At 65.9% G+C, this 115343-nt stretch carries 100 protein-coding genes, 3 tRNA genes, 3 rRNA genes and 1 pseudogene (2 of these 107 only partly in view); 40 read left to right on the plus strand and 67 right to left on the minus strand.

Features of this window, described 5'->3' with window-relative positions:
- Both gap and tkt read right to left on the minus strand, forming a co-directional pair.
- Positions 1–1004: the 5' portion of a type I glyceraldehyde-3-phosphate dehydrogenase gene (gene gap / locus JYG32_RS11435; protein WP_006485712.1), read on the minus strand. The gene continues 7 nt to the left of window position 1, outside the view; only the first 1004 of its 1011 coding nucleotides appear in the window; it begins with the start codon at positions 1002–1004; its stop codon lies off the left edge, out of view.
- 87 nt (positions 1005–1091) lie between these two features.
- A complete protein-coding gene (gene tkt, locus JYG32_RS11440; RefSeq protein ID WP_174383811.1) occupies positions 1092–3164 on the minus strand; it encodes a transketolase in 2073 nt (690 codons plus the stop codon).
- 216 nt (positions 3165–3380) lie between these two features.
- Between tkt and speE the strand changes: the two genes are divergently transcribed.
- The 3 genes from speE to JYG32_RS11455 all read left to right on the plus strand — a co-directional run bounded on the left by speE (position 3381) and on the right by JYG32_RS11455 (position 5712).
- Positions 3381–4238, plus strand: a complete 858-nt coding sequence (gene speE / locus JYG32_RS11445) for a polyamine aminopropyltransferase (RefSeq protein ID WP_213263612.1) — start codon at positions 3381–3383, stop codon at positions 4236–4238.
- A 272-nt stretch (positions 4239–4510) separates the two neighbouring features.
- Complete coding sequence (locus JYG32_RS11450; RefSeq protein WP_174383809.1) at positions 4511–4927, plus strand: VOC family protein; 417 nt, start codon at positions 4511–4513, stop codon at positions 4925–4927.
- A gap of 17 nt (positions 4928–4944) precedes the next feature.
- Positions 4945–5712: a 16S rRNA (uracil(1498)-N(3))-methyltransferase gene (locus JYG32_RS11455; RefSeq protein ID WP_213263613.1), complete on the plus strand. Its 768-nt coding sequence runs from the start codon at positions 4945–4947 to the stop codon at positions 5710–5712.
- Positions 5713–5894: 182 nt separating this feature from the next.
- On the opposite strand, the gene JYG32_RS11460 is transcribed toward JYG32_RS11455, so the two are convergent.
- The 3 genes from JYG32_RS11460 to JYG32_RS11470 form a co-directional block, all read right to left on the minus strand.
- Positions 5895–6461, minus strand: a complete 567-nt coding sequence (locus tag JYG32_RS11460; protein WP_213263614.1) for a barstar family protein — start codon at positions 6459–6461, stop codon at positions 5895–5897.
- A 16-nt stretch (positions 6462–6477) separates the two neighbouring features.
- Positions 6478–6909 carry a ribonuclease domain-containing protein gene (locus tag JYG32_RS11465; protein ID WP_174384408.1) on the minus strand — a complete coding sequence of 144 codons (432 nt, stop codon included), beginning with the start codon at positions 6907–6909 and terminating at the stop codon, positions 6478–6480.
- Positions 6910–7286: 377 nt separating this feature from the next.
- Positions 7287–9629, minus strand: coding sequence for an NADP-dependent malic enzyme (locus tag JYG32_RS11470; protein ID WP_283842717.1), 2343 nt, complete (start codon positions 9627–9629; stop codon positions 7287–7289).
- A gap of 135 nt (positions 9630–9764) precedes the next feature.
- Between JYG32_RS11470 and thiL the strand changes: the two genes are divergently transcribed.
- Genes thiL through JYG32_RS11485 form a run of 3 tightly spaced genes read left to right on the plus strand, consistent with a single transcriptional unit; the run spans position 9765 to position 11836 of the window.
- Positions 9765–10763, plus strand: a complete 999-nt coding sequence (gene thiL / locus JYG32_RS11475; protein WP_213263615.1) for a thiamine-phosphate kinase — start codon at positions 9765–9767, stop codon at positions 10761–10763.
- Entirely contained in the window at positions 10753–11304 is a 552-nt protein-coding gene (locus JYG32_RS11480) for a phosphatidylglycerophosphatase A family protein (RefSeq protein WP_213263616.1), read from the plus strand. The genes thiL and JYG32_RS11480 overlap by 11 nt, the downstream gene beginning before the upstream one ends.
- A gap of 31 nt (positions 11305–11335) precedes the next feature.
- Positions 11336–11836: a CinA family protein gene (locus JYG32_RS11485; RefSeq protein ID WP_111015333.1), complete on the plus strand. Its 501-nt coding sequence runs from the start codon at positions 11336–11338 to the stop codon at positions 11834–11836.
- A 94-nt stretch (positions 11837–11930) separates the two neighbouring features.
- Here JYG32_RS11485 and pyrF read toward each other — a convergent pair whose 3' ends face one another.
- The 17 genes and pseudogenes from pyrF to mpl all read right to left on the minus strand — a co-directional run bounded on the left by pyrF (position 11931) and on the right by mpl (position 30629).
- Positions 11931–12758 (minus strand): orotidine-5'-phosphate decarboxylase, encoded by an 828-nt coding sequence (gene pyrF / locus JYG32_RS11490; RefSeq protein WP_213263617.1) that lies wholly within the window; start codon positions 12756–12758, stop codon positions 11931–11933.
- Positions 12759–12797: 39 nt separating this feature from the next.
- Positions 12798–13859: pseudogene (locus tag JYG32_RS11495) on the minus strand (aldose 1-epimerase).
- Positions 13860–13909: 50 nt separating this feature from the next.
- The gene (locus tag JYG32_RS11500) at positions 13910–14725 is read right to left on the minus strand and encodes an SDR family NAD(P)-dependent oxidoreductase (RefSeq protein WP_213263618.1); all 816 of its coding nucleotides are present in this window, start codon (positions 14723–14725) and stop codon (positions 13910–13912) included.
- Positions 14726–14750: 25 nt separating this feature from the next.
- Complete coding sequence (gene araH / locus JYG32_RS11505; protein WP_174384093.1) at positions 14751–15767, minus strand: L-arabinose ABC transporter permease AraH; 1017 nt, start codon at positions 15765–15767, stop codon at positions 14751–14753.
- 70 nt (positions 15768–15837) lie between these two features.
- Positions 15838–17349, minus strand: coding sequence for an L-arabinose ABC transporter ATP-binding protein AraG (gene araG / locus JYG32_RS11510; RefSeq protein ID WP_213263619.1), 1512 nt, complete (start codon positions 17347–17349; stop codon positions 15838–15840).
- Between the two features lie 67 nt (positions 17350–17416).
- The gene (locus tag JYG32_RS11515) at positions 17417–18412 is read right to left on the minus strand and encodes an arabinose ABC transporter substrate-binding protein (protein ID WP_174384091.1); all 996 of its coding nucleotides are present in this window, start codon (positions 18410–18412) and stop codon (positions 17417–17419) included.
- Between the two features lie 102 nt (positions 18413–18514).
- Positions 18515–19294: an SDR family oxidoreductase gene (locus JYG32_RS11520; RefSeq protein WP_213265420.1), complete on the minus strand. Its 780-nt coding sequence runs from the start codon at positions 19292–19294 to the stop codon at positions 18515–18517.
- Complete coding sequence (locus JYG32_RS11525) at positions 19294–19971, minus strand: 2-dehydro-3-deoxy-6-phosphogalactonate aldolase (RefSeq protein WP_213263620.1); 678 nt, start codon at positions 19969–19971, stop codon at positions 19294–19296. The genes JYG32_RS11520 and JYG32_RS11525 overlap by 1 nt, the downstream gene beginning before the upstream one ends.
- A gap of 22 nt (positions 19972–19993) precedes the next feature.
- The gene (locus tag JYG32_RS11530) at positions 19994–21019 is read right to left on the minus strand and encodes a 2-dehydro-3-deoxygalactonokinase (RefSeq protein ID WP_213263621.1); all 1026 of its coding nucleotides are present in this window, start codon (positions 21017–21019) and stop codon (positions 19994–19996) included.
- On the minus strand, positions 21016–21915 hold the full coding sequence (locus JYG32_RS11535; RefSeq protein WP_174384265.1) for an IclR family transcriptional regulator: 900 nt from the start codon (positions 21913–21915) through the stop codon (positions 21016–21018). The genes JYG32_RS11530 and JYG32_RS11535 overlap by 4 nt, the downstream gene beginning before the upstream one ends.
- A 350-nt stretch (positions 21916–22265) precedes the next feature.
- Complete coding sequence (locus JYG32_RS11540) at positions 22266–22664, minus strand: EF-hand domain-containing protein (protein ID WP_174384266.1); 399 nt, start codon at positions 22662–22664, stop codon at positions 22266–22268.
- 82 nt (positions 22665–22746) lie between these two features.
- A complete protein-coding gene (locus tag JYG32_RS11545; protein ID WP_213263622.1) occupies positions 22747–24357 on the minus strand; it encodes a S10 family peptidase in 1611 nt (536 codons plus the stop codon).
- A gap of 426 nt (positions 24358–24783) precedes the next feature.
- Positions 24784–25521, minus strand: a complete 738-nt coding sequence (mtgA, locus tag JYG32_RS11550) for a monofunctional biosynthetic peptidoglycan transglycosylase (protein WP_213263623.1) — start codon at positions 25519–25521, stop codon at positions 24784–24786.
- Between the two features lie 14 nt (positions 25522–25535).
- Positions 25536–26402, minus strand: a complete 867-nt coding sequence (gene aroE, locus JYG32_RS11555) for a shikimate dehydrogenase (protein WP_213263624.1) — start codon at positions 26400–26402, stop codon at positions 25536–25538.
- On the minus strand, positions 26399–28486 hold the full coding sequence (locus JYG32_RS11560; protein WP_213263625.1) for an RNB domain-containing ribonuclease: 2088 nt from the start codon (positions 28484–28486) through the stop codon (positions 26399–26401). Before JYG32_RS11560 ends, aroE begins: the two co-directional genes overlap by 4 nt.
- An 80-nt stretch (positions 28487–28566) precedes the next feature.
- The gene (locus JYG32_RS11565; protein ID WP_213263626.1) at positions 28567–29136 is read right to left on the minus strand and encodes a YqiA/YcfP family alpha/beta fold hydrolase; all 570 of its coding nucleotides are present in this window, start codon (positions 29134–29136) and stop codon (positions 28567–28569) included.
- The gene (gene mpl / locus JYG32_RS11570; RefSeq protein WP_433960852.1) at positions 29133–30629 is read right to left on the minus strand and encodes a UDP-N-acetylmuramate:L-alanyl-gamma-D-glutamyl-meso-diaminopimelate ligase; all 1497 of its coding nucleotides are present in this window, start codon (positions 30627–30629) and stop codon (positions 29133–29135) included. The genes JYG32_RS11565 and mpl overlap by 4 nt, the downstream gene beginning before the upstream one ends.
- A 124-nt stretch (positions 30630–30753) precedes the next feature.
- Here mpl and JYG32_RS11575 point away from each other — a divergent pair, with 124 nt between their 5' ends.
- The 10 genes from JYG32_RS11575 to JYG32_RS11620 all read left to right on the plus strand — a co-directional run bounded on the left by JYG32_RS11575 (position 30754) and on the right by JYG32_RS11620 (position 38985).
- On the plus strand, positions 30754–31398 hold the full coding sequence (locus JYG32_RS11575) for a UDP-N-acetylmuramate--alanine ligase (protein ID WP_213263627.1): 645 nt from the start codon (positions 30754–30756) through the stop codon (positions 31396–31398).
- A gap of 7 nt (positions 31399–31405) precedes the next feature.
- Positions 31406–31957, plus strand: coding sequence for a TlpA family protein disulfide reductase (locus JYG32_RS11580; RefSeq protein ID WP_213263628.1), 552 nt, complete (start codon positions 31406–31408; stop codon positions 31955–31957).
- Between the two features lie 194 nt (positions 31958–32151).
- Positions 32152–32604, plus strand: coding sequence for a type II 3-dehydroquinate dehydratase (gene aroQ, locus JYG32_RS11585; protein ID WP_111015348.1), 453 nt, complete (start codon positions 32152–32154; stop codon positions 32602–32604).
- A 66-nt stretch (positions 32605–32670) separates the two neighbouring features.
- Positions 32671–33141 carry an acetyl-CoA carboxylase biotin carboxyl carrier protein gene (accB, locus tag JYG32_RS11590; RefSeq protein WP_174383058.1) on the plus strand — a complete coding sequence of 157 codons (471 nt, stop codon included), beginning with the start codon at positions 32671–32673 and terminating at the stop codon, positions 33139–33141.
- A gap of 85 nt (positions 33142–33226) precedes the next feature.
- Entirely contained in the window at positions 33227–34594 is a 1368-nt protein-coding gene (gene accC, locus JYG32_RS11595; protein ID WP_034182676.1) for an acetyl-CoA carboxylase biotin carboxylase subunit, read from the plus strand.
- A gap of 2 nt (positions 34595–34596) precedes the next feature.
- Positions 34597–35499, plus strand: coding sequence for a 50S ribosomal protein L11 methyltransferase (gene prmA, locus JYG32_RS11600; protein WP_213263629.1), 903 nt, complete (start codon positions 34597–34599; stop codon positions 35497–35499).
- A gap of 45 nt (positions 35500–35544) precedes the next feature.
- A complete protein-coding gene (locus tag JYG32_RS11605; RefSeq protein WP_213263630.1) occupies positions 35545–36891 on the plus strand; it encodes a zinc-ribbon and DUF3426 domain-containing protein in 1347 nt (448 codons plus the stop codon).
- A 73-nt stretch (positions 36892–36964) separates the two neighbouring features.
- Positions 36965–37468 (plus strand): thiol peroxidase, encoded by a 504-nt coding sequence (gene tpx, locus JYG32_RS11610; RefSeq protein ID WP_034182673.1) that lies wholly within the window; start codon positions 36965–36967, stop codon positions 37466–37468.
- Between the two features lie 85 nt (positions 37469–37553).
- Positions 37554–38492 carry a carbohydrate kinase family protein gene (locus JYG32_RS11615; RefSeq protein WP_174383055.1) on the plus strand — a complete coding sequence of 313 codons (939 nt, stop codon included), beginning with the start codon at positions 37554–37556 and terminating at the stop codon, positions 38490–38492.
- Between the two features lie 19 nt (positions 38493–38511).
- Entirely contained in the window at positions 38512–38985 is a 474-nt protein-coding gene (locus tag JYG32_RS11620) for a glycine zipper 2TM domain-containing protein (RefSeq protein WP_047899750.1), read from the plus strand.
- 213 nt (positions 38986–39198) lie between these two features.
- On the opposite strand, the gene JYG32_RS11625 is transcribed toward JYG32_RS11620, so the two are convergent.
- The 7 genes from JYG32_RS11625 to JYG32_RS11655 all read right to left on the minus strand — a co-directional run bounded on the left by JYG32_RS11625 (position 39199) and on the right by JYG32_RS11655 (position 47110).
- On the minus strand, positions 39199–39861 hold the full coding sequence (locus JYG32_RS11625; RefSeq protein WP_174383054.1) for a histone H1-like DNA-binding protein: 663 nt from the start codon (positions 39859–39861) through the stop codon (positions 39199–39201).
- A gap of 28 nt (positions 39862–39889) precedes the next feature.
- Entirely contained in the window at positions 39890–40216 is a 327-nt protein-coding gene (locus JYG32_RS11630) for a hypothetical protein (RefSeq protein ID WP_080971037.1), read from the minus strand.
- Positions 40217–40298: 82 nt separating this feature from the next.
- A complete protein-coding gene (locus tag JYG32_RS11635) occupies positions 40299–41510 on the minus strand; it encodes a ribonucleotide-diphosphate reductase subunit beta (RefSeq protein WP_174383053.1) in 1212 nt (403 codons plus the stop codon).
- Between the two features lie 363 nt (positions 41511–41873).
- Positions 41874–44867 carry a ribonucleoside-diphosphate reductase subunit alpha gene (locus tag JYG32_RS11640; protein ID WP_213263631.1) on the minus strand — a complete coding sequence of 998 codons (2994 nt, stop codon included), beginning with the start codon at positions 44865–44867 and terminating at the stop codon, positions 41874–41876.
- Between the two features lie 452 nt (positions 44868–45319).
- A complete protein-coding gene (ampD, locus tag JYG32_RS11645) occupies positions 45320–45910 on the minus strand; it encodes a 1,6-anhydro-N-acetylmuramyl-L-alanine amidase AmpD (protein WP_213263632.1) in 591 nt (196 codons plus the stop codon).
- Positions 45907–46203, minus strand: coding sequence for a PP0621 family protein (locus JYG32_RS11650; protein WP_213263633.1), 297 nt, complete (start codon positions 46201–46203; stop codon positions 45907–45909). The genes ampD and JYG32_RS11650 overlap by 4 nt, the downstream gene beginning before the upstream one ends.
- 13 nt (positions 46204–46216) lie before the next feature.
- On the minus strand, positions 46217–47110 hold the full coding sequence (locus JYG32_RS11655; RefSeq protein WP_174383616.1) for a cytochrome C assembly family protein: 894 nt from the start codon (positions 47108–47110) through the stop codon (positions 46217–46219).
- 89 nt (positions 47111–47199) lie between these two features.
- On the opposite strand from JYG32_RS11655, the gene ffh reads away from it, so the two are divergent.
- Both ffh and JYG32_RS11665 read left to right on the plus strand, forming a co-directional pair.
- Positions 47200–48567, plus strand: a complete 1368-nt coding sequence (ffh, locus tag JYG32_RS11660) for a signal recognition particle protein (RefSeq protein WP_034182664.1) — start codon at positions 47200–47202, stop codon at positions 48565–48567.
- Positions 48568–48661: 94 nt separating this feature from the next.
- Entirely contained in the window at positions 48662–49213 is a 552-nt protein-coding gene (locus JYG32_RS11665) for a hypoxanthine-guanine phosphoribosyltransferase (protein ID WP_174383617.1), read from the plus strand.
- An 84-nt stretch (positions 49214–49297) separates the two neighbouring features.
- Here JYG32_RS11665 and JYG32_RS11670 read toward each other — a convergent pair whose 3' ends face one another.
- Together JYG32_RS11670 and JYG32_RS11675 are read right to left on the minus strand one after the other, a co-directional pair.
- A complete protein-coding gene (locus JYG32_RS11670; RefSeq protein WP_174383618.1) occupies positions 49298–49900 on the minus strand; it encodes a MarC family protein in 603 nt (200 codons plus the stop codon).
- A gap of 21 nt (positions 49901–49921) precedes the next feature.
- Complete coding sequence (locus tag JYG32_RS11675) at positions 49922–51658, minus strand: proline--tRNA ligase (protein ID WP_174383619.1); 1737 nt, start codon at positions 51656–51658, stop codon at positions 49922–49924.
- A gap of 218 nt (positions 51659–51876) precedes the next feature.
- Here JYG32_RS11675 and JYG32_RS11680 point away from each other — a divergent pair, with 218 nt between their 5' ends.
- Positions 51877–52524 carry an RNA pyrophosphohydrolase gene (locus tag JYG32_RS11680; protein WP_011350862.1) on the plus strand — a complete coding sequence of 216 codons (648 nt, stop codon included), beginning with the start codon at positions 51877–51879 and terminating at the stop codon, positions 52522–52524.
- A gap of 13 nt (positions 52525–52537) precedes the next feature.
- Positions 52538–53146, plus strand: coding sequence for a CNP1-like family protein (locus JYG32_RS11685; RefSeq protein ID WP_213263634.1), 609 nt, complete (start codon positions 52538–52540; stop codon positions 53144–53146).
- A 96-nt stretch (positions 53147–53242) separates the two neighbouring features.
- On the opposite strand, the gene proB is transcribed toward JYG32_RS11685, so the two are convergent.
- The 4 genes from proB to rplU form a co-directional block, all read right to left on the minus strand.
- On the minus strand, positions 53243–54361 hold the full coding sequence (gene proB, locus JYG32_RS11690) for a glutamate 5-kinase (protein WP_174383621.1): 1119 nt from the start codon (positions 54359–54361) through the stop codon (positions 53243–53245).
- A gap of 90 nt (positions 54362–54451) precedes the next feature.
- Positions 54452–55564, minus strand: a complete 1113-nt coding sequence (obgE, locus tag JYG32_RS11695) for a GTPase ObgE (protein WP_174383622.1) — start codon at positions 55562–55564, stop codon at positions 54452–54454.
- 190 nt (positions 55565–55754) lie between these two features.
- Positions 55755–56018, minus strand: coding sequence for a 50S ribosomal protein L27 (gene rpmA / locus JYG32_RS11700; RefSeq protein WP_027783473.1), 264 nt, complete (start codon positions 56016–56018; stop codon positions 55755–55757).
- A 24-nt stretch (positions 56019–56042) separates the two neighbouring features.
- Positions 56043–56354, minus strand: coding sequence for a 50S ribosomal protein L21 (rplU, locus tag JYG32_RS11705; RefSeq protein WP_006025184.1), 312 nt, complete (start codon positions 56352–56354; stop codon positions 56043–56045).
- Positions 56355–56564: 210 nt separating this feature from the next.
- Here rplU and JYG32_RS11710 point away from each other — a divergent pair, with 210 nt between their 5' ends.
- The 9 genes from JYG32_RS11710 (at position 56565) to JYG32_RS11750 (ending at position 64797) form a co-directional block, all read left to right on the plus strand.
- Complete coding sequence (locus tag JYG32_RS11710; protein ID WP_213263635.1) at positions 56565–57560, plus strand: polyprenyl synthetase family protein; 996 nt, start codon at positions 56565–56567, stop codon at positions 57558–57560.
- 180 nt (positions 57561–57740) lie between these two features.
- Positions 57741–57817: transfer RNA gene (locus tag JYG32_RS11715), tRNA-Pro, on the plus strand.
- A gap of 142 nt (positions 57818–57959) precedes the next feature.
- Positions 57960–59252, plus strand: a complete 1293-nt coding sequence (locus tag JYG32_RS11720) for an HlyC/CorC family transporter (RefSeq protein WP_174383624.1) — start codon at positions 57960–57962, stop codon at positions 59250–59252.
- Positions 59253–59650: 398 nt separating this feature from the next.
- Positions 59651–60928 (plus strand): GspE/PulE family protein, encoded by a 1278-nt coding sequence (locus tag JYG32_RS11725; protein ID WP_213263636.1) that lies wholly within the window; start codon positions 59651–59653, stop codon positions 60926–60928.
- Positions 60929–60930: 2 nt separating this feature from the next.
- Entirely contained in the window at positions 60931–62136 is a 1206-nt protein-coding gene (locus JYG32_RS11730) for a type II secretion system F family protein (protein WP_213263637.1), read from the plus strand.
- 45 nt (positions 62137–62181) lie between these two features.
- Positions 62182–63093 (plus strand): prepilin peptidase, encoded by a 912-nt coding sequence (locus tag JYG32_RS11735; RefSeq protein WP_213263638.1) that lies wholly within the window; start codon positions 62182–62184, stop codon positions 63091–63093.
- A 1-nt stretch (position 63094) separates the two neighbouring features.
- Entirely contained in the window at positions 63095–63703 is a 609-nt protein-coding gene (gene coaE / locus JYG32_RS11740; protein WP_213263639.1) for a dephospho-CoA kinase, read from the plus strand.
- 109 nt (positions 63704–63812) lie between these two features.
- Positions 63813–64568, plus strand: coding sequence for a cell division protein ZapD (gene zapD, locus JYG32_RS11745; RefSeq protein ID WP_047899730.1), 756 nt, complete (start codon positions 63813–63815; stop codon positions 64566–64568).
- 28 nt (positions 64569–64596) lie between these two features.
- Entirely contained in the window at positions 64597–64797 is a 201-nt protein-coding gene (locus JYG32_RS11750; RefSeq protein WP_213263640.1) for a DNA gyrase inhibitor YacG, read from the plus strand.
- Between the two features lie 60 nt (positions 64798–64857).
- Here the strand turns inward: JYG32_RS11750 and JYG32_RS11755 are convergent, their stop codons facing one another.
- The 4 genes from JYG32_RS11755 to secA all read right to left on the minus strand — a co-directional run bounded on the left by JYG32_RS11755 (position 64858) and on the right by secA (position 70371).
- Positions 64858–65301 (minus strand): NUDIX domain-containing protein, encoded by a 444-nt coding sequence (locus JYG32_RS11755; RefSeq protein WP_174381802.1) that lies wholly within the window; start codon positions 65299–65301, stop codon positions 64858–64860.
- On the minus strand, positions 65298–66167 hold the full coding sequence (locus JYG32_RS11760) for an ATP-binding protein (protein WP_174381801.1): 870 nt from the start codon (positions 66165–66167) through the stop codon (positions 65298–65300). The genes JYG32_RS11755 and JYG32_RS11760 overlap by 4 nt, the downstream gene beginning before the upstream one ends.
- Positions 66168–66186: 19 nt before the next feature.
- The gene (argJ, locus tag JYG32_RS11765; protein ID WP_213263641.1) at positions 66187–67428 is read right to left on the minus strand and encodes a bifunctional glutamate N-acetyltransferase/amino-acid acetyltransferase ArgJ; all 1242 of its coding nucleotides are present in this window, start codon (positions 67426–67428) and stop codon (positions 66187–66189) included.
- Positions 67429–67572: 144 nt separating this feature from the next.
- Complete coding sequence (gene secA, locus JYG32_RS11770; RefSeq protein ID WP_174381799.1) at positions 67573–70371, minus strand: preprotein translocase subunit SecA; 2799 nt, start codon at positions 70369–70371, stop codon at positions 67573–67575.
- Between the two features lie 256 nt (positions 70372–70627).
- On the opposite strand from secA, the gene JYG32_RS11775 reads away from it, so the two are divergent.
- Positions 70628–71107, plus strand: coding sequence for a DUF721 domain-containing protein (locus JYG32_RS11775; RefSeq protein ID WP_213263642.1), 480 nt, complete (start codon positions 70628–70630; stop codon positions 71105–71107).
- Positions 71108–71183: 76 nt separating this feature from the next.
- On the opposite strand, the gene lpxC is transcribed toward JYG32_RS11775, so the two are convergent.
- From lpxC to coq7, 18 genes are all read right to left on the minus strand, one after another.
- Positions 71184–72101, minus strand: a complete 918-nt coding sequence (lpxC, locus tag JYG32_RS11780; RefSeq protein ID WP_047899723.1) for a UDP-3-O-acyl-N-acetylglucosamine deacetylase — start codon at positions 72099–72101, stop codon at positions 71184–71186.
- Positions 72102–72341: 240 nt separating this feature from the next.
- Positions 72342–72848 (minus strand): peroxiredoxin, encoded by a 507-nt coding sequence (locus JYG32_RS11785; protein WP_031398947.1) that lies wholly within the window; start codon positions 72846–72848, stop codon positions 72342–72344.
- A 188-nt stretch (positions 72849–73036) separates the two neighbouring features.
- Complete coding sequence (gene ftsZ, locus JYG32_RS11790; protein ID WP_006477012.1) at positions 73037–74233, minus strand: cell division protein FtsZ; 1197 nt, start codon at positions 74231–74233, stop codon at positions 73037–73039.
- A gap of 111 nt (positions 74234–74344) precedes the next feature.
- On the minus strand, positions 74345–75577 hold the full coding sequence (gene ftsA / locus JYG32_RS11795) for a cell division protein FtsA (protein ID WP_034182640.1): 1233 nt from the start codon (positions 75575–75577) through the stop codon (positions 74345–74347).
- A 26-nt stretch (positions 75578–75603) separates the two neighbouring features.
- On the minus strand, positions 75604–76356 hold the full coding sequence (locus JYG32_RS11800; protein ID WP_174381797.1) for a cell division protein FtsQ/DivIB: 753 nt from the start codon (positions 76354–76356) through the stop codon (positions 75604–75606).
- Between the two features lie 19 nt (positions 76357–76375).
- Positions 76376–77317: a D-alanine--D-alanine ligase gene (locus JYG32_RS11805; RefSeq protein ID WP_174381796.1), complete on the minus strand. Its 942-nt coding sequence runs from the start codon at positions 77315–77317 to the stop codon at positions 76376–76378.
- Position 77318: 1 nt separating this feature from the next.
- Positions 77319–78716 (minus strand): UDP-N-acetylmuramate--L-alanine ligase, encoded by a 1398-nt coding sequence (gene murC, locus JYG32_RS11810; RefSeq protein ID WP_213263643.1) that lies wholly within the window; start codon positions 78714–78716, stop codon positions 77319–77321.
- Positions 78713–79816, minus strand: a complete 1104-nt coding sequence (gene murG, locus JYG32_RS11815; RefSeq protein ID WP_213263644.1) for an undecaprenyldiphospho-muramoylpentapeptide beta-N-acetylglucosaminyltransferase — start codon at positions 79814–79816, stop codon at positions 78713–78715. The genes murC and murG overlap by 4 nt, the downstream gene beginning before the upstream one ends.
- Positions 79813–81096, minus strand: a complete 1284-nt coding sequence (gene ftsW, locus JYG32_RS11820; RefSeq protein ID WP_174381793.1) for a putative lipid II flippase FtsW — start codon at positions 81094–81096, stop codon at positions 79813–79815. Before ftsW ends, murG begins: the two co-directional genes overlap by 4 nt.
- Positions 81093–82604, minus strand: a complete 1512-nt coding sequence (gene murD, locus JYG32_RS11825; RefSeq protein ID WP_213263645.1) for a UDP-N-acetylmuramoyl-L-alanine--D-glutamate ligase — start codon at positions 82602–82604, stop codon at positions 81093–81095. Before murD ends, ftsW begins: the two co-directional genes overlap by 4 nt.
- 28 nt (positions 82605–82632) lie before the next feature.
- A complete protein-coding gene (gene mraY, locus JYG32_RS11830) occupies positions 82633–83802 on the minus strand; it encodes a phospho-N-acetylmuramoyl-pentapeptide-transferase (RefSeq protein WP_006477019.1) in 1170 nt (389 codons plus the stop codon).
- A 16-nt stretch (positions 83803–83818) separates the two neighbouring features.
- The gene (locus JYG32_RS11835) at positions 83819–85225 is read right to left on the minus strand and encodes a UDP-N-acetylmuramoyl-tripeptide--D-alanyl-D-alanine ligase (RefSeq protein ID WP_213263646.1); all 1407 of its coding nucleotides are present in this window, start codon (positions 85223–85225) and stop codon (positions 83819–83821) included.
- A complete protein-coding gene (locus tag JYG32_RS11840) occupies positions 85222–86760 on the minus strand; it encodes a UDP-N-acetylmuramoyl-L-alanyl-D-glutamate--2,6-diaminopimelate ligase (protein ID WP_213263647.1) in 1539 nt (512 codons plus the stop codon). Before JYG32_RS11840 ends, JYG32_RS11835 begins: the two co-directional genes overlap by 4 nt.
- Positions 86757–88604, minus strand: coding sequence for a peptidoglycan D,D-transpeptidase FtsI family protein (locus JYG32_RS11845; RefSeq protein ID WP_174381789.1), 1848 nt, complete (start codon positions 88602–88604; stop codon positions 86757–86759). Before JYG32_RS11845 ends, JYG32_RS11840 begins: the two co-directional genes overlap by 4 nt.
- The gene (gene ftsL / locus JYG32_RS11850) at positions 88601–88942 is read right to left on the minus strand and encodes a cell division protein FtsL (RefSeq protein WP_009694564.1); all 342 of its coding nucleotides are present in this window, start codon (positions 88940–88942) and stop codon (positions 88601–88603) included. The genes JYG32_RS11845 and ftsL overlap by 4 nt, the downstream gene beginning before the upstream one ends.
- Positions 88939–89880, minus strand: a complete 942-nt coding sequence (rsmH, locus tag JYG32_RS11855; protein ID WP_174381788.1) for a 16S rRNA (cytosine(1402)-N(4))-methyltransferase RsmH — start codon at positions 89878–89880, stop codon at positions 88939–88941. The genes ftsL and rsmH overlap by 4 nt, the downstream gene beginning before the upstream one ends.
- A gap of 23 nt (positions 89881–89903) precedes the next feature.
- Positions 89904–90332, minus strand: a complete 429-nt coding sequence (gene mraZ / locus JYG32_RS11860) for a division/cell wall cluster transcriptional repressor MraZ (protein ID WP_006487094.1) — start codon at positions 90330–90332, stop codon at positions 89904–89906.
- Positions 90333–90718: 386 nt separating this feature from the next.
- Entirely contained in the window at positions 90719–91345 is a 627-nt protein-coding gene (gene coq7 / locus JYG32_RS11865; protein WP_174381787.1) for a 2-polyprenyl-3-methyl-6-methoxy-1,4-benzoquinone monooxygenase, read from the minus strand.
- A 276-nt stretch (positions 91346–91621) separates the two neighbouring features.
- Here coq7 and JYG32_RS11870 point away from each other — a divergent pair, with 276 nt between their 5' ends.
- A complete protein-coding gene (locus JYG32_RS11870; protein ID WP_174381786.1) occupies positions 91622–92779 on the plus strand; it encodes a porin in 1158 nt (385 codons plus the stop codon).
- Between the two features lie 295 nt (positions 92780–93074).
- Here JYG32_RS11870 and JYG32_RS11875 read toward each other — a convergent pair whose 3' ends face one another.
- The 8 genes from JYG32_RS11875 to JYG32_RS11910 all read right to left on the minus strand — a co-directional run bounded on the left by JYG32_RS11875 (position 93075) and on the right by JYG32_RS11910 (position 104003).
- Positions 93075–94748 carry a long-chain fatty acid--CoA ligase gene (locus JYG32_RS11875; protein ID WP_213263648.1) on the minus strand — a complete coding sequence of 558 codons (1674 nt, stop codon included), beginning with the start codon at positions 94746–94748 and terminating at the stop codon, positions 93075–93077.
- A gap of 136 nt (positions 94749–94884) precedes the next feature.
- A complete protein-coding gene (locus JYG32_RS11880; protein ID WP_213263649.1) occupies positions 94885–96960 on the minus strand; it encodes a molybdopterin-containing oxidoreductase family protein in 2076 nt (691 codons plus the stop codon).
- Positions 96961–97414: 454 nt separating this feature from the next.
- A 5S ribosomal RNA gene (rrf, locus tag JYG32_RS11885) occupies positions 97415–97527 on the minus strand.
- A 154-nt stretch (positions 97528–97681) separates the two neighbouring features.
- Positions 97682–100563: ribosomal RNA gene (locus tag JYG32_RS11890) — 23S ribosomal RNA — on the minus strand.
- A gap of 296 nt (positions 100564–100859) precedes the next feature.
- A tRNA-Ala gene (locus JYG32_RS11895) sits at positions 100860–100935 on the minus strand.
- A gap of 39 nt (positions 100936–100974) precedes the next feature.
- Positions 100975–101051 (minus strand) — tRNA-Ile (locus JYG32_RS11900).
- 63 nt (positions 101052–101114) lie between these two features.
- Positions 101115–102647, minus strand: a 16S ribosomal RNA gene (locus JYG32_RS11905).
- The 16S, 23S and 5S rRNA genes sit together here with 2 tRNA genes alongside, the layout of an rRNA operon.
- Before the next feature lie 579 nt (positions 102648–103226).
- Complete coding sequence (locus JYG32_RS11910; protein ID WP_213263650.1) at positions 103227–104003, minus strand: enoyl-CoA hydratase; 777 nt, start codon at positions 104001–104003, stop codon at positions 103227–103229.
- Positions 104004–104132: 129 nt separating this feature from the next.
- On the opposite strand from JYG32_RS11910, the gene paaN reads away from it, so the two are divergent.
- The 5 genes from paaN (at position 104133) to paaK (ending at position 109755) form a co-directional block, all read left to right on the plus strand.
- A complete protein-coding gene (gene paaN / locus JYG32_RS11915) occupies positions 104133–105839 on the plus strand; it encodes a phenylacetic acid degradation protein PaaN (protein WP_213263651.1) in 1707 nt (568 codons plus the stop codon).
- 87 nt (positions 105840–105926) lie between these two features.
- Positions 105927–107129, plus strand: a complete 1203-nt coding sequence (pcaF, locus tag JYG32_RS11920; RefSeq protein WP_213263652.1) for a 3-oxoadipyl-CoA thiolase — start codon at positions 105927–105929, stop codon at positions 107127–107129.
- Positions 107130–107172: 43 nt separating this feature from the next.
- A complete protein-coding gene (paaG, locus tag JYG32_RS11925) occupies positions 107173–107964 on the plus strand; it encodes a 2-(1,2-epoxy-1,2-dihydrophenyl)acetyl-CoA isomerase PaaG (protein WP_174382042.1) in 792 nt (263 codons plus the stop codon).
- Position 107965: 1 nt separating this feature from the next.
- On the plus strand, positions 107966–108418 hold the full coding sequence (gene paaI, locus JYG32_RS11930) for a hydroxyphenylacetyl-CoA thioesterase PaaI (RefSeq protein ID WP_213263653.1): 453 nt from the start codon (positions 107966–107968) through the stop codon (positions 108416–108418).
- Between the two features lie 38 nt (positions 108419–108456).
- Positions 108457–109755 (plus strand): phenylacetate--CoA ligase PaaK, encoded by a 1299-nt coding sequence (gene paaK, locus JYG32_RS11935; RefSeq protein WP_174382040.1) that lies wholly within the window; start codon positions 108457–108459, stop codon positions 109753–109755.
- Positions 109756–110001: 246 nt separating this feature from the next.
- Here the strand turns inward: paaK and mltA are convergent, their stop codons facing one another.
- Positions 110002–111234: a murein transglycosylase A gene (gene mltA, locus JYG32_RS11940; protein WP_213263654.1), complete on the minus strand. Its 1233-nt coding sequence runs from the start codon at positions 111232–111234 to the stop codon at positions 110002–110004.
- Between the two features lie 76 nt (positions 111235–111310).
- Complete coding sequence (gene apaG / locus JYG32_RS11945) at positions 111311–111685, minus strand: Co2+/Mg2+ efflux protein ApaG (protein ID WP_047899700.1); 375 nt, start codon at positions 111683–111685, stop codon at positions 111311–111313.
- 182 nt (positions 111686–111867) lie between these two features.
- On the opposite strand from apaG, the gene rpe reads away from it, so the two are divergent.
- The 4 genes from rpe to JYG32_RS11965 form a co-directional block, all read left to right on the plus strand.
- Positions 111868–112554, plus strand: coding sequence for a ribulose-phosphate 3-epimerase (gene rpe / locus JYG32_RS11950; protein ID WP_011883156.1), 687 nt, complete (start codon positions 111868–111870; stop codon positions 112552–112554).
- Between the two features lie 4 nt (positions 112555–112558).
- Complete coding sequence (locus JYG32_RS11955; RefSeq protein ID WP_174382038.1) at positions 112559–113323, plus strand: phosphoglycolate phosphatase; 765 nt, start codon at positions 112559–112561, stop codon at positions 113321–113323.
- 358 nt (positions 113324–113681) lie between these two features.
- Positions 113682–115175, plus strand: coding sequence for an anthranilate synthase component I (trpE, locus tag JYG32_RS11960; RefSeq protein WP_034183729.1), 1494 nt, complete (start codon positions 113682–113684; stop codon positions 115173–115175).
- A gap of 13 nt (positions 115176–115188) precedes the next feature.
- Positions 115189–115343, plus strand: partial view of an aminodeoxychorismate/anthranilate synthase component II gene (locus JYG32_RS11965; RefSeq protein WP_174382037.1) — the start only. Its footprint extends 436 nt past the window's final position; only the first 155 of its 591 coding nucleotides appear in the window; its start codon is at positions 115189–115191; its stop codon lies off the right edge, out of view.

Raw genomic sequence — 115343 nt, forward strand, 5'->3', positions numbered from 1 at the left:
GCGTTCGCGAATGCGACAGCCGTATCCAGCATGCGGTTCGAGAAACCCCACTCGTTGTCGTACCAGCTCGACACCTTGACGAGGCGGCCCGACACCTTGGTCAGCGTCGCGTCGAACGTCGACGAAGCCGGGTTGTGGTTGAAGTCGATCGACACCAGCGGTGCATCGTTGTAGCCGAGGATGCCCTTCAGCGCGCCTTCCGATGCTTCCTTCATGATCGCGTTGACTTCCTCGACCGTCGTGTCGCGCTTGGCGATGAACGACAGGTCGACGATCGACACGTTGATGGTCGGGACGCGGATCGCGTAGCCGTCGAGCTTGCCGTTCAGTTCCGGCAGCACGAGGCCGACGGCCGAAGCAGCGCCCGTCTTCGTCGGGATCTGGCTGTGCGTGGCCGAACGCGCGCGGCGCAGGTCTTCGTGATAGACGTCCGTCAGAACCTGGTCGTTCGTGTACGCGTGGATCGTCGTCATCAGGCCCGTTTCGAGGCCGATCTTGTCGTTCAGCGGCTTGACGAGCGGCGCGAGGCAGTTCGTCGTGCACGATGCGTTCGAGATCACGGTGTGCTCGGCCTTCAGCACGTCGTGGTTCACGCCGTAGACGATCGTCGCGTCGACGTCCTTGCCGCCCGGCGCCGAGATGATCACCTTCTTCGCGCCGCCCTTCAGGTGCGCGCTCGCCTTTTCCTTGGTCGTGAAGAAGCCCGTGCACTCCATCACGACGTCGACGCCGAGTTCGCCCCACGGCAGTTCTGCCGGGTTGCGGTTCGCCAGCACGCGGATCTTGTCGCCGTTCACGACGAGGTAGTCGCCGTCGACCGACACTTCGCCCGGGAACTTGCCGTGCGCGGTGTCGTACTGGGTCAGGTGCGCGTTGGTCTTCGCATCGCCCAGGTCGTTGATCGCGACGATCTCGAGATCGTGCTTCTTGCCGTTTTCATAAAACGCGCGCAGCGTGTTGCGGCCGATACGGCCGTAGCCGTTGATTGCGACGCGAATCGTCATGGTCTATCTCCTGATGGCTGAAAAAATTCGTTTCGTGCAGCTTCACGGTGCGACGCGCGCGACGGGTGGCGCGCGTCGCGAATGCTTTTAGGCCAGCACGGCCTTCGCGGTCTCGACGACGTGCTCGACGGTGAAGCCGAAGTACTTGAACAGCACGCCGGCCGGCGCCGACTCACCGAACGTGTCGATCCCGACGACGCCGCCTTCGAGGCCGACGTACTTGTGCCAGAAGCTCGTCACGCCCGCTTCGATCGCGACGCGGCGCACGCCGTGCGGCAGCACGCGTTCGCGGTATTCGGCGTCCTGGCGGTCGAACACGTTGGTCGACGGCATCGACACGACGCGCGCCGCGATGCCCTGCTGCGCGAGCGGCTCGACGGCCTTCATCGCGAGCTCGACTTCCGAACCCGTCGCGATCAGGATGATCTTGCGCGCGACGATTTCTTCGTCCCAGTCCTTCAGCACGTAGCCGCCCTTCTCGACGTTGGCGATCTGCGCGTCGGTACGCGGGTTGAACGCAAGGTTCTGGCGGCTGAAGATCAGGCTCGACGGACGATCCGCAGCAACCGCGTGCGTCCAGGCAACGGCCGTCTCGACCGTGTCGGCCGGACGCCACACGTCATGGTTCGGGATCAGGCGCAGGCTCGACACGTGCTCGATCGACTGGTGCGTCGGGCCATCTTCGCCGAGGCCGATCGAATCGTGCGTGAACACGAAGATCGACGGCACCTTCATCAGCGCGGCCACGCGCAGCGCGTTGCGGCTGTAGTCGGAGAACGTCAGGAACGTGCCGCCGAACGGCTTGTGGCCGCCGTGCAGCGCGAGGCCGTTGATCGCGGCGCTCATGCCGAATTCGCGCACGCCGTAGTTGATGTGGTTGCCCAGCACGACGCCCGCGCCTTCCGGATTCGCGCGGACAGCCTTCGACGCCTTCCAGTTGGTCAGGTTCGAGCCGGTCAGGTCGGCCGAGCCGCCGAGCAGCTCGGGCAGCGCGGCGGCCAGCCCTTCGATCGCCTGTTGCGACGCCTTGCGGGTCGCGACCGTCTCGGCGCGCTCGTTCGCGCCGGCGATGATCGCCGCAGCCTTCCGGGCCCAGTCGGCCGGCAGCTTGTTGGCCATCCGGCGCTCGAATTCGGCGGCTTCTGCCGGGAACTTGGCGCGATATTGCGCGAACGTCGCGTCCCAGTCGGACTCGGCGCGCTTGCCGGCTTCCTTCGCGTCCCAGGCCGCATAGACTTCCTGCGGAATCACGAACGGCTCCCATTTCCAGCCGAGCGCTTCGCGCGTCTTCGCGATTTCTTCCGCGCCGAGCGCCGCGCCGTGCACGTCGTGGCCGCCGGCCTTGGTGGCCGCGCCCTTGCCGATCACCGTCTTGCAGCAGATCAGCGTCGGCTTGTCCGACAGCTTCGCCTTCGCGATCGCCGCGTCGACCGCGTCGACGTCATGGCCGTTCACGTTCGGGATCACGTTCCAGCCGTACGCTTCGAAGCGCTTCGGCGTGTCGTCGTGGAACCAGTTCACGACGTCGCCGTCGATCGAGATGCCGTTGTCGTCGTACAGCGCGATCAGCTTGTTCAGCTTCAGCGTGCCCGCGAGCGAGCAGGCTTCGTGCGAGATGCCTTCCATCAGGCAGCCGTCGCCGAGGAACACGTACGTGTGGTGATCGACGATCTTCGCGCCGTCACGGTTGAACTCGTCGGCCATCAGCGCTTCGCCGAGCGCCATGCCGACCGCGTTCGCGAGACCCTGGCCGAGCGGGCCGGTGGTCGTCTCGACGCCCGGCGTGATCCCGTATTCCGGGTGGCCCGGTGTCTTCGAGTGCAGCTGGCGGAAGTTCTTCAGCTCTTCGATCGGCAGGTCGTAGCCGGTCAGGTGCAGCAGCGAGTACAGCAGCATCGAGCCATGGCCGTTCGACAGCACGAAGCGGTCGCGGTCTGCCCAGTGCGGGTTCGTCGGGTTGTGCTTCAGATGGCGCGACCAGAGCGCGACGCCGATTTCGGCCATGCCCATCGGCATGCCGGGGTGGCCGGAGTTCGCTTGCTGGACGGCGTCCATCGCGAGCGCACGGATCGCGTTGGCCATCAGGGTGGTAGAGGCGGGAGACGAAGTCGTCATGTCGAGTCCGGAGAACGAGTCGAGGAAACGGGGGCACGGCGGCATCCGGAAGCTCGAGCGTCAATCGTTCCCGGCGCGCGGTGCGGCGCCTGACGGACGCGAAGCGGACGGAGCCTACGGACGGGGCTGCAAAGCTCGTCATTTTAACAGATGGGCCGACATTTCCCTTGTCGGCGCGCGGTGTTCCGGCACGGTTTTCCGTCAAACCGTGCGCCTCCTATAATTCAGACGTCAGAACCGACTGCCCTTAGCGGCCCGCCCGTGAGCACCACGCTACTCTTTCACCCCACGCCCGATGCCACCTACGGCTTCCCGAATGCTCGGCGGCTCGCGCGCGTCGCGTCCCCGCACCAGCAGATCGAAGTCTGGGAAACCCCGCAGCTCGGCCGCCTGTTTACACTGGACGGCCGGCCGATGACGTCGGTCGGCGACGAGTACGTCTATCACGAGTGCATGACGCACCCGGCCGCGCTCGCGCATCCGTCGCCGAAGAAGGCGCTCGTGCTCGGCGGCGGCGACGGCGGCGCGGCCCGCCAGCTGCTCAAGTACGCGTGCATCGAACGGATCGTGATCGCGGAGCTCGACGACGAGGTGGTCGGCATGGCGCGCCGTTATCTCGACGATGTGCACCAGGGCGCGCTCGACGACCCCCGCGTCGAGGTCGTGATCGGCGACGCCGCGCATTTCGTCGACTCGACCGTCGAGCATTTCGATCTCGTCGTGTTCGACCTCACGCCGCCCGATTCGCCGGCGGCCGGCCTCTATACGCGCGCGTTCTACGCGCGGCTCAAGCGGATCCTCACGCCGTGCGGCGCGATCTCGATGCATCTCGGCTCGCCGGTGTTCCACGCGGCGCGCATCGCCGCGCTGCTCGACGACCTGCGCGCGAGCTTCGCGGTCGTCGATCCGTTGTCCGCGCACGTGCCGCTGTACGGCTCGCAGTGGCTGATGGTGATCGCGAGCGACACGCTCGATGCGGCCGCGCTGTTCGCGCACGACGTCGACGAACGGCTCGCCGCGCGCCGCGTCCAGGGCTTGCGCTACTACGACGCGCGGCTGCATGCGTCCCTCTTTGCCCTGCCGCACGCGCTGCGCGATACACTGGGCGTTCGCCGCTGAGCGTCAGGGCGGCCGCATCGCTGCGTTTTTCCTTCGAGGCTTTGCATGGTTCGCCGTGCGAAGAAGCGCAGGATCGGAACGCGCCGGACACCATACCGCCACGCTGAACGAACGCCGAAGCACCGGATCCGATGCAAGGCATCGGGTCCGGGTCAGTGCTGAAGCACCCACTCGGTCCGACATAGGCACCGCAGCGCCAATACTGCTCGACCGCAAAGCTTGGGGTCCGACATAAGCGCTGAAGCACCAACACTGTTCGACAGGAGATTTTCATGACCGATCCACGTCCAGCCGACGTGCCTTGGTTGACGCCGTATCTGGCCGTGCGCAATGCGCGCGCGGCCATCGATTTCTTCAAGGCCGCATTCGGCTTCGAGCTGCGCGACGTGCACGACGAAGACGGCGCAATCATGCACGTCGAGATGGCCTACCGCGGCCAGTTGATCGTGATGTTCGCGCCCGAAGGCGCGTTCGGCTCGACCGCGCTCACACCGAAGCGCGCGAACGCCACCGCGCCGCAATCGTTCTATCTGTATGTCGACGACGTCGACGCCATCTGGCAGCGCGCGCTCGACGCGGGCGCGAAATCGCTGAGCGCGCCGCAGGACCAGTTCTGGGGCGACCGGTTCGCGCAGATCGAGGATCTCGACGGCTACCGATGGGCGCTCGCACGCCACCTCGACGCATGAGCGGAACCGCCCTACACATGAACGAAGCCACCACCACCGCGGCCGTGCCGCGCTTTTTCGTCGACGCGGCCCTGCGCGCCGACGCCACGCTCGCGCTGCCGGCCGACGTCGCGCGCCACGCGCAGGTGCTGCGCCTGCAGCCCGGCGACGTGCTCGCGCTGTTCGACGGCACGGGCGGCCAGTACCGCGCACGGCTCGTCGAGATCGACAAGCGCAGCGCGCTCGCGCAGATCGACGCGTTCGAGCCGGCCGAGGCCGAGCCACCCTACCGCGTGACGCTCGCGCAAGGGATCGCCGGCGGCGACAAGATGGACTGGGTGATCGAAAAGGCCGTCGAGCTCGGCGTCGCGGCGGTCGTACCGCTGTCGACCGCACGCGGCGTCGTGAAACTGTCCGGCGAACGCGCGGACAAGCGCGTCGCGCACTGGCGCGGCGTCGTGCGCGCGTCGTGCGAACAGTGCGGGCGCAACCGTGTGCCCGACGTCGCGCCGGTACTCGGCTTCAACGCGTGGCTCGACGCGCTGCCGGCCGCGCCGGCCGACGGCGAACTGCGGCTGCTGCTGTCGCCGCGTGCGAGCATCCCGTTCGCGTCGCTGCCCGACGCGCCGCCCGCGGCACCCGTCATGCTGCTGATCGGGCCCGAAGGCGGGCTGTCGCCCGACGAGGAAAACGCGGCGCGCGCGCGCGGGTTCACCGCGCTGTCGCTCGGCCCGCGCGTGCTGCGCACCGAGACGGCCGGCGCGGCCGTGCTCGCGGCATTGGCTGCGCGCTGGGGCGGGTGGTGATGCGCGACCGGGCAGGCGCCGCGGTATGACGTCGACGCGCGGCGATGCGCGTCAGCGCGCCGCGTTCAACGGCTCGATGTCGATAAGGGATTTTGTTGGGCCGGCCGCACACACGCAAAAAAGCCCGCTCGAAGCGGGCTTTTCGCCGGCGCGACCGCGAACAGCCGCGGGCCGGGTCGCGCTTACGCGAACGAGTAGAACACGCGGAATGCGACCTTGCGCTCGGCCCAGAACTCGGCCGCCTCGCGGAACACGTCGAGCAGCGTCTCGCGCCCTTCCTTGTCGAATTTCTGCGCGATCGGCAGCCCTTCGAGGACGATCACGAAACCGGGCTGCGCGCCGGCCTTCGCGACGAGGTCGGTCAGGCAGTCGTACAGCGCGTCGTAGTTCTTCCCGAAGTGCTTCGGGAACAGGAACGACGTCGCGATCGTTTCCATCACTTCCTGTTTCGACTGCGCGGCGCCGCAATACGCGTACAGGAAGTGCTGGCCGAGCCGACCGGCTTCGTCGGCGAGATCCTGCACGCGGAACGCGCGGATCGACTGCACGAGATTGGGTCGCACGGTCGTGAAAATGCTCATAGGCTCCTCGTTCGATGAAAGCCCGGGCTCGGCTTCTTGTTGCGCCGACGCGCCGCCGGCCTGCGCCGCCGCGTTCAGTTGAATCACGCGCTGAAACAGATTGCCGTCGCCGGTCGCGAACAGTTCCGCCGCCGCCGCCGTATCGTGCGCGTAGATGGAGTCGCTCATGCCATTCATCCCGAAGTCATTCAACAATACGTTTAAAACTGTTGTAGTGGTCGCCCGTGTAATAACAGTTGTCGATCCGGCGCAATGGCCCGCCACAGACGATCCGGCGCGCGCCGCGATTGCGGGCACGCGGCGTCGGCACCGTGTACTCATGGTAGTAGCCGCGCTTCGCCTTCGGCAGGATCCGCTCGCGGTTGCCGAACACGACGCCGTCTTTCTCGTACGGATAGGGGCCGCCGGCGCCGATCAGGCCCAGCGTGGTCACGGCCTCGCGCGGAAGACCGGCGGTCGGGATCGTATCGAGCCCGCTCGCGGCCACGTCGGCCGAAACGGCCTCCCGTGCGTAAGCGGCGGAAACCAGACTGCCCGTCGGCGTGCCGACGATACCCATCGCGAACATCGCGAAGACGGACGCGAGCGCGCCGTTGCGGAGCCACTTGCGTGCCATGAACCAGGGTTCCCGCTGTTAAATCAAGTAGTTGACGACCAACAAAGGCGTTAGCGTAGCGTTATTGGCCGCGCGAATCAATGTCCGTTTGGGAATCGAAAGCCCGACGACGCGCGGATTTGCGTATTTTTTACCGAAATCACACTACATTTATCTTACATAGGATAAAATACGACCGGCATCTCTCGCATGGCAAGACCCTGCCTCCTTGCCACGCTCGCTACCCGGAGTGGAGAGATGCTGCTGTTGCTTTGAGGGAAGCGCGTTTGCGCCCTACCCGACGGCGTGCCCATTGCGGGCACGCCTCTTTTTGCTTTTGTTTACAATTTCGCCCGACGCGCCACGCCGGTTCGACCGGCCTGGCGCGTTCGTTTTTCTCAGCGCGCGGCGTTCACGTCGGCGACCAGCAGCGCCGCCATGTTGACGATCCGGCGAACGGTCGCCGATTCGGTCAGCACGTGTACCGGCTGGGCCGCGCCCAGCAGGATCGGCCCGATCGCGATGTTGTTGCCGGCGGCCGTCTTCAGCAGGTTGTACGAGATGTTCGCCGCGTCGATGTTCGGCAGGACCAGCAGGTTCGCGTCGCCTTCCAGCGTCGATTCCGGCAGGATTTCCTTGCGCAGCGCCGCGTCGAGCGCGACATCGCCGTGCATCTCGCCATCGACCTTCAACTCCGGCGCGCGCTCTTGCAGGATCGCGAGCGTATCGCGCATCTTCTGCGCCGAAGGCGCGTTGCTCGTGCCGAAATTCGAGTGCGACAACAGCGCGACCTTCGGCTCGATGCCGAAGCGACGCACTTCTTCCGCGGCCATGATCGTGATCTCGGCCAGTTGCTCCGGGGTCGGATCGACGTTCACGTGCGTGTCGACGAGGAAAATCTGGCGGCCCGGCAGCACGAGGCCGTTCATCGCCGCGTACACGCTGCAGCCGGGGCGCTTGCCGATCACCTGGTCGATGAAGTGCAGGTGGCGGTGCGTGGTGCTGATCGTGCCGCAGATCATCCCGTCCGCCTCGCCCCGCTTCACCAGCATCGCGCCGATCAGCGTCGTGCGGCGGCGCATCTCGACGCGCGCGAGCTGCTCGCTGATGCCCTTGCGCGCCATCAGCTTGTGGTACGTCTGCCAGAAGTCGCGGTAGCGCTCGTCGTGCTCGGTGTTGACGACCGTGAAGTCGACGCCCGGATTCAGCCGCAGGCCGTAGCGCTGGATACGGTGCTCGATCACGCTCGGACGGCCAATCAGGATCGGCGTCGCGAGCTTTTCGTCGACGATGATCTGAACGGCGCGCAACACGCGCTCTTCTTCGCCTTCCGCGAATACAACGCGCTTCTTCTCCGCCGGCGCGCTGCGCGCGAGCTGGAAGATCGGCTTCATCGTCGTGCCGCTGTGATACACGAACTGCTGGAGATGGACGCGGTACGCCTCCATGTCCTCGATCGGGCGCGTCGCGACACCGCCGTCCATCGCGGCCTGCGCGACGGCCGGCGCGATCTTCACGATCAGGCGCGGATCGAACGGCTTCGGAATCAGGTATTCGGGCCCGAACGACAGGTCCTGGATGCCGTACGCGGTCGCGACGATGTCGCTCTGCTCGTGCTGCGCAAGCTCGGCGATCGCATTGACGGCGGCGATCTCCATTTCACGCGTGATCGTCGTCGCGCCGACGTCGAGCGCGCCGCGGAAGATGAACGGGAAGCACAGGACGTTGTTGACCTGGTTCGGGTAGTCGGTGCGGCCCGTGGCCAGCACCGCGTCCGGGCGCACTTCGAGTGCGAGTTCCGGCAGGATTTCCGGCGTCGGATTCGCGAGCGCGAGGATCAGCGGGCGCTCGGCCATGCCCTTCACCATGTCCTGCTTCAGCACGCCCGCGGCCGACAGGCCGAGGAAGATGTCCGCGCCGTCGATCACTTCGGCCAGCGTGCGCGCTTCGGTTTCGCGTGCGAAACGCTCCTTGTCCGGGTCCATCAGTTCGGTGCGGCCCTTGTAGACCACGCCGGCCAGGTCGGTCACCAGGATGTTCTCGATCGGCAGGCCGATGTCGACCAGCAGGTCGAGGCACGCGAGCGCGGCCGCGCCCGCGCCGGACGCGACGAGCTTCACCTTCTTGATGTCCTTGCCGACGACCTTCAGGCCGTTCGTGACAGCCGCGGCCACGACGATCGCGGTGCCGTGCTGGTCGTCGTGAAACACCGGGATCTTCATCCGCTTGCGCGCTTCGCGCTCGACGATGAAGCAGTCCGGCGCCTTGATGTCTTCCAGGTTGATCCCGCCGAAGGTCGGCTCCAGCGCGGCGATCACGTCGACGAGCTTGTGCGGATCCGACTCGTTCAGCTCGATGTCGAACACGTCGATGCCGGCAAACTTCTTGAACAGTACGGCCTTGCCTTCCATCACCGGCTTCGACGCGAGCGGGCCGATGTTGCCGAGACCGAGCACCGCCGTGCCGTTCGTGACGACGCCGACCAGGTTGCTGCGCGCGGTGAAGCGCGCCGCGTTGAGCGGGTTCTCGACGATCTCCTCGCACGCATACGCCACGCCCGGCGAATACGCGAGCGCGAGGTCGCGCTGGTTGATCATCTGCTTGGTCGGGGCGATCGCGATCTTCCCGGGGGTCGGGAATTCGTGATAATCGAGCGCGGCTTCGCGGAGCTTGGCTTTGGAAGAGGCTTGGGTGGACATGTGTCTCGTGACGTGCGGATTAGAATAACTGTTCGACGGCATTGTAGCGCCAATCGAACGCCGCCAGACCGGCGATTCGGGTGCAACAGCCGCGACAAAAATGGGCCGAACGATGCAGGAACGCCGCCGTTCGCCTCGTACAATGCCGTTCCCTCAACCGTATCGGATCCGCCCGCCGTGCCAGCCGCCCTCTCCGAGTTTTCGCTGATCGATCGCTTCTTCGCGCGCCGCGCCGCACAGGGCGCACGCGCGTCGACACTCGGCATCGGCGACGATTGTGCGCTGATCGCGCCTCGATCCGGGAAATTGCTAGCCATTTCGACGGACATGCTGGTCGAAGGCCGCCACTTCTTCCCCGACGTCGCGCCCGACGCACTCGGCCACAAGACGCTCGCGGTCAACCTGTCCGACCTCGCGGCGATGGGCGCCGAGCCGCGCGCGTTCACGCTCGCGTGCGCGCTGCCGCGCGCCGACGCGGCGTGGCTCGAGGCATTCAGCAACGGGCTGTTCGCACTCGCCGAGCGGTTCGGCTGCGAGCTGATCGGCGGCGACACGACGAGCGGGCCGCTGAACCTGTGCGTGACCGTATTCGGCGAAGTCGCGCCCGATGCGGCGCTGCGGCGCGATGCCGCGCGCGACGGCGACGACGTCTGGGTATCCGGCACGCTCGGCGACGCGCGCGCCGGCCTCGGCGTTGCACGCGGCGAATGGGCGGCCGGAGTGAACGAAGCGGCCGCATTCCGGCGCGCGCTCGAGCGCCCCGAGCCGCGCATCGCGCTCGGTCTTGCGCTCGCGGGCGTCGCGCACGCGGCGCTCGATATCTCGGACGGCCTCGCCGGCGACCTGCAGCACATCCTCGCGCGCTCGAACGTGCACGCCGAGATCGACGCCGACGCGGTGCCGCGCTCGGCCGCGCTCGCAACGCTGCCGCCCGACGTGCAGCGCCGCTGCACGCTGGCAGGCGGCGACGACTACGAACTGGGCTTCACCGCGCCTGCCGCGGCCCGCGCGGCGGTCGAAGCGGCCGGCGCAATGGCCGGCGTGCCGGTCACGCGAATCGGTACAATACGCGCGTTGTCCGCGCCGTCGGAGCGGCCCGCGATCGCGTGGCGCGACGCCGCCGGCGCGCCTCTGGCTCTCACGTTGCACGGCTTCGACCACTTCCATGCAGACTGACCCGACGCCCGCGCACGCCGCGGCCGAGCCCGGCGCCGCACCGAACCCGAACACGCCGAAGCGCGCCAGCGCGCGCTTCATGCTGTCGCACCCGGCGCATATCGTGTCGCTCGGCTTCGGCAGCGGGCTTGCGCCGATCATGCCCGGCACGTTCGGCTCGCTGTTCGGCTGGCTCACGTTCGTCGGGCTCAGCCGCTACCTGACGGTGCCCGAATGGTGGGTGCTGATCGCGGCCGGTTTCGTGGCGGGCACGTGGATCACCGGTTTCACCGCGAGGAAGATGGGCACGTCCGACCCGGGCGCCGTCGTCTGGGACGAGATCGTCGCGATCTGGCTCGTGATGCTGTTCGTCACGCCTGCGACGTTCGTCGGCCAGTTGTGGGCGTTCGTCGCGTTCCGCTTCTTCGACATGCTCAAGCCGCCGCCGATCCGCTATTTCGAGCGCCGCCTGAAAGGCGGGCTCGGCATCATGGTCGACGACCTGGTCGCCGCGTTCATGACGCTGCTCGTGATCGCCCTGTGGCGCTCCGTCGTCGGCTGACCGATTTCCCGACTCCCGTTTCCCGACGCGCATGCCAACCGATTCCGTCGTCCATCAGCTTGCGATCCGCGCAGGCAACAAGCTGCGTGACGAGCACCTGACGCTCGCCACCGCCGAATCCTGCACCGGCGGCATGATCGCCGCGGCGATCACCGACATCTCCGGCAGCAGCCAGTGGTTCGAGCGCGGCTTCGTCACCTACTCGAACCAGGCCAAGATCGAGATGATCGGCGTGCCGCCCGACCTGATCGACAAGCACGGCGCCGTCAGCGAGCCCGTCGCGCGCGCGATGGCCGAAGGCGCGCTGCGCAACAGCCGCGCGCAGGTCGCGCTGTCCGTCACGGGCATCGCAGGCCCGGCAGGCGGCAGCGAGAAGAAGCCGGTCGGCACCGTGTCGTTCGGCTGGAGCAACCGGCTCCATACCGACGTCGAAACGCTCGTGTTCAAGGGCGACCGCGAACAGATCCGCACACAGGCGGCCGTGCATGCGCTGCGCGGGTTGCTGAAGCTGCTCGACGAACGCGAGCGCTGACCGGGCAGGCGGGCGAAGCGGAACGGGAAAGCGGCACGGGCCCGGCGGCGCGAGCCTGCCGGAGTCGGCCGCCCGGATGGGCGGCCGAAGCGTTTCAGCGATGCGCGTTGATCGTGTCGCGGGTCTTTTGCGCGGCGAGCGCCGCGGCTTCGGCGAAATCCTCGCCGTTGCTCGCGTACAGGATCGCGCGCGACGAGTTGATCATCATGCCCGTGCCGTCGGCCGTGCGGCCCGCGTTGACGGTTGCCTGCACGTCGCCGCCCTGCGCGCCGATGCCGGGGATCAGCAGCGGCATGTCGCCGACGATCCCGCGCACGATCTCGATTTCCTTCGGGAACGTCGCGCCGACCACGAGGCCGAGCTGGCCGTTCTTCGCGTTCCACTTGTTCGCCGCGAGATCCGCGACGACCTGGTACAGCGGCCGGCCGTTCGTGTCGAGGAACTGCAGGTCCGAACCGCCCGGGTTCGACGTGCGGCACAGCACGATCACGCCCTTGCCTTCGTGCTCGAAGTACGGCTCGACCGAGTCGTAGCCCATGTACGGGTTCACCGTGACCGCGTCCGCGCGATAGCGCTCGAACGCTTCGCGCGCATACTGCTCGGCCGTGCTGCCGATGTCGCCGCGCTTCGCGTCGAGGACCACGGGCAGGCCCGGATGCTGGAGGTGGATGTGCGCGATCAGCCGCTCGAGCTGGTCTTCCGCGCGATGCGCGGCGAAGTAGGCGATCTGCGGCTTGAACGCGCTCGCGTACTGCGCGGTCGCGTCGACGATCTGCCGGCAGAATTCGAAGATCGCGTCGGGCTGGCCGTCGAACTGCACGGGAAAACGCGACGGCTCGGGATCGAGGCCGACGCACAGCAGCGAATTCGTGCGCTGCCACGCGGCGCGCAGCGATTCAATGAAAGTAAGCGGGGAAGACATGGCGGGTACTCGCGGCAAACCGTTGGTAGACCGCGTATTTTACCCGCGTCGCCGGCGCGCCTCGCGTGTCGCGGCATTGCCGCGCGCATCGGCGCGCTCGACGGTGAACGCGAAACGCCGCGTGAGCCGCTCGCCCGGCGCGAGCAGCGTCATCCCGTGCGCGGTTGCGCCGCCCGGCAGGTTCACCGCATTGATCGGATGATCGACCGGCTCGAAGCAGAAGAAATCCTCGCCGGGCGGCGTATAGAGCACGTACGCGTCGGCGTCGGCCGCGACGGTCAGCGACAGCCCGCGGCGCGGCCAGCTTACCGTCGCGTGGCCGCCCCAGCCGGTGAACGCATGATTGACGAGCGCGGCCGGCAGCGGATACGCGACGCCGAACTGCTAGGCGGGCGGCACGCTCACGTGCCGCACCGGCAGGAAATCGGCGCCCGACAGCCACAGACCGCCGGCCGCCGCGGCCAGCTCGGTCACCGCGTCGCGCACGAGGAACGGATGCACGCCGAGCCCGAACGGCAGCCGGGCGCGCCCCGCGTTCTCGATCGTCAGCGCGATCGACAGCGTCGTGTCGTCGAGTTCGAACGACTGGATCGCGCGGAATGCATACGGCGCGCCGCCCGCGCGATCGAGCGACAACTGCAGCGTCGTGTCGGTCGCATCGTCCACCTGCCACGGCGCGAGCCAGCCGTCGCCGTGGATCGGCAGCGGCTCGTCGCGGCGATTGCGCGGCACCGCGACCTTGCGCCCGTCGCACTCGAAGCGCCCGTCGCCGATCCGGTTCGAATAAGGCAGCAGCGGATAACACGCGAGTTCGTTCGGGTCCGTCGCCGTCTCCGGATGCTCGCAGCGGCGAAACACCGGCACCAGCGCACCGTTGTCGCCGCGCCAGTCGAAGCGTGCGATGCCGCCGCCCAGGTGCGGCAGCACGTCGAGTCGCAGCGACGCATTCGACAGCGTGACGGCCGCCGCATGCGCGGCGCCGACGCCCTGCGCGAATGCGGCCGTCTGCGGGCCGGGGCTGACCGGCTGCGCGGCGGCGGCCAGGCGGGCGCGGCGCGACTGGCTGGTGGACGACGCTGCGCGCGAGGACGTGGCGGTCATGGTGAGCTCCTTTCCTTCGTCGAAGAAACGATGCAGGTCGGTGCGAACGGTCAGGCCCAGCCGCCGTCGACGATCACGTCCTGCGCGGTGATCATCCGGCTGTCGTCGGCCGCGAGGAACAGCGCCATCCGCGCGAGGTCGGCAGGCAGCAGTTCGGCGTCGAGGCACTGGCCGGCCTTGATCGCCGCGCGGCCCGCGTCGTCGAGCCACAGCCGGCGCTGCTTGTCGGTCATCACCCAGCCTGGCACCAGCGAATTCACGCGGATGCCGAACGGGCCGAGGTCGCGCGCGAGGCCGCGCGTCAGGCCCTGCACGGCGGCCTTCGCCATCACGTAGACGGGATAACCGCCGTTCTTCAGCATCCAGCTGATCGAGCCGAGATTGACGATCGCGCCGCCGCCCTGCTGCTTCATGTCGTCGATCACCGCCTGCGCGGCGAAGAACTGGTGGCGCAGGTTCACCGCGATGCCCGCGTCGAACGACTCGGGCGTCACGTCGCCGATCGCGTGGCGCGTGTCGTTCGCCGCGTTGTTCACGAGCACCGCGATCGCGCCGATGCGCGCGCGGATCGCGTCGATCGCGTGGCGCAGTGCGTCGACGTCGGTCAGGTCGCACTGGATGAACAGCGGCGCATGACGCACGTGCGGCGCGCGCGCGAGGCTGCCCGCCAGCGCGGCGCCGGCGGCCGCATCGAGGTCGACGAACGCGACGCGCGCGCCCTGCTGCGCGAAGTGCTCGACGAACGACGCGCCGATGCCGGTCGCGCCGCCCGTGATCAGCACCGCGCGATCCTCGAGGCTCGGGTACCGTGCATAGCGCGCAGGGCTCGCGGCACGCGGGTCGTGCGCGGAAGTGTCGATGGTCATGCGGGTTCGTCTCCGTGAAATCGGGTCAGTCGCGTACGCCGCGGTTCTTCAGCTGGTCGAGCAGCACGGCCGCGAGCAGGATCGCGCCGCGTACGAGGTACTGGTAGAACGCGTCGATGTTCAGCAGGTTCATCACGTTCTCGACGGTGCCCATGATCAGCACGCCGATCACGACGCCCGAGATCGTCGCGCGGCCGCCCATCAGCGACACGCCGCCGAGCACGCACGCGGAGATCACGTTCAGCTCGAAGCCCTGCGCGGCGTTCGGCTGGCCCGACGTGATGCGCGACGCGAGGATCACGCCCGCGAGTGCCGTCACCGCGCCCTGGATCAGGAAGATGTACACGCGCGTGCGTTCGACGTTGATCCCCGCGAGCCGCGACGCCTCGGGGTTGCCGCCGATCGCGAGCGTGTTGCGGCCGTACACGGTCTGGTTCAGCAGCACGCCGAACGCGATGAAGCACAGCAGCGTGACCCAGATCGGCAACGACACGCCGAACAGCGACAGCCCGCCGAGCGCGATGAACGTGTCCGACGACACGCCGACCGCCTGCCCCTTCGACACGATGAAGCCGAGCCCGCGCACGATCTCCATCGTCGCGAGCGTCGTGATCAGCGCGTTGATGCGCAGGTACGCGATCACCGCGCCGTTCACGAAGCCGATCGCGGCGCCGGCCGCGACCGCAGCAATGATCGCGACGAACGTGTTGTCGGTCGCGTTCAGCACCATCGCGCACAGCACGCCCGAGAACGCGACGGTCGAGCCGATCGACAGGTCGAAGTCGCGCGACGCGAGGCAGAACATCATCGTGCACGCGACCATGCCGATCTGCGAGATCGACAGCGCGAGGCCGAGCATGTTGTCGATCGAGAAGAAGTGATCGACCGTCAGCGACATCGTGATGAACATCACCGCGAAGATCGCGATGAGGCTGTATTCGGTCAGATGCTGCCACCACTTCTGGCGGTCGTTCTGCTGCGGAACCAGCGCATCGGCCGATGACTTCACGGCAGCGCTGGCGAGGTTTTCCCTGACTTGCATGATGGTGTCTCCTGCTCCTGCATCGCGCGGCCCACGCCGCGCCTGGTCGATTCGAATGTCGTGCGCCGCGTCAGGCCGCCTGGGCGGCGCTCGTCTGCGGCAGCGCGAGGTTCAGCACCGCGTGCTCGTTCGCCTGTTCGCGCGGCAGCTCGCCCGCGATCCGGCCTTCGCGCATCACGACGATGCGATCGGACACGCCGAGCACTTCCGGCAGCTCCGACGACACCATCACGATCGCGCAGCCGCGCTCCGCGAGCCGGTAGATCACGTCGTAGATCTCGTGCTTCGCGCCGACGTCGATCCCGCGTGTCGGCTCGTCGAGGATCACGACCTTCAGGTCGGGCTCCGCGAGCCAGCGCGACAGGATCGCCTTCTGCTGGTTGCCGCCGGACAGGAAGCGGATCTTCTGCCGCCGGTTCGGCGTCTTGATCTTCAGCCGCTGGATGAAGCGGTCGGCCGTTTCGCTTTCGGTCTTGCGGTCGATGAACAGCCCCGCGCGCAGCGAATGGCGGCGGCAACTGATGTTGATGTTCTCCGCGACCGACGCGATCGCGATGATCCCTTCTTCCTTGCGGTCCTCGGGGCACAGCACGATGCCGTGACGGATCGCGTCGCCGGTGCGCTTCACGTCGATGGGCTTGCCGTCGAGCGTCAGCACGCCCGCGCGCCGGCGGTCCGCGCCGTACACGAGCCGCATCAGTTCGCTGCGGCCCGCGCCGACCAGCCCGAAGAAGCCGACGATCTCGCCCGCGCGCACCGAGAAGCTCGCGGGTTCGCGCAGCGCAGCGCCGTCGACGCCTTCGGCGGAGAACCGCACGTCGCCGAGCGCGCGCGGCGCGTAATGGTAGATATCCGAAATCTCGCGCCCGACCATCTCGGCGACCAGCCGTTCGCGCGGCACGTCGGTAAGCGACGCGTGCGACGCGACCTTGCGACCGTCGCGAAAGATCGTGCATGCGTCGCACAGCCGGTAGATCTCGTCCATCCGGTGCGAGATGTAGATCAGTGCACGGCCCTGCGCGCGCAGGTCGTCGACGAGCTTGAACAGCACCTCGGTCTCGCGATGCGACAGCGAGCTCGTCGGTTCGTCGAGCGCGATCACGCGCGCGTTGCGCATCAGCGCCTTGCAGATCTCGACCATCTGCCGCTGCGCGATCGACAGCCGCCCGAGCTTCGCGTCGGGATCGAGATCGACGCCCATCGCCGCGAGCCGCTCGCGCACGTAGCGTTTCGCCTCGCGCTTTTTCACCCAGCCGAACGCGTTCGGCAGGCGGCCGAGCAGCAGGTTTTCCGCGACCGTCAGGTCGGGCACGTACTGCAGCTCCTGGTGAATCACCGCGATGCCGGCCGCGATCGACGCCGCCGCACTCGCGAACTGCACGGGCTGGCCGTCGACCAGCACGCTGCCCGCATCGGGCTGGTATTCGCCGCCGAGAATCTTCAGCAGCGTCGACTTGCCCGCGCCGTTCTCGCCCATCAGGCCATGCACCTCGCCCGCATGCACGTCGAACGAAATGCCGTCGAGTGCGCGCACGCCGGGAAATACCTTGCCGATATTGTCAAAACGCAGTGCCGCTGACACGTCGTCTCCCCACTTCCGGATCCATCGACCGCCGGCCGCCGCATCGCCGCGGCAGCCGGCGGGCCGTTTACTTCGACGCGAGCCCCATCTCCTCGCGCACCTTCGACACGTTGTCGCGCGTCGCGAGCATGCCCGTCGTCAGGGTCAGCGCCGGCGGTGCCTTGCCCTGCGTGATCCACGTGTACATCAGGTCCGAGGTTTCCTCGCCGTGGCGCTTCGGGCTGATGATCACGGTACCGTAGAAGCCCGTCGGCTGCGGCTTCTTGAACTCGCTCAACGCCGAGTCGGAACCGCCGATGCCGATGCCGATCATGTTGTCCGCCTTGAAGCCGCGTCCTTCCGCCGCGCGCACCGCGCCGAGCACGGCCTCGTCGTTCAGGCCGTACGCGACCCAGTGCTTGAACTGCGGGTTCTTCGTGAGCGCGATGTTCGCCGCGTTGAACGCGTTCTCGGTGTCGGTCTTCGCCTGCGGCGCCGCGATCACGTTCGCCTTCGGAAAGCCCGCGGCCACCAGCGCGTCGGTCGCGCCGCTCGTGCGGTCGTGCGCGGTCGGCAACTGCTCGTAGGTGATGTCGATCGCGCCGACGTCCTTCATGTCCCAGCCGCGCTTCTTGATCTCGGCCGCGATGCCGTCGCCGACCTGCTTGCCGATGTTGTACGCGGAAATCCCCATGTGCGGCACCGCTTCGATCGGCTTGCCCGCGCCGTCGACGAGGCGGTCGTCGACCGTCATCATCTTCAGGTTGTGCGACTTCGCCTTCGCGACGATGCCCGGCCCGAGCTTCACGTCGGGCGTGCAGATGATGAAGCCCTGCGCCTTCTGCGCGGACAGGTTGTCGATCGCGCTCATCACCTTCTCGCCCGACGGTGCGCCGATCTTCACGAGCGTGAAGCCCTTCTGTTTCGCCGCCGTCTCGGCGAACTTCCACTCGTCCTGGAACCACGGCTCTTCCGGCTGCTTCACCAGAAAGCCGATCTTGACCGGGTCGGCCGCGTGCGCAACCGGGCTCCCCATCACCACCGCGGCCGCGGCGGCCAGCGTTACGAACGTTCTGCGTTTCATCTCCAGTGTCTCCTTGTCTTCATCGAACAGGATGCAGCCGCTTGTTGGTTTCGACGCAGCGTGCGCGCGGCCGTCGCACGTGCGGTCTTTCGAATCGTTGCGTCAATCGTGATACAGCGCCGCGCGCCCGCCATCGACGGTAATGCACGCGGCATTGATGAACGGCGCCTCGTCGGACGCCAGGAACACGGCCGTCATCGCGACCTCGTCGGGCCGGCCGATCCGCTTCATCGGCTGCAGCGCGAGCGTCTCGGCGCGCGCGGCGGCCGGATCGGGCTGCGCATCCCACCAGTCGCGCGTGAGCTGCGTCTCGATGTAACCCGGCGCGATCGCGTTCACGCGCACGTTGCGCGCCGCGTATTCGATGCCGAGCGCGCGCGTGAGGCCCAGCACGCCGTGCTTCGCGACCGGGTACGGAAAGCAGCCCGGGATGATCCGGAACGCGTGCGTCGACGCGATGTTCACGATGCTGCCGCGGCCGCGCGCGACCATTCCCTCAAGCGCCGCGCGGCAGCCGTGCCACACGCCGTCGAGATCGACCGCGAAGCAGCGGCGCCAGTCTTCGTCGGTCATCGTCAGCGGATCGGCGAACACGTTGATGCCTGCGTTGTTCACGAGCACGTCGAGCGGGCCGAATGCCGCTTCGGTCTGCGCGAGCGCATCGCGCACCGCATCCTGACGCGCGACGTCCGCCTGCAGCGGCAGCACACGCGCGCCGTCGAGGTCGTGCGCAATCGCGGCGGCCGTGTGCTGCGCCTGCGGGAAGTCGAGATCGACGAGCGCGACGGCCGCGCCCTCGCGCGCAAACGCGCGGGCGATCGCGGCGCCGATTCCGCGGCCCGCGCCCGTCACCATCGCGACCTTGCCCGCGAGGCGGCCCATCATGCGGCTCCGCCGCGCGCGACGCGCAATCCGGCCTGGAATGCGCGCGCGTTTGCCGCGGTCGCGTCGGCCGCCTGGCCGGGCCGGTACAGCGCCGAGCCGAGCCCGAAGCCGTTCGCGCCGGCCGCGAGGAACGGCTGCATGTTGTCGGGCGAAACCCCGCCGACCGGGATCAGCGGCACCGCACGGTCGATCACCGCGCGCCATGCCTTCACGACCGTCACGCCGAGTTGCTCGGCCGGGAACATCTTCAGCACGTCGGCGCCGTTCGCGAGCGCCGAAAACGCTTCGGTCGGCGTCGCGACGCCCGGTGCGCTCGCGAGGCCGCGCTCGCGTGCGCGGCGGATCACGGCCGCGTCGCTGTGCGGCATCACGATCAGCGCGCCGCCCGCGTCCTGCACGCGATCGACATACTCGGCGCGCAGCACGGTGCCCGCGCCGACGATCGCGTCGTCGGGCAACGCGCGCCGCAGCGCCGCGATGCTGTCGAACGGATCCGGCGAATTGAGCGGCACCTCGACGATCCGGAAGCCGGCTTCGTACAGCGCATGGCCGTGGTCGGCCGCTTCGGCGGGCGCGATCCCGCGCAGGATCGCGATCAGCGGGCACGCGTCGAACGCGCGCATCAGTGCGGCGTGGGGCGTGTACGGGGCGGGTAACGTAAGGTCGGACGGCATCACGGGTTCCTCTGCAATCGGTTCATTGGTCGGCGAAGGCGGGCTCGCCGTCCGCGCGCACGAGCCCGGCGCGCGACGCGATCCGCCACAGGCCGCGCTCGGTTGCATGCGCGACAACCTGCGCATGCATGTGGCCGAATTCGTGGAGCGCATCGACGTAGCGCGCGCACAAACGGTCGTCGCCGATCAGCATCAGCGGCTGGTCCGCGAGCGCGATACCGCGCTCCGCCAGCATCGCGTCGAGCGCATTGAGTTCATGGCCGATCAGCAGGCCGGACAGATAGTCGCCCTGCGCATCGGGCGCGAGCCGGTCGGTCAGGCCGAGCGTGCGCGTGCTGAAGATCGTCGCGAGCAGCCCCGTGCGCTGCGCGCCGCGCGCGACCGACACGCCGCGCACGAACGCCGCGCGATCGGGCGACGCGCCCGCGCGCATCGTGCGGCCGAGGATCGTGTGGTCGCGCAGCACCGCGAACAGCTCGCCCGTCATGAACGTCTGGAAGCGCTCGATCAGCCCGTCCTTCACCCACGCCCATTTCGCATGCGTACCCGGCAGGCCGATCAGTACCCCTGAACGATCGGTGCCAAGCACGGGATCGCTCGCGAGTGCGCCGAATATCTGCGTTTCTTCGCCGCGCATCACGTCGGGCAATTCGCCCGTCGCGATCACGCCCGGTACGATCGATACCGTCGCGCCGCGCGACGTCGTCACCGCGATGAGGCCCGCGACGAGCGCGTCGGCGCCGGCCGGCACCGCGACGTACGGCGCCTCGCGCCAGCCCTGCGCGCTGCCGACCATCCCGGCGGCGAGCACCGGCAGGCCGGGCGTGCGGTCGAGCCAGTCGCCGCAGGCTTCCTCGAACACCGCGTCGAACGCGCGCGCGCCGCCGCCCGGCACATGCATGACGCCCGCCGCGCGGCTGCGCGTGTCGACGAGCGCGCCGTGCGCGTCGTACAGATAGGCGCGCAGCGACGTCGTGCCCCAGTCGAGCGCGATCAGCGACGGGGGGGCGGAGCTGGCATCCGGAACGGTCCGGGTCGAAGTCGTCATCGTTTGATCCTGCGGGTACCCTGCGGCGGGCTCCAGCCCAGTTCCGCGGAAATGGCTCGCGCTTCGCGCTGCACGAGCGGAATCAGTTCGTCCATCCGGTCATGCGGCATGTACGGAATCGTGCTCGCGACCGACACGGCCGCGACGACCGCGCCCGATGCGTCGCGGATCGGCGCGGCCACGCAGCGGATCGACGCCTCGTTCTCCTCGAGGTCGAACGTATAGCCGCCGGCCGCGTAATGAGCCATGCGCTGCAGGAACGCGCTCGTCTCCGGCCGGTTGTCGGGCTTGAAATTGACGCCGGCCAGCGCGCGCCGCGCGGCCTCGAACAGCGAGCGCCACAGGTCGGGATCGAGGTCGAGCATCATCGCCTTGCCGATGCCCGTCGATGCGAGCGGCATCCGGTGGCCGACGCGCGAGCGCATCTCGAGGCCGCGCGTGCCGGGAATCTTGTCGATGTACAGCACGTCGTCGCCGTCGCGCACGCCGAGGTGGATCGTGTCGAGCGTCGCTTCCGCGAGCGCTTCGAGATGCGGCCGCGCCACCGCGGTGAGCGGCATCTGCTCCAGCGCGATCGTGCCGAGCTCGATCAGCTTCGGGCCGAGCAGGTAGCCGCCCTGCACCTGGCGCAGGTAGCGCGCCTGCACGAGGCTGCTGACGAGGCGGTGCGTCGTGCTGCGCGTCGTGCCGAGCGCGGCGCCGATCGCGCGCATGTCGCGCGCGCCGTTCGCGATCGCCTCGAGGATCGCGAGGCCGCGCAGCAGCGTCTGCGTGCCGGCCTGCTGCGCGGCGAGATCGAGCGGCGTGCTGGTCGCGCCGATGCTGTCGGTTAGCGACGCATCGTCCGGCGTCGCGCGCCGGGCGTCGAGGGCAAGGGATACGGGCATCTTGGTCATGGAACGGGCTTCTTCAACGGAATCGGTGAAGCCGCTCGCGCGGCGCCGGAACTGCGTCCGGCGTCGCGACGAGGCGGCGGTCGATGCACCGAGTAAAGCGCCCGGCGAACTTCATGGAAGGTGTCTCCGTGTGCGTCGGGCGCCGCGCGATGCGTGGGTCCGAAGCTGTCGATGTGCTTCGGATTGTAGGAGCGCACGCACTCGCCTCCAATATTTGAATGCGTTGCCCAGATAATGAGAATTCAGGCGAAAGCCGCCCTGTGCGCGATGCGACGGCCGCGCCATGTGCACGGGGGCGGAACCCGCCGCGCAGCAGGTTCCGCCCCCGTTTGTTCACCCCGTGCCGCGGCTTACTGCTGGCTCGTGCTGCGTGCCTGCATGTAGCGCTGCACGTCGCCGAACGACACGCGGCCGCTGCCGCCCGAGTCGATCTGCCGGAAGTGGTTCGCGACATAGCCGAGCCCGGCCGCGCGCGCCTGCGCCTCGGTGATCGAACCCGTGCTCTGCGTATCGGCCGCGTCGAACTGCCGCGCGAGCTTGCGCACCACCTGCGCATGCAGCGCGGCGCCCGTCGTCTGCGTGCCGGCGGTCGGCTTGCGCGCGGCCGGCGGCACGTACGGATCGCCGAGCTGCGCCTGGCGCGCGCGCGCCGGTGCGACGGCGTCGCTCGCCTGCGCGAACGCGGATACGGATGTTGCGACGCCGGCGCAAGCGAGCGCCGCGGCAACGACGATGAAACGATTCTTCATATCAGGCTCCAGTCTGGAATGAGGTCGTCGACGGCCGGCGAGCGGCGCCACCGTGGGCGCCTGCCGCCGGCCCGGCGCAGCATCAGTGCGCGGCCGCGTTGTAGAAGGTCACGAGGTCGGCTTTCTCCTGCGGACGCGACGTATCGTCGAGGTAGACCATGTGTCCGCCCTGATAGTCCTTGATCGTCAGGTTCGGTTGCGTCCCGAGCCGCGCGAGGTCGAGCTCGGTCTGGTAGAACGGCGTCGCGATGTCGTGATACCCGTTCAGCGACAGCACCTTCAGCGACGGGTTCAGCGTCAGCGCCGCGGCCAGATCGGGGATCGTGTCGGGCATCGCGAGGCCGTCGTGCGTCCAGTCCCACGTGTTGATCGCATTGCTGCTCAACGAATAGGCCGACTGCGCGGTGTACTTCAGCTCGTTCGGCAGGTAGCTGCCGATCGTGTCGGTGAACGGCTTCGTGATGAACGAGCTCGACGGATCGCCGTCCGCCGCGAGCGGGCTCGACACGGGCACGTTCACGCGCGCATCGTAGCGGCCGATCAGCGTGCCCGGGATCAGCGACAGCTGGAAGCTGTTGTCGAAGAAGGTCGGGATCACGTTGAAGTTCGCGTTCCACAGCGCCTGCTTCGTGCCGGTCGAATTCGCCATCGTCGTGACGAGACTCGGCGGCGGCGGCGTATGGCTCGCCAGGTACGCGTTCACGGCCGGCGCGTAGCTGCCGGCCGTCAGCAGGCGCATCTGGTCCGCATACTGCGGCAGGCTCGACGGGTTCGGATTGTCGAGCTGGTAGTACGCGCCGACGGTGCCGTAGGACGGCACGAAGCCCGCGCAGCTCACCGGGCTCGACCCGTTGTTCGAATTGCCGACATAGTCGCTCGCCATGTCGCAGTTCGTGTTGTAGTTCAGGATCGACGACTGCAGCACGATGCCGGCAAGCTTCACGCCGGCCGTCTCGAGCAGGTTCGCGAGCACGTCGGTGCGCGGCGTGCCGTACGACTCGCCGAACAGGTATTTCGGCGAATCGTTGCGCTGGTTCACGGCCAGGTAGCGCGTCACGAAATCGCGGAACGCGCCGCCGTCCTGGTCGACGCCCCAGAACGTCTGGTTCGTGTTCGGCGCGATCGCTTCGGAGAAGCCGGTGCCGATCGCATCGACGAACACGAGGTCGGTCGTGTCGAGCAGGCTTTCCTGGTTGTCGACGAACGGGAACGTCGACGCGTTCGCGTTCGGGTCGCCGGTCTGGATCCGCCGCGGGCCGAACGAGCCGAGGTGCAGCCACACCGATGCCGAGCCGGGGCCGCCGTTGTACAGGAACGTGACGGGCCGCTTCGCCGCGGGTTGGTTGTCGGCCGTGTAGGCAACATAGAAGAACGACGCTTCGGGCGCGCCCGTCTGCGGATTGCGCGCGACGAGGTGGCCGGCCGTGGCCGTGTAGCGGATCGTCTTGCCGTTCAGTGTGATCTGGTGATGCGTGACGGCGGCCTTTTCAACCGCGGCGGATGCGTCGAGCGACGCGTTCGCGCTCGACGAATAACTGTTCGGATCGTTGTACGCCCTGTCCACCTGACTGGCGGGATCGGCTGAGCTGTCGGCGCTCGCAGCAGCGGACGATGTCACGTCGTCGTTGCAGGCCGTCAGAATCAGCGAAGAAAAAACCACCCCCAACAACAGCTTCGCTTTGCTCGCTGGCATCGTTGCTTTCCTTCTCTCGGATGTTTTTTGTGTCGAGCAGCCGGATAAGCCGCCCCCCGCCTCGATTGCGGCCGATAAGCCGAGGCGCTGGCCAATATACGCGAGCCCGTCAGCTTTGAAAAATTTTGAAATATTTGGCCGGCGGCGGGTGCAGCGCACACCTTTCAGGAATGCTTCGATTCGCGAAACGTTGCATTTCACGTTGCTTTCAGCGTCTTTCGCGTTTACCCGGGAATACTAAAAGAGCGCGGATTTCGCGCCATATCGGCAAACAAAATCGTGCGGTCACCAGGATTGCTCAGCAAAGCGAAATAGACGAATTCGTCTAAAGGGTGTGGCCCGAAATGCGCGCGACACGAATGCGCTGCAGCGCACAAACGGCGCATAGGCGGCAGAACGGACAATGCGACGGCGCGGGCGTGCCGTTCACTCCGATTGCGGCAGCGCGGCCGCGCCCATCCGGCGGGCGATGATTGCCGCGCGCTGCGCCTGGTAGGCCGACCCGCGATGCGCGTCGAACCAGCGCGGCTTCGGCAGCATCACCGCGAGACGCGCCGACTGCCACGCGCCGAGCCGGCTCGCGGGAATCCTGTAGTAATAGCGCGCGGCCGCTTCGGCGCCGTACACGCCGCGGCCCCATTCGACGGAATTCAGGTAGATCTCGAAGATCCGCTCCTTGTCGAGCACCGTTTCGAGCATCCACGTGATGATGAGCTCCTGCCCCTTGCGGATGTAGCTCTTCTCGCGCGACAGGAACAGGTTGCGCGCGAGTTGCTGCGTGATCGTCGAACCGCCCGCGACGATCCGGCCGCGTGCCTTGTTCTTCTCCCACGCCTGCAGGATCGCGTCGACGTCGTAGCCGTTGTTGGTCGCGAAGGTCGAGTCTTCGGATGCGATCAGCGCGCGCTTCAGGTTGCGCGAGATCTGGTCGTACGGCACCCACTGGTGCTGGATCTGCGCGGGCGGCGTGTCGCGCGACAGCCACCATGCGTCGGTGCGCATGAACGCGGTCGAGCCCGGGTTCACGAACGACCAAAGCGCGATCTGCGCGAGATAGAACAGTTGCGTCGCGAGCCACGCGCCCGCGAACACCGCACCCGCGTAGACGATCCAGCGGGCCGGGCTCACCGTCCGCGTGCGCTGCGTGCCGCTTACCGCCACCACGTGCCGCGCCCCGTTCAGCTCGCCGCGAGCGCCTGGCGCAGCGCGGCAAGCACCGGCGCGCCGTCCGGCCGCACGCCGCGCCAGATGAAGAACGATTCGGCCGCCTGCTCGACCAGCATCCCGAGCCCGTCGGCCGTGCGCGCGCCGAGCGACGCCGCATGCTGCATGAACACGGTCGGCTGCGCGCCGTACATCATGTCGTACGCCAGCGTAGCCGCGCCGAATGCGGCCGCGTCGCACGCCGGCAGCGCGGCGTCGAGGCTGCCGGCCGTCGCATTGACGATCACGTCGTACGGCTCCGCGCGCACCACGTCGGGGCCGCCGCCCGCGAGCGTGCAACCCGCATCGTGCGCAGCCTGCATGAACTGGCCGACGAGCGCCTCGGCCTTGCTTGCGGTGCGGTTCACGATCGTGATCGACAGCGGCGCGCGGTCGAGCAGCGGCAGCACGACACCGCGCGCGGCGCCGCCCGCGCCGAGCAGCAGGATGCGCGCGCCTGCGAGCGACACGCCGAGATTCGTTTCGATGTCGCGCACGAGGCCGACGCCATCGGTGTTGTCGCCGTAGATGCGGCCATCGGCATCGATGCGCAGCGTGTTCACCGCGCCCGCCGCCGCCGCGCGCGGCGACAGCGTGTCGGCGAGCGCATGGGCTTCCAGCTTGAACGGCACCGTCACGTTCGCGCCGCGACCGCCCTCGGCGACGAACGCCCGCACCGCCGCTTCAAAGCCGTCGACCGGCGCGAGCCGGTGCGCGTACTCGATCGCCTCGCCCGTCTGCGCGGCGAACTGCGCGTGGATGAACGGCGACTTGCTGTGCGCCACCGGGTTGCCGAACACTACGTAGCGGTCGGCGCCGCTCGTCGACGCAACCGCGTTCATGATGCTTGCCCCTCTTCGCTGTCGTTGCCGCTCGCGGCTTCGCCGCCGGCACCTGCCGCCGCGCCGTCCGCTTCGGCCAGCGCTTCCGCCTCGGTTTGTGCCGTGGCGTCTTCCGCGTCGATCAGCGTGTCGTCGCCGCTTTCGGCGTCATCCTCTTCCTCGGCCGCATCGCCGCTCGTCACGGTCGGCGCGTCGAGCACGTTCAGCAACCGCACCGACGCCTCGATCGTCAGCTCGTCGAGCGACATCACGTCGAGCAGCACGCGCGTGCCGCGCGCATGCACGCCGAGCCCCGGCACATGCAACAGCAGCGGGATTTCCTCGAGGCGCACCAGATCGCCCTTCACGATGCTCGCGACGACCTGCTTCTTCTGCTCCTGCGCGAGCCAGCGCAGGCACCAGAAATACTCCATCCGGCGCTGGTAGTCGGCGTAGGCCGTGTAGGTATCGTCGAAGCCCTGCACGACCGCGTACAGGTCGGCGTCCTTCGGCTTGAACGGCGCGGCGAGCTTTGCGGTGACGCCATGCTGCACGCACGCGAGCAGTTGCCACTGGTTCACGAGGTCGACGTAGCGGCGCAGCGGCGACGTGCTCCACGCGTACTGCGGCACGCCGAGGCCTTCGTGCGGCGCGGCCGTCGTCTGCATCCGCGTGCGCTTCGGGCCCGGTGCGCCGAAGCCGCGCTGCGAGCGGTAGATGCCCGGCACCGTGTGGTCGTGCAGGAACGCGCCCCAGGTCGAGTTCGCGAGGATCGCGAGCTCGGACACGATCAGGTCGAGCGGCGAACCGCGACGACGCGGCGTGATCGACACGTGCTCGCCGTCGACGTAGAAGTTGTAGTCGGTGTTGCGCTGCACTTCGCGCTTCAGGCCGTAGCCCGCGCGCGCGAGCTGGCGCTTCTCGAACAGCGCCTGCGCGAGCGGCCACAGCACGGCGATGTCGTCCTTGTGCGGATAGTCGCCGGTGCCGGCCGCGAGCGTCTCTTCGTTGACGAGTTCGTCGAGCGTGTTGTGACGCAGGTTGTTCTTCACGAACACGAGTTCGGCGCGCGTCTCGTTCGCGACGATGTCCTGCGTTTCGCGGTTGACGATGATGTACAGCGACAGCGCCGGGCGGTAATCGCCCTCCTTCAGCGTGAACACGTCGACGACGTCGTCCGGCAGCATCGTGATCTTGTCGCCCGGCATGTAGACGGTCGACAGGCGCGCGCGCGCGATCGCGTCGACCGCGTCGCCGCGCACGATGCCGAGCGCCGGCGCCGCGATGTGCACGCCGATCCGCACGCGGCCGTCGGACAGGTGTTCGACCGAGAACGCGTCGTCGATTTCGGTCGTGGTGATGTCGTCGATCGAGAACGCCTCGACGTTCGCGCGCGGCAGGTCGTCCGGCAGCGCGCCGACCGTGACGGGCGGAAAGCCCGTGCCGTGCGGGAAGAATTCCGCGAGGAAGCGCGCCTCGTGCAGCGCACGCGGCGACGCGATGCCGCCGCAGTCGAGCATCAGCCGCGCCGGCGACACGCCGCGCGCGCCGGCCGCCGCTTCCATCGCCTTGTATTCGATCGCGTTCTTGTCCGGCCGCGTCAGCAGCCCGAGCACCTTGCCCGCGAACGCTTCCGGCAGCTTGCCGGCCTTCAGTTCCTCTTCATACTGGGCCTGGACGAGCGCCTGCTGGCGCTTGCGCTCGAGCGACGCGAGCGCCATCTTGAGCTGCTCTTCCGGCGCGCGCTGGTACTGGCCGCGCCCCTTGCGGCGGAAGTAGACCGGCGAGCCGTGCAGCCGCAGCACCAGCGCAGCGCGCTCGACCGGGCCGTACGCCGCGCCGAAGTACTCCTCGGCCAGCGCCGTATACGCGAACTCGTCGGCCGGCGCGCACTCCCACAGGAAATCCAGGTCGATCTGCTGCGCGGCCGTGTCGGCCTCCTGCATCAGTTCGCCCGCGGCCGGCTTGTCGAATTCGATCAGCACGTCTTTCGCGCGCACCTTCGCGCGCCGCCCGCCGGGCAACTCGACCTGAAATGCGTCGCCCTGGCGCGACAGCACGCTGCCCGCCTTGAAACTGCCCGATTCCTCGAAGAAAACGTTCACTCAGTACTCTCGTTCAGACTGCCGGGCGCCGCGTCGGCGGCGCCGCATGATGATGGGAATTCGATCGGCACACGGCCGGTTTATCGCGTTTTTCCGTCGCAAAACGCCAGAACGTCGTCGACATAGTCGGCAAATTCGCTGATCCCGTGATCGCTGCCTTCGATCACGCGCGTTTTCGCACCCGAGTAATGGGCCAGCATCTCGCGGTAGTCGAGCACTTCGTCGCCGGTCGCCGCGAACAGATAGTAGCGTTCGGCACGCGTAATCGCCGGCACGCGCAGCGCATCGAGCTCGTGCAGGTGACGGCGCTCGACGACGATCGTGCCGCCGCCGTGCCACAGCGGCTGTTCGCCCAGATGCTGCTCGAGATCGCGCTGCGGCACGATGGCCGGGTTCAGCAGCACGGCCTTCCAGCCGTGCTTTTCGGCCAGCCACGTGGCGTAATAGCCGCCGAGCGAGCTGCCGATGACGGTCACGTCGCGCGCACCGGCAACCTCGGCTTCCGCGACGGCGATCGCGTCGAGCGGCGACACGGACAACGACGGGCAACGCCACTCGTCCGTGCGGCCGAGTTCGGCCATGCGCGCGGCGAGCAGCCGCGACTTCTGCGATTCCGGCGACGACCGGAAACCGTGCAGATACAGGATCACGTGCGGCTCCCGAGCGCGTCGAGCAGCTTCTGATGCACGCCGCCGAAGCCGCCGTTGCTCATCACGAGCACGTGGTCGCCCGGGCGCGCGGCCCCGACGACGGCCTTCACCAGCAGGTGCAGATCGTCGAACGCGCGTGCTTTGTCGCCGAGCGGCGCGAGCGCCTCGCCGAGATTCCAGCCGAGCGCATCGCGCCCCGCCGGTGCACCGTAGCCGAACACGAGATCGGCATCGGCCAGGCTTGCCGGCAATTGCGACTTCATCACACCGAGCTTCATCGTGTTCGAGCGCGGCTCGAGCACGGCGAGGATGCGGGCATGCTGACTACCGATGCGCGCACGAAGGCCGGCGATCGTGGTTTCGATCGCGGTCGGATGGTGCGCGAAGTCGTCGTAGACGGTCACGCCGTCCACGCTGCCGCGCACTTCCATGCGGCGCTTCACGTTGCGGAACGATGCGAGGGAGGCTGCGGCCTGCGCGGGCGGCACGCCGACGTGACGCGCGGCGGCGATCGCCGCGAGCGCGTTCATCCGGTTGTGATCGCCCTGTACTTGCCACGCGACTTCGCCGACGCGTTCCGCGTGCGAATACACGGCGAAGCGCTCGTCGACCGGCACGCCATCCTCGGCCGGCAGTGCCTGCCAGCCGCCATCGACGCCGAACCGCTCGACCTCGCTCCAGCAGCCGCGCGCCAGCACGCGCTCGAGCGCGTCCGAGCGGCCGTTCGTGACGATCCGGCCGACACCGGGCACGGTGCGCACAAGGTGGTGGAATTGCGTTTCGATCGCGGCGAGATCCGGGAAGATGTCGGCGTGATCGAATTCAAGGTTGTTCAGCACCGCGGTGCGCGGCCGGTAGTGGACGAACTTCGAGCGCTTGTCGAAGAACGCCGTATCGTATTCGTCGGCTTCGATCACGAAGAAGCTCGAATCGGTGAGCCGCGCCGACACGCCGAAGTTCAGCGGCACGCCGCCGATCAGGAAGCCCGGGTTCAGGCCAGCGTCTTCCAGCAGCCACGCGAGCATCGACGACGTGGTCGTCTTGCCGTGCGTGCCCGCGACCGCGAGCACCCATTTGCCGGCCAGGACATGCTCGCCGAGCCACTGAGGGCCCGACACGTACGGCAGGCCGCGATCGAGGATCGCCTCCATCAGCGGATTGCCGCGCGTGACGACGTTGCCGATCACGAACAGGTCCGGTTTCAGGTCGATCTGTTCGGCACCGTAGCCTTCGATCAGCGTGATGCCCTGCGCCTCGAGCTGCGTGCTCATCGGCGGATAGACGCCCGCGTCGCAACCCGTCACCGTGTGGCCCGCCTCGCGCGCGAGTACGGCGAGACCGCCCATGAAGGTGCCGCAGATGCCAAGAATGTGGATGTGCATAGATGAATGCTTTCGCGCCGCCGGGTGCCGTCGATTCGGAAAAGATGCGTCTGCGGCGCGCCGGACAGGCCGTGCGACCGGCGCTCGTGGCCGCGACACAAAGAGCAGTATTGTAACTGACGGCCAGCACTGCCCGGCGGCCCGAACGATGTGCGCGAACGGCGCCGGCACGCCGGGCGGCAGGCCGCCGCAGCCGCGCTCGGGCGCCGCGGCGATCGAGTATGATTGCCGGATCATGTCTCGCAAACCTCTTGTCGACCCGCGGCGCGTCCGCGAGGAAATCGCCCAGTCCGCCGCCCGCCTGATCGCGGAGGACGGCATGGACTACGCCAGCGCGAAACGCAAGGCCGCGCGCCAGTTGCTGGGCGATTCGCGCGTTGCCGGCGAATGGCTGCCGGATAACGACCAGATCGAGGAAGAACTGCGCGAGTACCTCGCGCTGTTCCAGAGCGACACGCAGCCGGACGAACTGCGCCGCCTGCGCGAGATCGCACTCGACTGGATGCGCCGGCTCGCCGAGTTCCGTCCGTATGTGACGGGCGCGGTGCTGAACGGCACCGCGAACGCGCATTCGGACATCCATTTGCAGGCATTTACCGACAACCCGAAGGATGTGGCGATCTACCTGCTGAACCAGAACGTCCAGTACGACGTATCCGAGACGCGGCACTTCGCGGGCCGCAGCGACGTCGAGACGCTGAGCTTCCTGTGGCGCCCGCGGCGCGACGTGGACGCGATCGGCATCCACCTCGCGCTCTACGCGAGCGACGACCTGCGCGGCGCGGTCAAGGCCGATGCGCGCGGCCGTGTCGCCCGGGCGGATGCCGCCGCGCTGCGCGCACTCGTCGAAGCAGGCAAAGCCCCTTCCGAACCGGAATGATTCAACGATGATGATGAAACGCATGTTGGCGCTCGCGGTGATCGCGGCCGCCGCCGTTGCCGGCGGGATCGCCGCCGGCCATTGGTTCCGCGGCGCAGCCGATGATGGAGTCGCCGTCGCCGCGCCCGCCTCGAAGGGCAACCCGGTCGACCAGTTGTGGGCGTCGTCGCTGACAGGGATCGACGGCAAGCCGGCCACGCTGGCCGCCTTCAAGGGCCAGAAGGTCGTCGTCAATTTCTGGGCGTCGTGGTGCGGCCCGTGCGTCGAGGAGATGCCCGAACTCGTCGCGCTGTCGCATCAATACAAACAGAAAGGCATCCGTTTCATCGGCATCGGCGTCGATTCCGAACAGAACGTGAAGAACTTCCTGCAGAAAGTGAAGGTCGACTATCCGGTTTTCGTCAGCGGTTATGCGGGCGCCGATCTGGCCCGTAATTTTGGAAATACCGCGGGCGCGTTGCCGTTTACCGTCGTCATCGACGAAACCGGCAAGATTCGCGAGACAAAATTAGGACAAATCCAACCGGCCGAACTGAAAAAGACCCTCGACGCGCTGTAACCTGCCCGAACGGCGGCCCGCACGTTGGCGGCGATTTGCCCGTCGATCGCCGCAATTTCGCGTGAATTCGCCGATACTTTGCATCCGCACCGGTAATTCTTGCAGATCCGGCGCGCTCGGCCGTTCGGCAAAACTAGACAAATTTCTCTAAATAGCGCTAAAGTTCGCGCAATTCCGCAGAAATAGAAGCGACCATGACACGATTGCTGGTGCTGCACGGCCCGAACCTGAACCTTCTCGGCACCCGGGAACCGGAGGTGTACGGCCACGTCACGCTGGCGCAGATCGATCAGGCGCTTGCCGCGCGCGCCCGGGAAGCCGGCGCCGAACTGTCGTCGTTCCAGAGCAACCATGAAGGCGCGCTGGTCGACCGCATCCAGGCCGCGCGGGAGGAACAGACCGATTTCATCCTGATCAATCCGGCCGCGTATACGCACACGAGCGTCGCGATCCGGGACGCGATCGCCGGCGTTGGCATCCCGTTCGTCGAGGTTCACTTGTCGAACGTGCATCGCCGCGAAGCGTTCAGGCACCACTCCTACTTTTCCGACCAGGCCGAAGGCGTGATCTGCGGGCTCGGCTGGAAAGGTTATCTGTACGCGCTCGAGTACGCGCTCGACAAGCTGCAAGGCACGTCGCGCGGCTGATTTCGCGATCTAGATTCAGCGCCGGCCCCTAACCGGCGCTTTCACGTATTGAAAGGGGAATTCCCGATGGATCTTCGTAAGCTGAAAACTCTGATCGACCTCGTTTCCGAATCCGGCATCTCCGAGCTGGAAGTGACGGAAGGCGAAGGCAAGGTGCGCATCGTCAAGAACGCACCGCCGGTCTACGTGCAGCCGACGGCTGGGTATGCCCCGCAATTCAGCGCGCCCGCCCCGTCGGTCGCGCTGCCGGCCGAAGGTGCCGCTGCGCCGGCAGCCGGCGCCGCAGCACCGGCCGTCCCGCAAGGCCACGTCGTGACGTCGCCGATGGTCGGCACGTTCTATCGCGCGCCGTCGCCGGGCGCGGACCCGTTCGTCCAGGTCGGCGACACGGTCAAGGAAGGCCAGACGATCTGCATCATCGAAGCGATGAAGCTGCTCAACGAGATCGAGTCGGACAAGGCCGGCGTGATCAAGGAAATCCTCGTCGAGAACGGCCAGGCCGTCGAATACGGCCAGCCGCTTTTCGTGATCGGCTAAGTCCGCTGCGCGGCTAAGCCAGCCGCGCGCCGCCGATGCTCGCCAGGCGCCGTTCGCGCGCCCCTCGAAGAGACGAATACTCGCTATGTTTGAAAAAATCCTCATTGCCAACCGCGGTGAAATCGCGCTGCGCATCCAGCGCGCGTGCCGTGAGCTCGGCGTCAAGACGGTGGTCGTCTACTCGGAAGCCGACAAGGAAGCCAAGTACGTGCGCCTCGCGGACGAAGCCGTCTGTATCGGCCCGGCCCCGTCGAACCTGAGCTACCTGAACATGCCGGCGCTGATCAGCGCCGCGGAAGTCACCGATGCCGAGGCGATCCACCCCGGCTACGGCTTCCTGTCGGAGAACGCCGATTTCGCGGAACGCGTCGAGCAGTCGGGCTTCACGTTCATCGGCCCGCGCCCGGAAACGATCCGCATGATGGGTGACAAGGTCACCGCCAAGCAGACGATGATCAAGACCGGCGTGCCGTGCGTGCCGGGCTCGGAAGGCGCGTTGCCGGACGATCCGAAGGAGATCGTCAAGATTGCGCGCGCGATCGGCTATCCGGTCATCATCAAGGCGGCCGGCGGCGGTGGCGGGCGCGGGATGCGCGTCGTGCACACCGAGGCTGCGCTCGTCAACGCGGTCAACATGACCCGCGAGGAAGCCGGCCGTGCGTTCGGCAACCCGCAGGTGTACATGGAGAAGTTCCTCGAGAACCCGCGCCACATCGAGATCCAGGTGCTGTCCGACGCGTTCAAGAACGCGATCTGGCTCGGCGAGCGCGACTGCTCGATGCAGCGCCGCCACCAGAAGGTGATCGAGGAAGCGCCGGCACCCGGCATTCCGCGCCGCCTGATCGACCGCATCGGCGACCGCTGCGCGGACGCCTGCAAGAAGATGGGCTACCTCGGCGCGGGCACGTTCGAATTCCTGTACGAAAACGGCGAGTTCTACTTCATCGAAATGAACACGCGCGTGCAGGTCGAGCACCCGGTATCGGAGCTGATCACGGGCGTCGATATCGTGCAGGAACAGATCCGCATCGCGGCCGGCGAGAAGCTCGCGCTGCGCCAGCGCGACATCCAGTTCCGCGGGCATGCGATCGAATGCCGGATCAACGCCGAAGATCCGTTCAAGTTCACGCCGTCGCCGGGCCGGATCACGTCGTGGCATACGCCGGGCGGCCCCGGCGTGCGCGTCGACTCGCACGCCTACAATGGCTATTTCGTGCCGCCGAACTATGATTCGATGATCGGCAAGCTGATCACCTACGGCGCGACCCGCGAGCAGGCGATCAGCCGGATGCGCATCGCGCTGTCGGAAATGGTCGTCGAAGGCATCCAGACCAACATCCCGCTGCACCGCGAGCTGATGATCGACTCGAAGTTCGTCGAAGGCGGCACCAGCATCCACTACCTCGAAAACCGGCTCGCGCAGAAGCAGCAGGTCGCACCGGAAGAAGCGTAAGCATGAGCTATCGCGAACTCGTCGTCGAACTGGCCCGCGAGCATGCGGAGGCACTGTCCGACGCGCTGCTCGACCTCGGCGCGCTGTCGGTGTCCGTCGAGGACGCCGACGCCGACACGCCCGACGAACAGCCGCTCTTCGGCGAGCCCGGCCTCGTGCCCGATCGCACCGCGTGGCAGCACTCGCGCGTGGTCGCGCTGCTGTCGCCCGACCATGAGCCGGCCGTGCTGCTCGCGGCCGCCGCGAACGAGATCGGCCTCGCCGGGACGCCGACGTTCGACGTCCGCGAAGTCGAGGAACAGGACTGGGTGCGGCTCACGCAATCGCAGTTCGAGCCGATCCCGATCGGCGAGCGGATCTGGGTCGTGCCGTCGTGGCACGACGCGCCCGATCCCGACGCGCTCGTCCTCGAACTCGACCCCGGCCTCGCGTTCGGCACCGGCAGCCACCCGACCACGCGCCTTTGCATGGAATGGCTCGAACAGTCGGTGAAGCCCGGCCAGTCGGTGCTCGACTACGGCTGCGGCTCCGGCATTCTCGCGATCCTCGCGAAGAAATGCGGGGCGAACCCCGTCATCGGCATCGACATCGATCCGCAAGCGGTCGAATCGGCACGGCAGAACAGCGAACGCAACCGTGCGGAAGTCACGTACGGGCTGCCCGATGCATGCCCGGACGGCGAATTCGACATCGTGGTCGCGAACATCCTGTCGAACCCGCTGAAGCTGATGGCATCGATGCTGGCGTCGAAGGTCAAACCGGGCGGGCGCATCGCGCTGTCGGGCGTGCTCGCGCGCCAGGCGGACGAAGTCGCGGCCGTCTATGCGCGCTACATCGACATCTCGATCTGGCGCGAACACGAAGGTTGGGTATGCCTCGCCGGAACCCGGCGGGAAAGCCATTAGAATAGCGCTGTCCTTCACTCTGGCCAGCAGGCCGCCCGGCTCGACATGCTTCTTGCAACGCGCTGCCCTCATTGCGACACCGTCTTCCGGCTGCAGCAGGAACAGCTCTCGCTGCATGAAGGGCTCGTGCGCTGCGGGCATTGCCACGAAGTCTTCAATGCGTCCGAATCGCTCGTTCCCGAGCACGCGCCGCAGCCCGGACCGGCCTTGACCGAAACGGCTGCCGCGCCGGACGGCGGCGACGCGCACCATCAGGCGCCGCCTGCACGGTTGTTCACCGCCGGCACACCGGCCGAGTCGCCGTCCGACGCCGATTACAAGCCGGAAGGCTGGGACATGTGGGCGCCGTGGCTCGACGCCGGCGTCGATCCATCGCTGCAGCACAGCGTGCAGACCGTGCGCACCGAGCCGCTGGTGCCGCTCGCGCTCCCGTCCACCGACGCCGGCGTCGTGCACCTGTCGGGTACGCCCGCACCGTTCCCGTCCCCGACCGAGTTCGACGCATCCGCCGACGCCGCGCACCCGGCCGAATCGCATTCGACGCAGACGGAACAGGAAACCGAAGCATCGCCCGCGCCTGTCGTGTCGCCCGTCGAGCGCGACCCGCGTGAACCCCGCTTCGTCGCCCATATTCCGTCGGAAGCAGAAGCCGCTACCAAAGACTCCGAGCCGGCAGGCAACGCGCACTTCGCGGTGCCCGACGACGAGCGCGCTCCGCGCGAACCGCGTTTTGCATTCGCACCGGCGCCGGCCGTGACCGAAACCGGATCCGAACCCGACGCCGTAACCCGGCACGACAAAACACCTGCCGCGGCCACCGACACGCCCGCCGCGCCGTTCCCGGCCGCGCTGACCGACGACGATCGCCCGCACTTCGCCGTGACGCGCGAGACGCGCGCGCCGCAGCAGCGCGGGTTGCTCGGCGGCTTTTTCGGCGGCCTCGTCGCCGCGGCGCTGGCCGTGCTGCTCGTCGCGCAACTCGCGTGGTGGCAGCGCGAGACGCTGATGATCTACTGGCCCGTGACGCAGGGCTGGTTCCGTCAGGCCTGCGCGCCGCTCGGCTGCACGGTCGCGCCGCCGCGCGCGATCGACGGCCTGCGGCTCGACGCGACCGACCTGCGCCAGCTCGACGGCCCGCGTGTGCTCGAGCTGAAGGTGCCGCTGACGAACCGCTACCGCGTCGCGCTCGCGTACCCGTCGCTCGAGCTGACGCTGCTCGACGACACCAATCACGTGACCGTGCGCCGCGTGCTCGCGCCGCGCGACTACGTGCGCCCGGGCACGCCGATCACCGCCGGGCTGCCGCCCGGCACGACGCAGACGATGGTCGTCCGCCTCGAAACGAACGGCAAGCCCGCCTCGAATTTCCGCGTCCAGATCTTCTATCCGTGACGCGCCGCGGCGCGCGCATGCGCGCCCGTCTCAACCCGCGCGCCCGAGCGGCGCGCTATTTCGGAGCACGAACATGAGCAAAGTTACGCTGGGTGGCAACCCGATCGATCTCGCCGGCACGTTCCCGGCCGTCGGCGCGCAAGCGGCCGATTTCAAGCTGGTCGGCAAGGACCTCGCCGACCTGTCGCTCGCCAGCTTCGCCGGCAAGCGCAAGGTGCTGAACATCGTGCCGAGCCTCGACACGCCGACCTGCGCGACGTCGACCCGCAAGTTCAACGAAGCCGCGTCGTCGCTCGACAACACGGTCGTGGTCGTCGTGTCCGCCGACCTGCCGTTCGCTGCCACGCGCTTCTGCACGACCGAAGGCCTCGCGAACGTCGTGACGGCTTCGACGTTCCGCACCGGCCGCGCATTCGCGAACGCATACGGCGTCGACGTGACGAGCGGCCCGCTGAACGGCCTGACCGCACGTGCCGTCGTCGTGCTCGACGCGCAGGACAAGGTGATCCACGCGGAACTGGTCGGCGAAATCAAGGACGAGCCGAACTACGACGCCGCGCTCGCCGCACTGAAGTAAGCTTTCTCCCGCTTTCCCCTGCCGCGCCGCGCCCTTCGCGCGGCGCTGTCGCGCAGGGTCCCTCATTTCTACAGGAACGCACACCTTGGCTACGCTGATTTGCGGCTCGATCGCCTACGACTCCATCATGACCTTCGAAGGGCGGTTCCGCGAGCACATCCTGCCCGACCAGGTGCACCTCATCAACCTGAGCTTCCTCGTGCCGACGATGCGCCGCGAATTCGGCGGCTGCGCGGGCAACATCGCGTACGCGCTGCACCTGCTCGGCGGCGATGCGCGCATGATGGGGACGATGGGCGCGCTCGACGCGCAGCCGTATCTCGACCGGCTCGACCAGCTCGGCCTGCGCCGCGACCACGTTCGCGTGTTGCCCGATACGTACACGGCGCAAGCGATGATCACGACCGATCTCGACAACAACCAGATCACTGCGTTCCACCCCGGCGCGATGATGCAGTCGCACCTGAACCATGCCGGCGACACGCCGGACATCAAGCTCGCGATCGTCGGCCCCGACGGCTTCGACGGGATGGTGCAGCACGTGGAAGAGCTCGCCAAGGCCGGTGTGCCGTTCGTGTTCGATCCGGGCCAGGGCCTGCCGCTGTTCGACGGTGCGACGCTGCGCCGCAGCATTGAACTTGCGACCTATGTCGCGGTCAACGACTACGAGGCCAAGCTGGTGAGCGACAAAACGGGATGGTCCGAAGACGAAATCGCCAGCCGGGTCGACGCCCTCGTCATTACGCGTGGCGAGCACGGCGCGACCATCCGCCACAAGCAGGGCACGGAGCAGATTCCGGTCGTGCCGGCCGAGCGCATCGCCGATCCGACCGGCTGCGGCGATGCCTTCCGGGGCGGCCTGCTGTACGGCATCGAGAATGGCCTCGACTGGGCAACCACGGGCCGCCTCGCGAGCCTGATGGGCTCGATCAAGATCGCCCACCAGGGGCCCCAGACTTACGTACTGACGCGCGCTGAAATCGACGCGCGCTTCGAGGCTGCATTCGGTTACAGTCTCAAATGAATATTGTGGGAGAGCAAAGATGTTGACGAAAAAAACCCTCACGCTCGCGGCCATGCTGACGGCTACACTGACCCTCGCCGGCTGCTTCACGGCACCCGGTTCGGCAGATGTCTATAGCGTCGGCCAGGCGCAACGCGAACAAACGGTCCGCATGGGCGTGGTCGAAAGCGTCCGTGCGGTGCGCATCCAGTCCGACGGCGGCGGCAGCGCGATCGGCACGCTCGGCGGCGGCGCCCTCGGCGCGGTCGCAGGCAGCGCGATCGGCGGCGGCAAGGGATCGATCCTGACGGCGATCGCCGGCGGTCTCGTCGGCGCGGTCGCGGGCAACGCGGTCGGCGAAAACCTCAGCACGGCGAACGGTGTCGAAATCACCGTGCGCCTCGACAACGGCGACCTGCGTTCGATCACGCAGGCAGCAAGCGGCGAAGCGTTCCGCGCCGGCGAGCGTGTGCGACTGCTGTCGAGCGGCGGCGTCACGCGCGTCACGCACTAACCAGGTACCTCAGCACGCGGCGCAAGCCGCGGTCGAACGCATGTGCGAAGCTGCACATGCGTTTTTTTTCGTCCGTACTCGCCGCGGCCGGCACATGGGCGAATACGGACGAAAAAAATCCCGCCACCTGAGCCAGATGGCGGGACTGATTGAGTAGCGCTACTCAACCCACGGACACCACGTGAGTGCCCGGGTGGTACTGGTCAGCCGCGATTACGGACGGCTGCCGGTCGGGAACGGCCATGCCGCTGCCGGATTGAGCGCGGTCTTCACGCCCGATGCCGGCGCAACCGATGCGGTCGACGCGGTCGTTGCCGGCGCAGCCTTCTTCACGACAGCCTTCTTCGGAGCAGCAGCCTTCTTCGCCGGAGCCGGAGCAGCAGCTTTCTTCGCCGGGGCAGCAGCCTTCTTCGCAGGGGCAGCCTTCTTGGCGGGCGCAGCCTTCTTCGCAGCAGCCTTCTTCGCAGGCGCAGCCTTCTTCGCAGCAGCCTTCTTGGCAGGCGCGGCCTTCTTCGCAGCAGCCTTCTTCGCCGGTGCGGCCTTCTTCGCAGCAACCTTCTTCACTGCGACTTTCTTCGCTGCAACCTTCTTCGCAGCGGCCTTCTTGGCCGGCGCTGCCTTCTTCGCAGCAACCTTCTTCACTGCGACCTTCTTGGCTGCAACCTTCTTCGTTGCGACCTTCTTTGCCGCGACCTTCTTCGCAGCGGCCTTCTTGGCCGGTGCTGCCTTCTTCGCGGCAACCTTCTTCACCGCGACCTTCTTCGCAGCAACCTTCTTCACCGCAGCGGCCTTCTTCGCCGGAGCAGCAGCCTTCTTCGCAACGGTCTTCTTGGCAGCAACCTTCTTAGCAGCCGGTTTCTTCTTGGCGGTAGCCATGTTGTTCTCCTTCAGGTTCAGATGAGAGTCAGTTCAAACTACACCCTTCGTCAAAACCCGCTTCCCGCGGACGCTGTTCAGGACGTGCGCTTCGAAGCGGGCTATTCATCGGCGTACGCGGATACCACGCGCTTACGCTAATGAATACGGTATGGCGCGCGTGACCACCCGGCCTCGCGCGCCAAATCAAGTCGGTAGCCGGCGCACCTCGCGCCGCTACCCCTAATCGCTTGATCAAGCGGACCGCCACACGGCCGTCCGCTTTATCCGGAGGGAAGTTTGCCCATCCCACTGAAGGGTTCGCAAAGTGCCGGTCGTATCGTTGGGCCGTTAAGGCACCGGGCATGCTTTGCATCAGGCGTTCTTGCTCCTAAACCTTGGGCCGGGACCGAGAGGCCGCCGGCTGCTCCATCATGTAACGGGTTCGCTGCTGCGGGTTATTCCCAGGACAGCGCGCCCCCCGTCTGATACTCGATCACACGCGTCTCGAAGAAGTTGCGTTCCTTCTTCAGGTCGATCATCTCGCTCATCCACGGGAACGGGTTTTCCTCGTTCGGGTACAGCGGATCGAGGCCGATCTGCTGGCAACGGCGGTTGCTGATGAAGCGCAGATAGCTCTTGAACATCGACGCGTTCAAACCCAGCACGCCGCGCGGCATCGTGTCCTCGGCGTAGCGGTATTCGAGTTCGACAGCCTGCTTGAACAGCTCGCGGATCTCGGCGCGGAATTCCACGGTCCAGAGATGCGGGTTCTCGAGCTTGATCTGGTTGATCAGGTCGATGCCGAAGTTGCAGTGCATCGACTCGTCGCGCAGGATGTACTGATATTGCTCTGCAGCACCCGTCATCTTGTTCTGGCGGCCGAGCGCGAGGATCTGCGTGAACCCGACATAGAAGAACAGGCCTTCCATGATGCAGGCGAACACGATCAGCGACTTCAGCAGCTTCTGATCCGCTTCGAGCGTGCCGGTCTTGAAGGCCGGGTCCGTCAGCGTGTGGATGAACGGAATCAGGAATTCGTCCTTCGCGCGGATCGACGTGACCTCGTGGTACGCGTTGAAGATCTCGCCTTCGTCGAGACCGAGCGATTCGACAATGTATTGGTACGCGTGCGTGTGGATCGCCTCTTCGAACGCCTGGCGCAGCAGGAACTGCCGGCACTCGGGCGCCGTGATGTGGCGGTACGTGCCGAGCACGATGTTGTTCGCCGCGAGCGAATCGGCCGTCACGAAGAAGCCGAGGTTGCGCTTCACGATGCGGCGCTCGTCCTCGGTCAGACCGTTCGGGTCCTTCCACAGAGCGATGTCGCGGGACATGTTGATTTCCTGCGGCATCCAGTGGTTCGCGCAACCGGCCAGATACTTTTCCCACGCCCACTTGTACTTGAACGGCACCAGCTGATTGACGTCAGTCTGGCCGTTGATGATGCGCTTGTCGGCGACATTGACCCGCGCTTCCGAACCGCCGGCGGGAACTGCCGATGCTTGCGGCGGCACCGCAAGATCGCCTTCGAAAATGTCGCGGACCTGATGGGCGGCAGGCGACGCAGCCTGCATTCCGACAGCCACTCCTGCGGGGGCGCGCATCGCATTGTGCTGCGCTCCGCTCGCGGGAGTTACGGCAGTCTTCTCGTCATCCCAGTTGAGCATAAATTCTCACCATCAATTTAGAACGGTTTGTACCATCTTTTCCTGAGCGATAAAAGGGTTCGCTCACGAAAAATCCTTTTTTCGATTCGCGTTGCGACCTCGATACAACACTTTGAGCAACGCATCGTCGTTCATGCAGCGCGCGACGTGTGTCGCGCGTGTATCGCGAGGTGCGCTCGACGCATCGAACGCTGATCGAAACGCGACGTCGTCGGGGATGTTTCGATCGCTTGTCACTGCCTGCAACGCAGGTGCCGCGTTACAGATTCCTTATCATTTTTTTAGTTGAGAGCGGCGCACACTTCAACCTCGATCGGTCATCGTGTGCGCCGCCCGGCACATCTTCAGGTCAGGCGCGCTGCGTTACTGGCACGCTTCGCATTCGTCGAAGCCCGGATCGCCCGGACGCATCGTGCACACCGGACCGTCGGCCTCGACCGGCGCGAGTGCCGGCGCTGCGCTGATCGCACCCGACGACGCATCGCCGCCCGCCGCACCGAAGCCGCCTGCAGCGCCTTGCGCGCCGCCGCTGCTCGAACCGCCACCCGTCGGCACTGCGTTCAGCGCGCCGTGTGCGACCGTCGACTTCTCGACGTGCGTCGCCGCCATCGTGCGGAGGTAGTAGGTCGTCTTCAGGCCGCGCAGCCATGCGAGCTTGTAGACCTCGTCGAGCTTCTTGCCCGACGCGCCGCCCATGTAGATGTTCAGCGACTGCGCCTGGTCGATCCACTTCTGGCGACGCGATGCCGCTTCGACCAGCCACGTCGGATCGACTTCGAACGCGGTCGCGTAGATCGCGCGCAGGTCGGCCGGGATGCGGTCGATGCGCGACAGCATGCCGTCGAAGTACTTCAGGTCGGCGACCATCACCTCGTCCCACAGGCCGCGATCCTTCAGGTCGCGAACGAGGTACTCGTTCACCACCGTGAATTCGCCCGACAGGTTCGACTTCACGTACAGGTTCTGGAAGGTCGGCTCGATGCATGCCGACACGCCGATGATGTTCGAGATCGTCGCCGTCGGCGCGATCGCGACGCAGTTCGAGTTGCGCATGCCGTGCGCGGCGATCCGCGAACGCAGCGTCGTCCAGTCGAGCGACTCGGACGTGTCGACCTCGACGTAGCCGCCACGCGCTTCGGCCAGCAGCTTCAGCGTGTCCTGCGGGAGGATGCCGCGATCCCACAGCGAGCCGCGGTAGCTCGAGTAGCGGCCGCGCTCCTCGGCCAGCTCGGTCGACGCGTGGTACGCGTAGTAGCAGACCGCTTCCATCGAACGGTCGGCGAACTCGACCGCCGCTTCCGACGCGTACGGCGTGCGCAGCAGGTGCAGGCAGTCCTGGAAGCCCATGATGCCCATGCCGACCGGACGGTGCTTCAGGTTCGAGTTACGCGCCTTCGGCACCGCGTAGTAGTTGATGTCGATCACGTTGTCGAGCATGCGCATCGCGACGCTGATCGTGCGCTTCAGCTTGTCGTGGTCGAGCGCGTAGCTGCCGTCGGCCTGCTTCACCAGGTGGGCGACGAGGTTCACCGAGCCGAGGTTGCACACCGCGATTTCGGTGTCGCTCGTGTTCAGCGTGATTTCCGTGCACAGGTTCGACGAGTGGACGACGCCGACGTGCTGCTGCGGCGAGCGCACGTTGCACGGATCCTTGAACGTGATCCACGGGTGGCCCGTCTCGAACAGCATGCCGAGCATCTTGCGCCAGAGTTGCGCCGCCGGGATCTTCTTGAACAGCTTGATCTCGCCGCGCGCGACCTTCTCTTCGTAAACCGTGTAAGCCTTCTCGAAATCGGCGCCGAACTTGTCGTGCAGGTCCGGGCAGGTCGACGGCGAGAACAGCGTCCAGTCGGTGCCTTCCATCACGCGCTTCATGAACAGGTCGGGAATCCAGTTCGCCGTGTTCATGTCGTGCGTACGGCGGCGATCGTCGCCCGTGTTCTTGCGCAGCTCGAGGAATTCCTCGATGTCGAGGTGCCAGGATTCGAGGTACGCGCAGACCGCGCCCTTGCGCTTGCCGCCCTGGTTGACCGCGACGGCCGTGTCGTTCACGACCTTCAGGAACGGCACCACGCCTTGCGACTTGCCGTTCGTGCCCTTGATATGCGAGCCGAGTGCGCGCACACGGGTCCAGTCGTTGCCGAGACCACCGGCGAACTTCGACAGCAGCGCGTTTTCCTTCAGCGCTTCATAGATGCCGTCGAGATCGTCCGCGACCGTCGTCAGGTAGCACGACGACAGTTGCGAGCGGTGGGTGCCCGAGTTGAACAGCGTCGGCGTCGAGCTCATGAAGTCGAAGCTCGACAGCACGTTGTAGAACTCGATCGCGCGCGTTTCGCGGTCGATCTCGTTCAGCGACAGGCCCATCGCGACGCGCATGAAGAATGCCTGCGGCATTTCGATGCGGGTGCCGTCGACGTGCAGGAAGTAACGGTCGTACAGCGTCTGCAGGCCGAGGTAGCCGAACTGCATGTCGCGGTTCGCGTCGAGCGCTGCGCCGAGGCGCGCCAGGTCGAACTGCAGCAGCTTGTCGTCGAGCAGGCCGGCGTCGACGCCGCGCTTCAGGAACTGCGGGAAGTATTCCGCGTAACGGGCCGACATCTCGGCCTGCAGGACTTCCTCGCCGAGGATCTCGCGGCGGATCGTGTGCAGCAGGATGCGGGCCGTGACCTGGCTGTATGCCGGGTCCTTCTCGATCATCGTGCGCGCAGCGAGGATCGCCGAGTCGTAGACCTGGCTCATCGGCACGCCGTCGTACAGGTTCTTCACCGTCTCCGCGACGATCGGCTCAGGGTTAACCGCAGCGCCGAGGCCATCGCACGACGACACGATCAGCGCGCGCAGCGCGTTCAGGTCGAGCGGACGCGACACGCCGTTGTCGACGACGTTGATGCCGGTGCTCGACTCGCCGCCTGCCGCCGCTGCTTCCTCGCCCGCATGCTGGCGCTCGAGGTGACGCTTCTCGCGATACAGCACGTACGCACGCGCGACGTTGTGCTCGCCGCCGCGCATCAGCGCGAGTTCGACCTGGTCCTGGATGTCTTCGATATGGAACGTACCGCCGTTCGGGCGGCTGCGCACGAGCGCGCGCACGACGTTGTGCGTCAGTTGTTCGACCTGCTCGCGCACGCGCGCCGATGCCGCGCCCTGCCCGCCGTTGACGGCCAGGAAAGCCTTGGTCACCGCGATCGCGATCTTCGAAGGCTCGAACGACACTACGCTGCCGTTGCGGCGGATCACCTTGTAGTCGGCGAACGTGGCCTGCGGCGCGAGCGCCTGCGCGCCCTGTTCGGTCCCGCCGAGCGGACGGCTCGAGGCGCTCTCGTACTGGGACGTCGCGTTGTCGGTGGTTTGCATGTGCAAAGCTCCTGGTGTTGGATGGTGCGGAGAGAACCGCGGATTAAAACGAACGCTGCGCAATGCGGTGCGCGAGCGGTAAGAGGCGAGCGATGCGCCGGGGAAGCCGGTTCGGTCGATGCGCGACAACCGAGCCGGTCGTGTGCTTCGTCATGTGTACCCTGCCCCGTCGAAGTTCGCTGCGCTGATCGCGACGCCCGGACCGCCCGGCCTGACGCGCCGCCCTGAGAACCCTGTCCGCCGGCGTTGCCCGCCGGCCGGTGCCGCTCGGGTTTCCCCCTGCGACACACACTATATCTAGTGCAGAACTGCTCAACTGGCACCAAGTATAGTGGACATTCGGGCGACGTCCAAACGGATAATTTGCGCCGAAGGTCTTGACATCGCTCACGCGCCGACACGACAAGGCATTGGTCGGAGAAAAAACTTTCTCCGGTCAAAAAACCCCGCGATCAGTGCTGACGGAAAGGAAAGTATCCGGCGGAAAAACCGGCATCGCTCGCGAAGCGTTGCCAATCGAAATGCGGACCCGGGTCGGTCTTGCGGCCCGGCGCGACGTCCGAATGCCCCGCGAATGCGTCGACCGGATAACGCGCGGCAAGCGCACGGGAGAGCGCGGCGAGCATCGCGTACTGCGCGTCGGCGAACGGCACGTCGTCCGCGCCTTCGAGCTCGATACCGATCGAGAAGTCGTTGCAGCGCGGCCGGCCGAAGAACTCGGACGAGCCCGCGTGCCACGCGCGCTCGTCGCACGACACGAACTGCACGAGTTCGCCGCTGCGGCGGATCAGGAAGTGCGCGGATACGCGCACGCCGCGCAAGTGGCTCTGGTAATAGGGGTGCGCTTCGCAGTCGAGGCGATTCAGGAACAGCGCCTCGATCGCGTTGCCGCCGAATTCGCCGGGCGGCAGGCTGATGTTGTGGACGACCACGAGCGTCGGCACCGCACCCGCGGGCCGCACCTCGAAGTTCGGCGACGGCGCATGGCGCGCTTCGCGCACCCAGCCGTTCGCGTCGACCGACAACGGCGGCGCGTCGCTCATCGTGCGTCGTGACCGCTCGCGCGCGCGGCGTGGCGCTGTGCGTGCTCGGCGCTGCAGAAGTATTCGCCGCCCGCGGCGACGGCGTCGCCCTTCGGTGCATGCACGCCGCATTCGGCGCAGCGCACCATCGGTTCGGGCAGCGACCGCGTGTCGCCGTTCGGGCGCGCAGCACCGCCGTCGTCACCCGCGCCGCGGCCGGTGCGCGCCTGCGCGTGCTCCTGGGCCTGGCGCAGCTTGCGCGCAAGCCACGAGCCGGCGAAGAAGAGAAGAATCAGGAGAAGAATCTGTCGCATCGGAAACCTGCGGTCAAACCACGGAACGGTGCAGCAGCACCTCGAAAACAAACCGGCTGCCGACATACGCGAGCAGCAGCGCGGCGAACGACACGAGCACCCAGCGCGCGGCACCGCGCCCGCGCCATCCCGACGTCTTGCGGGCAACCAGCAGGCCGCCGAACATCAGCCACGACAGGATCGCGAACACGGTCTTGTGGTCGAGCCGCAGCGCGCGCGCGTCGACCTGCTCGCTGAACAGGATGCCCGACGCGAGCGTCAGCGTGAGCAGCACGAAGCCGGCGCCGATCAGGCGGAACAGCAGCTTCTCGAGCGTGAGCAGCGGCGGCAGCGTTTCGAGCCAGCTCGCGATCCAGCCCGTCGAGCCGTCGCGCCCGCCGCTGCGCAGCGACTGCAGGCGCCGCTCGACCATCAGCATCAGGACCGCGTGCAGCGCCGCGATCGCGAACAGGCCATACGCGATGTTCGCGATCAGGAAGTGCAGCTTGAACAGCGGCGCTGCGGCATAAGGAAGCACCCGCACGCCGCCGAACACGAGCGGCAGCAGCGACGCGCCGCACGCGAGCGGCAGCACCAGCAGGCGCAGGCTGTCGAGCGGGAAGAAAAAGCTCTCGATCCAGTAGATGCCGGCGCCGAGCCAGAACATCGCGGACAGCGCGAACGCGAAGCCGAACACCATCGCGTCGTTCGGAAAAATCGTCGTGTGGAGCAGCACGCCGTGCGCGACCAGCGCGGCGAACAGCAGCGCGCGGCCGGCCCCGCTCATCCCGGACGCGGCGGACGCGGGAACCGGCACGGCCGGCACGCTCGCGACGAGCGGCGTCGCGCCCTGACGGTGCGCACGCCAGCCTGCGACGGCGAGGCCGCCGTACAGGAATGCGGTGAGGGCATACAGTACAATATCCATGTTCGAAGTTTACACTAGGCCCCCTTCCCGCGACGGCTCCCTTTGTTCGGTTCCGCCGCGCCTTCGGGCCCCACTGTCCATCGCTCCCCATGCTCGACAATCTCACTCAACGGATGGCGCGCGTCGTCAAGACGCTGCGCGGCGAGGCCCGGCTCACCGAGGCGAACACGCAGGAGATGCTCCGCGAGGTGCGTCTCGCGCTGCTGGAGGCCGACGTCTCGCTGCCGGTCGTCCGCGAATTCATCGCCAAGGTCAAGGAAAAGGCGCTCGGCGAAGAAGTGATCAGCAGCCTGTCGCCGGGTCAGGCGCTCGTCGGCGTGGTCCAGAAGGAACTGACCGCCGTGATCGGCGGCGACTACGAAGGCAAGGCCGCCGAGCTGAACCTCGCGGTCACGCCGCCCGCCGTGATCCTGATGGCCGGCCTGCAGGGTGCGGGCAAGACCACGACCGTCGGCAAGCTCGCGAAGCTGCTGCGCGAGAAGTACAAGAAGAAGGTACTGACCGTGTCGTGCGACGTGTATCGCCCGGCCGCCATCATGCAGTTGAAAACGGTGAGCGAACAGGTCGGCGCCGACTTCTTCCCGTCGACGCCCGACCAGAAGCCCGTCGACATCGCGCTTGCAGCCGTCGACTGGGCGAAGCGCCACTACCATGACGTGCTGATCGTCGATACGGCCGGCCGCCTCGGCATCGACGAGGCGATGATGCAGGAAATCGCCGCGCTGCACAGCACGCTGAAGCCGGCCGAAACGCTGTTCGTCGTCGACGCGATGCTCGGCCAGGATGCGGTCAACACCGCGAAGGCGTTCAACGATACGCTGCCGCTCACGGGCGTCGTGCTGACCAAGCTCGACGGCGATTCGCGCGGCGGCGCCGCGCTGTCGGTGCGCCACATCACGGGCAAGCCGATCAAGTTCGTCGGTGTCGCCGAGAAGCTCGACGGCCTCGAGGTGTTCCACCCCGACCGGATGGCAAACCGGATCCTCGGCATGGGCGACATCCTCGCGCTCGTCGAGGAAGCGCAGCGCGGCGTCGACGTGCAGGCCGCGCAGAAGCTCGCCGACAAGGTCAAGAAAGGCGGCGACTTCGACCTGAACGACTTCCGCGCGCAGATCTCGCAGATGAAGAACATGGGCGGCCTGTCGTCGCTGATGGACAAGCTGCCCGCGCAATTCCAGCAGGCGGCGGCCGGCGCCGATATGGGCCAGGCCGAAAAGCAGATCCGCCGGATGGAAGGGATCATCAGCTCGATGACGCCAGCCGAGCGCGCGAAACCCGAAATCATCAAGGCGACGCGCAAGCGCCGCATTGCGGCCGGCGCGGGCGTGCCGGTGCAGGAAGTCAACCGGATGCTGAACCAGTACGACCAGATGCGTACGATGATGAAGAAGCTGAAGGGCGGCAACATGCAGAAGATGATGCGCGGCCTGAAGGGCATGATGCCCGGCATGCGCTGATTCCGCCCGTCGGCCGGCGCGCGGGTTTTTGCTGTAGCGCGCGCCGTCCGTTCTGCTTCATTCTTGTTTGTATACCGACTGCCCGCCAGAACACATGAACCGCGAAGAAGCCCTCCACATTTTCGACCACTCCGAAGAGATCGTCTCGGCCGACGCCGTCAACGCGTCGATCGCCCGGATGGCCGACGCGATCCGCGCCGAGATCGGCGATGCGTTCCCGCTCGTTCTCTCGGTGATGGGTGGCGCCGCGGTGTTTACCGGGATGCTGCTGCCGCATCTCGATTTCCCGCTCGAATTCGACTACATCCACCTGACCCGCTACCGCAACACGACGCAGGGCAGCCCGGAGATGCACTGGCGCGTCGCGCCGCGCGAATCGGTGAAGGACCGGATCGTGCTCGTGCTCGACGATATCCTCGACGAAGGCGAGACGATGGCCGCGATCCGCGACCGCATCCTCGACATGGGCGCGCAGCGTTTCATGTCGGCCGTGCTGTGCGAGAAGACGCTCGCGAAGGCCAAACCGCTGCACCCCGACTTCTGCGGCTTCCCGGTGCCGGACCGTTACGTGTTCGGCTGCGGGATGGATGCGAAGGGCTACTGGCGCAACCTGCCGACGATCCGCGCGCTGACCACGAACGTCTGATCGCCGCCCTGCCTGCTATATAAATAGAAAGCGGCGCTCCGGTTTCCCGGAGCGCCGCTTTTTTTCGTGTGCGCGCCGCCCGACCTACAACTGGTGCACGAACGCGCGGATGCCGGCCAGCAGCATCTCGACCGAAATCGCAACGAGCACGAGGCCCATCAGCCGCTCGAACGCCGCGACCGTCCGCTCGCCGAGCCACTGCTGGATCCGCTCGGCCAATACCAGCGTGATCGCACAGACGAGCATCGTGACCGTCAGCGCGCCGACCCACTCGAGCATCTTGCCTGGCGCCTGCGACGTCAGCAGCATCACCGTCGCGAGCGCCGACGGCCCGGCGAGAGCCGGAATCGCGAGCGGCACGATGAACGGTTCGCCACCCGCGCGCGGATCGCTGCCGAGCGCGCCGTCCGGATGCGGGAAGATCATCCGCAGCGCGATCAGGAACAGCACGATCCCGCCGCCGAGCCGCAACGACAGGTCGGTGAGGTTCATCATCCGCAGGAAGCGGTCGCCGACCACCATGAAGAACAGCAGGATCACGAAGGCGATTCCCACTTCACGCAGGATCAGCTTCACGCGCCGCTCGCGCGGCACATCCCGCATCGCCGAAATGAACAGCGGGATGTTGCCGAGCGGATCGGTGATCAGCACGAGGAGCACGGTGGCCGACAGGAACGTGTATTCCATCGTGTCCCCCGGTCGCCGCGCTTAGTGCGCGAGCGCGGCGCGGATCTTCTCCGCGACCGTCGCCGCAGCCGCGTCGGCCGGCAGCAGCGTCGCTTCGGCGTCGCGGCGGCCCTGGTACTCGATCTTGCCTTCCTTCAGGCCGCGCTCGCCGATCACGAGGCGATGCGGCACGCCGATCAGTTCCCAGTCGGCGAACATCACGCCCGGGCGCTCGCCGCGATCGTCGAGGATCACGTCGATGCCGGCCGCGGCGAGTTCCGCGTACAGCGTGTCGGCGGTCTCGCGCACCATCTCGCTGCGGTCATAGCCCATCGGGCACAGCACGACCTCGAACGGCGCGATCGACTCGGGCCAGATGATGCCGCGGTCGTCGAAGTTCTGTTCGATCGCCGCGCCGAGAATGCGCGTGACGCCGACGCCGTAGCAGCCCATCAGCATCGGCTGCGGCTTGCCCGATTCGTCGAGGAACGTCGCGCCCATCGCTTCCGAGTACTTGGTGCCGAGCTGGAACACGTGGCCGACCTCGATGCCGCGGCAGATGTCGATCACGCCCTTGCCGTCCGGCGACGGATCGCCCTTCTGCACGTCGCGCACGTCGGCGACGTCCGGCTCCGGCAGGTCGCGGCCCCAGTTCACGCCCGCGATGTGATAGTCGACCTCGTTCGCGCCGACGACGAAGTCGCTCATGTTCGCGACCGTGCGATCCGCGATCACCTTCACGGGCTTTTTCGTGCCGACCGGGCCGAGATAGCCCGGCGGCGTGCCGAACCACTCGACGATTTCCTGCTCGGTCGCGAAGCGGTGATTCTTCAGGCCCGGCAGCTTCGACACCTTGATCTCGTTCAGGTCGTGGTCGCCGCGCAGCATCACGAGCCAGATGGTCGGCTCGGCGCCTTCGTTGTCGGTCGCGAGCACGATCGACTTGATCGTGCGCTCGAGCGGGATGGCCAGCAGTTCGGCGACGGCCTCGCACTTCGCCTTGCCGGGCGTCGCGACCTTTTCCATCGCTTCGGCTGGCGCCGCGCGCTCGGGCGTCAGCGGCAGCGCTTCGGCCGCCTCGATGTTCGCCGCGAACTCGGACGTCGGGCAGTAGGCGATCGCGTCCTCGCCGGTGTCGGCGATCACGTGGAACTCGTGCGAGAAGTTGCCGCCGATCGAGCCGCTGTCGGCCGCGACCGCACGGAATTCGAGGCCGAGGCGCGTGAAGATGCGCACGTACGCGTCGTACATCTTGCGATACGACTCGTTCAGGCCCGCCGCATCCTTGTCGAACGAATATGCGTCCTTCATGATGAATTCGCGGCCGCGCATCACGCCGAAGCGCGGACGAATCTCGTCGCGGAACTTCGTCTGGATCTGGTAGAAGTTCACCGGCATCTGCCGGTAGCTCTTGATCTGGTTGCGCGCGATGTCGGTGACGACTTCCTCGTGCGTCGGCCCGATCACGAAGTCGTTGTCCTTGCGGTCCTTGAAGCGCAGCAGTTCGGGGCCGTACTGCTCCCAGCGGCCCGATTCCTGCCACAGTTCGGCCGGCTGCACGGCCGGCATCAGCAGCTCGATGGCGCCCGCCCGGTTCATTTCCTCGCGCACGATCGCCTCGACCTTGCGAATCGAACGCAGGCCGACCGGCAGGTAGTTATAGATGCCGCCGGCGACGCGACGGATCATGCCGGCGCGTACCATCAGCTTGTGGCTGACGATCTCTGCGTCGGCGGGTGCTTCTTTCAGGGTGCCGATAAAGAAACGGGAAGCTTTCATGCGGACGGTTCCAAAAACGGCGCCCCCAGGCGGGGCGCCCGAAAAAGTTTCAAGGTGAAAAAGCTGCGCGCGACGAACGACGATGGCGCAGATGACTTAGCAGACTAATCAGGGACAATTCAGCCGGTGTGCCCCGCGCGGATTCGCTCCGTCACGGTGCGCAGCGCCCGTTATCTGTTTATAATCAAAGCAATTTTAAAGGATTCGAAGGTGGTTGTATGCTGGATCGTGAAGGCTTTCGCCCGAACGTCGGCATCATCCTCTTGAACGCGCGCAACGAGGTGTTTTGGGGCAAGCGGCTCCGCGAGCACTCCTGGCAGTTTCCTCAAGGTGGGATCAAGTACGGCGAGACCCCCATGCAGGCGATGTACCGGGAACTGCACGAGGAAACGGGCCTGCATCCGGAACACGTCAAGATAATCGGCCGCACTCGCGACTGGTTGCGTTACGAGGTGCCTGACAAGTTCATCAAACGCGAAGTACGCGGTCATTACCGCGGCCAGAAGCAGATCTGGTTCCTGCTGCGGATGGTCGGACGCGATTGCGACATTTGCTTGCGCGCGACCGATCACCCGGAGTTCGATGCGTGGCGCTGGAACGAGTACTGGGTACCGCTCGATGCGGTGATCGAGTTCAAGCGGGATGTCTATCAGTTGGCGCTGACGGAACTGTCGCGCTTCCTGCGCCGCCCGGCGCAGCGAGCCGAAAAGCCGCGCGGGCCGCGTCTGTCGCGCTATCCGCGCGTCATTGGCGTACAGGCCCAGCAGACGCTGACGATTGTCGACACATCGGTAGTCTGTTCGGAGATCGAAGTGGAAGCGAGTACGCTCGACGAGATGCCGCCCCACGTGATCGTCGGCAAATGACGAGTCGGACTGCATGACCGGGCGCGACCTTGGTGTCGCGCCCTTTTTTTACGAGGAATGCATATTGAAAGCGATTGCTCTCGCGCTCGCATCGATTGCCGCGGCGGCCACGCTGGCCGGTTGCGCGAATTCGAAGACGCCGACCAACAAGGATGACAGCGAGTTCGTGTATCTGCTGGACCGCCAGGGCACCTGGAAGGAAAACGCGGTCGACTCGCTGCCGCCGCTGCCGCAGACGGGCGACCTACTGCCGTTCAACGTATCGCAGAACACGCCGCTCAAGTTCTTCGTCGACGCCAAGTCGCTCGCGGTCGGCACCGATGGCGTCGTGCGCTACGCCGTCGTCATCACGAGCCCGGCCGGTGCACGCAACGTGAACTACGAGGGCATCCGCTGCGACACCTACGAATGGCGGCAGTATGCCGGCCTGAATTCGGAACACGACGGCTGGGACCGCACGGTCGAGAACGACTGGCGGCGCATCGAGAACGGCGAACTGAATGCGTACCACTCGTCGCTCTATCAGGACTACTTCTGCGCGAACAAGATGCCGCAGGGCTCGACCCGGCAGATCCTGGAGAACATCCGGTTTCACCGCACCGCGATGAGCCAGTTGCGCTGACGGTACGCGGTACGGGCCGCCTGTCCCGTCCCGCACCATGGAAAAAGCCCGCGTCACGCGGGCTTTTTATTTGACTACCGGAACCGGAACGGGCGATCACACCAGCACGAGGTTGTCGCGGTGGATCAGTTCGGGCTCCAGCATGTAGCCGAGCACATTCTCGATCTCGCCGCTCGGCTTGCGCTGAATCAGCTTCGTTTCCGCGCTGCTGTAGTTCGTGAGCCCGCGCGCCACTTCGCGCCCGTCGGGGCCGACACACGCGATCACCTCGCCGCGCGCGAACGCGCCCTGCACGTCGGTCACGCCGATCGGCAGCAGGCTCTTGCCGCCGGCCGTCAGTTTCTCGACCGCGCCCGCATCGATCACGACATGGCCACGCACCTGCAGGTGGTCGGCCATCCATTGCTTGCGCGCCGCCATCCGCGCGGTACGCGCGATCAGTTGCGTGCCGATCGCCTCGCCGGCCGCCAGGCGCACGAGCACGTCAGGCTCGCGGCCGCTCGCGATCACGGTGTTCGCGCCGCTGTGCGCCGCACGCTTCGCCGCGAGGATCTTCGTCAGCATCCCGCCGCGGCCGAGGCTCGAGCCCGCACCGCCCGCCATCGCCTCGAGTTCCGGCGCGCCCGCGTTGGCCTCGGCAACGAGCGTCGCGTTCGGGTCCTTGCGCGGATCGGCCGTGAACAGCCCGGTCTGGTCGGTCAGGATGATCAGCGCATCGCCTTCGATCAGGTTCGCGACGAGCGCACCGAGCGTGTCGTTGTCGCCGAACTTGATTTCGTCGGTAACGACCGTGTCGTTCTCGTTGATGATCGGTACGACACCGAGCCGCAGCAACGTGAGCAGCGTCGAACGCGCATTCAGGTAACGCTCGCGGTCCGCCAGGTCGGCGTGCGTGAGCAGGATCTGCGCGGTGCGGATGTCGTGTTCGGTAAAGCGGCTCTCATAGACCTGCGCGAGCCCCATCTGGCCGACTGCGGCGGCGGCCTGCAACTCGTCGATTTCCCGCGGTCGCTTGCTCCAGCCGAGCCGCTGCATCCCTTCGGCAATCGCGCCCGAACTGACGAGCACGACTTCCTTGCCCTGAGCGCGCAGCGCGGCGATCTGGGCGGCCCAGCGGCCGATTGCAGCATGATCGAGCCCTTTGCCGTCGTTGGTCACGAGGCTGGAGCCCACCTTCACCACCAATCGCTTCGAATCCGCGATGATCGAACGCATCCTGCACTGTCTCCTGTATCTGACGCCTGCCCGGCCGGGCGCGATTGAACGCCGACGCCGGGCGGCACGCCCGGCGGGTTCCGGAACCGCTCAGGCGTCGTCGCCCGGCGCAGCACCGCCGTTCGCAGGCGGCGCGTCGCGGAAACGCACGTCCGCCGCGAGATCTTCCGCTTCCGCCGCGCGATGCGCGTCCGAATGCTGGGACAGGTAATCGAAGATCGCGTAGCACAGCGCTTCGCAGCCCTGGCCCGTCAGCGCCGAAATCTCGAACACCGGGCCGTCCCAGCCGAAGCGGTCGAGGAAATCCGCGACGCGCGCCTCGCGCTCGTCTTCCGGCACCATGTCGAGCTTGTTGAGCACGAGCCAGCGCGGCTTCTCGTAGAGCGCCTCGTCGTACTTGCGCAGCTCGCCGACGATCGCGGTCGCTTCCGCGACCGGATCGACGCTTTCGTCGAACGGGGCGAGATCGACAAGATGCAGCAGCACGCCGGTGCGCTGCAGGTGACGCAGGAACTGATGCCCGAGGCCCGCGCCTTCGGCGGCGCCCTCGATCAGCCCCGGGATGTCGGCGATCACGAAGCTCTTGCTCGGGCCGACGCGCACCACGCCGAGATTCGGCGCGAGCGTCGTGAACGGGTAGTCGGCGATCTTCGGCCTCGCGTTCGACACCGACGAAATGAACGTCGACTTGCCTGCGTTCGGCATGCCGAGCAGGCCGACGTCGGCGAGCACCTTCAGCTCGAGCTTCAGCATGCGCCGCTCGCCGGGCTTGCCGTCCGTCTTCTGGCGCGGCGCGCGGTTCGTGCTCGACTTGAAATGCAGGTTGCCGAGCCCGCCGGCGCCGCCCTGTGCAAGCATCACCTGCTGGTCGTGCTCGGTCAGGTCGGCGATCAGCTCGCCGGTATCCATGTCGTTGATGATCGTGCCGACCGGCATGCGCAGCGTGACGTCGTCGCCGCCCTTGCCGTAGCAATCGGAGCCGCGACCGTTTTCGCCGTTGCGCGCCAGGTGCTTCTTCGCGTAACGGTAGTCGATCAGCGTGTTGATGTTGCGGTCGGCGATCGCGTAGACGCTGCCGCCCCGGCCGCCGTCGCCGCCGTCCGGCCCGCCGAACGGGACGAATTTCTCGCGGCGCATCGACGCGCTGCCATCACCTCCGTCTCCGGCGATGACTTCGATTCGTGCTTCGTCAATGAACTTCATTCGTCACTCCGCCCAGTATTTCCGCTATTGTGCCGCGCGCCGGCGCGCTTGAACAATCTGCCGTTCGGCCGATCGTACGCCGGTTGCGCGACGGCCGCCGGCGCGCACATGCGCCCGGCGACCCAATAAAAAAGGCCCCGCGAAGACTGCGGGGCCTTTCGGCTACGAAGCCCTTGGTGCCTAAATAAACTTAGGCAGCCGCCGGGACGACGATGACCAGATGCTTCTTGTCCGCGCCTTTCGTCGCGAACTTCACGTGACCGTCGATCAGCGCGAACAGGGTGTGATCCTTGCCCATGCCGACGTTCTCGCCTGCGTGCATGCGCGTACCGCGCTGACGCACGATGATGCCGCCGGCATTGATTGCCTGGCCGCCGTACACTTTCACGCCGAGACGTTTCGACTCGGAGTCGCGGCCGTTCCGGGAAGAGCCGCCTGCCTTTTTGTGTGCCATCTGATTGCTCCTTTACCGAGGCGCTTACGCGTTGATCGCGTCGATGCGCAGCTCAGTGTAGTTCTGGCGGTGGCCGCCGTGCTTTTGGTAGTGCTTCCGGCGACGCATCTTGAAGATGGTGACCTTGGCATGACGACCGTGCGACACAACGGTGGCCTTGACGGAAGCCCCACTGACCAGCGGCGTACCGAACTTAATCGATTCGCCTTCGCCCACTGCGAGAACCTGGTCGAGCGTGATTTCAGCGTCAATGTCAGCCGGTATCTGTTCTACTTTGAGTTTTTCGCCAACGGCAACCTTGTACTGCTTGCCGCCGGTTTTTATGACCGCGTACATTGAGAACCTCACTCTGGATCCAAATTTTCCGCACACCACGCGCGGAAAACACGTGATTATACATGGGGTTAGCACCGAAGTCAAAACCGATCGACGATTGCCGCACGCCGGCCTCGGCCGGACGGCCTAAATCGCTGCTGCGGCGCGTCCGACAGACCGGGATATCTCGGATTCGACTTATAATCCGCGGCATCACCCAATTCCATCATCATGTCGTCGTCCACCGCCTCCCCCACCCTCAGCGCCGCCCACCTGCTCGCTCCGATCACCAGCGACATGGAGCAGGTGAATCGCGTTATCCGGCAAAGCCTCGCGTCCGACGTGCTGCTGATCAACCAGATCGCCGAGTACATCATCGGCGCGGGCGGCAAGCGGCTGCGTCCGGCGTTGCTGCTGCTCGTCGCCGGCGCGCTCGGCGAAACGTCGCACCAGCGGCACGTACTGGCCGCGGTCGTCGAGTTCATCCACACGGCCACGCTGCTGCACGACGACGTCGTCGACGAATCCGAGCTGCGCCGTGGCCGCCAGACCGCCAATGCGCTGTTCGGCAACGCGGCGAGCGTGCTGGTAGGCGATTACCTCTATTCGCGCTCGTTCGAGATGATGGTCGGCGTCGGCAAGATGCGCGTGATGGAGATCCTGTCCGAAGCAACGACGATCATTTCCGAAGGCGAGGTGCTGCAGCTCCTCAACATGCACGATGCGGACGTCGACGAAACGCGCTACATGCAGGTGATCCGCTACAAGACGGCCAAGCTGTTCGAGGCGTCTGCGCGCCTGGGCGCGGTGCTCGCGGGCGCCGATGCGCCGACCGAGTCCGCCGCCGCCGAATACGGCCGCCGGATCGGCACCGCGTTTCAGATCATGGACGACTGGCTCGACTACGCGGGCGCCGTCGAAGCGATGGGCAAGAATGCCGGCGACGACCTGCGCGAAGGCAAGCCGACGCTGCCGCTCATCTACCTGATCGAACGCGGTACGCCCGAGCAGTCGGCGCTTGCACGCGAGGCGATCGAACAGGGCGGCACCGATCGCTTCGACACGATTTTCGAAGCGATCACGCGCTCGGGCGCGCTGGATCACACGCTCGAATGCGCACGCCAGGAAGCGCAGGCGGCCGCGGCAGCGATCGCCGCGTTCCCCGATTCGATCTACAAGGAGAGCCTGCTCGCGCTGTGCTCGTACTCGACGTCGCGGCAGTCGTAAATGCATTGCGTGCGTCGCCGCCACTGCTGCGACGACGCACGTTCGACACGGCGCGATCACCTGTCCCAAAAAATTTCTTCGCCAAAGTATTCCATTTTCGAAGAAACGTCGTTATAGTTATGTTCTTGCTCGACGACGCAGCGGTCTTGAAGAAGACTGCGAAATCGGAAGAGTCCAAATCGGGGTGTAGCTTAGCCTGGTAGAGCGCTACGTTCGGGACGTAGAGGCCGGAGGTTCGAATCCTCTCACCCCGACCAGATTTGTAAAAAACCGTGCACTGCGTGCACGGTTTTTTTTCGTCCGGCCGCCGCGGGCCCATCGTGTCGCGCCCGACACATCGCGGTCGCCGGCCTCTGCTATATTCCCTCCATCCCTGTCCTTCACTGCCCTTTCCGACGCGTGGACCAAATTCCCTTATGGGCGCAAATCGGCGCCGTCTTCCTGCTTCTCCTCTGTTCCAGCTTCTTTTCCATTTCCGAGACTGCGATGATGGCGCTCAATCGCCATCGGCTGAAGCATCTCGCCGGCCAGGGTGCGCTCGGCGCGAAAACGACGCAGGGGCTTCTCACGCGGACTGACCTGCTGCTCAGCGTGATCCTGATCGGCAACAACCTGTTCAACACGATCATCCCGGTCCTCACGACGTCGCTCGCGCTTCATACGTTCGGCCGCAACAACCTCGCGCTGTCGATCGCGACCGGCATCGTCGCGTTCCTGATCATCGTGTTCGCGGAAATCGCGCCGAAGATCGTCGGCGCGACCTTCCCCGAACGCATCGCCCTGCCTGCGAGCCTCGTGATCGCACCGCTGATGCGCGTGTTCAAGCCGGTCGTCTGGTTCGTCAACGCGCTCGCGAACGGCGTACTGTGGGTGCTGCGCATCAACACGAAGAAGGGCCGCGACCAGCGGATGTCAGCCGACGAGTTGCGGGCCATCGTGCTCGAGTCGAGCAGTTTCATGCCGACCAAGCACCGCAGCATCCTGCTCAACCTGTTCGACCTCGAGAACATCACGGTCGACGACGTGATGGTGCCCCGCCGCCAGATCGAGTCGCTCAACTTCTACGCACCGCTCGACGACGTCCTGCACGAGCTCGAAACCTGCTATCACAACCGGCTCGTCGTCTACGAAGGCGACATCGACAAGGTGCTCGGCGTGCTGCACGTGCGCAAGACGCTCACCGCGCTGCACAACCAGGAGTTCGATCGCGAAATGCTGCGCTCGCTGCTCGCCGAGCCGTACTACGTGCCGTCGGGCACGCCGGTGGTTCAGCAGCTCCAGTTTTTCCAGGAGACCCGGCAGCGTACCGCGCTCGTCGTCAACGAGTACGGCGAGCTCGAAGGGCTCGTCACGCCCGAAGACATCATCGAGGAGCTGATCGGCGAATTCACGACCTCGATGCCGCGCAGCGAACGCGCGGGCGGCTGGGACGAGAACGGCGAATGCATCGTCTCGGCCAGCATGCCGCTGCGCGAACTGAACCGCTGGCTGCTCCTGAAGCTGCCGACCGACGGGCCGAAGACGCTGAACGGGTTGATTCTAGAAATCCTCGAGGAAATTCCGGAAGACGACGTGTGCCTGAAAATCGGCGACGTGATGCTCGAGGTGATGCGCAGCGACGACCAGGCCGTGCGCACCGTCAAGCTCTTCAAGCCGCGCGGCACGCGCACCGCACGCGCCGCCCTGCGCTAGGCCTGTTCCCGCCAATAACGGGCTTGCGCTGGCCCCCAGAAGGGCCGAGCGCAAGGAATGCGACGACCAACGGGAGTCCCTGTGGGACGAAGCGAATACTCGACGCGTATTCGCGAGGAGCATGACGCGGCGATCGGCCCTTCTGGTGGTCAGCCCGACGAATGAACTTTTCCAAAACAGGGGAACGCGCGTTGCCGGCCGTATTGCGGCGTCGCGCGTCGCTTGTTCGGCTCGGCCAAACGGCGCTCCTCACTCGTTGCACTCCGACCGGCAAGCCACGTTCGCAAGCCCGTTATTGGCGGGAACAGGCCCTAGCCGAACGGCCGACTGCCGGAGCCGCCCGCGACGCGCGACCATCTGCGGGTCACGTTCAACAGGCGGCCGACGCGCCGGCTCACATGCATTTCCCTCCCCCCGGGGCACCGCTGCGCACGCAGCCGACGCCCGCCCGCTCCGATGCGTCGCCCGCCGCCGCACCCCACGCGCTCGACGCGGCCCAGCTCGACGATGCCCCGGCCGTGCGGCTGCTGACCGACACGCTTCACGCGGCACGCGTGCGCGACGCATCCGACATCCATGTCGAACCGTTCGAAGCCGGCTGGCGCATCCGCCTGCGCATCGACGGCGTGCTGCACGAACATGCGCGGCCGCCCCTGCACCTGCGCGACGCGCTCGTCACACGGATCAAGGTCCTCGCGCGCATGGACATCGCCGAGCGGCGCCTCCCGCAGGACGGCAGGCTGCGCATCGCGATCGACGGCGGCACGCGCGGCGACTACCGCGTCAGTTCGCTACCCACACTGTTCGGCGAAAAGCTCGTGCTGCGGCGCCTCGAAACGCTGCCGCCCGATCTCACGCTCGCCCGCCTCGGTTTCGACGCGCAGCAGGCGGCCGCGATGGAGGCGGCGATACGCGCACCGCACGGCCTCGTGCTCGTCACGGGCCCGACCGGCAGCGGCAAGACGCTGTCGCTCTACTGCGCGCTGCAGATGCTCGATCGCGACGCGCACAACGTCTGCACGGTCGAGGATCCCGCCGAGATCCAGCTCGACGGGATCAGCCAGGTCGGTGTCGCCGAAAAGGCGGGGCTCACGTTCGCGACGGCACTGCGCGCGCTGCTGCGGCAGGATCCGGACATCATCATGGTCGGCGAGATTCGCGATGCGGAGACGGCCGACGTCGCGATCAAGGCCGCGCAGACCGGCCATCTCGTGCTGTCGACGCTGCACACGAACGACGCGCCGGCCGCCGTCGCGCGGCTGCTCGACATCGGCGTCGCGCCGTACAACCTCGCGGCCGCGCTGCACCTCGTCACCGCTCAGCGTCTCGTCCGGCGCCTGTGCGTCGCGTGCCGCGTGCACTCGGACGCACCGGCGCACGTGCTGCGGGAAGCCGGCTGCGACGCGGCGGCCCTGGCAGCCGGATGGCGGCCGTTCGTCGCGCGCGGCTGTTCCGCGTGTCACGGTATCGGCTATCGCGGCCGTATCGGCCTGCATCAGACGATGCCGGTATCGCGCGCGCTGGCGGAACGCATCGTCGCGCGGGCGAGCGTCGGCGAACTCGCGCAATGCGCGGCGGCCGAAGGCGTGCGCAATCTGCGCGACGCGGCCTTCGCGCGCGTCCGGGACGGCACGACGAGCATCGCGGAAGCCGTCGCCGCGACACCGGCGTCGTGAGCATGCGCACGACGCCGCGCGAAACCCGCTTCGCATGGCGCGGCCGCCGCCGCGACGGCACGCCGCGTCGCGGGACCGTCATCGCCTTCGACGCAGCGGCTGCGCGCGCCGCGCTCGCGCGCGACGGCATCGCGGTACTGTCGCTCGACGTCCGCGGGCCGGCCCGGCCGCCGACGGCCGGCGCACGGGACATCACGCGCTTCACGCGCCAGCTCGCGAGCCTGCTGCAGGCCGGCCTGCCGCTCGCGCCGTCGCTCGAGATGCTCGCGCGTACGCGTACACGCGACGGCGTGCCGCGCATCGCCGCGGGTCTCGCCCGCGAGATCGTCGGCGGGCAACGCTTCGCCGATGCGCTCGCACGCTATCCAGCGCAGTTCGGTACGCTGTATCGCCAGTTGATCGAGGTCGGCGAAGCATCCGGCTCGCTCGGCATCGTGCTGACACGGGTCGCGGAACACCGCGAGCGCGCCGACGCGCAGTGGCGCAAGCTGCGTGCCGCGCTCGCGTATCCGGCAGCCGTCATCCTGTTCGCGCTCGCGATCTCGGCTGCGTTGATGGTGTGGGTCGTGCCGACGTTCCGGCAGATCTTCGACGGTTTCGGCACCGCACTGCCGGCGCCGACCCGCGCACTGCTCGCGCTGTCCTCGGCGCTGTCGGCGTGGGGCGGTGTGCTCGTGGCCGGTGCCACGGCAACGGGGCTTGCCGCCCATCACGCGCTTCGGCGGTCGGCGCCGCTGCGCCATGCCGTCGCGCGGCGCCTGCTGCGTGCCCCGCTCGCAGGCAGCGCGCTTGCGCGGTTCGCGGCCGCACGCTGGTGCCGCTCGCTTGCGACGCTGCTCGGCGCCGGCGTCCCGCTCGCCGACGCCTTCGCCACGCTCGAGCGCACGGCCGGCCATCCGGTGTTCGAGCAGGCCACCGCGCACATCGCGGCACGCGTGCTGCACGGCGCGCGTCTCGCCGACGCGATGCAGTCGGTCGGCTGCTTCCCGGACGACGTCGTGCAACCGATCGCCGTCGCCGAGGAGACCGGTGCGCTCGACACGATGCTCGCCGACCTCGCCGCGCTGTGCGAACGCCAGCTCGACACGCGTCTCGAGACGCTCGCGGCACTCGGGGAACCGCTGATCGTGATCGTACTGGGCGCACTCGTCGGCGGCCTCGTGATCGCGATGTACCTGCCCATCCTTCAGCTCGGCAACGTGGTGTAGCATCGCAACCGATTCTGTCGCCTTTTAGCCCGAACCTTGAGCCTCATGACGCCCGCGCCCCTGTACGCCGTTCCCGATTCGCCCGAGAGCACGCTGCTCGCGCTGGCGATGCTGCCGCCCGCGTTGCAGTATGCGTTCGCGGTCGTCATCGGCCTTTGCATCGGCAGCTTCCTGAACGTGGTCGTGCACCGTCTGCCGGTGATGATGCAGCGCGCATGGCAGGCCGAGATCGCCGAAGCGACCGGCAACGCCAGCACCGCCCCCGACGACGGTTATCCGCCGCGCTACGATCTGTGGCGCCCGCGCAGCGCATGCCCGCATTGCGGCCATGTGCTGCGCGCGTGGGAAAACATCCCGCTCGTCAGCTACCTGATACTGCGCGGACGCTGCCGCCGCTGCGGCCACGCGATCGGCATCCGTTATCCGCTCGTCGAGCTCGCGTGCGCGCTGCTCGCCGCCGGCTCGCTCGCCGCGTTCGGCCCGACCGTCGCCGCGCTTGCCGCCTTCGCGCTGTGCGCCGCGCTGCTTGCGATGAGCGCGATCGATATCCGCACCGGTTACCTGCCCGATTCGATGACGCTGCCGCTCCTCTGGGCCGGGCTCGTGCTGAACCTCGGCGGCACGTTCACGTCGCTGCGCTCGGCCGTGATCGGCGCAATGGCCGGTTACCTGTTCCTGTGGTCGGTCTACTGGCTGTTCAAATGGTTGCGCGGCATCGAGGGCATCGGCTTCGGCGATCTGAAGCTGCTCGCCGCGCTCGGCGCGTGGATGGGCTGGGCCGCACTGCCGCAGGTCGTGCTGTTCGCCGCGGTGACGGGCGCAATCGTCGGGCTCGTCGCGACCTGGCGCGGCCGCATGCGCTTCGAGGAGCCGATTCCGTTCGGCCCGTTCCTCGCGGCGGGCGGCGTCGCGACGCTGTTTTTCGGCACCCCTTTTTATGCGGCGCTCGGAGGCTGACATGTTCGCAGTAGGACTCACCGGCGGCATCGGCAGCGGCAAGACGACCGTCGCCGACCTGTTCGGCGCCCGCGGCGCATCGCTCGTCGATACCGACCTGATCGCCCACCGCATCACCGCGCCGGGCGGCCTCGCGATGCCTGCGATCGAACAGGCATTCGGCCGCGGCTTCGTTGCTGCCGACGGCGCGCTCGACCGCGCGAAGATGCGCGCGCTGATCTTCAGCGACGACGACGCGCGCCGGCGCCTCGAGGCAATCACGCACCCGCTGATCCGCGCGGAAACCGATCGCGAGGCGCGCGAAGCGCAGGGCCCGTATGTGATGTTCGTCGTGCCGCTGCTCGTCGAGTCGGGCAACTGGAAGGCGCGCAGCAATCGCGTGCTCGTCGTCGACTGCCCGGTCGAAATGCAGATCGCGCGCGTGATGCAGCGCAACGGGTTCACGCGCGCGCAGGTCGAGGCAATCATCGCAAGACAGGCAACGCGCGAAGCCCGTCTCGCGGCGGCCGACGACGTGATCGTCAACGACGCGACGACGCCCGATGCGCTCGCCGCGCAGGTCGATGCACTGCACCAACGCTATCTCGGGTTCGCGGCCGCCGCGCACTGAGCCGCGTGCGTAATCGTGATGGCGTACGAAATTGGTGCGTTGCTAGGGTAGAGCGTGAGCATTAGAATGTCCTGCATTGTTTCAATCCCTACCCAAGAGGCGAGCGCGCTTGATTCTTTACGAGTATCCGTTCAACGAGCGAATTCGCACGCTGTTGCGCCTCGAAGACCTGTTCGAGCGCTTCGCGTTCTTTTTGGCTCAGGAGGACCCGCGTGAACACCACGTCGCGCTGACGACGCTGTTCGAAATCGCCGAGGTAACCGGCCGCGCGGACCTGAAATCGGATCTGATGAAGGAGCTCGAACGTCAACGCCAGACGCTCGCCCCCTTTCGCGGCAATCCGGGCATCGAGCAGAACGCGCTCGAAGCCGTGCTCGGCGAAATCGAGCAGACGCTCGCGAATCTCGCGCAGATGCAGGGCAAGACCGGGCAGCACCTCGTCGACAACGAGTGGCTCGCCAGCATCCGCAGCCGCGCGGTGATTCCCGGCGGCACCTGCAAGTTCGACCTGCCGTCGTACTACGCGTGGCAGCAATGGCCCGCCGAGCAGCGGCGCCAGGACATCGCGAAGTGGATCATGCCGATGCTGCCGCTGCGCGACGCCGCGTCGATCGTGCTGCGCCTCGCACGCGAATCGGGCCAGGCGTCGAAGGTCATGGCGATGCAGGGCAGCTACCAGCAGATGCTGTCCGGCCGCACCTACCAGTTGATGCAGGTGCGCGTACCGCCGGAGTTGCGCGTCATTCCCGAAGCGAGCGCGAACAAATACATGCTGTGGGTACGGTTCACCATGCAGGACGGCGATGTGCGGCCGCGCGCGGTGGACATCGACGTGCCGTTCCATCTGACACTGTGCAATCTGTAACGGCCGCGTGCCGGATCGACGCTTTCGTATGACTACCGTTGTGAAATGCCCGTCGTGCGGCGCCCAAGTGCGCTGGACATCTGAAAATCAGTTCCGCCCGTTCTGTTCGGCACGCTGCAAGCAGCTCGACCTCGGCGCCTGGGCTGCGGAAAAGTACCGGATCGGCGGTACGTCCGACGAAGGCCCTTCGTCGGAAGAAGACGGCACGGACGACCGCCGCGACAGCTAAGCGGCGCGCGGCACCGCCCGCCGGCGATATGGCCCGCCTTTCACGCAGGCCGCCGCGGCATCAGTGCGACGCCGCTTCCTTCTCGAGCAGTTCGAGCACCGGCAGCGCTGCCGGCAGCAGCGGCGCGACGTCGACCGGCAGTTGCTGCCACACGAACGCCTGCCCTTCCTTGCTGTGCGGCTCGCCCGTCCAGCCCGTCACCTTGCAGAAATAGAGCCGCACGTACGCGTGCGGATAATCGTGCTCGAGCGTGTGCCAGCGATGGCTGGCCGTGACGACGATGCCGAGTTCCTCGTGCAGTTCGCGCGCCAGCGCGTCCTCGACGCTCTCGCCGGCCTCCAGCTTGCCGCCCGGAAACTCCCAGTAGCCTTCATACGGCTTGCCCTGCAGCCGCTGCGCGAGCAGGTAGCGGCCGTCCGGCTGCACCATCACGCCAACCGCGACTTCCGTCACCTTGCGGCCATCCGGCGCCCGTACTGCGCCCTGTGCGAGATTCGCGCTCATGCCTGCTCCTTGCGGCCCGACCAGTCGCGCGCGAACTGCCACGCGACGCGTCCCGACCGCGAGCCGCGCTCGAGCGCCCATACGAGCGCGTCGCCGCGCGCGGACTCGATCTCCGCATCCGCGCAGCCGAAATGACGCAGCCAGTGCGCGACGATGCCGAGGTAGTCGTCCTGCTTGAACGGATAGAAGCTGACCCACAGGCCGAAGCGCTCCGACAGCGAGATCTTCTCCTCGACGACTTCGCCGGGGTGAATCTCGCCATCCGGAAGATGCTTGTACGACTCGTTGTCGCTCATGTACTCAGGCAGCAGATGGCGGCGGTTCGACGTCGCGTAGATCAGCACGTTGTCCGACTGCGCGGCGATCGAGCCGTCGAGCGCGACCTTCAGCGCCTTGTAGCCCGATTCGCCTTCCTCGAACGACAGGTCGTCGCAAAACACGATGAACCGCTCGGGACGCTGCGAGATCAGCTCGACGATGTCGCCGAGATCGTGCAGGTCGTCCTTGTCGACTTCGATCAGGCGCAGCCCGTCCTTCGCATATGCGTTCAGGCACGCCTTGATCAGCGACGACTTGCCGGTGCCGCGCGCGCCGGTCAGCAGCACGTTGTTGGCCGGCTTCTGCTGCACGAACTGCCGCGTGTTCTGTTCGATCAGCCCTTTCTGGCGATCGATGTTGTGCAGGTCGCCGAGCGTGATCGACGACACTGCCGGCACCGGCTGCAGGTAGCCGCGCCCCTGGCGCTTGCGCCAGCGGAACGCGTGCGCGGCGTTCCAGTCGACGGCCGCCGGCGCAGGCGGCAACACCCCCTCGAGACGGCCGAGCAGCGCTTCCGCGCGCGTCAGAAACTGTTCAAGCTTGTCCATGTCGTTCGAGCGCTCCCGATCAGGAGCGGTAATCCGCGTTGATGCTCACGTAATCGTGCGACAGGTCGCACGTCCACACGGTGGCCTGCGCGTCGCCGCGGCCGAGCAGCACGCGGATCGTGATTTCGCTCTGCTTCATCACGCGCTGGCCGTCCTCTTCCTGGTAGGCCGGGTTGCGGCCGCCCGCCTTCGCGACGAGCACGTCGTCGAGATAGAGGTCGATCTTGCCGACGTCGAGGTCCGCGACGCCCGCATAGCCGATCGCCGCGAGAATCCGGCCGAGGTTGGGGTCGGATGCGTAGAAGGCCGTCTTCACCAGCGGCGAATGGCCGATCGCGTACGCGATCTGGCGGCATTCCGCGACGCTCTTGCCGCCTTCGACCTGCACCGTCATGAATTTCGTCGCGCCTTCGCCGTCGCGCACGATCAGTTGCGACAGCACCTGCGCGACTTCCGTCACCGCGTCGCGCAGCGCTGCATAGGCCGGCGAATCGGTCGACGTGATCGCGGGCAGCGTGCTCTTGCCCGACGCGATCAGGATGAACGAATCGTTCGTCGACGTGTCGCCGTCGATCGTGATGCAGTTGAACGAGCGGTCGGCGACTTCCCTCACGAGCGTGTCGAGCACCGGCTGCGCGACGTTCGCGTCGAACGCGAGGAAGCCGAGCATCGTCGCCATGTTCGGCTTGATCATGCCGGCGCCCTTGCTGATGCCCGTCAGCGTGACCGTGTGGCCGTCGATCGTGACTTGGCGCGACGCGGCCTTCGGCAGCGTGTCGGTCGTCATGATCGCCTGCGCGGCGTCAAACCAGCTCCCGGCCTTGCGGTTCTCGAGCGCTGCCGGCAGGCCGGCCTTCAGGCGGTCGATCGGCAGCGGCTCGAGGATCACGCCGGTCGAGAACGGCAGCACCTGCGCCGGCTCGATACCCGCGAGGCGTGCGAGTTCCGTGCAGGTCTCGCGGGCGTTCACGAGGCCCGGCTCGCCGGTGCCCGCGTTCGCATTGCCCGTATTCACGACCAGTGCACGGATGCCCGCGCCGCCCGCGCGCACCTTCGCCAGATGCTCGCGGCAGACGGTGACCGGCGCGGCGCAAAAGCGGTTTTCGGTGAACACGCCCGCGACCGTCGCCCCTTCGTCGACGGAGATCACCAGCACGTCCTTGCGATTCGGCTTGCGGATGTTCGCTTCCGCCCAGCCGAGCGTGACGCCGGCGACGGGATGCAGTTGGGCGGGATCGATCGACGGAAAATTGACAGCCATGGGGCACACCTGCCGGATGGAAAATGCCGGCACGCGCCGGCATCGATTGGAAGAACCGGCGGCCGCACGCGCGGGCCGCCGCAACTCACATCACTCACTCGAAGCTGCGAACGAAGCGGCACGCGTGATGCGCGCCGCCGTCGATCATGACAGCTTCCCGTGACAGTGCTTGTACTTCTTGCCGCTGCCGCACGGGCACGGATCGTTACGGCCGACCTTCGGCATCTCGCCGCCGGGGCCGCTGTGGAGCATCGCGCTGTCGACCATGTCGGCCGTCGCCGCCGCGGCCGCGACAGCCGCCCCGCCGGCCACCGGCGCTGCGGCTTCGGCAAACTCGGCGTGCTGGTACTCGACGTTCTCGAGATGGCCGCTGCGCTCCTCGATCTGCTCGGCCGCTTCCTCGAGCTGCTCCGGCGACTGGATCTGCACGTTCATCACGACCCGCGTGACTTCCTGCTTGATCGCCTCGAGCATCGCGGCGAACAGCTCGAACGCTTCGCGCTTGTATTCCTGCTTCGGGTTCTTCTGCGCATAACCACGCAGGTGGATGCCCTGGCGCAGGTGGTCGAGCGCCGCGAGGTGTTCGCGCCACAGGCGGTCGACCGTCTGCAGCATCACCGAGCGCTCGAACGCGCTGAACGATTCGCGGCCGACCATCGCGACCTTTGCGTCGTACTGCTCGTCGGCGGCCGTCATCACGGCGTCGAGAATCTCCTCGGCCGTGATCGACGTCGACTCGTTCACCATTTCCTGGATCGCGAGGTCGAGCTGCCAGTCGTTGCGCAGCGCTTCCTCGAGCTCGGGCACGTCCCACTGCTCCTCGATGCTGCCTTCCGGCACGAACTGGCGGACGACTTCGGCAATCACGCCGTGGCGCATCGCGGTGATCGTCTCTGTGATGTCGTGTGCTTCGAGCAGTTCGTTGCGCTGCTGGTAGATGACCTTGCGCTGGTCGTTCGACACGTCGTCGTATTCGAGCAGCTGCTTGCGGATGTCGAAGTTGCGCGCTTCGACCTTGCGCTGCGCGGATTCGATCGAACGCGTGACGATGCCGGCCTCGATCGCCTCGCCTTCCGGCATCTTCAGGCGATCCATGATCGAGCGCACGCGGTCGCCCGCGAAGATGCGCAGCAGCGGATCGTCGAGCGACAGGTAGAAGCGCGACGAGCCCGGATCGCCCTGGCGACCCGCACGGCCGCGCAACTGGTTGTCGATCCGGCGCGATTCGTGGCGCTCGGTGCCGATGATGTGCAGGCCGCCCGCGGCCTTCACCTGCTCGTGCAGCGTCTCCCACTCGTCGTGCAGTTGCTGGATGCGGCGCGCCTTCTCGTCGGCCGGGATCGCTTCGTCGGCCTCGATGAACGCGGCCTGCTTCTCGGCGTTGCCGCCGAGCACGATGTCGGTGCCGCGGCCGGCCATGTTGGTCGCGATGGTGACGCGGTTCGGACGGCCGGCTTCCGCGACGATCGCGGCTTCACGCTCGTGCTGCTTCGCGTTCAGCACTTCGTGCGGCAGCCCGGCCTGCTTCAGCAGGTGCGACAGCAGCTCGGAGTTCTCGATCGACGTCGTGCCGACCAGCACCGGCTGGCCGCGCTCGTAGCAGTCGCGGATGTCGCGGATCACCGCGTCGTAGCGCTCCTTGGCCGTCTTGTAGATCTGGTCCTGCTTGTCGATCCGCTTCGGCGGACGGTTGGTCGGGATCACGACCGTCTCGAGGCCGTAGATCTCGTTGAATTCGTACGCTTCGGTGTCCGCGGTACCCGTCATGCCCGCCAGCTTCGCGTACATCCGGAAGTAGTTCTGGAACGTGATCGATGCGAGCGTCTGGTTCTCGCTCTGGATCTTCACGTGTTCCTTCGCCTCGACAGCCTGGTGCAGGCCGTCGGACCAGCGGCGGCCGGCCATCAGGCGGCCCGTGAATTCGTCGACGATGACCACTTCGCCGTTCTGCACGACGTAGTGCTGGTCCTTGTGGAACAGCGTGTGCGCGCGCAGCGCCGCGTACACGTGGTGCATCAGCGTGATGTTCTGCGGCGCGTACAGGCTCTCGCCGTCGCCGATCAGGCCCCATTCGGCGAGCAGTCGCTCGGCCTTCTCGTGGCCCGATTCCGTCAGGAACACCTGGCGTGACTTCTCGTCGAGCGTGTAGTCGCCCGGCTTCTCGACGCCCGTGCCGTCGGCCTTCTCCTCGCCGATCTGACGCTCGAGCAGCGGCGGCAGCGCGTTCATCCGCACGTACAGCTCGGTGTGATCCTCGGCCTGGCCCGAGATGATCAGCGGCGTGCGCGCTTCGTCGATCAGGATCGAGTCCACCTCGTCGACGACCGCGAAGTTCAGTGCCCGCTGCACGCGCGCGTCGGTCTCGTAGACCATGTTGTCGCGCAGGTAGTCGAAGCCGAACTCGTTGTTCGTACCGTACGTGATGTCCGCTGCGTAGGCCTGCTGCTTCTGGTCGTGCTCCATGCCGGACAGGTTGATGCCGACCGACAGACCGAGGAAGTTGTAGAGGCGCGCCATCCATTCGGCGTCACGCTGCGCGAGGTAGTCGTTGACGGTCACGACGTGCACGCCGCGGCCGGCCAGCGCATTCAGGTACACGGGCAGCGTCGCGACGAGCGTCTTGCCTTCGCCGGTGCGCATTTCCGCGATCTTGCCGTAGTGCAGCACCATGCCGCCGATCATCTGCACGTCGAAGTGGCGCATCTTCAGCACGCGGCGGCTCGCTTCGCGGCAGACCGCGAACGCTTCGGGCAGCAGCTTGTCGAGCGACTCGCCGGCCGCGACCCGCTGGCGGAATTCGTCCGTCTTGCCGCGCAACTGGTCGTCCGTCAGCTTCTCGATCTGCGTTTCGAGCGCATTGATCGTCGTGACGGTCTTTTGGTATTGCTTGACGAGCCGCTGGTTGCGGCTGCCAAAAATTTTCTGGAGAAAACCGGTTGTCATCGGATCGGATCCTGCGTCGCAGCACCGGCGCCCGGCGCGTATTGCGCGCCCCGACGCCCGAGCCTCGGCGGCTTAGCGAATTAGTGGACTCAAACGGTGAATTTTAGCACGCGGGAACGCGTGCGCCCGTGTCTCGGCCGGACGGCCATTGCGCGCCGACAGCCGGGCGGACGGGGCGAAAGCCGCCCGTGGGCAGGCTGGCGCGGGTACAATCGGCGTCAACGTCCGCGCGCGTGCGCGCCCGAAGAATGCCTCGATGAACCGATTTTCCAAGCGTTTCGGCCCGCTCGCCGCGTATCGCCCGCAACCCGTGTCCGAAGTGCTCTGCCGCACCGACGCGTTCACGGCGCTGCGCGCCGGCGTCGAGCAGATCGCGTCGCTGCAGCGCGATCTGTCCGCGCTCCTGCCCGACTATCTTGCGAATCATGTCGAACCGGGCTTCATCAAGGACGGCACCCTGACCCTCTTTGCCGCACACAATGCGCTGGCTGCGCGGCTGCGGCAGGTCGAGCCGCGGCTGCTCGGCGATCTCCAGAAGCGCGGCTGGCCCGTCGCGACGCTGCGCGTGCGCGTGCGCCCGAAGGACGCACCGGAGCCGCCGCATGTGAAGCAGGCGCGGATGACCTCGGTCGGCGCCGCCGCATTGCGCGACCTCGCCGATCATCTCGAACCGTCGCCGCTACAGGCCGCGCTCGCGCGGATGGCGGCCCGGCACGGCGCGAAATCGCCGCGCTGAGCGCGCCGCGGCGGCGTCCGGCCAACAAAAAAGCGGCCCGCAGGCCGCTTTTTTGTTGGCTGGTGCCGAACGCCGGTCAGGCGAAGGCCGTCTGCGCGTCGAACGCGAAGCCGCTCGGCGCGGCCTGCGGATCGTCGAACGTGACGATCTCGTAGGCGTCTTCGTGCGCGAGCAGCTCGCGCAGCAGCGCGTTGTTCAGCCCGTGCCCCGACTTGTACGCGGTGTACGACGCCAGCAGCGGATGGCCGACCACGTACAGGTCGCCGATCGCGTCGAGCATCTTGTGCTTCACGAACTCGTCGTCGTAGCGCAGCCCGTCGTTGTTCAGGATCCGGTACTCGTCGAGCACGATCGCGTTGTCCATGCTGCCGCCGCGCGCCAGGCCCAGCTCGCGCAGCATCTCGGCTTCGTGCGCGAAGCCGAACGTGCGCGCACGCGCGATCTCACGCACGTACGACGTATTCGCGAAATCAACCTCGAGCTCCTGGCCGGTCTTGTCGACGGCCGGGTGGCGGAAGTCGATCGAGAACTTCAGCTTGAAGCCGAAATACGGATCGAGACGCGCGAACTTGTCGCCGTCGCGGATTTCAACCGGCTTCGTCACCTTGATGAAGCGCTTCGGCGCGTTCTGCTCCTCGATGCCGGCGGACTGGATCAGGAACACGAAGGTCGCCGCGCTGCCGTCCATGATCGGGATTTCCTCGGCCGTCACGTCGACATAGAGGTTGTCGATGCCGAGGCCGGCGCACGCCGACATCAGGTGCTCGACCGTCGACACGCGCGCGCCATCCTTCTGCAGCACCGACGCGAGCCGCGTGTCGCCGATCGACATCGCCGATGCGGGAATGTCGACGGGCGTCGGCAGGTCAATGCGCGAGAAGACGATGCCCGTGCCCGGCGCGGCCGGACGGAGCGTCAGTTCGATCTTGCGGCCCGAGTGGAGACCGATACCCACGGTCTTCACGATCGATTTGATGGTGCGCTGCTTCAGCATGGTGTTCTTCGTCTTGATTGAAGATATCAATCAGGAGTTATATTCGATAGACGAGATTATAGCGTAATTCCCTATTCAACGCTGTTTGAAACTGCGTATCAATCTGTTTCGACAGTTTACCCGCGCCGATACGGGACGGGCCAATGCCCGGAACGGAGGCGTTTCCGGTCATCGGCCCGTGTTACAACTGCCCTGAGGCCGGTGAGCAGCGTTGCCGGCAGGCAACGGCGCACCGCACGATCAGGACGTCAACGTCGCGAGAACACTCGCCGCATCGCTCACTTCGAATTTGCCCGGCGCCTCGACGGCCAGCGTCTTGACCACACCGCCGTCAATCACCATCGCGTAGCGCAGGGAACGAATTCCCATGCCACGCGCGGACAAATCCTGCGTCAGCCCCAGCGCATGAGTGAAAGCCGCGCTGCCGTCCGCCATCATGCGCACCTTGCCCGCGGTGTGCAGATCACGTCCCCATGCGCCCATCACGAATGCGTCATTGACGGACACGCACCAGATCTCGTCGATACCCGCCGAGCGCAGTTGCTCAGCGTGTTCGACGTAGCCCGGCACATGCTGCGCCGAGCAGGTCGGCGTGAAAGCGCCCGGCAATCCGAAGATCACCACCCGCTTTCCCGCGACCTGGTCGCGCACGCTGAAGGCATTCGGCCCCAGCGTGCAGCCTTCGCGCGCGTCGTCGATGAACTCGAACAACTGCGCGTCGGGCAGCGCGTCGCCCACTTGAATCATGGCTGGTCCCTCATAGCGATACGGTTTTTCAGCGTGTTGCGGACAGCACGGCCCATCCCGCCCCGCCGAAGCGAAGAGGGCACGTTTCCCGGCCCGGCGTCGCATCCGACGCGGCCTGTCGTGGTCCGCAGCATCCGTCACGCCGGCGATACCGCGGCGATTCCGCCGCGGCTTCGCCTGTGTTTGCGTCAGTCAGCCTGCTTGCGCAGGAAAGCCGGGATGTCGTACGTGTCGACCCCCTTCTCCTGCAGCGCCTGCACGTGCGATGCCGCGGTTTCGCGCGAGTTGCGCCACACCGCCGGCGTATCGAGCGCGCCGTAGTCGGCCGTGCTGACGTGATGCGGCTGCGCATAGCCATGCGACACCGCGCTGACCGGCTGGTTGTCCGTACCCGTGCGCAGCAGCGTCATCGGAGCCGATTGCTGCTTCTTCGCCGCACGGCCCAGACCCGTCGCCACGACCGTCACGCGCAACGCGTCGCCCATCGCGTCGTCGTACACCGCACCGAAGATCACCGTGGCATCTTCCGCCGCGTAGCTCTTGATCGTGTTCATCACTTCGCGCGTTTCCGACAGGCGCAGCGAACGGCTCGACGTGATGTTGACCAGCACGCCGCGCGCACCCGACAGATCGACGCCTTCGAGCAGCGGGCTCGCCACGGCCTGTTCCGCCGCGAGGCGTGCGCGATCGACGCCGGCGACCGTCGCCGTGCCCATCATCGCCTTGCCCTGCTCGCCCATCACCGTCTTCACGTCTTCGAAGTCGACGTTCACGAGGCCATCGACGTTGATGATTTCAGCGATGCCTGCGACTGCGTTGTTCAACACGTCGTCCGCGCACTGGAAGCACTTGTCCATCTCGGCGTCGTCGCCCATCACGTCGAACAGCTTGTCGTTCAGCACGACGATCAGCGAGTCGACGTGATCCTCCAGTTGCTGCGAACCTGCTTCGGCGACGCGCATGCGCTTGCCGCCTTCGAACTCGAACGGCTTGCTGACGACACCGACCGTCAGGATGCCCATCTCCTTCGCGATCTGCGCGACCACCGGCGCCGCGCCCGTGCCCGTACCGCCGCCCATGCCGGCCGTGATGAACACCATGTGCGCGCCGCGCAGTGCGTCGGCGATGCGCTCACGCGCTTCTTCCGCTGCCGCACGGCCCATTTCCGGCTTCGCACCGGCGCCGAGGCCCGTGTTGCCAAGCTGGATCACCGACGATGCACGCGAACGCGACAGCGCCTGGGCGTCCGTGTTCATCACGATGAAGTCGACGCCCTGCACGCCGCGGTTGATCATGTGCTGGACGGCATTGCCGCCAGCGCCGCCAACGCCGACCACCTTGATGATGGTGCCGTTGGTCTCGGTTTCCAGCATTTCGAATTCCATGTTGCCTCCGTCAAGAGAAAGACTGCTAATCGGCCGTTATTCGGCAGGAGATCGGGCAACCCCCTGTCGCGCGCCAGCCGCCGGCACCAGCGCGAATTTCGATTCGGTTCGTCAAAAGTTGCTCAGGAACCATTCCTTCATCCGCGAGAACACCTGCCCCGCGTTGCCGGACTGCACGGCGACCTTGCGGCCGCGCATGCGCTGAGCACTGCCTTCGACGAGCAGCCCCATCGCCGTCGAGTAGCGCGGATTGCGCACGACGTCGGAGAGGCCGCCTGCATACTCCGGCGCGCCGATGCGCACCGGTTTCAGGAAAATGTCTTCGCCGAGCTCGACCATGCCCGGCATCATCGCGGCACCGCCGGTAATGACCACGCCGGAGCTCAGCAGTTCTTCATAACCCGACTCGCGCACGACCTGCTGCACGAGCGAGAACAGTTCCTCGACGCGCGGCTCGATCACGGCCGCGAGCGCCTGGCGCGACAGCGTGCGCGGGCCGCGTTCGCCGAGGCCCGGCACTTCGACCATCTCGTCCGGATCGGCGAGCGCCTGCTTCGCGATCCCGTAGCCGACCTTGATGTCTTCCGCATCCGGCGTCGGCGTGCGCAGCGCCATCGCGATGTCGCTCGTGATCTGGTCGCCGGCGATCGGAATCACCGCGGTGTGGCGGATCGCGCCTTCGGCGAAGATCGCGATGTCCGTCGTGCCGCCGCCGACGTCGACCAGCACCACGCCGAGATCCTTCTCGTCTTCCGTCAGCACGGCCAGCGACGACGCGAGCGGCTGCAGGATCAGGTCGTTCACTTCCAGCCCGCAGCGGCGCACGCACTTGACGATGTTCTGCGCGGCGCTCACCGCGCCCGTCACGATGTGCACCTTCACCTCGAGGCGGATGCCGCTCATCCCGATCGGCTCGCGCACGTCTTCCTGGCCGTCGATGATGAATTCCTGCGTGAGGATGTGCAGCACCTGCTGGTCGGTCGGGATGTTGATCGCCTTCGCGGTCTCGATCACCCGTGCGACGTCGGTCTGCGTGACTTCCTTGTCCTTGATCGCGACCATCCCGCTCGAGTTGAAGCTGCGGATGTGGCTGCCCGCGATCCCCGTGAACACGTTGGTGATCTTGCAGTCGGCCATCAGCTCGGCTTCCTCGAGCGCGCGCTGGATCGACTGCACGGTGGCCTCGATGTTGACCACCACACCTTTCTTCAGACCCTTCGACTCGCTCTGGCCGAGACCGATCACCTCGTAGTGACCCTCGCCCTTCAGCTCCGCGACGATGGCCACCACCTTCGACGTGCCGATGTCGAGGGAAACCAGCAGATCCTTGTAGTCTTTGCTCATAAAGTGCTCTTGCGTGTGATCTCTCGTTACTTCTTGCGCTTGTCGGTATCGGTCAGGAACCGCATGCCTGCCGCGCGAATCGCGAATCCGTTCGGATAGCGCAGGTCCGCGTACTCGATGTCGTTGCCCCAGCGCTCCGTGACGACCGGCCAGGCTGCGACGAGGCGCTGGCTCCGGTCATGCAGCGATTCGCTGTTGCGCTCCTTGCCCAGCTCGACCTGCATGCCGTTCGACAGCTTCACCGTCCACGCGTACCGCGCCGACAGCGTCACTTCTTCCGGCGCCGCCTTCAGCGGCGCAAACCATTTCCCGAAGTCGCGATACCGCGTGACGACTTCCTTCGCACTGCCCTCCGGGCCGTCGAACGCCGGCAACGCCTGATCCAGCTCGCCCTGGTTCGCGGTGAACAGCTCGCCGTCGACGCTCACGAGCTGGTCGCTGCCCCAGGTCCCGAGCGGTTTGTACTCCTCGAGCGTGACAGCCAGCGCATTCGGCCACACCCGGCGCACGCTCGCGTGCCGCACCCACGGCATCTGCTCGAACGCGGCACGCGCCGTATCGAGATCGACCGTGAAGAAATTGCCCTTCAGCCGGCCGACCACGCCCGCGCGCACCGTCGGCGAATTGATGTGCTCGGTGTCGCCGTCGATCCGGATTTCCCGCAGCGCGAACGTCGGGCGCTGGATCAGCCAGTAGCAGCCGGCCGCCGCCAACACGAGCAGCAGCAGCGCGTACAGCGCGCTGGCGGCAAGGTTGAGTTGGCGAACGTTGTTCCACATACGTCGTTCCGTTCCTGCGTCAGTCGTTGAGCGTGAGCGACAGCACCTTCACGACCAGCTCCGAATAGCTGATGCCGACCGCACGCGCGGCCTTCGGCGGCAGCGAGTGGTCGGTCATCCCGGGGGCCGTGTTCACTTCCAGGAAATACGCATTGCCGGCCGCGTCGAGCATGAAATCCGCGCGGCCCCAGTCGGTGCAGCCGAGCACGTCGAACGCGCGGCGCGCGATGCGCTTCAGTTCCGCTTCCTGCTCGGCCGGCAGGCCGCACGGAATCAGGTATTGCGTATCGTCGGCGACGTATTTCGCGTGATAGTCGTAGAACTCGCCCGCCGGCACGATCTTGATCAGCGGCAGGTCGAGATCGCCGGCGATGCATGCGGTGTATTCGCCGCCGCCTTCGATGCTCTTCTCGACGATCACGATCTTGTCGTGCGTCGCGGCTTCCGACAGTGCGGCCGGCAACGCGTCGGCCGTCTTCACCTTCAGCACCGCGACGCTCGAACCTTCGCTCGCCGGCTTCACGAACAGCGGCAGGCCGAGCTTCGCGACGATGTCGGTCGCGCGCGCCGCGAGGTCGTCGCCGCGCATCACCGTCTCGAACGGCGGCGTCGGCACGCCCGTCTGCTGCCACACGAGCTTCGTGCGGAACTTGTCGAGGCCGAGCGCCGACCCGAGCACGCCGCTGCCCGTGTAGCGGATCCCGTAGAAATCGAGCGCGCCCTGGATCTGGCCGTTCTCGCCGTAGCCGCCGTGCAGCGCGATGAACGCGCGCTCGAAGCCCTCGTCCTTGAGCGCCGCCAGCGGACGCTCGGCCGGGTCGAACGGATGGGCGTCAATGCCCGCATCGCGCAGGCCCTGCAGCACGAGCCGGCCCGAGGTGAGCGACACCTCGCGCTCGGCGGATTCGCCGCCGAACAACACCGCCACCTTGCCGAAACGTTTCGGATCGATCCCGCTCATGTCATGCCTTCTGTTGTGTGTGTTGCACGAGCTTCGCCGGCACACCACCGATCGAACCCGCGCCCATCGTGATCACCACGTCGCCGTTCTGCGCGACCTTCGCCAATGCGGCCGGCACGTCGTCGACCGTCGCGACGAACACCGGGTCAACCTTCCCGACCGCGCGCAGCGCACGCGACAGCGCGTCGCCACTGGCCGTCGCGATCGCCGCCTCGCCGGCCGCGTAGACTTCCGTCAGCACCAGCGCATCGACCGTCGACAGCACGTTGACGAAATCGTCGAAGCAGTCGCGCGTGCGCGTGTAGCGGTGCGGCTGGAACGCCAGCACGAGGCGGCGGCCCGGGAACGCGCCGCGTGCGGCCGCGATCGTCGCCGCCATCTCGACCGGGTGATGGCCGTAATCGTCGATCAGCGTGTACTGGCCGCCGTCCGCGGTCGGCACCTCGCCGTAACGCTGGAAGCGCCGGCCGACACCGTTGAATTCCACCAGCGCCTGCTGGATCGCGTCGTCCGCCACGCCGAGGTCGGTCGCGATCGCGATCGCCGCGAGCGCGTTCTGCACGTTGTGCAGGCCCGGCATGTTCAGCACGACCGCGAGCGGCGCGCGACCTTCGCGGATCACCGTGAAGTGCATCCGGCCGTCGCGCGCGTCGATGTCTTCCGCGCGCACCTGCGCGTCCGGCGACAGGCCGTAACGCACGACCGGCTTCGAGATGAACGGGATGATCTGCCGCACGTTCGGATCGTCGACGCACACGACCGCGCTGCCGTAGAACGGCAGGCGCTGCGTGAATTCGATGAACGCCTGCTTGAGCCGCGCGAAATCGTGGCCGTAGGTGTCCATGTGGTCGGCGTCGATGTTCGTGATGACTTCGATCACCGGATACAGGTTCAGGAACGATGCGTCCGACTCGTCGGCCTCGGCGACGATGAAATCGCCGGTGCCGAGCCGCGCGTTCGCGCCGGCGCTGATCAGCCGCCCGCCGATCACGAAGGTCGGATCGAGGCCGCCCGCCGCGAGCACGCTCGCGACGAGGCTCGTCGTCGTGGTCTTGCCGTGCGTGCCCGCGATCGCGATCCCTTGTTTCAGGCGCATCAGTTCCGCGAGCATCACCGCGCGCTGCACGATCGGCACGCCGTTGTGGCGCGCGGCCAGCACTTCCGGGTTGTCCGAGCGCACGGCCGTCGATACGACGACCGCGTTCGCGCCCGCGATGTTCGCCGCGTCGTGGCCGATCGCGATCCGTGCGCCGAGCGCCTGGAGACGATCGGTCACCGCGTTGCGCGACAGGTCCGAGCCGCTGACCTCGTAGCCGAGGTTGACGAGCACTTCGGCGATGCCGCTCATGCCCGCGCCGCCGATCCCGACGAAATGAATGTGTTTGACGATGTGTTTCATTGCAATGTTTCCAGGTTCGCGCCGGCCGCCTTCGCGCACACGCGCGCGACTTCGTCGGTGGCCTCGGGCTTCGCCAGCGAGCGCGAACGTTCCGCCATGCTCGCGAGCGATGCCCGCGACTGGCCGCGCAGCCAGTCGGCGAGCAGTTCCGCCGACAGGTCGCGTTGTTGCACCAGCACCGCCGCGCCCGCATCGGCGAGGAACGCGGCGTTGGTCGTCTGGTGATCGTCGACCGCGTACGGGAACGGCACGAACAGCGCCGCCACGCCCACCGCCGCGATCTCCGACACCGTCATCGCGCCCGACCGGCAGATCACGAGATCCGCCGCCGCATACGCGGCCGCCATGTCGTCGATGAACGGCACGAGCCGCACGTCTTCGCCGGCCGCGAAACCGGCCGCTTCGTAATTCGCCTTCAGCGCGTCGATATGCTTCGCGCCGGCCTGGTGCACGACGCGCGGGCGTTCGCCCGGCGCCAGCATCGCCAGCGCGCGCGGCACGACTTCGTTCAGCGCGGCCGCGCCGAGGCTGCCGCCGACGACCAGCACGTTCAGCGGGCCGCCGCGCGATGCATAGCGTGCTTTGGGCGCTTCCGTGCGCGCAAGTTCCGCGCGAATCGGGTTGCCCGTCCATTCCGCGTGCGGCAGTGCGCCCGGGAACGCGACGAGCACGCGTTTCGCGAATTTCGCGAGCACCTTGTTCGTCAGGCCTGCGATCGAATTCTGTTCGTGCAGCACGAGCGGACGCCCCGACAGCGCGGCCATCACGCCCGCCGGGAACGTGATGTAGCCGCCCATCCCGAGCACGACGTCCGGTCGCACGCGGCGCAGCGCGCCGAGGCTCTGCCAGCACGCGCGCAGCAGGTTGAACGGCAGCGTCAGCTTGGTCTTCAGGCCCTTGCCGCGCAGCCCGCCGAACCGCACGTATTCCATCGGAATGCCGTGCTTCGGCACGAGCGTCGCTTCCATCCCGGCCGGATTGCCGAGCCATACGACGCGCCAGCCCGCCGCTTCCATCCGGTGCGCGACCGCGAGCCCCGGGAACACGTGGCCCCCGGTGCCGCCTGCCATCACCATCAGCGTGCGTCGCGAGGAGGTCATATCTTCCCTCCGCGCATCAGCACCCGGTTCTCGTAGTCGACCCGCAGCAGCACCGCGAGCGCGACGCAATTCAGCAGAATGCCGGAACCGCCGTAGCTCACCAGCGGCAGCGTCAGGCCCTTGGTCGGCAGCAGCCCGAGGTTCACGCCCATGTTGATGAACGCCTGCGCGCCGAACCAGATACCGATGCCCTTCGCCGTCAGCCCCGCGAACGTGCGGTCGAGCGCAAGCGCCTGGCGACCGATCTCGAACGCGCGGCGCACGATCCAGTAGAACAGCAGGATCACGACCATCACGCCGACGAAACCGAGTTCCTCGCCGATCACCGCGAGGATGAAGTCGGTATGCGCTTCGGGCAGGTAGTTGAGCTTCTCGACGCTGCCGCCGAGGCCGACGCCGAACCACTCGCCGCGGCCGAACGCGATCAGCGAGTGCGTGAGCTGGTAGGCCTTGCCCTGCGCGTAGCGCTCGTCCCACGGATCGAGATACGCGAAGATCCGCTCGCGACGCCACGGCGACAGCCACACGAGCATCGTGAACGTGCCGACCGCCGTCGCGACGAGGCCGCCGAACAGCTTGCCGTTCACACCGCCGAGGAACAGCACGCCCATCGCGATCGCGGCGATCACCATGAACGCGCCCATGTCCGGCTCGAGCAGCAGCAGCGCGCCGACGAGGCCCACTGCGCAAGCCATCGGCAGGAAGCCCTTCGCGAAGCTCTGCATGTATTCCTGCTTGCGCACCGTGTAGTTCGCCGCGTAGATCGTCACCGCGAGCTTCATGACTTCCGACGGCTGCATGTTCGTGATGCCGAGCGGAATCCAGCGGCGTGCACCGTTCACGCCCTTGCCGACGTGCGGGATCAGCACGATCACGAGGCTGACGAGCGCGATCAGGAAGAGATGCGGCGCGTACTTGTCCCACGTCGACACCGGCACGCGGAACGCGATCACCGCCGCGATGAACGCGACGACGAGCGATACGCAGTGGCGCATCAGGAACGCGTAATCGTGATACGACGCGTATTTCGGCGAATCGGGCATCGCGATCGACGCCGAATACACCATCACGACGCCAAGCCCGAGCAGCGCGATTGCCACCCACAGCAGCGAGTAGTCGAAGTCGAGCATCCGCGAGCGGCTCGGGCGCACGCCGTTGACGACGCTCGCGAGGCCGCCCGTCGCGGCGCGCGTGGCCGACGCGACGCGGCCGCCCGCGGCGTTGCCGCCGGCATCGCGCCGGTCGTTGAAACGGGAGACGAGGCGATCGGACCAGCTCATGGCGTCGCTCCTTTGTCGATGGCGATTTCGTCGACCGCCGCGCGGAACACATCCGCGCGATGGGCGTAGTTCCTGAACATGTCGAGGCTCGCGCACGCAGGCGACAGCAGCACCGCATCTCCTGGCTCAGCCAGGTCGGCCGCCGCGTGCACCGCGCCTTCGAGCGTCGCATGATCGGCGAGCGGTACGCCCGTTTCGGCGAGCGTGTCGCGGATCGCCGGCGCATCGCGGCCGATCAGCATCACCGCGCGGCACCAGCGCGCGACCGGCGCGACCAGCGGCGCGAAATCCTGACCCTTGCCGTCGCCGCCCGCGATCAGCACGATCTTCTGCGCGAGCCCGTCGAGCGCGGCAACCGTCGCGCCGACGTTCGTGCCCTTGCTGTCGTCGACGTAGTCCACGTCGTCGATCGTCGCGATCACTTCGACGCGATGCGCTTCGCCGCGGTATTCGCGCAGCGCATGCAGCAGCGGCGCGGCCGGCAGGTCGATCGCACGCGCGAGCGCGAACGCGGCAAGCGCGTTCGCCGCGTTGTGCAGCCCGCGAATGCGCAGCGCATCGGCCGGCATCAAGCGCTTCTGCGCGATGTCGGGCGTATGCGCGGCGTCGCGCTTGCGCCGGCGGCTCGTCGTCGCTTCATCCGGCGCGTCGCGATCGACGGCTTCCACCAGCCATGCGATGCCGTTGTCGCGCGACAGCCCGTAGTCGCCGTCCTGCGTCGGCTCGTTCAGGCCGAACGTGACCGTGCGCGGCGCGTCGGCCACGCCCGCTGCCGGCGCGAACTTCATCACGGCCGCATCGTCGCGGTTCAGCACGCGCGTCGTCGTCGCGCCGAAGATCCGGCCCTTTGCCTGCGCGTACGCATCGAAGCTGCCGTGCCAGTCGAGGTGGTCCTGCGTGATGTTGAGGAGCGCGGCCGCATCCGGCGCGAACGTGCGCGCGGTCTCGAGCTGGAAGCTCGACAGTTCGAGCACCCACACGTCGGGCAGCGCCGTTTCGTCGATCGCGCCCGCGAGCCGGTCGAGCATCGCCGGGCTGATGTTGCCCGCGACGGCGACCTTCTTGCCCGCGCGCTGGCACAGCAGGCCCGTGAGGCTCGTCGTCGTGGTCTTGCCGTTGGTGCCCGTGATCGCGAGCACCTTCGGCAGGTAGCCGCTCGTGCCGAGCGCGCGCAGCGCCTGCGCGAAGAATTCCAGCTCGCCCCACACCGCGATCCCGCGCTCGTTCGCGGCCGCGACCAGCGCCGCGAGTGCCGGTTCGAGCGGCGACAGGCCGGGGCTCAGCCCGACGATCTCGACGCCGCCGTCGAGCAGCGTGGGCGTAAATGGCCCGCCGACGAATTCGGCATCGATGCCTTCGGCCTGCAGCGCGGCAAGGTTGGGCGGCGCCTCGCGGGTATCGGCAATCCGCAGCCGGCACCCGTGCCTCGCGCACCATCGCGCGATCGCGAGACCCGATTCCCCGAGCCCCAGTACGAGCACCATCGGCCGTTGCCGATCTCCAAACATCTCGCCAGACATCCTTGTTACCTTTCCTTTACCGCAGCTTGAGGGTGGTCAGACCGAACAGGCACAGCATCAACGTGATGATCCAGAAACGCACCACCACCTGCGTTTCCTTCCAGCCGGACAATTCGAAATGGTGATGCAGCGGCGCCATCTTCAGCAGGCGCCGCCCTTCGCCGTAGCGCTTCTTCGTGTACTTGAACCACGAAACCTGCAGCATCACCGACAGCGTTTCCGCGACGAAGATGCCGCCCATGATGAACAGCACGATTTCCTGGCGCACGATCACCGCGACCGTGCCGAGCGCGCCGCCGAGCGCCAGCGCGCCCACGTCGCCCATGAATACCTGCGCGGGGTGCGTGTTGTACCAGAGGAACGCGAGCCCTGCCCCGCCCATCGCGGAACAGAAGATCAGCAGTTCGCCCGCGCCCGGGATGTGCGGGAACAGCAGGTATTTTGAATAGACCGCGCTGCCCATCACGTACGCGAACACACCCAGCGACGCGCCGACCAGCACGACCGGCATGATCACGAGGCCGTCGAGGCCGTCGGTCAGGTTCACCGCGTTGCTCGCGCCGACGATCACGAAGTAGGTCAGCACGATGAAGCCCCATACGCCGAGCGGGTAGCTGATCGACTTCAGGAACGGCAGCATCAGGTCGGCGCGTGCCGGCAGCCCCATCGACAGGCCGCTGCGCACCCACGCCATGAACAGGTCGAACACGCGCACGTTGTTCGCCTCGGACACGCTGAAGGCGAGGTAGACGGCCGCGAACAGCCCGATCACCGACTGCCAGAAATACTTCTCGCGCGACGACATCCCGCGCGGGTCCTTGTGGACGACCTTGCGGTAATCGTCGACCCAGCCGATCACGCCGAAACCGAACGTGACGAGCATCACGATCCAGATGAAACGGTTCGTCAGGTCGCCCCACAGCAACGTCGCGACCGCGATGCCGATCAGGATCAGCACGCCGCCCATCGTCGGCGTGCCGGACTTGACGAGGTGCGTCTGCGGGCCGTCCTTGCGCACGGCCTGCCCGACCTTCATTTGCGTCAGCTTGCGGATCACCCACGGTCCGCACACGAGCCCGATCCCGAGCGCGGTGATGGTGGCCATCACCGCACGGAACGTGAGGTACGTGAACAAGCGCAAAAAGCTTGCGTCACCTTGCAGCCATTGCGCCAGCGCCAGCAGCATGCTTCCTTCCTTCTACTCAGTGTGCAACGGGCGTCGTGCCCGCTGCGGGTTGGTTCGTCAGCGCATCGACCACGCGCTCCATCTTCATGTACCGCGAGCCCTTCACGAGCACCGTCGCCTGCGCGCCGTAGCCCGCCGCGAGCAGCGCCGCCACGAGCGAGCCGACGTCGTCGAAATGGCGCGCCGTGTCGCCGTACGCCGTACAGGCATCGCGCGACGCGTCGCCGAGCGCGAACAGCGCGTCGATCCCGCGCTCGCGCGCGTATGCGCCGATCTCGCGATGGAACGCCGGCCCTTCGTCGCCGACTTCGCCCATGTCGCCGATCACCAGCACGCGCGGTGTCGGATGCGCGGCGAGCACGTCGATCGCGGCACGCATCGAATCGGGATTCGCGTTGTAGGTATCGTCGACGACCGTCGCGCCCGCGAGGCTGCCGGCAACCGCTTGCTTCACCTGCAACCGGCCCTTGACCGGCTCGAACGATTCGAGGCCTTGCTTGATTGCCGACAGCGCGACGCCGGCGCCCAGCGCCGCGGCCGTCGCGGCCAGCGCGTTGCGCGCGTTGTGCTCGCCGAGCGCACGCAGCCGCACCGTGACGGCGCCGGCCGGCGTGTCGATCGCGAGTTCGCCGCCGTGAAGACGGCCCGTGACCTGCGCGTCGTTCTGCCGTTCGGCATCGTGCAGCGCGAAATCGAGGATCCGGTTGCCGGTCGCCGCGACGCGCCAGATGCCCGCATACGCATCGTCGGCCGGGAACACCGCGACGCCGTCCGGCGGCAGCGCGTGAATCACGGCCGCGTGTTCGAGCGCGACGGCTTCGACCGTCGCCATGAATTCCTGGTGCTCGCGCTGCGCGTTGTTGACGAGCGCGACTGTCGGCGCCGTGAGACGCGCGAGGACTTCGGTCTCGCCCGGGTGGTTCATGCCGAGTTCGATCACCGCGAGGCGATGCGCGGCCGACAGGCGCAGCAGCGTCAGCGGCAGGCCAACGTCGTTGTTCAGGTTGCCCGCCGTCGCGAGCCGCGCGTCGGCGCCGACCGCCGCCGCGAAGATCGACGCGATCATTTCCTTGACGGTCGTCTTGCCGTTGCTGCCCGTCACCGCGACGAGCGGCACCGGGAATCGTTTGCGCCAGCCGTGCGCGAGCGCGCCGAGCGCGGCACGCGTTTCGCCGCCTTCGATCGCCGGCATCGCGAGGCCCGCCGGTGCGTGCGCGACAAGCGCCGCGGCAGCACCGCGCGCGGCGACATCGCCGAGGAAGTCGTGCGCATCGAAGCGCTCGCCTTTCAGCGCGACGAACAGGTCGCCCGGGCCGACCGTGCGGCTGTCCGTCGACACGCGGTCGAACGTGACGCTCGCGTCGCCGTGGACGGTTGCGCCGGGAATCAGGCGGGCGGCCTCGCCGAGACTGAGCATCGTCATTCGCCGCCTCCCTTGCCGTGCGTCGCGCGCGCCGCCAGCGCGAGCCGCGCGTGATCCTGGTCGGAGAACGTACGCTTCTTGCCCATGATTTCCTGCGTTGCTTCGTGGCCCTTGCCGGCCAGCACGACGACATCCTCGCGTGCGGCGCCGCGCACGGCCTGCAGGATCGCGCTCGCGCGATCCTCGATACGGCGTGCGTGATCGGGTGCGGTCATGCCCGCGACGATCTGGTCGATGATGCGCTGCGGATCTTCGCTGCGCGGGTTGTCGCTCGTGACGACGATTTCGTCGGCGAGCCGTTCCGCGATCGCGCCCATCAACGGCCGCTTCGTCGCATCGCGATCGCCGCCGCAGCCGAACATGCAGACGAGCCGGCCGCCACGCGCCGTGGCGATCGGGCGCAGCGCGTCGAGTGTCTTTTCGAGCGCGTCGGGCGTGTGTGCGTAGTCGATCACGACGAGCGGTTCGTCGTTCTGCAACCGGCCGCCGAGCCGCTGCATCCGGCCGTTGACGGACTCGAGCCGTTCGATCTCGGCGAGTGCCGCGTCGAACGGCACGTCGGCCGCGAGCAACGAGCCGAGCACGGCGAGCAGGTTGCTGACGTTGAACGTGCCGAGCGTGCCGACTTCGACATCCGCGTCGCCCCACGACGAACGCAGGCGGAATGCCGTGCCGGTCGCGGTGGCACGCACATCGAGCGCAACCAGTTCGCGATCGGCGTCGGGCGCCTGCGCGTCGCCGATCCCGTAAGCGATCGTGCGCACCCGGCCGGCCAGCATCTCGAGCAAGCGCCGGCCGGCCGCGTCGTCGCGGTTGACGACCGCCGCGCGCAGGCCGCGCCATGCAAACAGCTTCGCCTTCGCGGCCTCGTACGCGTCGAACGTGCCGTGATAGTCGAGGTGATCCTGCGTGAGATTCGTAAATACCGCGATGTCGAATGCCGTACCGTTCACGCGCCCCTGATGCAGCGCGTGCGACGACACTTCCATCGCCACCGCCTTCGCGCCCGCGTCGCGCAATTGCGCCAGGCTGCGCTGCAGTTGCGGCGCGTCGGGCGTCGTGAAGCCCGTCGGTACGAGCTGGCCGGGCATCCCGCTGCCGAGCGTACCGATCACCGCGCATGGCTGGTGCAGCGCCGTCAGCGCGGCGGCAATCCATTGCGTGCACGAGGTCTTGCCGTTCGTGCCGGTCACACCCACCGCAAGCAGGCTGTCGCTCGGGTCGCCGTACCAGCCGCTGGCAATCTCGCCGGCGAGCTGGTCGAGCGCCGGTACCGCCAGCGCGACGGGCACGGCCGGCGCAGCGGCCAGCCCTTCCGGCTGATACAGCACAGCGGCCGCACCGCGTGCGACGGCGTCGGCAATGAAGGCGCGGTTGTCTGCCCCGTCGACCGCATATGCGACAAACACGTCGCCAGCCTTGAGGCTGCGCGTGTCGGCATGCAGTTGCGCCGCGGGGGCCACATGCTGACGCAGCCACGCGAGCGCGGCTGCGATCTGCTGATGCGCCGGATGGGAACTACGGGCGGCGCTCATCGAACAACTCCTGGTGAATTACGCGTCGTGCTGGACACGATCATATGCTTCGCACCGCCACCCGCGGCCAGCTTTTGCGGCCCCGTTGCGGCAGGTGCCGCCGGCGAATCGTCAGACACGACGAGTTGCTTGATCGGCATGTTCGGCGGCACGTTCAGCGCACGCATCGTGTCGCCGGCGATCGCCGAGAATACGGGGCCGGACACCTGGCCGCCGAAGTGGCTGCCGGCGGTCGGCTCGTCGACCGACACCGCGACGACGATGCGCGGATTCGGCATCGGTGCCATCCCGACGAACGACGCGCGGTACTTGCGCGTGTAGCCGTGCCCTTCATGCTTGTACGCGGTACCGCTCTTGCCGCCGACGCGATAGCCCGGCACCGCCGCATCCGGCGACGTGCCGCCCGGCGCGACCACCGTCTCGAGCATCGCGCGCACTTCGCGCGCGGTGGTCGGGTTGAACACCTGCGTGCCCACCACCTGCTGGTTGGGGTCGGTCTTGAAAATGGTCACGGGCATCAGCTCGCCGTCGTGCGCGATCGCCGTGTACGCCCGTGCGAGCTGGAACAGCGACACCGACAGGCCATAGCCGTACGACATCGTCGCCTGCTCGATGCGGCGCCAGCTCTTCCACGGCCGCAGGCGGCCGGCCACCGCGCCCGGGAAGCCGACCTTCGGCGCCTGGCCGAGGCCGATGCTGGTATACATATTCCACATTTCCTCGGGCCGCATCGTCATCGCGATCTTCGTCGCGCCGATGTTGCTCGACTTCTGGATCACGCCGCCGACCGTCAGCGTGCCGAAACCCGCGTCGTCGGTGATCGGCGCGCCGTCGAGCACGAAATGCCCGTTGCCCGTTTCGACGAGCGTGTTCGGTGTCACGCGATGCAGGTCGAGCGCGAGCGACACGGTGAACGGCTTCATGATCGAACCCGGCTCGAACACGTCGGTCATGATCCGGTTGCGCAACTGCTCGCCTGTCATGCGCGAGCGGTCGTTCGGGTTGTAGGTCGGGTAATTGACGAGCGCGAGCACCTCGCCGGTGCGCACGTCGACGACCATCGCCGCACCGGCCTTCGCCTTGAACTTGTCGACGGCAGCCTTCAGGTTCGCGTACGCGATGTACTGGATCTTGCTGTCGATCGACAGGTCGACGTCGGTGCCGTTATGCGGCGGGATCTGCTCGGCAACGTCCTCGACGATGTGCCCCATCCGGTCCTTGATCACGCGACGCACGCCCGACGTGCCGGACAGCATCTTCTGGTCGCCGAGCTCGACGCCCTCCTGCCCTTCGTCCTCGACGTTCGTGAAGCCGATCAGGTGAGCGGTGATCTCGCCTTCCGGATAGAAGCGCTTGTATTCGTTGCGCTGGTAGATGCCCGGAATGTCGAGCGCGGCGACCTTGTCCGCGACGTCGATCGGCACCTGGCGCTTGACGTAGACGAACCCCTTGTCTTCCGACAGCTTCACGCGCAGTTCCTTCGGCGTCATGCCGAGGAGCTTGCCGAGCTGATTGACCTTGTCGGCGTCGAGATCGTCCGGCACTGCGTCGGGAATCGCCCAGATCGCGCGCACGGGCAGGCTCGTCGCGAGCACGAGCCCGTTACGGTCGAGGATCTTGCCGCGCGTCGCGGGCAACTCGAGCGTGCGCTGGTAGCGGCTTTCACCCTGCTTCTGGTAGAACGCGTTGCCGGGCCCCTGGATCCAGAACGCCCGCGCGGCCAGCGCGACGAACGCCATGAACAGCATGAACACGACGAGCTTCGAGCGCCACATCGGCAGATGCACGCCCAGCACGGGGCTCGACGTGAATTTCACGTTCTGGCGCTTTTGCGACGGCTTCATCGCGCGCCCCCCTTGCCCTTGCCGGCCGTGTCGGCCGAAGCAGGGATCGGCGCGTCGATCGCCTTCGCGGCGCCCGGCGGCAGCGTCAGATATTGCGTGCGGCCGGTCGTGATCGGCTGCATCTTCAGCGAATCGTTCGCGAGCTGCTCGATGCGCGACGTCTTCGACAGCGCGCTCTGCTGATATTGAAGCTGCGCGTAGTCCTGCTGAAGCTGACGCTCCTGCGACTGCGCGCGCTGCAACTGGATGAAGATCTGGCGCTGCTGGTTCGTCGAGTTGACGACCGACAGCGCGCAGCCCATCACGATGATCAGCAGGAAGATATTGAAGCGGCTCATGGCGTGACGCGCTCCGCAATGCGCATCACGGCGGACCGGGCACGCGGATTCGCGGCGACTTCCGCTTCACTCGGAAACTGACGGCTGATGATCTTGAGCGGCGGGCTCGGGAGATCGACGGCACGGATCGGCAGGCGACGATCGACCGCAGGCGCACTGGCGTGCGCCTGCATGAATCGCTTGACGATCCGGTCCTCGAGTGAATGAAAGCTGATCACCACCAGCCGCCCCCCTTGTTCCAGCAACGACAGTGCCGCGTCTAGTACGACTTGCAGGTCCGCAAGCTCTTGATTGACGTGAATCCGTATAGCCTGAAAGGTGCGGGTTGCCGGATCCTTGCCCTTCTCACGGGTTTTGACGACGTGACCCACGATTTGGGCAAGCTCGCCCGTGGTGTCGAGAGGCCCAAGACGGTCGGACTCTGCCCGGCGAGCAACAAGCGCCTTTGCAATCTGAAAAGCAAACCGTTCTTCCCCATAATCTCGTATCACCTCCGTCAATTCCTGCACCGAAGCCCGCGCGAGCCATTCGGCCGCCGACTCGCCACGCGTCGGATCCATTCGCATGTCCAGCGGACCATCGGCGCGGAAGCTGAAGCCGCGCGCCGGATCGTCCACCTGCGGCGAGGACACGCCCAGGTCCAGCAACACACCCGACACCTTCTCGACGCCGCGCGCCGCAAGCGCATCGCGCATCGATGCAAAGCTGTCATGCACGATCGAGAAGCGCGCATCCTCGATGCCCTGCGCCGTCTCGATCGCCCTCGGATCCTTGTCGAACGCGATCAGCCGCCCGGTCGACGCCAGCCGCGCGAGCACCGCGCGACTGTGACCGCCACGCCCGAACGTGCCGTCGACATAAACGCCGTCCGGCCGCGTCACGAGCGACTCGACCGCTTCATCCAACAGCACCGTCCGATGCCGCAATTCATTTCCCATCGCGGGCGTCTCCGTCACCGCAATCAGAACGTGAAATTCTTCAGCGCGTCGGGCATGCCCTGCGCCATCGCTGCCTGCTCCTTCGCGTTGTAGGTCTGCGAATCCCACAGCTCGAAGTGACTACCCATTCCCAACAACATGACTTCCTTTTCCAGTCCGGCTGCCATGCGCAGCTCGGGCGATACAAGAATCCGGCCCGCGCTGTCGAGATCGACGTCCATCGCATTGCCGAGAAAAATTCGCCGCCACCAGTGCGCGTCCATCGGCAGCGCGGCGATCTTGGCGCGAAACACTTCCCATTCGGGGCGTGGAAACAGCAACAGGCAGCCGTCCGGGTGCTTGGTCACAGTCACCCGTCCTTCTGCCTGTCCTTGCAGCGCTTCGCGATAGCGAGCCGGCACCGACATCCGCCCTTTCGCATCGAGCGTCAGCGCCGACGCCCCTTGGAACACTTTCCGCTCTCCCGTTCAGGGCACCGAAGTACCCGACCAATGCTGAGAATTTAGCCGGAATAGCCCGCTAAATCACACAAAAATACACTTTCTCACACTGTCTCCCACTTTAGAGGAAGGGTGTGGCACGGTCAAGGGAGCGGCCCGCTTTTTTGACGAATTTTGTTAGTTAGAACAAGGACTTACGCGCACATGCTCATGCGGCCCCGCATTCCAAAAACCGTTATAAATGAATGAGCTAGTGCAACTTGTGAAGGTGATACGTGAGAAAGATGGGCCAGATGGGCGTGCGGACGGGGCTTTCGGGGGCGGGAAAACGAGGAATAAACGGGCGGTATCGGGGGCGGTGAACCGGGGCGGCGTTACGCGTCGCCCCGGCGCAAATCTCAGAGATAGTACGCAGTGCTCGTCATGACTTTCGACGCGGCGCGCATCAGCATCCGCGCGGGCAGCGGCAGCTCGATCCCGCCGGCGTCGGTCGCCGCCTTGCCGTGCTTCACTTCGTCGATACGCATCTGGTCGACGATCGCGCGCGACGCGGCGTCGGTCGCCGGCAGCTCGGACATATGACCTTCCAGGTGATTTTCGACCTGCCGTTCCGTCTCGGCCATGAAACCGAGGCTGACCTTATCGCCAAGCGTGCCGGCCGCCACGCCGATCGCGAGCGCACCGGCATACCACAGCGGGTTCAGCAGGCTCGGACGCGAATCGAGCTCTTTCAGGCGGTGCGCTGTCCACGCGAGGTGATCCTCCTCCTCGCGCGCGGCCTCCTCGAACATCGCCTTCGCCGACGCCGTGCGCGCGGTGAGTTTCTGCGCCTGGTAGAGCGCCTGCGCGCAGACTTCGCCGACGTGGTTCACGCGCATCAGCCCGGCGGCATGCGTACGCTCCGCGGGCGTCAGCTCGACATTCGGCGCGTCGGCCGGCGCGGGCACCGGCCGACTCATCCGGCTAATGCCGGTCAGCGATCGCAGGCCGCGATCGAATTCGCTGATCAGTTCATCCAACACCATCCTGTTCTCCTGGCTGCATGTGCATCCGCACACGGCGAACGCACGTGTCCGCTGCGTAACCGACTTGATTCTTCAGCGGAAATTGCGGTTAACCCGTGATTTTAACCATTGTTGCATAAAGGAAACATGGCGGCCTTGAGCTGCGGCATTTCGCTTTGTGGCAAAAAACGGTTTTGCTACATTACGTGCGACTTCTTGCGAAGTTGATGGGGCCCGTCAACAGAACATAACTATCCGCCCCGCCAAAAAAATTCAGTGATTTTTGGAGATCCGTTAATGAAAAAGTCGCTTCTCGCGCTCGTCGCGCTGGGCGCGTTCGCTGGCGCTGCCCATGCGCAAAGCAGCGTGACGCTTTACGGCATCATCGATGAAGGCCTGCTGTTCAACAACAACGCGGGCGGCAAGCACCTGTACAGCATGGCCAGCGGCGTGATGCAAGGCAGCCGCTTCGGCCTGCGCGGCACCGAAGACCTCGGTGGCGGCCTGAAGGCGATCTTCACCCTCGAAAACGGTTTCGACGTGAACAGCGGCAAGCTCGGCCAGGGCAGCCTGATGTTCGGCCGTCAGGCTTACGTCGGCCTGTCGAGCCAGTACGGTACGGTCACGCTGGGTCGCCAGTACGACTCCGTCGTCGACTTCGTCGGCCCGCTCGAGGCAGGCGACCAGTGGGGCGGCTACATCGCTGCTCACCCGGGCGACCTCGACAACTTCAACAACGCCTACCGCGTGAACAACGCGGTCAAGTTCACGAGCCAGACGTTCGGCGGCTTCTCGTTCGGCGGCTTGTACAGCTTCGGCGGTCAGGCAGGCCAGTTCTCGAAGAACCAGGTCTGGTCGCTCGGCGCAGGCTACAACAACGGCCCGCTGGTCCTGGGCGTCGGCTACTTGAACGCACGCACGCCGGGCAACTTCGGCGGCATGTTCAACAACGGCTCGACGGCCGCGACGACGGCAGTATCGTCGCCGGTCTACGGCGCGTACGCGAACAACGCGAACACGTACCAGGTCATCGGCGCGGGCGGCGCATACACGTTCGGCGCAGCGACGATCGGCGCGACGTACTCGAACACGAAGTTCAAGGGCTTCTCGGTCGGCCCGTTCGTGAACCAGACCGCGACGTTCAACAACGGCGAAATCAACTTCAAGTATCAGTTGACGCCGGCGCTGATTCTCGGCGCAGCGTACGACTACACGCAAGGCAGCAAGATCGACGGCAACTCGGCGGCCAAGTACCACCAGGGCTCGCTTGGCGTCGACTACTTCCTGTCGAAGCGTACCGACGTCTACGTGATCGGCGTGTACCAGCACGCATCGGGCAACGCGCTCGACGCGAACGGCAACGTCGTTCAGGCAAAGGCAGCGATCAACGGTCTCGCAGGGTCGAGCACCAGCAACCAGGTCGCGGCACGCGTCGGCATCCGTCACAAGTTCTAACCAGCTTGCCTGACAAGCCGCAGCATATTGAAGGCGCCTTCGGGCGCCTTTTTCTTTTCCAGTGCAGCGGCAAGACCGGAGCGCGACGGATCGGCCGGTCATGCAGCAAGTGTCGCCAGGGCTCCGTGCTCGTCCGCTGCGTCGAAACTCACGGTCAGCCCGGGAAACAGACTCTACCGATGGTCCCTTCGTCTCCGCGAAAAAGTGTCAGCCTATTTCAGGACGGGTCACCGCAAACAAAAAAACCCGGCACAAGCCGGGCTCTTCCGTTCAACCGCGCCGCTACACGCGTCCACTACGCGCGTCCGTCGCGCAACTCGCGCCGCAGGATCTTGCCGACGTTCGTTTTCGGCAGCTCCGTGCGGAATTCGACCAGTTTCGGCCGCTTGTAACCGGTGAGCCGCTCCTTGCAGTAAGCAAGGATGTCCTTGTCGGTAAGCGCCGGGTCCTTCTTCACGATGAAAAGCTTCACGGCTTCGCCGGAATGCTCGTCGGGCACGCCGACCGCTGCTACCTCGAACACGCCCGGATGCGATGCCACCACGTCCTCGACTTCGTTCGGATACACGTTGAAGCCGGACACGAGAATCATGTCCTTCTTCCGGTCGACGATCTTCACGTAGCCGCGCGCATCCATCACGCCGACGTCGCCCGTCTTGAAGAAGCCGTCCGGGAACATGACCTTCTCGGTCTCGTCCGGCCGGTTCCAGTAGCCGGCCATCACCTGCGGCCCGCGGATACAGATCTCGCCGGGCTCGCCGAGCGCAACGTCGTTGCCGGCGTCGTCGCGAATCGCGACCTCGGTCGACGGCAGCGGCAGGCCGATCGTCCCGCTGTATTCGGTCGCCGTCACGGGGTTGCAGGTCGCCACCGGCGACGTCTCGGACAGCCCGTATCCTTCGATGATCGCGGTATGGGTCTTTTCATACCAGCGCTTCGCGACGCCCTCCTGGATCGCCATGCCGCCGCCGTTGGCGATCACGAGCTTCGACAGGTCGAGCTGATTGAATTCGGGATGGTTCAGCAGTGCGTTGTACAGCGTGTTGACCGCTGGAATCGTCGAGATCTGATAGCCCTTCAGCTCCTTGATCATGCCGGCGATGTCGCGCGGATTCGGGATCAGGATGCCCATCCCGCCCGTGCGCATCGTCAGGAAACCGCAGACGGTCAGCGCGAACACGTGATACAGCGGCAGCGCGACAACCGTCACGAACTGTTTCACCTCCGGGTACTTCTCATGCGCCGGATGGTGCCAGGCGCCGGCCTGCAGCACGTTGGACACGATGTTCCGGTGCAGCAGCGTCGCGCCCTTCGCGACGCCGGTCGTGCCGCCCGTGTATTGCAGAAACGCGACGTCGTCGGGGCCGACCTTCTGCGGCTTGAACGCCTGCCGCGCGCCTTCCGACAGTGCGGCCTTGAAGCGCGTGAACGACGGCAACTGCCACGCAGGCACCATCTTCTTCACGTTGCGCACGACGTAATTGACGAGCCATCCCTTGATGCCCAGCAAGTCGCCCATCGACGCGACAACGACATGCTTGACGGCCGTATTGGCGATGACGGCCTGCAGCGTCGACGCGAAATTCTCGAGGATGACGATCGCCTCGGCGCCGCTGTCCTTCAGCTGGTGTTCGAGTTCGCGCGGCGTGTAGAGCGGATTGACGTTGACGACGGTGTAGCCGGCGCGCAGTACCGCGGCGATCGTCAACGGGTACTGCAGCACGTTCGGCATCATGATCGCGACGCGCGCACCGCGCGCCAGACCACGGGATTGCAGCCACGCGCCGAACTGGCGCGACAGCTTGTCGAGTTCGCCATACGTGATGCCCTTGCCCATGCAGACGAACGCCGTGCGGTCGCGATACTGCCGGAAGCTTTCGTCGAGGAGGTCCGGGACAGAAGGATAAGGAGACGCGTCAATTTCGGCTGGAACGCCGGGTGGGTACGATTTCAGCCAAATTTTTTCCATACTGCGCGTCTCCTCACAGATTTTCGAATGGTCGTGCTAAAACGCATCGTAACGGCTCGCCCGTCCCGAGACAACAGGGTTAGATGTCCACTTCGAACTTCCGCGTAAATTTGTCTGATCATACGGGGATATTCGATCAAATTCGCTCAACTTCCACAAGGCAATCATAAAACGTCGCCGAGTTGCCGAGATCGGTCAACGCCTGGCTCGTCACCTCGTTCGCGTTCCTGCCGTCCGGTGACAACTTCTTCCACCAGATCGACAGCCCGACAACGAGCCCTGCACGTGCGCGATCGGTAATTCTCGCGAGCGCCTGCATGGATCCGCGGTCGTTGAAGATGCGTACGACGTCACCCTCCGCGATGCCGCGCGCATTGGCGTCGGACGGGTGCATGTCGAGGCGCGGCTCGCCTTCTGTGGTGCGCAGGCTGTCGACGTTCACGAACGTGCTGTTCAGGAAGTGGCGGGCCGGCGGCGAAATCATCGCGAGCGGGTAGCGCGCGGCGAGCTCGGGCGCGGCCTCTGCCGATTCGAATGGCGGCAGGTAGTCGGGAACGGGGTCCATGCCCATCTGCTCGAGCCGCGGGCTATAGAACTCGCACTTGCCGGACGGCGTGCGGAAACCGCCATTCGCGAACGGCGCGTCCGGTAGCTTCAGCTTCAGCCAGCCGTCCCGCTTCAGCGTGTCCCAGTCGCTGTCGAGCGCCGGATCGTCCCACCGGAGCGCCGCGCGCGCGACCTCTTCGTCGCTGTGATAGAGCGCGGGCTCGTCGAGCCCCATGCTGCGTGCGATGCCGCGAAAGATCTCCGTGTTCGGCCGTGCGTCTCCCACCGGCGGAATCGACGGCAGGTTCGCCATCACGTAGGTGTGGCCGTACGATTTGTGGATGTCCAGATGCTCGAGCTGCGTGGTCGCCGGCAGTACGATGTCGGCGAAGTCGACGGTATCTGTCTTGAAATGCTCGAGAACGACCGTGAACAGGTCTTCTCGCGCGAAACCTGCGGCGACCTTCGAAGAATCCGGTGCGACGGCCACCGGATTCGAGTTGTACACGATCACCGCTTCGACCTTCGGCCCGAATGTTGCGTCTCCCGCGTGCAACAGCGCATCGCCGATCGCGTTCATGTTAATGATGCGAGGCAGCTTGTGCGGCCAGCCCGGCATCAAATCCGGGCGCAGCAGCGCCGCCTGGTTGACCGGCGCGGATTCCGACGACGAGAGCAACAGCCCGCCAGCCCTATCCCGCCAGGCCCCCGTCAGCGCCGGCAGGCTCGCAATCGCGCGCACGGCGTTGCCGCCGCCGCGGACGCGCTGCATGCCGTAGTTGAGGCGAATCGACGCCTTGCGGGTGGCGCCGTAGCGACGCGCAAGGTCGATCAGCTCCGACGCGTCGATGCCGCAGATCTGTGCAACACGTTCCGGCGGATAGGACATCGCCCGCGTCTTGAGCGCGTCGAAGCCGAGCGTATGGCTGCCGATGTAGTCGTGATCGAGCAGGTCTTCGGTAATCAGCACGTGCATCATGCCGAGCGCAAACGCGCCGTCGGTACCGGGCTTCAATGCGATGTGCTGATGGCATTTTTCCGCTGTCAGCGAGCGGTACGGGTCGATCGCGACAAGATTCGCGCCGCGGCGCTTCGCTTCCTGCGCACGCGTCCAGAAATGCAGGCTCGACGCGATCGGGTTCGCGCCCCAGATCAGAATCAGCTCGCTCTCCTCGAAATGCTCGAGGTGCATGCCGAGGCTTCCGCCATAGGTGTAACGCAGCCCCGCTGCGCCGGCCGCCGCACAGATCGCGCGCTCGAGCCGCGATGCACCGAGCTTGTGGAAGAACCGCTGGGCGATGCCCTCGCCCTGCACGAGCCCCATCGTCCCCGCATAGCTGTACGGCAGGATCGCTTCCGGCGCACGCGCGGCGATTTCACCGAGGCGACGGCCGATCTCGTCGAACGCTTCGTTCCAGCTGATCGGTACGAAACGCCCTTCCCCCTTCGCGCCGACACGCTTGAGCGGAACCGTCAGGCGATCGGGATGATGAACCCGATCGGCATACCGGCTGACCTTCGTGCACAACACGCCCTGCGTCGGCGGATGGTCGGGATCGCCCGTGACCTTGATCGCCTTGCCGTTCTCGACGGTCACACGCATGGCGCACGTGTCCGGACAATCGTGCGGGCAAACGGCCCGGGCTATCTGGGTGGCGGCGTTCATCGTTTTGGATGCAGAGGTGGGGATTCGCAAATTTTACGTGGATGCGCTGAATAAAGCGTTCATTTCGTACGGATCCTGGGTTATTTGACCGAGGAGCGATTGCGGGAGCGGGGGTTTAGTGGCGGCGCGCGTCTTTTGCAGAGAGAAACCGTGCAGCCAATTCCGCACTCGTCGTGGACGATGGGAAATTCATCACGCATGACCGTGCTTGTCGATACGTGCAGCGGAAGAGATTGCGATTTTGATTGAAGATGCAATCAATAGGCCAGTGAATCACAAAAGATATCGGCTATTGAGAGAATACGACACTTCATTCAGGCGCGCTTGGGAGGTCGACTTGGACGCCTTCGGCGCCTCAGTTCCGACCACGCTGCCCCTTGCTCGGCCGGCCTGCAATTTGGCCGCGCCAATGCAAAAACCCCCGCCTTTCGGGCGGGGGTTCTTGGCTTAGGGAGCCTGACGATTACCTACTTTCACACGGGAATCCGCACTATCATCGGCGTAGAGTCGTTTCACGGTCCTGTTCGGGATGGGAAGGGGTGGGACCGACTCGCTATGGTCATCAGGCAAAGAGGGTTGTTCTGCTGGCGTGGCCAACAGAACCAATCTGGGAAGAAGCAGTAATTTAGGTTGTGTGTATCACACACGAGAATCCAACCCGTCTCTCTCGGATGGCAGCACGTGCATCGCACGGCGCTCATCTACAAGGCAGACTTGTTATAGGATCAAGCCTTACGGGCAATTAGTATCAGTTAGCTGAACGCATTACTGCGCTTACACACCTGACCTATCAACGTCCTGGTCTCGAACGACCCTTCAAGGGGATCTAGTCCCCAGGGATATCTCATCTTAAGGCGAGTTTCCCGCTTAGATGCTTTCAGCGGTTATCTCTTCCGAACATAGCTACCCGGCGATGCCACTGGCGTGACAACCGGTACACCAGAGGTTCGTCCACTCCGGTCCTCTCGTACTAGGAGCAGCCCCCTTCAAATATCCAACGCCCACGGCAGATAGGGACCAAACTGTCTCACGACGTTTTAAACCCAGCTCACGTACCTCTTTAAATGGCGAACAGCCATACCCTTGGGACCGGCTACAGCCCCAGGATGAGATGAGCCGACATCGAGGTGCCAAACACCGCCGTCGATATGAACTCTTGGGCGGTATCAGCCTGTTATCCCCAGAGTACCTTTTATCCGTTGAGCGATGGCCCTTCCATACAGAACCACCGGATCACTATGACCTGCTTTCGCACCTGCTCGACTTGTCGGTCTCGCAGTTAAGCACGCTTATGCCATTGCACTATCAGCACGATTTCCGACCGTACCTAGCGTACCTTCGTACTCCTCCGTTACGCTTTGGGAGGAGACCGCCCCAGTCAAACTGCCTACCATGCACTGTCCCCGACCCGGATCACGGGCCAAGGTTAGAACCTCAAACAAACCAGGGTGGTATTTCAAGGACGGCTCCACCGAAACTAGCGTTCCGGTTTCATAGCCTCCCACCTATCCTACACAGATCGGTTCAAAGTCCAATGCAAAGCTACAGTAAAGGTTCATGGGGTCTTTCCGTCTAGCCGCGGGTAGATTGCATCATCACAAACACTTCAACTTCGCTGAGTCTCGGGAGGAGACAGTGTGGCCATCGTTACGCCATTCGTGCAGGTCGGAACTTACCCGACAAGGAATTTCGCTACCTTAGGACCGTTATAGTTACGGCCGCCGTTTACCGGGACTTCAATCAAGAGCTTGCACCCCATCATTTAATCTTCCGGCACCGGGCAGGCGTCACACCCTATACGTCCACTTTCGTGTTTGCAGAGTGCTGTGTTTTTATTAAACAGTCGCAGCCACCAGTTTATTGCAACCCCTTCACCCTTTGCCCGCAGGGGCATCAAGCTACAAGGGCGTACCTTATCCCGAAGTTACGGTACCAATTTGCCGAGTTCCTTCTCCCGAGTTCTCTCAAGCGCCTTAGAATACTCATCTCGCCCACCTGTGTCGGTTTGCGGTACGGTCATCGTTAGACTGAAGCTTAGAGGCTTTTCTTGGAACCACTTCCAATTGCTTCGCTCCCTAAGGAGCTCGCGCCACACCCTTGAATTCCGCGCCCGGATTTGCCTAAGCGCCTTCTCCAATGCAGCGACCGGGACTTCCAACACCCGGACAACCTTCCGCGATCCGTCCCCCCATCGCATCTAACAATGGTGCAGGAATATTGACCTGCTTCCCATCAGCTACGCATTTCTGCCTCGCCTTAGGGGCCGACTCACCCTACGCCGATGAACGTTGCGTAGGAAACCTTGGGCTTACGGCGAGGGGGCCTTTCACCCCCTTTATCGCTACTCATGTCAGCATTCGCACTTCCGATACCTCCAGCACGCTTTTCAACGCACCTTCGCAGGCTTACGGAACGCTCTCCTACCATGCGAGCAAAGCTCGCATCCGCAGCTTCGGTATATAGCTTAGCCCCGTTACATCTTCCGCGCAGGACGACTCGATCAGTGAGCTATTACGCTTTCTTTAAAGGGTGGCTGCTTCTAAGCCAACCTCCTGACTGTTTTAGCCTTCCCACTTCGTTTCCCACTTAGCTATATTTGGGGACCTTAGCTGGCGGTCTGGGTTGTTTCCCTCTTGACACCGGACGTTAGCACCCGATGTCTGTCTCCCGTGATTGCACTCTTCGGTATTCGGAGTTTGCTATGGCGGGGTAATCTGCAATAGACCCCCCAACCATGACAGTGCTCTACCCCCGAAGGTGAGACACGAGGCACTACCTAAATAGTTTTCGGAGAGAACCAGCTATTTCCAAGTTTGTTTAGCCTTTCACCCCTATCCACAGCTCATCCCCTAACTTTTCAACGTTAGTGGGTTCGGACCTCCAGTACGTGTTACCGCACCTTCATCCTGGCCATGGATAGATCACTTGGTTTCGGGTCTACGCCCAGCAACTGAACGCCCTATTCGGACTCGCTTTCGCTACGCCTGCCCTATACGGTTAAGCTTGCTACTGAACGTAAGTCGCTGACCCATTATACAAAAGGTACGCCGTCACCCCTTGCGAGGCTCCGACTGTTTGTATGCATGCGGTTTCAGGATCTATTTCACTCCCCTCCCGGGGTTCTTTTCGCCTTTCCCTCACGGTACTGGTTCACTATCGGTCGATCACGAGTATTTAGCCTTGGAGGATGGTCCCCCCATCTTCAGACAGGATTTCACGTGTCCCGCCCTACTTGTCGTACACCTAGTTCTTTCATACTGTTTTCGCCTACAGGGCTATCACCTGCTATGGCCGCACTTTCCAGAGCGTTCGGCTAACAATACAAATAAAGAGTACAAGGCTCATCCCATTTCGCTCGCCACTACTTTGGGAATCTCGGTTGATTTCTTTTCCTGCGGTTACTTAGATGTTTCAGTTCACCGCGTTCGCTTCACTGGACCTATGTATTCAGTCCAGGATGACCCAAAAGGGCCGGGTTTCCCCATTCGGACATCTACGGATCAAAGCTCGTTTGCCAGCTCCCCGTAGCTTTTCGCAGGCTACCGCGTCCTTCATCGCCTGTGATCGCCAAGGCATCCACCACATGCACTTGTTCGCTTGACCCTATAACGAGTCTGTCTCGTTACAGGTTGAGTTCTCGCGTTGTGCCGTATTCCAAAATCGAGTCGAACATGAAGTTCGAATCATCTTGAGATACATCGATACAATCACAACCCGGATAGTTTTCACGTCCATCTCATAGACGCTTCCGCTATCCAAATTACTTGCTTCTTCCAGATTGTTAAAGAACGACAGCCGATATGGTGTTACTCATATCACTCTGACTGGCTCAATCGCCAATGGCAAATGCTCGTCTCACACGTCACTTTCGTGTGATCCAAACGCTTCCCATTGAAGATTGGTGGAGGCAGACGGGATCGAACCGACGACCCCCTGCTTGCAAAGCAGGTGCTCTCCCAGCTGAGCTATGCCCCCATGTACAGAGACCTCAGGTACCCACATACCGCCAGACAATGGTGGGTCTGGTTGGATTCGAACCAACGACCCCCGCCTTATCAAGACGGTGCTCTAACCGACTGAGCTACAGACCCCTGAGTCTGTCTTTAATTTACAGCCGATAAGCGTGAGCGCTCAACTTTGCGAGATAGCTCTGGAAAGGAGGTGATCCAGCCGCACCTTCCGATACGGCTACCTTGTTACGACTTCACCCCAGTCATGAATCCTACCGTGGTGACCGTCCTCCTTGCGGTTAGACTAGCCACTTCTGGTAAAACCCACTCCCATGGTGTGACGGGCGGTGTGTACAAGACCCGGGAACGTATTCACCGCGGCATGCTGATCCGCGATTACTAGCGATTCCAGCTTCATGCACTCGAGTTGCAGAGTGCAATCCGGACTACGATCGGTTTTCTGGGATTAGCTCCCCCTCGCGGGTTGGCAACCCTCTGTTCCGACCATTGTATGACGTGTGAAGCCCTACCCATAAGGGCCATGAGGACTTGACGTCATCCCCACCTTCCTCCGGTTTGTCACCGGCAGTCTCCTTAGAGTGCTCTTGCGTAGCAACTAAGGACAAGGGTTGCGCTCGTTGCGGGACTTAACCCAACATCTCACGACACGAGCTGACGACAGCCATGCAGCACCTGTGTATCGGTTCTCTTTCGAGCACTCCCGCCTCTCAGCAGGATTCCGACCATGTCAAGGGTAGGTAAGGTTTTTCGCGTTGCATCGAATTAATCCACATCATCCACCGCTTGTGCGGGTCCCCGTCAATTCCTTTGAGTTTTAATCTTGCGACCGTACTCCCCAGGCGGTCAACTTCACGCGTTAGCTACGTTACTAAGGAAATGAATCCCCAACAACTAGTTGACATCGTTTAGGGCGTGGACTACCAGGGTATCTAATCCTGTTTGCTCCCCACGCTTTCGTGCATGAGCGTCAGTATTGGCCCAGGGGGCTGCCTTCGCCATCGGTATTCCTCCACATCTCTACGCATTTCACTGCTACACGTGGAATTCTACCCCCCTCTGCCATACTCTAGCCTGCCAGTCACCAATGCAGTTCCCAGGTTGAGCCCGGGGATTTCACATCGGTCTTAGCAAACCGCCTGCGCACGCTTTACGCCCAGTAATTCCGATTAACGCTCGCACCCTACGTATTACCGCGGCTGCTGGCACGTAGTTAGCCGGTGCTTATTCTTCCGGTACCGTCATCCCCCGGCTGTATTAGAACCAAGGATTTCTTTCCGGACAAAAGTGCTTTACAACCCGAAGGCCTTCTTCACACACGCGGCATTGCTGGATCAGGCTTTCGCCCATTGTCCAAAATTCCCCACTGCTGCCTCCCGTAGGAGTCTGGGCCGTGTCTCAGTCCCAGTGTGGCTGGTCGTCCTCTCAGACCAGCTACTGATCGTCGCCTTGGTAGGCCTTTACCCCACCAACTAGCTAATCAGCCATCGGCCAACCCTATAGCGCGAGGCCCGAAGGTCCCCCGCTTTCATCCGTAGATCGTATGCGGTATTAATCCGGCTTTCGCCGGGCTATCCCCCACTACAGGACATGTTCCGATGTATTACTCACCCGTTCGCCACTCGCCACCAGGTGCAAGCACCCGTGCTGCCGTTCGACTTGCATGTGTAAGGCATGCCGCCAGCGTTCAATCTGAGCCAGGATCAAACTCTTCAGTTTAAACCTGTTACTGTTTTCGGTTCAGTTAAGAACCGGTCGCTCACTCAAAGCTGACAGGAATATGAATTGCTTCATAAACCTGACTTACTTTAGTGTGAGACTCTTGATACTTTCGCTATCTGATCCGAGGATCAGCTCGCTTCCATCAAGCGCCCACACTTATCGGCTGTTAATTTTTAAAGAGCGGTTCTGCGAGAAATTCGGCGTTGGCTTCGTTTCCCGGCAGCGCTGCGTTTTCAGCAGCAGAGAAGCGAGATTATGAACCGTGTTTCGCAGCGCGTCAACAACTTTCTGAACGACTTCGTTGCGACTGCGGGGCCCATCTTCCGTCGCCAGCCGTGCGCCCAACCTGCTGCACACCACCGACTCCGCTTCCCTCTCCCGCGCCGCGTTTCCGTGAGCGCGAAAGAGGCGTGATTCTATGCAGCCCGTCCCCTTCGCGCAAGCCCCTTTGTGAAAATATCTTGAAAAAGCCACCGTGCGCTCGCGCGCACGGTGGCTTGGGACAGAATGGGCGGGGCGATCGCGCCGACAACCGGTGCCAACCGGCCGCCCGACACCTGCCGCCGGGCAGCCCGATCAGCGGTTCTTGAACTCAGGCTTCCGTTTCTCGACGAATGCCGCCATCCCCTCCTTCTGGTCTTCAGTCGCAAACAGCGAATGGAACAGCCGGCGCTCGAAGTGGACACCTTCTGCCAGCGTCGTCTCGTACGCGCGGTTCACCGACTCCTTGACCATCATGACCGCCGGCAACGAGAACTCGGCGATCGTCGCCGCGACGGCAATCGCCTCGTCGAGCAGCTTGTCGGCCGGCAACACACGCGACACGAGCCCGGCGCGCTCCGCTTCGGCGGCGTCCATGAAGCGCGCGGTCAGGCACATGTCCATCGCCTTCGCCTTCGACACGGCGCGCGGCAGGCGCTGCGTACCGCCCGCGCCCGGCATGATGCCCAGCTTGATCTCCGGCTGGCCGAACTTCGCCGTGTCCGCCGCGAAGATGATGTCGCACATCATCGCAAGCTCGCAGCCGCCGCCCAACGCAAAGCCCGAAACCGCCGCAATGATCGGCTTGCGGATCTGGCGGACCGTCTCCCAGTTGCGCGTGATGTAGTCGCCCCGGTAAACATCCATGTAGGAATAGGTCGCCATCATGCCGATGTCCGCGCCGGCCGCGAACGCCTTCTCGCTCCCCGTCACGACGATCGCGCCGATGCCGTCGTCCGCGTCGAACGCCTTCAGTGCGTCGCCCAATTCATCCATCAGCGCATCGTTCAGCGCGTTCAGCGCCTTCGGACGATTCAGCGTAACCAGCCCGACACGCCCCCGGGTCTCCACCAGGATGTTCTCGTAAGCCATCTATTTCTCCTCGATCAATGAAATGAGAAACGCCTCGCACATGCGAATAGTTTGATGCTAACATTCTCCGACCAACCGGTCGGTTAATTAATCGATCCAACCCCTCTCAACGTCCATCAGGCTGCCGCCATGACCCATGCACTGTTCACGAAGCACGAAGACACGCTGAAGCACGCACTCGCCGCCATCGAGAGCCGCGGGTACTGGAGCCCGTTCGCCGAAATGCCGAGTCCCAAAGTGTACGGGGAAAGCGCAAGCGCCGACGGCGAGGCCGCGTTCAAGTCGCACCTCGACAAGACGTTCGCGCTCGACCAGCCGGCGTCCGGCGAAACGGTCGGCGCGGAGCGGTCGCCGTACGGCATCGCGCTGGGCATCCGCTATCCGAAGTCGACGCCCGATGCACTGATCGCCGCCGCGGCCGCTGCGCAACGCTCGTGGCGCGAAGCCGGCCCGAGCGCCTGGGTCGGCGTCAGCCTCGAAATCCTCGCGCGCCTGAACCGCGCGAGCTTCGAGATCGCCTACAGCGTGATGCACACCACGGGGCAGGCATTCATGATGGCGTTCCAGGCCGGCGGCCCGCACGCACAGGATCGTGCGCTCGAGGCTGTCGCCTATGCATGGGACGAACTGCGCCGCATCCCGGCCGATGCGCACTGGGAAAAGCCGCAGGGCAAGAACCCGCCGCTCGCAATGCACAAGCGCTACACGATCGTCCCGCGCGGCGCGGGGCTCGTGCTCGGCTGCTGCACGTTCCCGACCTGGAACGGCTACCCGGGCCTGTTCGCCGATCTGGCAACCGGCAATACCGTAATCGTCAAACCGCATCCGGGCGCAATCCTGCCGCTCGCGATCACGGTCCGGATCGCTCGCGACGTGCTGCGCGAAGCCGGGTTCGATCCGAACGTCGTCACGCTCCTCGCGACCGAGCCCAACGACGGCGCCCTCGTTCAGGATCTCGCGCTGCGTCCCCAGATCAAGCTGATCGACTTCACGGGCAGCACGCAGAACGGTACGTGGCTCGAACGCCATGCCCACCAGGCACAGGTCTATACCGAGAAGGCCGGCGTCAACCAGATCGTGATCGACTCGACCGACGACCTGAAGGCCGCAGCCAAGAACATCGCGTTCTCGCTGGCGCTGTACTCCGGCCAGATGTGCACGGCGCCGCAGAACATCTATGTGCCGCGCGACGGCATCCGGACGGCGGACGGCCATGCGAGCTTCGATGAAGTCGCGCAGGCCATCGCAGTGGCCGTGCAAAAACTCACCGGCGACCCGGCACGCTCGGTCGAACTGATCGGCGCAATCCAGAACGACGGCGTGACCGCTCGCATCGACGACGCCCGCCAGCTCGGCCGCGTGCTCGCCGACAGCCTGACCCTCCAGCACCCCGCGTTCCCCGATGCCCGCGTGCGCACGCCGCTCGTGCTGCAACTCGACGTGGCCGATCGCGAGAAATTCACGCAGGAGTGGTTCGGCCCGATCTCGTTCGTGATCGCGACCGACTCGACCGCGCAGTCGCTCGAGCTCGCCGGTGAAATCGCGGCGGAACATGGCGCGCTGACCCTCTCCGTCTACAGCACCGACGACGCAATCGTCGGCGCCGCACACGACGCAGCGGTGCGTGGTGGTGTCGCGCTGTCGATCAACCTGACGGGCGGCGTGTTCGTCAACCAGTCGGCCGCGTTCTCCGATTTCCACGGCACGGGGGCGAACCCGGCAGCCAACGCGGCGCTGGCCGACCCGGCGTTCGTCGCCAACCGGTTCCGCGTGGTGCAAAGCCGCGTCCATGTTGCACCGAAGGCGGTACCTGCGGAAGCTGCCCAAACGGCATAACCCGAATGGCCGACGTGCAAACGCCGCCACGTTCTCTACCATGAACGAATCCGCCACCCGGCGGGTTCGTTGCTCATCGATACGCCCATGACAGACGCCTACATCTGCGACGCGATTCGCACCCCCATCGGCCGCTACGGCGGCGCCCTGAAAGATGTCCGTGCCGACGATCTCGGCGCGGTGCCGCTCAAGGCGCTGATCGAGCGCAATCGCGCCGTCGACTGGACGGCGATCGACGACGTGATCTACGGCTGCGCGAACCAGGCCGGCGAAGACAACCGCAACGTCGCGCGCATGTCGGCGCTGCTGGCGGGCCTGCCGACCGCCGTGCCGGGCACGACGCTGAACCGGCTGTGCGGCTCCGGGATGGACGCGGTCGGCACGGCCGCGCGCGCGATCAAGTCGGGCGAAGCGCGTCTGATGATCGCAGGCGGCGTCGAGAGCATGACGCGCGCGCCGTTCGTGATGGGCAAGGCCGCGAGCGCGTTCGCGCGCCAGGCCGACATCTTCGACACGACGATCGGCTGGCGCTTCGTCAATCCGCTGATGAAACAGCTGTATGGTGTCGATTCGATGCCCGAGACGGCCGAGAACGTCGCGGTCGACTACAACATCAGCCGCGCCGACCAGGATCTGTTTGCGCTGCGCAGCCAGCAGAAGGCCGCGCGCGCGCAGCAGGACGGCACGCTCGCCGAGGAAATCGTCGCCGTCACGATTCCGCAGAAGAAGGGCGATCCGGTGGTCGTGTCGCGCGATGAACATCCGCGCGAGACGTCGCTCGAAACGCTCGCGAAGCTGAAGGGCGTCGTGCGCCCGGACGGTTCGGTGACGGCCGGCAATGCGTCGGGCGTCAACGACGGCGCCGCCGCGCTGCTGCTTGCGAACGAGGCAACCGCGAAGCGCTTCGGCCTGACGCCGCGCGCACGCGTGCTCGGCATCGCGACGGCCGGCGTCGCGCCGCGCGTGATGGGCATCGGCCCCGCGCCGGCTACGCAGAAGCTGCTCGCGCGGCTCGGGATGACGATCGACCAGTTCGACGTGATCGAGCTGAACGAGGCGTTTGCGTCGCAGGGCCTCGCGGTGCTGCGCATGCTCGGCGTCGCCGACGACGATCCGCGCGTGAACCCGAACGGCGGCGCGATCGCACTCGGCCATCCGCTCGGCGCATCGGGTGCCCGGCTCGTGACCACGGCTCTCCATCAACTCGAGCGTACGGGCGGCCGCTTTGCGCTCTGTACGATGTGCATCGGCGTCGGCCAGGGTATCGCGCTCGCGATCGAACGCGTGTAACCGACGCGCCGCGCCTATAACGAAGTCACGAAGGAGACACTGCATGTCCTATCAGGCGATTCAGCTGGATATCGATCAGGCCGCGCGCGTGGCCACGATCACCCTCAACCGCCCCGACAAGCTGAACAGCTTCACACGGGCGATGCATCGCGAACTGCAGTCGGCACTCGATGACGTCGAAGCGGCCGGCGCACGCGCGCTGATTCTGACGGGTGCGGGGCGCGGTTTCTGCGCGGGTCAGGACCTGGCCGACCTCGACTTCACGCCGGGCGCGTCCACCGACCTCGGCACGCTGATCGACGAGCATTTCAACCCGCTGATCCGCCGCCTGCAGCGTCTGCCGATTCCGGTGATCGCCGCCGTCAACGGCACGGCAGCCGGCGCCGGCGCGAATCTCGCACTCGCATGCGATCTCGTATTCGCCGCCCGCTCGAGCAGTTTCATCCAGGCCTTCGTCAAGATCGGGCTCGTGCCCGATTCGGGCGGCACGTGGTTCCTGCCGCAACGCGTCGGCATGGCGCGCGCGCTGGGGCTCGCACTGACCGGCGACAAGCTCGGCGCCGAACAGGCCGAACAATGGGGCCTGATCTGGCGTGCGGTCGACGACGACGCACTCGCCGCGTCAGCCCGCCAGCTCGCGACGCAGCTCGCGCAGCAGCCGACGCTCGCGATCGCATCGATCAAGCAATCGATGCGCGACAGCGTCACGAACACGCTCGACCAGCAGCTCGACCTGGAACGCGACCTGCAGCGCAAGCTGGGCCAATCGCACGACTATGCGGAAGGCGTAAAGGCATTCATCGAGAAGCGCGCGCCGCGCTTCGAGGGGCGTTGACATGACGAACGCCACCGCCACGCTCGATCCCGATTCGCTCGCTCGCGCCACCGCGCGGGCCATGTACGACGCCGACGCATGCAGCCGCGCGTTCGGCATGGAGATCGCGGAAGTACGCGCCGGCTACGCACGCTTGCAGATGCGCGTGCGGCCCGAATTCCTGAACGGGCATCAGACCTGCCACGGCGGGATCATCTTCACGCTCGCCGATTCGACGTTCGCGTTCGCGTGCAACTCGTACAACCTGAATACGGTCGCGGCCGGCTGTTCGATCGAATTCCTGCGCCCCGTGCACGGCGACGACGTGCTGACGGCCGAAGCGATCGAACAGGCACGCGCCGGCCGCCAAGGCATCTACGACATCCGCGTCACGAACCAGACCGGCGAAACGGTCGCGATGTTTCGCGGCAAAGCCGCCCAGATCAAGGGCACGGTCATCCCGGAAAACCGCTGACGTCGACGGCTCGCACATAACAAACACTGGAGACATGCATGACTACCCCGCTACCGCTCGAGCCGATCGAGACCGCCTCACGCGACGAGCTGACCGCGCTGCAGCTCGAACGCCTCAAGTGGTCGCTCCGGCATGCGTATGACCACTCCCCCGTCTATCGTCGCAAGTTCGACGACGCGGGCGTGCATCCCGACGACCTGAAGACGCTCGCCGACCTGTCGCGCTTCCCGTTCACGACGAAAGGCGACCTGCGCGACAGTTACCCGTTCGGAATGTTCGCGGTGCCGCAGGACCAGATCTCGCGCATTCACGCGTCATCGGGCACGACCGGCAAGCCGACGGTCGTCGGCTATACGGCAGGCGACATCGACACGTGGGCGAATCTGGTCGCGCGCTCGATTCGCGCGGCCGGTGCGCGCCGCGGCGACAAGGTGCACATCAGCTACGGCTACGGCTTGTTCACGGGCGGGCTCGGCGCGCACTACGGCGCCGAACGCGCAGGACTGACCGTGATCCCGTTCGGCGGCGGCCAGACCGAGAAGCAGGTACAACTGATCCAGGATTTCCGGCCGGACATCATCATGGTCACGCCGAGCTACATGCTGTCGATCGCCGATGAAATCGAGCGCCAGGGCCTCGATCCCGTGCAGAGCTCGCTGCGCATCGGCATCTTCGGCGCGGAGCCGTGGACCAACGACATGCGCGTCGCGATCGAGCGGCGGATGGGCATCGATGCGGTCGACATCTACGGGCTGTCCGAAGTGATGGGCCCCGGCGTCGCGTCCGAATGCGTCGAGACCAAGGATGGCCCGACCATCTGGGAAGATCACTTCTATCCGGAAATCATCGATCCCGAAACCGGCGAAGTACTTCCGGACGGCGAACTCGGCGAGCTCGTGTTCACGTCGCTGACGAAGGAAGCGCTGCCGATCATCCGCTACCGGACACGCGACCTCACGCGCCTGTTGCCCGGCACCGCTCGCACGATGCGCCGGATGGAAAAGATCACCGGCCGCTCGGACGACATGATGATCGTGCGCGGCGTCAACGTGTTCCCGACGCAAATCGAGGAACAGTTGCTCAAGCAGCGCGCGCTCGCACCGCACTATCAGATCGTGCTGACGAAGGAAGGCCCGCTCGACGTGCTGACGCTCAACGTCGAGCCCTGTCCCGACACCGCGCCGGATACGGCGGCGATCCACGCGGCGAAACAGGCACTCGCGCACGACATCAAGTCGCTGATCGGCGTGACGGCCGTGATCAACGTGCTGCCCGTGAACGGGATCGAGCGCTCGGTCGGCAAGGCACGCCGCGTCGTCGACAAGCGCAAGGGCTGACGGCAGACGCAGCGCGTCGCCGCGCCAAGCGGCAATCCCGTTGCTCAAAAAAGAAACAACCCGACCGGCCAATGCCGATCGGGTTATTTTTCCCGGGACGTCGTTCGACGCGACGGGCGCATCACACGAACAGAAACCACACGGGTGCACCACGATCAGACCAACGCACCCCGGACGCACCGTCACGCCCACGAATGCCGCGTCTCATGCGTAGGCAGCCGCCTGGGCAGCCCACGCCGCCACATGTCACGAATTCGGGAACAGCAGCCACATCCGGCCGACCTGCTTCATCCGGCCGGCCTGGTCGCCGGCGTCGTCACCGAGCCCCCAGAAATAGTCGGCCCGCACGCCGCCCTTGATCGCGGAGCCCGTATCCTGCGCGAACACGAGCCGGTTCATCGGCGTATTCGTCAGCGGGCGCGTCGTCTGCAGGAACACGGGCGTGCCGAGCGGGATCGACGACGGATCGACCGCGATCGAACGCTCCGGCGTCAGCGGCACGCCGAGCGCGCCGATCGGACCGTCCGCGCCACCGTGCGGCGCGTCTTCCTTGATCGGCATGTCGCGGAAGAACACGAACCGCGGATTCGTGTCGAGCAACGCGTCGACGCGGTTCGGGTTTGCCTTCGCCCATGCCTTGATGCCCTGCATCGTCGCCTGCGCGGGCGTCAGCTCGCCGCGATCGAGCAGCCATTTGCCGATCGAGCGGTATGGCTGGTTGTTGGTGCCGCCGAAGCCGACCCGCATCACCGAACCGTCGTCGAGCAGCACGCGCCCCGAGCCCTGCACCTGCAGGAAGAACGCCTCGATCGGATCGTCGACCCACACGAGTTCGTTGCCGTTCAGGAGGCCCGCGCGCTCGAGCTGCGAGCGCGCCGGCAGCGCGGCACCCGCGCGATATCCTGCCGGCCAGCGATAGAGCGCGTACTGATAGGGGCCGCGACGCACACGCGAACCATGCAGCAGCGGCTCGTAATAGCCGGTCACGAGCCCGTCGAGCGTACCGTCGGTGTTCGCGAACTGGAACGGCGTGAAATACATTTCGAAGAAGGTGCGTGCGCTGCTGATGTCGAGCTCGTCGAGCCGGTCGGCGGCCGCGCAAGCGCGCTGCCAGGCCGGCTGGCGTGCGAGCCGCACGCAGTTCTGCCGCAGCGCGGCCGTCGCGCCGAGCAGCGAATCGTCCTGCCAGCCCGGCACCTGCTGCCACGCGACCGGTGTGAGCCGCTTCGCGGCGACCTGCCCCGGCACGATCGCCGCGCCGGTCGGCGGCTTAAGCGTTGACGTTCGCGTCGGCGTGCCACCGCACGCGGCAAGGAGTGCCGCCGCCGCGGCCGCCGCAACCCAGCCGGCCAACCGGGGCCCAAACCACATACAATGTTCGTTCTTGATGGAAACCGCCATGTCAGATTTTCTCGACCAATATCCGATGCTCATCTTCGCGCTCGAAGCCTTCGTAGCGCTTGCCCTGCTGATCTTCATCGTCGTGTGGACATCGTCGGGCAGAAAGAAGCACGCCCGCAACAACGATCGCCAGCCGCGCTGACGCTCCGCACGCTCAATGCAGCGTGCGCGGCATGTGCAATGCAAACTCCTCGACCGGCGCCTCGAAACGCTCGCCGTCCTCCGCCACGCAGAAGTACGCGCCACGCATCGTACCGACCGGCGTCGCGATCACGGCCCAGCTCGTGTATTCGAACTGCTCGCCCGGCTGCAGCAGCGGCTGGTGCCCGACGACGCCGAGCCCCTTCACTTCCTGCACGTGGCTCTCGCTGTCCGTGATGATCCAGTGACGCGCGATCAGCTGCGCCGCGACCTGTCCCGTGTTGCGGATCGTCAGCGTGTACGCGAATGCGTATTGACGGCGATCGGGGTCGGATTGTTCCGGCAAGTAGCTGGTTTTCACCGAAACGGTGAACTGATACTGACTCATGATGTTTCCACTGGAGGGTGACTGTCCGTGCCGGCGTGGGCAACGGGGCCGCGGACGCGCCGCTTTGGTTCGGCATTCTGCTTGATGCGGAATCGGGCCGCAACCGCACGCCCCGCCGCCGCGCGCCGGCCGCCGGGCGGTAGAATGTCGGTTTTGCGCCGCAACGTCCCCGCTCCCCTGCCATGACCCAATTTCGCATCGCTCCCAGCATCCTGTCGGCCGATTTCGCACGGCTCGGCGAAGAAGTCCGCAACGTGGTCGCCGCCGGCGCCGACTGGATCCACTTCGACGTGATGGACAACCATTATGTGCCGAACCTGACGATCGGCCCGCTCGTGTGCGAAGCGATCCGCCCGCACGTGCAGGTGCCGATCGACGTGCACCTGATGGTGCGCCCGGTTGACCGGATCGTGCCCGATTTCGCGAAAGCCGGTGCGAACCTGATCAGCTTCCACCCGGAAGGCTCCGATCACATCGACCGCACGCTGTCGCTGATCCGCGACCACGGCTGCAAGGCCGGCCTCGTATTCAACCCGGCCACGCCGCTGAACTACCTCGATCACGTGATGGACCGCCTCGACTTCGTGCTGCTGATGTCGGTCAACCCCGGCTTCGGCGGCCAGTCGTTCATTCCGGAAACGCTGAACAAGCTGCGCGAAGCACGCGCGCGCATCGACGCATACACCGAGCGCACGGGCCGCGAGATCCTGCTCGAGGTCGACGGCGGCGTGAAGACCGACAACATCGCGGAAATCGCGGCGGCCGGCGCCGACACCTTCGTCGCGGGTTCGGCGATCTTCGGCAAGCCCGACTACCGCAAGGTGATCGACGAGATGCGCGCCGCGCTCGCCACCGTCGAGCGGAGCTGACGCCGTGGCCGAATCGTCGCTCGCCGGCCGTGCGCCGGCCGGGGCCGCAACGGACGCCGCCCCGATCCGCTTCGCCGCACCGCGCATCGACGCGGCGCTGATCGATCTCGACGGCACGATGGTCGACACGGCCGACGATTTCACGGCCGGCCTGAACGGGATGCTCGCGCAGCTCGATGCGCCGGCCACGTCGCGCGACGAAGTGATCGGCTACGTCGGCAAGGGCTCCGAACACCTGATCCACAGCGTACTGAAGCCGCGCTTCACGGCCGACGACGCACACGCGCGTTTCGACGACGCACTGGCGATCTACCAGACCGAATACGCGAAGATCAACGGCCGCCATACGCGCCTTTATCCGGACGTGGCTGCCGGTCTCGACGCGCTGCGCGCGGCCGGCATCCGGCTCGCGTGCGTGACGAACAAGCCGCACCGCTTCGCGGTCGAGCTGCTCGAGCAATACGGGCTGGCCGATTGCTTCGGCATCGTGCTCGGCGGCGACAGTGTCGCGCGCAAGAAGCCCGATCCGCTGCCGATGCTGACGGCCTGCGACGCGCTCGGCGTCGCACCGGATGCGGCGGTCGCAATCGGCGACTCGGAAAACGATGCGCTGGCGGGCCGCGCGGCCGGGATGGCGACGCTGACGGTGCCGTACGGCTACAACCACGGCAAAGCTATACAAACGATAAATTCGGATGGTATAGTCGATTCGTTGCTGGTCGCAGCCCGCGCGATCACCGCGCACAACGCCGGCCGGCCAACCCTCTGATTATTTCTTCCATCCGCATGTTTCTGAATAAAAAACGGAGTCTGAGCAGCATCGACCGGGGAGCCTGGCCCTGGCGTCGCTGGTCGCGCTAACCTCTTCGATGAGGTACGCTGAAGCACGTCTTCAGCGCCGTTTTTTATCTCGCTGCGCATCCGCGCGCCGATCGTCGCTCCACCTCGAGTTCCACCGCGTCCGAACGCTTGCGTTCAGGATCGGCCGCAGGCTCGCGACGTTCACGCCCGGAGTGCCGACCGGCAACAGGCACTTCTCGATCGACCGCCCTTTCGCCGACGGCAACCCGCGCAGCGTCAAGTGATCCCCGGCGCACGCCGCCGCTCGTCCCGAACAGGACCGGAACATGACCGAACTCGAATTCCAATCGCTCGCGAACGAAGGCTACAACCGTATCCCGCTGATCGCGGAAGCCCTCGCCGATCTCGAAACGCCGCTGTCCCTCTACCTGAAGCTGGCCCAGCCCGAACGCGCGGGCGCCAATTCGTTCCTGCTCGAATCGGTGGTCGGCGGAGAACGCTTCGGCCGCTACTCGTTCATCGGCCTGCCCGCCCGCACGCTCGTGCGCACCCGCAACGGCGTGTCGGAAGTCGTGCGCGACGGCCAGGTCGTCGAGACGCATGACGGCGACCCGTTCCAGTTCATCGAATCGTTCCAGGCGCGCTTCAAGGTGGCACAGCGTCCGGGCCTGCCGCGCTTCTGCGGCGGTCTCGCCGGCTACTTCGGCTACGACGCGGTGCGCTATATCGAGAAGAAGCTCGCGAACACCGCGCCGCGCGACGATCTCGGCCTGCCCGACATCCAGTTGCTGCTGACCGAGGAAGTCGCGGTGATCGACAACCTCGCCGGCAAGCTGTACCTGATCATCTACGCGGACCCCGGCCAGCCGGAAGCCTACGCGAAGGCGAAACAGCGCCTGCGCGAACTGAAGCAGCGCCTGCGCACGACCGTGCAGCCGCCCGTCACGTCGGCGAGCGTGCGCACCGAGACGTTCCGCGAGTTCAAGAAGGAAGACTATCTGGCCGCCGTGCGCCAGGCGAAGGAATACATCGCGGCCGGCGAACTGATGCAGATCCAGGTCGGCCAGCGGCTGACGAAGCCGTACCGCGACAACCCGCTGTCGCTGTATCGCGCGCTGCGTTCGCTGAATCCGTCGCCGTACATGTATTACTACAACTTCGGCGATTTCCACGTGGTCGGCGCATCGCCGGAAATCCTCGTGCGCCAGGAAAAGCGCGGCGACGACCAGATCGTCACGATTCGCCCGCTCGCCGGCACGCGCCCGCGCGGCAACACGCCCGAGCGCGACGCGGAACTCGCGACCGAACTGCTCAACGATCCGAAGGAGATCGCCGAGCACGTGATGCTGATCGACCTCGCGCGCAACGACGTCGGCCGCATCGCCGAAATCGGCTCGGTGCAGGTGACCGACAAGATGGTCATCGAGAAGTACTCGCACGTGCAGCACATCGTCAGCTCGGTCGAAGGCAAGCTGAAGCCCGGCATGACGAACTACGACGTGCTGCGCGCGACGTTCCCGGCCGGCACGCTGTCCGGCGCGCCGAAGGTGCGCGCGATGGAACTGATCGACGAGCTCGAGCCGATCAAGCGCGGGCTGTACGGCGGTGCGGTGGGCTACCTGTCGTTCTCGGGCGAGATGGATCTCGCGATCGCGATCCGCACGGGCCTGATCCACAACGGCAACCTGTATGTGCAAGCGGCGGCCGGCGTCGTCGCGGATTCGGTGCCCGAATCCGAATGGCAAGAGACCGAAAACAAGGCGCGCGCGGTGCTGCGTGCGGCCGAACAGGTCCAGGACGGCCTCGATAGCGACTTCTGACCGGAGACTGACCATGCTGCTCATGATCGACAACTACGACTCGTTCACCTACAACCTGGTCCAGTACTTCGGCGAACTGGGCGAGGACGTGCGCACGTACCGCAACGACGAAATCACGCTCGACGCGATCGCGCGCCTGAATCCCGATGCGATCTGCCTGTCGCCGGG

It is taken from the genome of Burkholderia pyrrocinia, from assembly GCF_018417535.1.
GTDB classification, from domain to species: Bacteria; Pseudomonadota; Gammaproteobacteria; order Burkholderiales; family Burkholderiaceae; genus Burkholderia; species Burkholderia pyrrocinia_E.

Excerpts from the sequence above, each read along its gene's own strand:
- tkt (WP_174383811.1), bottom strand. The coding sequence starts at position 3,164 with ATGCCGCCGTGCCCCCGTTTCCTCGACTCGTTCTCCGGACTCGACATG.
- JYG32_RS11450 (WP_174383809.1), top strand. The coding sequence starts at position 4,511 with ATGACCGATCCACGTCCAGCCGACGTGCCTTGGTTGACGCCGTATCTG.
- JYG32_RS11455 (WP_213263613.1), top strand. The coding sequence starts at position 4,945 with ATGAACGAAGCCACCACCACCGCGGCCGTGCCGCGCTTTTTCGTCGAC.
- JYG32_RS11460 (WP_213263614.1), bottom strand. The coding sequence starts at position 6,461 with ATGAGCGACTCCATCTACGCGCACGATACGGCGGCGGCGGCGGAACTG.
- JYG32_RS11465 (WP_174384408.1), bottom strand. The coding sequence starts at position 6,909 with ATGGCACGCAAGTGGCTCCGCAACGGCGCGCTCGCGTCCGTCTTCGCG.
- JYG32_RS11470 (WP_283842717.1), bottom strand. The coding sequence starts at position 9,629 with ATGCCGTCGAACAGTTATTCTAATCCGCACGTCACGAGACACATGTCC.
- JYG32_RS11480 (WP_213263616.1), top strand. The coding sequence starts at position 10,753 with ATGCAGACTGACCCGACGCCCGCGCACGCCGCGGCCGAGCCCGGCGCC.
- JYG32_RS11485 (WP_111015333.1), top strand. The coding sequence starts at position 11,336 with ATGCCAACCGATTCCGTCGTCCATCAGCTTGCGATCCGCGCAGGCAAC.
- pyrF (WP_213263617.1), bottom strand. The coding sequence starts at position 12,758 with ATGTCTTCCCCGCTTACTTTCATTGAATCGCTGCGCGCCGCGTGGCAG.
- JYG32_RS11500 (WP_213263618.1), bottom strand. The coding sequence starts at position 14,725 with ATGACCATCGACACTTCCGCGCACGACCCGCGTGCCGCGAGCCCTGCG.
- araH (WP_174384093.1), bottom strand. The coding sequence starts at position 15,767 with ATGCAAGTCAGGGAAAACCTCGCCAGCGCTGCCGTGAAGTCATCGGCC.
- JYG32_RS11515 (WP_174384091.1), bottom strand. The coding sequence starts at position 18,412 with ATGAAACGCAGAACGTTCGTAACGCTGGCCGCCGCGGCCGCGGTGGTG.
- JYG32_RS11520 (WP_213265420.1), bottom strand. The coding sequence starts at position 19,294 with ATGGGCCGCCTCGCGGGCAAGGTCGCGATGGTGACGGGCGCGGGCCGC.
- JYG32_RS11525 (WP_213263620.1), bottom strand. The coding sequence starts at position 19,971 with ATGCCGTCCGACCTTACGTTACCCGCCCCGTACACGCCCCACGCCGCA.
- JYG32_RS11530 (WP_213263621.1), bottom strand. The coding sequence starts at position 21,019 with ATGACGACTTCGACCCGGACCGTTCCGGATGCCAGCTCCGCCCCCCCG.
- JYG32_RS11535 (WP_174384265.1), bottom strand. The coding sequence starts at position 21,915 with ATGACCAAGATGCCCGTATCCCTTGCCCTCGACGCCCGGCGCGCGACG.
- JYG32_RS11540 (WP_174384266.1), bottom strand. The coding sequence starts at position 22,664 with ATGAAGAATCGTTTCATCGTCGTTGCCGCGGCGCTCGCTTGCGCCGGC.
- JYG32_RS11545 (WP_213263622.1), bottom strand. The coding sequence starts at position 24,357 with ATGCCAGCGAGCAAAGCGAAGCTGTTGTTGGGGGTGGTTTTTTCTTCG.
- aroE (WP_213263624.1), bottom strand. The coding sequence starts at position 26,402 with ATGAACGCGGTTGCGTCGACGAGCGGCGCCGACCGCTACGTAGTGTTC.
- JYG32_RS11575 (WP_213263627.1), top strand. The coding sequence starts at position 30,754 with ATGTCTCGCAAACCTCTTGTCGACCCGCGGCGCGTCCGCGAGGAAATC.
- JYG32_RS11580 (WP_213263628.1), top strand. The coding sequence starts at position 31,406 with ATGATGATGAAACGCATGTTGGCGCTCGCGGTGATCGCGGCCGCCGCC.
- aroQ (WP_111015348.1), top strand. The coding sequence starts at position 32,152 with ATGACACGATTGCTGGTGCTGCACGGCCCGAACCTGAACCTTCTCGGC.
- accB (WP_174383058.1), top strand. The coding sequence starts at position 32,671 with ATGGATCTTCGTAAGCTGAAAACTCTGATCGACCTCGTTTCCGAATCC.
- accC (WP_034182676.1), top strand. The coding sequence starts at position 33,227 with ATGTTTGAAAAAATCCTCATTGCCAACCGCGGTGAAATCGCGCTGCGC.
- prmA (WP_213263629.1), top strand. The coding sequence starts at position 34,597 with ATGAGCTATCGCGAACTCGTCGTCGAACTGGCCCGCGAGCATGCGGAG.
- JYG32_RS11605 (WP_213263630.1), top strand. The coding sequence starts at position 35,545 with ATGCTTCTTGCAACGCGCTGCCCTCATTGCGACACCGTCTTCCGGCTG.
- tpx (WP_034182673.1), top strand. The coding sequence starts at position 36,965 with ATGAGCAAAGTTACGCTGGGTGGCAACCCGATCGATCTCGCCGGCACG.
- JYG32_RS11620 (WP_047899750.1), top strand. The coding sequence starts at position 38,512 with ATGTTGACGAAAAAAACCCTCACGCTCGCGGCCATGCTGACGGCTACA.
- JYG32_RS11625 (WP_174383054.1), bottom strand. The coding sequence starts at position 39,861 with ATGGCTACCGCCAAGAAGAAACCGGCTGCTAAGAAGGTTGCTGCCAAG.
- JYG32_RS11630 (WP_080971037.1), bottom strand. The coding sequence starts at position 40,216 with ATGCAAAGCATGCCCGGTGCCTTAACGGCCCAACGATACGACCGGCAC.
- JYG32_RS11635 (WP_174383053.1), bottom strand. The coding sequence starts at position 41,510 with ATGCTCAACTGGGATGACGAGAAGACTGCCGTAACTCCCGCGAGCGGA.
- JYG32_RS11640 (WP_213263631.1), bottom strand. The coding sequence starts at position 44,867 with ATGCAAACCACCGACAACGCGACGTCCCAGTACGAGAGCGCCTCGAGC.
- ampD (WP_213263632.1), bottom strand. The coding sequence starts at position 45,910 with ATGAGCGACGCGCCGCCGTTGTCGGTCGACGCGAACGGCTGGGTGCGC.
- JYG32_RS11650 (WP_213263633.1), bottom strand. The coding sequence starts at position 46,203 with ATGCGACAGATTCTTCTCCTGATTCTTCTCTTCTTCGCCGGCTCGTGG.
- JYG32_RS11655 (WP_174383616.1), bottom strand. The coding sequence starts at position 47,110 with ATGGATATTGTACTGTATGCCCTCACCGCATTCCTGTACGGCGGCCTC.
- ffh (WP_034182664.1), top strand. The coding sequence starts at position 47,200 with ATGCTCGACAATCTCACTCAACGGATGGCGCGCGTCGTCAAGACGCTG.
- JYG32_RS11665 (WP_174383617.1), top strand. The coding sequence starts at position 48,662 with ATGAACCGCGAAGAAGCCCTCCACATTTTCGACCACTCCGAAGAGATC.
- JYG32_RS11670 (WP_174383618.1), bottom strand. The coding sequence starts at position 49,900 with ATGGAATACACGTTCCTGTCGGCCACCGTGCTCCTCGTGCTGATCACC.
- JYG32_RS11675 (WP_174383619.1), bottom strand. The coding sequence starts at position 51,658 with ATGAAAGCTTCCCGTTTCTTTATCGGCACCCTGAAAGAAGCACCCGCC.
- JYG32_RS11680 (WP_011350862.1), top strand. The coding sequence starts at position 51,877 with ATGCTGGATCGTGAAGGCTTTCGCCCGAACGTCGGCATCATCCTCTTG.
- JYG32_RS11685 (WP_213263634.1), top strand. The coding sequence starts at position 52,538 with ATGACCGGGCGCGACCTTGGTGTCGCGCCCTTTTTTTACGAGGAATGC.
- proB (WP_174383621.1), bottom strand. The coding sequence starts at position 54,361 with ATGCGTTCGATCATCGCGGATTCGAAGCGATTGGTGGTGAAGGTGGGC.
- obgE (WP_174383622.1), bottom strand. The coding sequence starts at position 55,564 with ATGAAGTTCATTGACGAAGCACGAATCGAAGTCATCGCCGGAGACGGA.
- rpmA (WP_027783473.1), bottom strand. The coding sequence starts at position 56,018 with ATGGCACACAAAAAGGCAGGCGGCTCTTCCCGGAACGGCCGCGACTCC.
- rplU (WP_006025184.1), bottom strand. The coding sequence starts at position 56,354 with ATGTACGCGGTCATAAAAACCGGCGGCAAGCAGTACAAGGTTGCCGTT.
- JYG32_RS11710 (WP_213263635.1), top strand. The coding sequence starts at position 56,565 with ATGTCGTCGTCCACCGCCTCCCCCACCCTCAGCGCCGCCCACCTGCTC.
- JYG32_RS11725 (WP_213263636.1), top strand. The coding sequence starts at position 59,651 with ATGCATTTCCCTCCCCCCGGGGCACCGCTGCGCACGCAGCCGACGCCC.
- JYG32_RS11730 (WP_213263637.1), top strand. The coding sequence starts at position 60,931 with ATGCGCACGACGCCGCGCGAAACCCGCTTCGCATGGCGCGGCCGCCGC.
- JYG32_RS11735 (WP_213263638.1), top strand. The coding sequence starts at position 62,182 with ATGACGCCCGCGCCCCTGTACGCCGTTCCCGATTCGCCCGAGAGCACG.
- coaE (WP_213263639.1), top strand. The coding sequence starts at position 63,095 with ATGTTCGCAGTAGGACTCACCGGCGGCATCGGCAGCGGCAAGACGACC.
- JYG32_RS11750 (WP_213263640.1), top strand. The coding sequence starts at position 64,597 with ATGACTACCGTTGTGAAATGCCCGTCGTGCGGCGCCCAAGTGCGCTGG.
- JYG32_RS11755 (WP_174381802.1), bottom strand. The coding sequence starts at position 65,301 with ATGAGCGCGAATCTCGCACAGGGCGCAGTACGGGCGCCGGATGGCCGC.
- JYG32_RS11760 (WP_174381801.1), bottom strand. The coding sequence starts at position 66,167 with ATGGACAAGCTTGAACAGTTTCTGACGCGCGCGGAAGCGCTGCTCGGC.
- argJ (WP_213263641.1), bottom strand. The coding sequence starts at position 67,428 with ATGGCTGTCAATTTTCCGTCGATCGATCCCGCCCAACTGCATCCCGTC.
- secA (WP_174381799.1), bottom strand. The coding sequence starts at position 70,371 with ATGACAACCGGTTTTCTCCAGAAAATTTTTGGCAGCCGCAACCAGCGG.
- JYG32_RS11775 (WP_213263642.1), top strand. The coding sequence starts at position 70,628 with ATGAACCGATTTTCCAAGCGTTTCGGCCCGCTCGCCGCGTATCGCCCG.
- lpxC (WP_047899723.1), bottom strand. The coding sequence starts at position 72,101 with ATGCTGAAGCAGCGCACCATCAAATCGATCGTGAAGACCGTGGGTATC.
- JYG32_RS11785 (WP_031398947.1), bottom strand. The coding sequence starts at position 72,848 with ATGATTCAAGTGGGCGACGCGCTGCCCGACGCGCAGTTGTTCGAGTTC.
- ftsZ (WP_006477012.1), bottom strand. The coding sequence starts at position 74,233 with ATGGAATTCGAAATGCTGGAAACCGAGACCAACGGCACCATCATCAAG.
- ftsA (WP_034182640.1), bottom strand. The coding sequence starts at position 75,577 with ATGAGCAAAGACTACAAGGATCTGCTGGTTTCCCTCGACATCGGCACG.
- JYG32_RS11800 (WP_174381797.1), bottom strand. The coding sequence starts at position 76,356 with ATGTGGAACAACGTTCGCCAACTCAACCTTGCCGCCAGCGCGCTGTAC.
- JYG32_RS11805 (WP_174381796.1), bottom strand. The coding sequence starts at position 77,317 with ATGAGCGGGATCGATCCGAAACGTTTCGGCAAGGTGGCGGTGTTGTTC.
- murC (WP_213263643.1), bottom strand. The coding sequence starts at position 78,716 with ATGAAACACATCGTCAAACACATTCATTTCGTCGGGATCGGCGGCGCG.
- murG (WP_213263644.1), bottom strand. The coding sequence starts at position 79,816 with ATGACCTCCTCGCGACGCACGCTGATGGTGATGGCAGGCGGCACCGGG.
- ftsW (WP_174381793.1), bottom strand. The coding sequence starts at position 81,096 with ATGAGCTGGTCCGATCGCCTCGTCTCCCGTTTCAACGACCGGCGCGAT.
- murD (WP_213263645.1), bottom strand. The coding sequence starts at position 82,604 with ATGTTTGGAGATCGGCAACGGCCGATGGTGCTCGTACTGGGGCTCGGG.
- mraY (WP_006477019.1), bottom strand. The coding sequence starts at position 83,802 with ATGCTGCTGGCGCTGGCGCAATGGCTGCAAGGTGACGCAAGCTTTTTG.
- JYG32_RS11835 (WP_213263646.1), bottom strand. The coding sequence starts at position 85,225 with ATGACGATGCTCAGTCTCGGCGAGGCCGCCCGCCTGATTCCCGGCGCA.
- JYG32_RS11840 (WP_213263647.1), bottom strand. The coding sequence starts at position 86,760 with ATGAGCGCCGCCCGTAGTTCCCATCCGGCGCATCAGCAGATCGCAGCC.
- JYG32_RS11845 (WP_174381789.1), bottom strand. The coding sequence starts at position 88,604 with ATGAAGCCGTCGCAAAAGCGCCAGAACGTGAAATTCACGTCGAGCCCC.
- ftsL (WP_009694564.1), bottom strand. The coding sequence starts at position 88,942 with ATGAGCCGCTTCAATATCTTCCTGCTGATCATCGTGATGGGCTGCGCG.
- rsmH (WP_174381788.1), bottom strand. The coding sequence starts at position 89,880 with ATGGGAAATGAATTGCGGCATCGGACGGTGCTGTTGGATGAAGCGGTC.
- coq7 (WP_174381787.1), bottom strand. The coding sequence starts at position 91,345 with ATGGTGTTGGATGAACTGATCAGCGAATTCGATCGCGGCCTGCGATCG.
- JYG32_RS11870 (WP_174381786.1), top strand. The coding sequence starts at position 91,622 with ATGAAAAAGTCGCTTCTCGCGCTCGTCGCGCTGGGCGCGTTCGCTGGC.
- JYG32_RS11875 (WP_213263648.1), bottom strand. The coding sequence starts at position 94,748 with ATGGAAAAAATTTGGCTGAAATCGTACCCACCCGGCGTTCCAGCCGAA.
- JYG32_RS11880 (WP_213263649.1), bottom strand. The coding sequence starts at position 96,960 with ATGAACGCCGCCACCCAGATAGCCCGGGCCGTTTGCCCGCACGATTGT.
- JYG32_RS11910 (WP_213263650.1), bottom strand. The coding sequence starts at position 104,003 with ATGGCTTACGAGAACATCCTGGTGGAGACCCGGGGGCGTGTCGGGCTG.
- paaN (WP_213263651.1), top strand. The coding sequence starts at position 104,133 with ATGACCCATGCACTGTTCACGAAGCACGAAGACACGCTGAAGCACGCA.
- pcaF (WP_213263652.1), top strand. The coding sequence starts at position 105,927 with ATGACAGACGCCTACATCTGCGACGCGATTCGCACCCCCATCGGCCGC.
- paaG (WP_174382042.1), top strand. The coding sequence starts at position 107,173 with ATGTCCTATCAGGCGATTCAGCTGGATATCGATCAGGCCGCGCGCGTG.
- paaI (WP_213263653.1), top strand. The coding sequence starts at position 107,966 with ATGACGAACGCCACCGCCACGCTCGATCCCGATTCGCTCGCTCGCGCC.
- paaK (WP_174382040.1), top strand. The coding sequence starts at position 108,457 with ATGACTACCCCGCTACCGCTCGAGCCGATCGAGACCGCCTCACGCGAC.
- mltA (WP_213263654.1), bottom strand. The coding sequence starts at position 111,234 with ATGAAGATCAGCAGGGCAAGCGCTACGAAGGCTTCGAGCGCGAAGATG.
- apaG (WP_047899700.1), bottom strand. The coding sequence starts at position 111,685 with ATGAGTCAGTATCAGTTCACCGTTTCGGTGAAAACCAGCTACTTGCCG.
- rpe (WP_011883156.1), top strand. The coding sequence starts at position 111,868 with ATGACCCAATTTCGCATCGCTCCCAGCATCCTGTCGGCCGATTTCGCA.
- trpE (WP_034183729.1), top strand. The coding sequence starts at position 113,682 with ATGACCGAACTCGAATTCCAATCGCTCGCGAACGAAGGCTACAACCGT.